This is a genomic window from Bradyrhizobium sp. 153, assembly GCF_023073835.1.
Taxonomy (GTDB): domain Bacteria; phylum Pseudomonadota; class Alphaproteobacteria; order Rhizobiales; family Xanthobacteraceae; genus Bradyrhizobium.
Genome location: NZ_JADPKH010000053.1, coordinates 1 through 115,343, shown reverse-complemented (window position 1 = coordinate 115,343; position 115,343 = coordinate 1). Strand labels below are relative to the sequence as shown.

Genomic DNA, 115,343 nt, shown 5'->3' with positions numbered 1-115,343 from the left:
AGCTTGCCCTTGATGCTGCAACTCGGCGGCATCGTCAGCTCCTCCGGGAACAGCACGGCGCGGATTTCCTTGTCCCGGTCTGGGCGGCACGCGGCGCCGAGAAGCGCGCCATCCCTCTTGCCGGCGCGGAAATCTTGCGGTGCAACAAAGCAGCCCTTCCAGATCCCAGCGGCCGCCGTCTTGGCCTCGGTGGCCGCCGGTTTGACGTTGGCCTTGATCGGCTCGCGCGCGAGGGCAAAGCCGAGCTTGATCAACTGCTCGTTCAAGCTGGCCTTGTCGCCCTCGGCCGTGCAGATGGCGCGGTGCCGCTTGCCAAAACTCTTTTCCGGTCCGACGTCGTCGCAGCGCACCGTCCGTTTTCCGATCAGTTTCGTCAGCTGGTCGCGGGCCTCGATGCCGCAGCTCCAGGAATCGGCGTGCTCGTCGATGCAGACCTGATCAAGCTCGGGCGCATCAACGCCGTCGAGCCGATAGGTGACGTCGCCGACCTGGATGGAGTTGCCGTCGCGGGCTGTCGCGGCGGCAGTCAGCGCGGAGGCTGGTCCGGGCGAGACCAGAAGTCCGGACAAGGCGAAAAATGAAGCGAGCGCAAAAGCGCGGGCGGGGGCAAAGAAATTTCGGAAGGACATACGATCTCGCTATCGATGGCTCGTGCGGCCCTGTTCCTAGCATCCGGATGTGGCGAGACCAATGGTCTGCGCCCTGCGAAGTGCGACATTCCGGCCTCGCGGCTTTACTCAGCCGTTGCTCTGATCCTATCGTTCGCCGGCCTCGCGGACCGCAGGGCCGAATCGCCCGGAAAGCGGCGAGGGGAGGAAAAGGTTGCAATGAAAGACCCCGTGGACGTCCTGATCATCGGCGCCGGCGCTTCCGGCGCGGCGGTGGCGTGGTCGCTGGCCGAGACCAAGATGCACATTCTCTGCCTGGAGCAGGGCGGCTGGATGAATCCGGCGGAATATCCCAGCACCGGGCGGGACTGGGAAGCCAAGTTCTACGGCGAATGGTCGTCGAGCCCCAACGTCCGCGGGCGGCCCGAGGACTATCCGATCAACGACGACAATTCGCCGATCAAGGTCGTCAACTACAATGCAGTAGGCGGCTCGACGGTCATGTACACCGCGCACTGGCCGCGGCTGCATCCCTCCGATTTCAAGGTGAAGACGCTCGATGGCGTCGCCGACGACTGGCCGATCGACTACGATGCGCTGACCCCGTTCTTCGAGGAGAACGACCGGATGATGGGGACCTCCGGCCTGTCAGGCGATCCGCTTTCGCCGCTGACGCATCCGCCGATGCCGCAACAGCCGCTGGGATTGTCCGGCGCCATCATCGGCAAGGCCATGAACAAGCTCGGCTGGCACTGGTGGCCGTCTGACACGACGGTCGCGACAATGGACTATGAGGGCCGGGCGCGCTGCATCAATCTCGGCCATTGCACGCCGGCCTGCGCGCAAGGCGCAAAGTCTTCCACCGACATCACCTATTGGCCGCATGCGATCCGTGCCGGCGTCGAGCTGCGCACCCATTGCCGCGTGCGTGAGATCACCACCGACGAGACCGGCATGGCCTCGGGCGTGGTCTATTACGACAAGGACGGCATCGAGCAATTTCAGCCCGCCCACGTCGTCATCATCGCCTGCAACGGCGTCGGTACGCCGCGATTGCTGCTGAACTCGGCCTCGGGGCGTTTTCCGAATGGACTTGCCAATTCGTCCGGGCTCGTCGGCAAGAACCTGATGTTTCACCCCTATGCGCAGATCTACGGCTATGTGAAGGAGCCGACGGACAGCAACCGCGCGCCGCCGACCTGCCTGTGGAGCAAGCAGTGGTATGACACGGACCTGTCGCGCGGCTTCGTGCGCGGCTACGGCGTGCAGTTCGTACGCGGGGCAGGACCGGTGTTCGAGGCCGTCGTCAGCGAGCAGAAGGGCATTTTGCCCTGGGGCGCCGACCATCACCGCGTCTTCCGTAAGCTCAATGGCCATCGGCTGGGTTTCTCCGCGATCTGCGAGGACCTGCCCGAAGAGCATAATCGCGTCACGCTCGATCCGGTGCTGAAGGACAGCCACGGCATTCCCGCACCGAAGATCGATTATACGATCAGCGAGAACAGCCGGAAGATGATGGAGCATGCGCTCGCCCGCGGCCGCGAGGTTCTCGAAACGGCGGGCGCGACCGACATCTGCATCAATTCGCCGATCCCGTGGGGCGGCTGGCACCTGCTCGGCACCGCGCGGATGGGCACCGACCCCGAACGCTCGGTCGTCAACGAATGGGGCCGCACCCACGACGTCAAGAACCTGTTCATCGTCGACGGCAGCATCTTCGTCACTTCGGGCGGGGTAAACCCGACCTCCACCATCCAGGCCCTCGCGCTTTATATCGCCGATCAGATGAAGCAGCGCCTCGCCAATTTGTTCGATTGAGGGCCCGTGATGGATGCACTGAACCCGCCACGAATTCGCTGCACCTCTCCCGCTTGCGGGAGAGATCGCCGCGCTCGAAGAGCGCGGCGGGCGAGGGCTCTCCCCTCTCGAGGAGTCTCTCTGCGGAGATACCCTCTCCCCAACCCTCCCCCGCAAGCGGGGGAGGGAGCAGACCTTCATCGCGGCGTTAGAAGAGCGCACAATGACTGATCAACTCTCCCTCACGCCGCGTCAGCGCGGCGACCTCCGCACCATTGCCGCGATGATCATTCCGGCCAGCGAAGAATACCGGGTCCCGGGCGCCGACGATCCCGCGATCCAGGCCGACATGTTGGCCACGCTCGGCCGCGACACCAAACAGGTGGCGGCGGCGCTAGATCATTTGGCGCGGCTCGCCGGAGCGCCGCTCGTCGAGCTCGATGCCGCCAGGCGCGATGCGGTGGCGCAGGATTTTCGCAAACATGGCGGTGTCGCCGCCGCAACGCTCGTCCGCGTCGTGCTGCAATGCTATTACCGCGACGACCGCGTGCTGGGCTCGCTCGGGCTCGAGCTGCGCGCACCATTCCCCAAGGGCCATGTGCTCCCGGATGGAGACTGGTCGCTGCTCGATCCGGTCAAGGCGAGAGGCGGCTCGCTGAGGCGGGCACCCTAGCAGCCCAGCCTTGCGCCGCGGTCGGGCCACTTGCGCGAGAGAGAACAGGCCACCATCTGTGTGAGCCTCAAGGACTCTTGCCATGTTGGACTTCACCTCAGATGTCGCCGATGACGCATCGTCATCGCGAACGACGGCGTCTGCTCCGGTCGATGACCGGGCTCTGCTGGACGCCTATTCCAATGCCGTGATCGACGTGACCGACCGCGTCGGCCCTGCGGTCGTGCGTGTCGAGACCGGGCCGAAAGTGCCGAACGGCCGCGAGCGCGGCGGGCTCGGCTCGGGCACCGTGATCTCGCCTGATGGACTCGTGCTCACCAACAGCCATGTGGTCGGCTCGTCAAAAGAGATTCGGCTGCGCGACGTTGAGGGGCACGTCGGCGACGCCCAGGTGCTCGGTGTCGATCCCGACACTGACCTCGCGCTCTTGCGCGCCAACGGCGTGCGCCATTTGCCTTATGCCGCGCTTGGCAACTCCAAGAGCCTGCGGCGGGGCCAACTCGTGATCGCGATCGGCAATCCGCTCGGCTTCGAGTCGACCGTGACCGCCGGAGTCGTCTCGGCGCTCGGCCGCTCGATCCGCTCGGTCAGCGGGCGCACCATCGAGGATGTGATCCAGACCGATGCCGCGCTCAATCCCGGCAATTCCGGCGGACCACTGGTCTCGTCGAATGCCGAGGTGATAGGCATCAACACCGCCATCATCAACGGGGCGCAGGGCATCTGCTTTGCGGTCGCCAGCAACACTGCGCAGTTCGTGCTGTCGGAGATCATCCGCCACGGTTATGTCCGCCGCGCCTATATCGGCGTTGCCGGGCAGACCGCGCCGGTCCCGCGGCGGCATGCGGTGCTGGCCGGTGTCGAGAACAAGATGGGCGCGCTCTTGATGCAAATCGAGCCGGACGGCCCGGCGGCGAAGGCGGGCCTGTTGCCCGGTGACGTCGTGATCAGGCTCGACGGCATCGAGATCAACGGTGTCGACGATCTGATCCGCGTGCTCGACCGCGACCGGATCGGCCGGCGGTTGTCCATGGACGTGCTGCGGCTCGGCCGCCTGCGGGCGATCGATATCGATCCGATCGAACGCAAGCCAGCGCGCTAGCGCGGTTCCCCTTGGGCGAGGTACGACGGTGTCATGCCTTGTCCTCGGAAGCCCGCCGCATGATGCCGGCACATCAAAGCTACGACATCATCGGCGCCCGTGCCGGCGGCATGACAGCTGCGGCCGTCGCTGCGGGCCGAAGGGCTGCGCGTGGACGCGCGGCCAAACTGTCAGTGATGTGTCCGAACAGGCGTCAGCCATGTCTGCGGTCTAAACACTTCGCGGGCGATGATACTCAGTGTGTGGCGAGGCGCATTCCACCATCTCCGTCGTTGCGAACGTAGCGAAGCAATCCAGAGTCTTTCCGCGGGGGTTAGTCTGGATTGCTTCGTCGCAAGGGCTCCTCGCAATGACGCGGGGCGAGAGCTTCGCGCTCTCGCCACTACTCGGCCGCGGCGGCAAAGCGGCTGTTCTCCAGCTCCGCTTCCAGCCGCGCCGTCTCGGTCGAGGCAAGTTTGATATTTGCTTCCTTGACGTGGCCGAAGCCGCGGATCATTTCCGGCACGCGCGCAAGCCGCACCAGCAGCGGGATCTGCTCTGCCTTCAGTCCCGCGATCCGCTGATCGATCATGCCGAGATAGTCCTCAATCAGCTTGCGCTCTGTCTTGCGCTCATCGGTACGGCCGAACGGATCGAACGTGGTGCCACGCAGGTACTTGAGTTTCGCGAGAACGCGGAAGGCGTGGATCATCCAGCCGCCGAACTCCTGCTTTTGAAGCCGGCCCGTCTTGTCGCGTTTCGCGAAGATCGGTGGGGCAAGATGGTATTTCAGCGTGAAGTCGCCGTCGAATTTTTCCGACACCTTCTTGGCGAAGCTGCCATCAGTGTAGAGCCGTGCGACCTCATACTCGTCCTTATAGGACATCAGCTTGAACAGGTTCTTTGCGACTGCCTCGGTCAGCTCGGTGGAGCCCGGCGTGGCCGCGCTCTCCGCCTTGCGTACCTTGGCGACGGCTGCGAGGTAGCGCTCGGCATATGCCCTATTCTGATAGCCAGTCAGGAACTCGGCGCGGGTCGCGGTGATGTCGTCGAGCGACTTGGTCGGTGCGGCCGCCCTGTTCTTGAACTGGAGCACGCTGCGCACCCGCGACATGTCGTGGGCGGCGAGACGGCCCCAAGTGAAGGCGAGCTTGTTCATCTCGATCGCGGTGCCGTTGATCTCGAAGGCGCGGAGCAGGGCCTCCAGCGACAGCGGGATCGCGCCCTTCTGGAAGGCGAAGCCGAGCATGAAGGGATTGGTGGCGATGCTGTCGCCCATCAGCGCGGCGGCAACGCCCGTCGCGTCGATGATGTCGAGATTCTTGTCCCCGACGGCATCGCGCAGCACCGTCTGCATCGTTCCCATCTCGAAATCGAGATCCGGGTTTTGCACGAAGCTCGCGGTCGGCTGCAGATCGGCGTTGATGTAGGCCTTGGTCACGCCGCGCTCGGCGCGGCTCAGCGCGGTGGCACCGGCCGAGACGATCATGTCGCAGCCGAGGATGACGTCGGCGCCGCCGGTCGTGATGCGGACGGCGGAGATATCCTCCGGCTTCGGCGCGATACGGACATGGCTCATCACCGCGCCGTTCTTCTGCGACAGTCCGGTGAAATCGAGCGCCGAGCAGCCGCGGCCCTCGACATGGGCGGCCATGCCGAGCAGCGCGCCGATGGTGATGACGCCGGTGCCGCCGATGCCCGTAACGAGGATGTTATAAGGGCGGTCCAGCTCGCGCATTGGGGGCAGCGGCAGGTCGGCGAACAGTTGGCCGGAATCGACCGCTGACGTCTTCATGCGCTTCAGGCTGCCGCCATACACGGTCACAAAACTCGGGCAAAAGCCCTCGACGCAGGAAAAGTCCTTGTTGCAGTTCGACTGGTCGATCTGGCGCTTGCGGCCGAACTCGGTCTCCAGCGGCTGCACCGAGACGCAGTTGGAGGCCTGCGAGCAGTCGCCGCAGCCTTCGCAGACGAGCTCGTTGATGAAGGCGCGCTTGGCGGGATCGGGATAGAGCCCGCGCTTGCGGCGGCGGCGCTTTTCTGCCGCGCAGGTCTGGTCGTAGATGATGACCGTGAGGCCCTTGATGTCGCGCAGCTCGCGCTGCACGGCGTCGAGCTCGCGGCGGTGGTGGATGGTCGCGCCTTGCGGGAAGTAATTTCCTGGCGGATACTTGCTCGGATCGTCCGAGACGATCGCGAGGCGCTTGACCCCTTCGGCCCAAACCTGATGCGCGATTTGCGCGACGTTAAAGCTGCCTTCGGCTGGCTGGCCCCCGGTCATGGCGACGGCATCGTTGTAGAGAATCTTGTAGGTGATGTTGATGCCGGCAGCCGAAGCGGCGCGGAGCGCCAGAAGTCCGGAATGCGTATAGGTACCGTCACCGAGATTCTGAAAAATGTGCTTCTCGGTGGTGAAGGGCGATTGGCCGATCCAGTTCACGCCTTCGGCGCCCATATGCGAGATCAGATCGGTGCGGCGCGTCGGCATGCTCAGGGCCATGCCGTGGCAGCCGATGCCGGCCATGGCGCGGCTTCCTTCGGGCACGCGCGTCGAGGAGTTGTGCGGACAGCCCGAGCAGAAGAACGGCGTGCGCGCAAGCTTGATCGGCGTGATGGTGGTAACAGGGTTGTCAAACGCCTCGAGCCGCGCGAGGCGCTGCTCCAGCACCGGGCTGTGATGGCCGAGCTTACGTAACCGCGCCACCAGCGCAGAGGCAACGATGGTGGGCGTCAGCTCGCCCTCGCTCGGCAGCAGCGGCGCGCCGCGCTCGTCGCGCTTTCCCGTGACAGTCGGGCGTTTCGAGGCATCGATGTTGTAGAGGATGCGCATCAGCTGGTCTTCGATGAAGCCGCGCTTCTCCTCGACCACGAGCACGTCCTGAAGACCCTCGGCGAAACGCTTGGCGCCGCTCTCTTCCAGCGGCCAGGTCATCGCAACCTTGTAGATGCGAAGGCCGAGGTCCTGCGCGTCCTTGTCGGTGATCCCTAAGTCGGCGAGCGCTTGGCGCAGATCGAGATAGGCCTTGCCGGTCGCGACGATGCCGAGCCGAGCCGGCTTGGAATCGAGCACGATACGGTCGAGTTGGTTGGCTCGGGCGAAAGCCTGCACCGCTTCCATCTTCGGCCCGAACAGGCGCCTCTCGGCCTCCAGCGGCGGATCAGGCCAGCGGATGTTGAGACCGCTGGCCGGCATCTCGAAATCGTCGGGAAGCCTGATCTGGATGCGCTCGGGGTCGCTATAGATCGAGGCCGAGCTCTCGACAGTTTCGCTGATGGCCTTGAAACCGACCCAGCAGCCGGAGAAGCGCGACAGCGCAAAGCCATAAAGGCCGAGGTCGAGATAATCCTGAAGCGTGGCGGGATTGATCACTGGGATCAGCGCTGCCGCGAACACCTGCTCGCTCTGATGAGCCAGCGTCGAGGACTGGCAGCCATGATCGTCACCGGCCAGCGCCAGCACGCCGCCATTGAGCGAGGTGCCAGCGGCGTTGGCGTGCTTGAGCGCATCGACCGAGCGATCGACGCCGGGGCCCTTGCCGTACCAGATGCCGAACACGCCATCGACCTTGGCGCCGGGAAACAGCCCGACTTGCTGGCTGCCCCAGACCGCGGTCGCCGCGAGGTCCTCGTTCAGGCCGGGCACGAAGGCGATGTCATGCTGCTGCAGATGCGATTTCGCGCGCCACAGCGCGTGGTCATACATCCCGAGCGGGGAACCGCGATAGCCCGAGATGAAACCGCCGGTGTTAAACCCCTGAAGCCGGTCGCGTTCGCGCTGCAACATCGGCAAGCGGACCAGGGCCTGGGTGCCGGACAGGAAGATCCGCTTCGATTCGAGCCGGTATTTATCGTCCAGCTCGACCTGCATTAGCGTCATTTCGGAAGTCCTCGTCTTCTTGCTCGGCGCGGGTCTGTGCTGCGGGAGGGATTGCGCGGCGCGACGCGAATTGTGACAGTCAAAGCATGGGTCGGCGAAGTCAATATCGCTGGCCGCATCCGTGGCGCTCCTGCTAGTCATGGCTACTTGTGGAGAACACCATGGCTGCAAACGCATTCGACACCGAGATCACTGAGACGGCCCAGGCGTTGATCGGACCGTGGCGCCGGCCGCGCCAGATGCTGCAAGCGCAAACTTACGAGGCGCACGCCTCGATCCATGACGACGCCACGGCGCAGAAGCTCGGCTTCAAGGGCGGCACTATCGAGGGGCCCACGCATTTCAGCCAGTTCGCACCGCTCGGCGAACGGCTGTGGGGGCGCGCTTGGTTCGAAACGGGGTGCCTCTCCGCGCATTACCGCAGCGTCTGCTATGAGGGTGAGGAGGTGCAGGCAATCCTGTCGAAGCCGCTGCCGGCTACCCGCCAGTGCCAGATCCAGATGGTCAAGCGCGACGGCACCGAGGTGCTGCGCGGCACCGCCTCGGTCGGCGAGCCGCACGTAGCGACCGCGCTCGAGACGCGCCTTGGCGAGCTCAAGCCGCTGACCGATCCCGTGATCCTGCGCGACGTGAAGGTGGCGCAGACCAGCAAACGGCAGACTGTCCGCATGGCATTTGATCAGAATATGGGCGATCTCTACCCGTTCTCGCTGCGGCAGAAACTCGCGGTCATCACGGAGAGCTCTCCGTACTACTCTGGCGCCGACAATCCATGGCGCAAGCCTATCATCCCGATCGAGATGCTCAGCGTGCTGTTCCAGTACCGCTCCAAGGACGATCCGCTGCCGGCCAAGGGGCCCGCGGTCGGCCTGTTCGCCGATCAGGAGATCCGCCTGCTGCAGGGCCCGCTCTTCGTCGGCGAGGACTATGAGGTGGAGCGCGAGGTGGTCGCACTTTCCGGCAGCCGGCGAACCGAAAGCGCCTGGGTCAAGACGCGCGTGTTCGACAAGGCGAATGCACAGGTCGCCACCATGCTGCTGAACATGGCGACGCTGAAGGAGTCGTACGCGCCATACGAGGACGAGTATCGGCAGCTGTATGGGGCGGGAGGGTAGCGGCGAGCGGTGGCGTCCGCCTCTCCCGTGAGAACGGGAAGCAAGACCAGAGAGCGTCGCTTCGAATGGCACGGCGCTTGCACAAGTTTGCGGCACAGCGTTCGGGCAAGGGGGCATCATGCTGAACTCAACCAAGCCGGCACGGGGAATCATCAATGACGAGCCCGAGCCGATCGAGCTCGACTGGCTCGTCACCGCGCTCCTCATCATCGACATGCAGCGCGACTTCTTGGAGCCAGGCGGTTTCGGTGAGACGCTGGGAAACAACGTCAGCCAGCTCGCGCGCGCGGTGAATCCGATCGGCGCGGTGCTGAAGGCGGCGCGCGACACCGGCATGCTGGTGATCCACACCCGGGAAGGCCATCTGCCGGATCTCTCCGACGCACCGCCGGCGAAGCTCGAGCGCGGCGCGCCGTCCTTGCGCATCGGCGATCCCGGCCCGATGGGGCGTATTCTCATTCGCGGCGAGGCCGGGCACGATATCATTCCCGAGCTCTATCCGCTTGACAGTGAGATCGTGATCGACAAGCCGGGCAAGGGTGCGTTTTACGCCACCGAGCTCGGCGACGTCTTGGAGAAATACGGCATCGAAAACTTGCTCGTATGCGGTGTCACCACGGAGGTCTGCGTCAACACCACCGTGCGCGAGGCCAATGACCGCGGCTATCGCTGCATCGTGATCTCCGACGGCTGCGCATCTTACTTTCCCGAGTTTCACGAGATGGGCCTAAAGATGATCAAGGCTCAAGGCGGCATCTTCGGCTGGGTCGCGGATTCGGCCGCCATCCTGGTGGCGATGAAGACTTTGACGGGCTAGACGACGGCCAGTTTCAGATTCGTTATGACCTACGGCCGCACCGCCGGCGTCTCCATTGGCAAGCCGCGCGCCCGCGACATCAGATAGAGCTCGAGCGCAACGAGCTCGGGCGAGCCGTAATCATAAGCCTGGGCGCGCACGCCGGTCATGCAGCTGCGCAGCCGTCGCTCCAGTGAACCCAGCGTCTGCCATTCCAGGCGATAGAGTGGATATCCGGTCGGCTGTCCCTGCGTGATCGGCGCACCGGCGAGACGTTTATCGAAATTGTCGTCATGGCAGTTGGAGCAGGCAAGATTGAGCTGGCCCTCGCGCTGCATGAACAGGTCGCGGCCCTGGTCGACGAAGGGTCTTACTTGCGGATCGTCGCCGGCGGTGATCGGAACGCCGCGCGATTGATGGGCGACGAAAGCGGACAACGCCAGCAGGTCGCGGCTCTCGTATGGCAGTGGCGTAGCCTGCTGGTGGTTGCTGCGGCAGAGATTGATGCGTTGGTCGAGCGTGACGGGGCGGCCGAGCGCCTTGTCGAAGGCGGGATAGCGCGCCGCGACGCCCTTCATGCTGCCGCGGGCATCGCCATGGCAGTCGGCGCAGGAGTTCTGCGCACGGCCGGTCTTCTTCCCCCACAGCGCCTCGCCGTCGAGCACGAATAGCATGCCCGGATTGGAGGTGTCGTCATCCTGCATCGCGCGCGTGTCGGGTCCCATGAAGGAATAACCGGAGCGACGCGCCTCGGGCGGGATTTCACCGGCGAGCAGGGCAGGGACCGTGGCGGTCAGCGCCACCGCTATCGCGCGCCAAAACCTCATTCGACTAGGATGGACACCGATGCGGTGGACGAATAGCCGTTGTCGCCGATCCATTCGAATTCGAACTTGCCGCTGTCCTTGGCGACCGTGAAGAACGACAGATAAGGGTTCGCGGCGATCGCCGGGAACAGATCCGCGCGGAAGATCTCGGTGCCGTTGTAGCGGCACGTGAAGCTCGTGATGATGTCGCGCGGCACCAGCGCGCCGGCTGCGGTGTGGCGGAAGCCGGTCTCCATGATGTGTGAAGTCAGCGTGCGGATCTCGATGATCTCGCCGCGTTTGGCCTTGGCCGGAACATTGATGAGCGCTGCCATCAGTTCATCTCCTCTGTGCAGGCGGCCAGCGTCACGACGACGTCGGCGGCGACCTGCCAGAAGGTGTCGTCGGAAAGGCGCGCGATCGCGACCACCTTCTGGCTGTCGGCGAGCCGGATCCGAGTCGAGACCTGGGCGCGGCCGGAGGAGGGACCGAGATGGAAATTGCCAATGTTCGGCTGCGGGTTCTTCTCGTTGAAGACGTGGATGCTCTTGACGTAGTCCGCGTCCGTCATTGGACTTGCGACGCTCACCGTCAACGGCACGGTATTGCCGTTCTCGACCAGCGGCGGGATGTCGAGCTTGATTTTGCCGGTGCGAATCTGTGCCTCACCGACGACGTTGCGGATCGCGGTGTTGAGCATTGGCGGTGTCGCCTCGACTGGCCGCAGCGTGACGATCGGGATCGTGCCGGCGGCCGTCAAGCTGCCGGCGAGGCTTAAGAATTGTCGTCGCGTGGTTGGCATGAGCGATCCTAGTCTCGGAGCGTTGCAAGATAGGCCACGATGTCCTCGATCTCGACGGCCGATAATATCGGCTCGCCGGCGAAATTGCGCCCGACGCGCACAAGCCCGTCATGGCGATAATAGGACGGCATGATGGTCTGCGGGTTGAAGCGCGAGGCATCGACCAGACGAAGCCGCAACTGACTCGCCGTCCACCGGTTCCCGGCACCGGTGAGATCGGGCGCGAGATCGCCCTGGAACGGCGTTTCCGGGAATGGACCGGAATGGCAGAGGATGCATGTCGTCGTGCGCGCCAGCACCAGCGCGCGGCCGCGCACGGCATCGCCGGGCGAGCCGGTGAGCGAAGCCGGAATGCCGTCGCCGATGATTGTGTAGGGCGCGAGGCTTTCGGCTTTCGCAACACCCGCGAGTGCAAGACTTGCTGCGACCAGCGCAGCGACAGTCAAGCGATTGTGTGAAGAGAAATCTAGCCGCGAACCCCTTTTACCTCTCCCGCTTGCGGGAGAGGTCGCGCCGAAAGCGCGGGTGAGGGCTCTTTCCTCTTGGGGGTTCTTGATTGCGGAGACACCCTCTCCCCAGCCCTCCCCCGCAGGCGGGGGAGGGAGCGCACCGTGTTCGTGGCTGGCAAGCGGACCGAATCTCATCCAAAGGTGTCCGCCGTGATGCTTTGAAACCAATGCTCGGCCTCAATCGCCTCGCGCGCACGCAGCTCGCGCGGCGCGTCAACGGGGCTGGTCGCGCCGCCTTCGACCTCCGCAAAGATGTCGCCCTTCGGCTGGTAATTGCCGGCAAGCGAAAAGCCGTAGCCGGGAGCGACAATGTTGTAGCAGACGCCGGTCAGCCGTGGCGTCTCCGGCGCACGGCCGGCAAGGAGGTTCACGATGGCAGCGGCGCAAGCCCTGCCTTGCGCGCTTGCAGCGGAAGCCGATTTGGGAATGCCGCCGCCGAGGCAGGCGTCGCCAATGACGTGGACATTCTTGACGAGCTTTGATTCGAAGGTGACGGGATCAATCGGGCACCAGCCGGTCGCGTCCGCAGCGCCTGCGATTTCGGCAATGCGCCCGGCGCGCTGCGGCGGAATAACGTTGGCAACATCAGGGGTGTAGTTGCCGAATTCGGTGACGATGGTTCTGGTTGCGGCATCGACCGAGGTGACGCGACCGCCTTGCGACAGCGCGACGCGATCGATCATATCGCCGTAGAGCTCCTTCCATGCCTTTTCGAACAGCCGCTGCTGTGAGAAACTGTCCTTGGCGTCGAGGATCAGCACCTTCGAGCGCGGCTTGTTCGTCTTGAGATAATGCGCAATCAGGCTGGCCCGCTCGTAAGGTGCTGGCGGACAGCGCAAGGGATTGGCGGGAATTGCGATCGCGACGGTGCCGCCGTCCGCCATCGCCTCCAATTGCCTGCGCAGCAGCAGGGTCTGCGCACCCGCCTTCCAGCCGTGCGGCATCTTTTCCGATGCGGCGTCGTCGTAGCCGGGCAGCGCTTCGACATGGAAGTCGATGCCTGGGGATAGCACGAGATGGTCATAACCGAACGCTTCCCCATCGGCCGCCGTCACGCTGCGCTTTTGCGTGTCGATGGTCGTCGCAGCCTGGGCGACGACGCTGATGCCCTGGGCGGTGAGCTTGTCGTACCCGAACTGCTGCGCCTCGATCTCGCGCAGGCCCGCGATCACCTCGTTGCTGAAGGGGCAGGAGATGAAGATATTGTTCGGCTCGATCAGGGTCACCTGCAATTTCGTATCGACACGCTTGAGCGCGCGGGCACAGGCCGCGCCGCCAAAGCCGCCGCCGACCACGACGACGCGGCCCGCCGATTGCGCCCGCAGGATCGAAGGTGCGGCGAGCGATGTGGCCGCAGCGGTGATGCCGAGGACGGCATTCCGCCGTGTCACCGGCGCATTCATGAGACTTGTCCGGAAAAATGCTGCGGCTGCCGTTGTGGCAGCCGCAGCGCTCTCTTAGGCGAAGGTGATGTTCTGGTCGCGCAGCGGCACCGAGCGGATGCGCTTGCCCGTTGCCGCGAAGTAGGCGTTGAGCACCGCCGGCGCCGCGACGCCGATGGTCGGCTCGCCGACGCCGCCCCAGAACCCGCCGCTCGGCACCATCACAGTTTCGACCTTCGGCATCTCGTTGATGCGCATCGAGTTGTAGGTGTCGAAGTTGGTTTGCTCGATCTTGCCGTCCTTGACGGTGCAGCCGCCGTAGAACAGCGCGGAGAGGCCATAGACGAAGGAGCCAGCGATCTGCCGCTCCACCTGCGCCGGATTGACGACATAGCCGGGATCGGTGGAGGCGACGATTCGATGCACCTTGATCTTGCTGCCATCGGTCACCGAGATTTCGGCGGCGCCGGCGACATAGCTGCCATAGCCCATGACCTGCGCGATGCCGCGATAGACGCCCTGCGGCGCGGGCGTGCTCCAGCCGATCTTCTCGGCAACGGCGTTAAGCACCGGGAGGTGCTTGGGGTGATTGCCCATCAGCTTGCGGCGGAATTCGAGCGGGTCCTGGCCTGCGGCCTCGGCCAGCTCGTCCATGAAGCATTCCATATAGATCGCGTTGTGATTGACGTTGACGCCGCGCCAGAAGCCGGGCGGGACGTGCGGGTTACGCATCGCGTGCTCGATCAGCAAGTTCGGCACCGAGTAGCCGAACGCGGCCTCGCCGGATTGGGCGACGCCCTGGAATGCGGCCGGATCCATGCCATTCTGCAACGCTTCGGGGCGCAGCGAGAACAGGATCGATTGGCCGGACAGGCGGTAGTGCAGCGCGACCAGATTGTTGTTGGCGTCGAACGCGCCGGTCATCTTGCACTGGGTGATCGGGTGATACTTGCCGTGCGCCATGTCCTCTTCGCGCGACCACAACAGCTTGATCGGTGTGCCCGGCATCTGCTTGGCGATCATGACCGCCTGGCGGACATAGTCGGTCTGGCCGCGCCGGCCGAAGCCGCCGCCGAGCATCACCTTGTGCACGTCGCACTTCTCCGCCGGCAATCCCGACGCCTCCAGCACCGCCGCGAACGCAGCCTCGCCATTCTGCGTGCCGCACCAGACCTCGCATTTGTCCGCGGTGTAGAGCGCCGTGGCGTTCATCGGCTCCATGGTGGCATGGTTCTGGTACGGGTAGCTATAGACGGCCTCGATCTTCTTGGCGGCACCGGCGATTGCCGCATTGGCGTCGCCGTTCTTGTTGCCGACATAGGCCGGCTGCGCGTCGTCGAGGCCTTCAGCCAGCCATTTCGCAATGGACTCGCTGGAGACCTTGGCGTTGTCGCCCTCGTCCCAGACGATCGGCAGCGCCTCCAGCGCGGTCTTGGCGTGCCACCAGGTGTCGGCAACCACGGCAACCGCGGTATCGCCGACCTTGACGACCTTCTTGACGCCCTTCATGCCGGAGACCTTGGCTTCGTCAAAGCTCTTCAGCTTGCCGCCGAACACCGGGCAGTCCTTGATTGCGGCGTTCAACATGCCCGGCAGCTTGACGTCGATGCCGTAGATCATGGCGCCGGTGGTCTTGTCGGCGGTGTCGAGCCGCTTCACGCCCTTGCCGATCAGCTTCCAGTCCTTCGGATCCTTCAGCTTGACGTCCGCCGGTGGACTAAGCTTGGCCGCAGCCTCGGCGACCTTGCCGTAGGTCGTCGTCCTGCCCGAGGGCGTGTGGGTAATGACGCTGTTCGCGGCCGTGCATTCGGATGCCGGCACTTTCCACGCATCGGCGGCGGCCTGGATCAGCATCACGCGCGCGGTGGCGCCACCCTTGCGGACATAGTCCTGCGAGGAGCGGATGCCGCGGCTGCCGCCGGTCGAGAAATCGCCCCAGACACGCTTGCGGGCGACGCTCTGGCCCGGAGTTGGATATTCGGTCGTGACCTTGGTCCAGTCGCATTCGAGCTCCTCGGCGACGAGCTGGGCGAGGCCGGTCAGCGAGCCCTGACCCATTTCCGAACGGGCGATGCGGATCACGACCGTGTCGTCCGGCCGGACCACGACCCAGGCGCCGACCTCAGGCGAGCCGTCGGCGGCGCGGACCACGGCGGGGCCGCCGAACGGGATGTCGAGGCCGATTGCGAGGCCGGCGCCGACCGCGGCCGTGCCGATGACGAAGGCGCGGCGGTTGAGCCGCGGCGAAACATGCTTATTCATGTGGGATTTCCTTACGCGCTTGCGATCGTGTGAATCGCCTCGCGCACCTGGGCGAAGGTGCCGCAGCGGCAAATGTTGGTGATGGCCTCGTCGATGTCGGCGTCGGTCGGCTTCGGCTTCTCGTTCAAGAGCGCGGCCACCGCCATAATCATGCCGCTCTGGCAATAGCCGCATTGCGGCACGTCCTGGGCGATCCAGGCTTCCTGCACCTTGTGCAGCGAATCTCCGGAGGCGAGCCCTTCGATCGTGGTGATCTTCTTGCCCTCGGCCTCACTGACGGAAACGCCGCAGGAGCGCATCGCCACGCCATCGATGTGAACCGTGCAGGCGCCGCATTGTGCAATGCCGCAACCGTATTTGGTGCCGGTCAGGCCAGCGTTCTCGCGGATCGCCCAGAGCAGCGGCGTATCCGGCTCGACGTCGAGTGTGAAAGTTTTTCCGTTGATTGTTAGATTTGCCATCGCAAGTCCCCTGATTGGCCCAATCCACCGATTGAACTCAGGGACGCAATGTGTCGGGCAAACTGGAACTGTTCAAATCAACAGTCCGAGGGTATCTGTTGCGCTGCCGCTCGAGAGGATGGACCGGAGCGCTGTTTTGCCTCATCCCTTCTCGATCGATTCGGGTTGACGCCTCTTCGGTGGGCGCCAATCCGCGGCTGAAGGCGACGTCCGGCCGTGAACGCCGGTTCCGGGCCGGACCGCCGCCGCACAGCGGCGACAGTTTGTCCCTTTTGCGGGATGCAAGACGCAGGCACTTTGGTACACTGCGCCGCCGCCAACAGGAGTTCCATGAACGTGCCGAGTCCCTGCAACGTACTGATGCTCTACCCGCTGTTCTCGGCAGAGTCCTTCTGGAGCTTTGGCGAATCCTGCAAAGTGCTGGGCGTCAAGCGACCTGCCGCCCCTTTGGGCCTGATCACCGTCGCCGCAATGCTCCCCAAGAGCTGGACGGTCCGGCTGATCGATTGCAACACGGCGCCTTTCAGCGACGACGATCTCGCTTGGGCCGACGTCGTCTTCACCGGCGGAATGCTGCCGCAGCAGGCCGACACGCTGCGCCTGATCGAGCTCTGCCGCGCCGCCGGCAAGCCGGTGGTCGTCGGCGGTCCCGATCCCACCTCGAGCCCCCACATCTATGAGCGGGCCGACTTCCGGGTGCTCGGCGAGGCCGAGAGCGTCATCGACGAATTCATTGCGGCCTGGGACAACGGCGCCCGGTCCGGCGTCTTCACCGCGCCGAAATTCCAGGCCGACGTCACCACGACGCCGGTTCCGCGTTTCGACCTGCTCAAGTTCGAGGACTACCTCTATCTCGGTGTGCAGTATTCCCGCGGATGTCCGTTCACCTGCGAGTTCTGCGACATCATCGAGCTCTACGGACGCGTGCCGCGGACCAAGACCAACGAGCAGATCCTGCGCGAGCTCGATATGCTCTACCAGATGGGCTATCGGGGCCATCTCGACTTCGTCGACGACAACTTCATCGGCAACAAGAAGTCGCTGCGGCTGTTCCTGCCCCAGCTCGCCGAATGGCAGCGCGCCCACGGCTATCCGTTCGAATTCTCCACTGAAGCCTCGGTCAACCTCGCCGACGATCCGGAGCTCCTGGAGCTGATGGGGGCGGCCAATTTCTTTGGCATCTTCGTCGGCATTGAGAGCCCTGATCCGGCGACGCTGGTCGCGATGCGGAAGAAGCAGAACACGCGGCGCAATATCGCCGAGAGCATCCACAAGATCTACGCCGCCGGCATTCTCGTCACCGCGGGCTTCATCGTCGGATTCGACAACGAGAAGGTCTCGATGGCGGAGGCGATGATCGATTTTATCGAAGAGGCAGCGATCCCCGTCAGCATGGTCGGCCTGCTCTATGCCTTGCCGAACACGCAGCTGACGCGCCGCCTGGAGCGGGAAGGCCGGCTACACCCGGGCCACGATGTGGCGCCGACCATCGGCGCCGATCAGTGCACGGCGGGGATCAACTTCGATCCGGTGCGCCCGCTGCGCGACATCCTGACGGATTACAAGCGGGTACTCGAGCACATCTACAGCCCTTCGGCCTATGCAGGACGCGTCGACCGCCTGATGACGCTGCTTGACCGTTCGCGGCAGCGCCACGAGCTCGCGGAAGGCGACAAGCGCGCCAAGCTCGGCGCGATGGAAACGGTGCACCGTGTGGTCACCGCCCTTCCCGAGGCGCGCGGGCCGCTGTGGCAGACCTTCATGAACTGCGCCAAGCGCGATACCTCATCGGCGCGCATCGCCGTGCAGATGATCGCCGCCTACGCCCATCTCGGACCGTTCTCGCGCAAGGTCATCGCTGCCATCGATGAGCGCCTGGCGGCGCTGGACAACGAAACCGTCACTCCGGCGACTGCCGACGTGACGGCGGCTTGACCCCTGGGCTCGGGAGCTTACTTCACCGCCAGACGCAGGAAGCTCATCACGCTGCCGAGCGCGGCAAAGCCTGCGCCGAGCGCCAGCGCCAATGTCGCGCCGTCGTGGCCCGCGAGCGCGAAGCAGGCCGCGGCGAGCGCCGCGCCCGTGGTCTGCCCGGTCAGGCGCGCGGTGGCGACGATGCCGGAGGCGCTACCGCTGCGATGCGGCGGCGCGCTCGACATGACCGCCTTCATGTTCGGCGCCTGGAAGAAGCCGAATCCCATGCCGCAGATCACCATCCGCCAGATGATGTCGGCAATGGCGGGATTGGCCGGCAGCATCGCCAGCAGCGCCATGCCGAGGCCGAGCAGCACGAGGCCGATGCCGCCGAGCAGCCCGACCGCGTGGCGGTCGGACAGGCGCCCGGCGATCGGCGCCATGATGCCGACCACCAGCGGCCATGGCGTCATGAAGAATCCGGTCTCGACCTGCGAGCGCCCGAGCACGTCCTCGAAGTAGAACGGCAGCGAGACGAAGGCGAGGCCCTGCACGGCGAATGAGCACACCGCGGTTGCCGCCGACAGCGCGAACATCGGCCGGCTGAACAGGTCGATCGGCAGCATCGGCGCGGGATGGCCGGCATGGCGGCGCGTCAGGATGATTCCGAGCGCGAGCGCCGAGACCAACTCGATGCCGACGACCACCGGCGACAAATTATGCGCGGCGCTGCCGATCCCGGTGATGAACAGGCCGAGACAGGCGGACGCCAGCATCGCGCCGAGAAAGTCAAAACCGTGGTCGGCGCGCGGAGTCTTCGGCAGCATTGCAAAGCCGATGCCGATCGCGACCAGGCCGAACGGGATATTGACGGCGAACAGCCATGGCCACGGGCCGAGCGCGAGGATCGCCGACGCAATGGACGGCCCGAAGGTGAAGGCGGTCGCAACCACCAGCGCGTTGTGGCCGAAGCCGCGGCCCTGCATCCGGCCGGGATAGACGAAGCGGACCAAGGCAGTGTTGACGCTCATGATGCCGCTGGCCCCTAGGCCTTGCAGCGTGCGCGCGACGAGCAGGCTGTCCAGCGACCAGGCCACCGCGCAGAACAGCGAGGCGATGGTGAACAGGATCAGGCCGCCGAGATAGATGCGCTGGTGCCCGACGATCTCGCCGAGCGCCCCGAGCGGCAGCAGCGTCGCCACCAGCGCGATCTGATAGACGTTGACGACCCAGACCGATTGCTCCGGCGTGACATGCAGGTCGGCGGCAATGGCGGGCAGGGCGATGTTGGCGATCGCGGTGTCGAGCGAGGCCATCGCCAGCGCGGTGAAGATCGCGGCGATGGCCCAGCGCCGCTGCGCGGCCGGCAGGCCATCGGAAATGGTGTGATCGGGCTTGCGCGCTGCGGCAGGTAACGTGATTGTCATTGCGTTATTGTCATTGCCTTGCGCATTGCACCGGCGGCGTGTTGATGGGCTTTCGGCATGTACTACGGCCGGGCCGCCTGCCACAGAGACAAGCACGCATGCTGTGTATGCGCACGCCCGCAGCTGGGCGCTCAGACAAAAAGTGCGAAAACAACCCCATGCACAGTAGGGATGGGTTTGATCGACAAGGGGTTTTCCAACTGCACCGGGACGACATCTGCCGTCGCAGCGACGTTGACACGTCGGGCAAAACACCGGCAGGATGCTATCCTGCCATCGATGGGCACAGGCGCGCATTGGTTCGCTGGAATGCGCGGTCCGCTTCGCGAGCAGCATATCCGATCATCTCGTCGCCATGCGCCCGACTGATCGGATGGTCGCTGTCGTCAGCTGATCCGAACAACCATCTTCCCGAGGGCGGAGCGCGTCGTCATCGCCGCGAAGGCATCCCGGAATTCCTCGAAAGGGAAAACCTTTCCGACAACCGGAATAAGCGTCTTGTTGCTGAGCCAGTCGAACAATTGGGCAACCGAACGGTCTCGTACCTCCGGCTCTCGACGGCCGATCTGGGCCAGGTCCACGCCCAGCAGCGCACCCCCTTTCAGGAGGGGCAGATTGAACCGCAGCGCCGGAATGGTCCCTGAGGCAAAGCCGATCACGAGGTGCCGGCCGTTCCACGCGATCGACCGAAACGCCTGAAGGCTCAGGTCGCCGCCGACCGGATCATAGATGACATCGGCGCCGTGACCGCCTGTCAGCTCGCTGAGCTCGTCGCGCCACCTCTCACCCGTGTAGTCCAGGGCGGCATCCGCGCCGAACCTGATCGCAAACCTTCGCTTGTGATCGGTCGATGCCGCCGCGATCACCCGCGCGCCCAGCAACTTTCCGACCTGAACGGCGGCTATGCCGACGCCGCCCGCAGCACCTAGAACCAGAAGTGTCTCGCCCCTGACCAGCTTGGCCCGCGCACTGAGCGCATAGAGCGCCGTGAGATAGTTGGCAAAGAAGGCGGCTCCCGTTTCTGGATCGATGCCATTCGGCGTCACGAAGAGGTCTGCGGCCCGAACGCAAATATAGTCTGCAAGGCCGCCGTTTCGGACCATCCCGATGACCGGCGTCCCTCGTGCAAAGCCCACCACATCGGAAGCCGCCTCATCGACGACGCCCGCAAATTCCGAGCCGGGCGTAAAGGGCAGAGGGTCCTTGGTCTGGTAGAGGCCCTGCACCTTCAAGCCGTCCACGAACCCGACCGCGGCCGCCTGGACCCGAACCCTGACGTGCCCTGGCGACAGCTCCGGCCTCGCGACCTCCTTGATGGCGATGTTTTCAATGCGATCGTAGTTTTCGACGACAACTGCTCTCATGACTCATTCCCAAACCTGGCGTCGGGCGAGGACGAAGCTCCGCTGCCGCTCGAAAAGCAAATGGTATTGTTCGCTTCCTATTCCGGCAATAGCGCCCATCGCTTGCCTTCGAACTTCATCAAACGGACCTTCTTGATCAGGCGATAATCAGTCTTGCTGTTTTCGAGAGCGATTCCGGGAAGGAGCACGGGAACGCGAAAATCGACGCTCGTCGCTCTCGCCATGATGTTCTTGCGCGTAAGGTGCGGGCCTGCCTGTTCGAGGATCTTCACCAGGCACCAGGCCTGAGCGTAGGCGCAGACGTTGAGGTAATCGTTGACGTCGCCCTGCGGATGGTACTTCGACATCCAAGCCCGCCAGTCCTTCATCTCCTGATCGTGGGCCCATTGCGGGTCGCTGGCGTCCTTGAGATATGCCGAACTCACGATGCCTTGGGCGGCTTCGTAACCCGCCGGCGCCAGGACTCCCGCGACACTGCTCGCCGTCTGAGCGACGAAGGTCGCCGGCTTCCAGCCCAGTTCGTAAATCCCCTGATGATCTGGGCGCATCCGCCGAGACGGACCAGACTTGCGGCAATGCGCTGATGCGATCCGTGCCCGCATGCATGATTTAATTTGACTTTTGTATAGCGTCAAAATTATATGGTTAATACATTTAAATATTTAATAATTATAAGCGGTTATTTCGATCTAAGCGTGTTTTGGGCGAGGACTGAAACCATGCGAACAGGCCGAAGTATTCGCCGCAACGGACTCGCTGTCGAACGAGGCCTGATCCATGCGCCGACCAATTGATACTGCACCGAGGAACGGAGAAGGCATCTGGGTGGAAGATGCGACCGGGGCTGTTGAGGTCGGCCATTGGTCATCGGAGGCGGGCAAATGGGTCTGGCAGGACGGCTCTCCCATCAATCCTGCGCCGACCCATTGGTGTCCGGCGATCGAGGAAGCCGATCCAGAGGAGGAACGATCGGGCAGTTGGCTGGTGGCGGTGGCAATTTTTGTTCCTATCATCCTCGTTGGCGCTTCCCTGCTCGGTGTGTTCGAGCCCTTCAATGCGCAAACGTTTCCGGACATGACGCGCATCGGCAGTGAGAGCGCCCTCAGCCTCGATCAGCGGCCGGAAATCACGACCGGATCGCTAGCTCCCCTTCAGAACGAAACGGCCGGAGCCCTGATGCACGCGGAGCCGGCAAGCGTGGTTCGAGCTCAGCAGCGGCTGGACGAAAACGCTCCGCGCGTTGAAGCACTCGCCAATCAGCTGGCCGAGGCGCACCGAGAGCTCGACGAGACAGTCCAGCGCACGCAGGCGGCGGAAATCGCCGCGGAGGAGCTGCAGAAATCACTTCAACAGGAGCAAGCCCACAGCGCCGCGCTCGTGAACGAACTTGCCGAAGCGCGCCGCGAGATCGATGCTGGTAAGGCACAATCCCGAAAGGCGGACGAAGTGGCCGCGCAGCAGAGAGAGGCGGCGGCGGGCGAGATCGCAGAACTGCAGCAGTCCCTTCAGCAGGAGCGGCAAAGAAGCGGCCTGCTCGTGAAGCAGGCGAACACCGCGCAGGCAGCGGCGGCGAGCGCTGAGCAACAACGCCACGAGGCGCAGGCACGCGCCGCCGCACTCGCGAGCGAACTCGCCGGAATACCTCGCGGATCGCTCATGGCGGAAGCTGCGGCAGCGGAGCAAAGCGAGGCGGCGGAGCGGGAGATTGCGGAGCTGCGGCAGTCTTTGCAAGACGAGCGGCAGAAGAACGCCGACCTCGTCGCCGGGACCAAAGCAGCGCAAGCGATGACGGCCAATGCCGAACAACAACGGCGCGCTCTCGAAGAGGCCCAGGCGCATGCAAGCGCGCTCGCGAGAGAACTTGCGGAAACGCGCCGTGAGATCGAAACGCGGAACGTGCAATTGCGCGAGGCGGCCGATGCGGCCTCGCAGCAGAGACAGGCAGCGACGCGCGAGATTGCCGAGTTGCGGCAGTCGCTGCAACAGGAGCGGAGCGCGGTCGAAGCTCGGGAAAGAGCCGGCGCATCGGCAAGGGGCCTGACCGATGTGCGCCTTCCGGTGGAGCAAACGAATGAAGGCGTCATCTTGCCGGCGAGGCAGAACGTGGAAGTGACCGTACCGGAGCCGCCGACAGCCGCAAATCAAAACGAGGCGGAGGCCCGATTGATCCCGCGCGCCAGGGCATTGCTCAACCAGGGAAATATCGGTGCAGCGCGGATTGTCCTCGAGCTCGCGGCTGAGAAGGACATTGCGCAGGCAAGCTTCATGCTCGCGGAGACATATGATCCGGCGGTCTTATCCGCCTGGGGGACTTATGGAACGCGCGGCGAAGCGGCCAAGGCTCGAGAACTCTACGCGAAGGCACACCGGGGCGGTATTCGCGAAGCGAAGGAACGGCTGGATGCGCTGCGGCGCTGAGAATCGGCCCGTTGCATTTCGGCGGGACAAAAGGTTGCGACAGATGATCCAGAAGGGAACGACATGAACAGGGTGCCAAATTCAACCTCGTTGCTTCTGCTCGCCGCGCTGACGACATTCGCCTCGATGCTTCAGCCGGCTCGCCTGGAAGCGCAAACCGGAAAAAGCGCCAGGGCCGAGGCACAAATGGTCCGACGGCCGCTCCCGCTAGAGAACGAAAAAGACCGGATGAACGCCTGGACGGTCGGGCTCGCCAGCGGCCTGCTCGAGGGCGCGCCGATCCGCCTCGCCGCAGAAATGGCTCGCGTCGTCGATGACGGAGCAGACCTGCATCTCCTGCCGATCGTCACCCGGGGCGCCACCGACAATCTGAATGCGCTGCTCTATTTGCGTGGCGTGGATACCGCCATCATCAATTCCGACGCACTCGAAGAGTACAAGGTTCAGGCACCGCAGATCCGAAGCCGCATCACGTATCTGCTCAATCTCTTCCCATCCGAGCTGCACATTTTCGTGCGACCGGAAATCGCGAGTCTGCAGGATCTTGCCGGCAAGAAAGTGAACTTCAACACTCTGGGCACCGCAGCCGCCTATTCAGGACCACTGATCTTCAGCCGCCTCGGCATCGATGTCGACAAGACATTCATTCCGCATCAGGTTGCCTTGGAACAGATGCGCAAGGGCGAGATGTCGGCCGTCGTGTTCATCACATCGAAACCGGTCGACGCCTTCGTAAAGGGCCGCTGGGAGGCTGGATTCAAGTTCCTCCCGGTCCCTTACGACAGCAAGTTCGAGGACTATTATCTGCCCGCGAGCCTTGACGCCAATGAGTATCCCAATCTGATCAGGCAAGGCGAGCGGGTCTCGACCATCGCGGTGCCAACAGCGCTCGTTGCCTTCAACTGGCCGCAACGTTCGAATCGCTACCAACGCGTGGCGCGCCTTGTCGAGTACCTGTTCTCGCGAATCGACCGCCTGCAGGCTCCAGGCTTCGATCCGAAATGGCAGTCGATCAATCTCGCGGCAGAGGTTCCAGGGCTCACCCGATTCCAAGCTGCGCAGGTATGGCTGGATCGCAAGGCTCGCAGCGTACAGGCGAGGCCATGAAGACTGCCGCTCCTCCGATTGCCCTCGCCCTGAACGTCGCCTGTGGAATCGCTTACGCGCAAAACACGAGCGATCCCATGGAAACACTTCGGGCTTGTTCGGCGATGGAGGGGGCAGCCCGGCTGGAATGTCTACAAGATCTGTCCCGCAAGATTCCGCCGCCCGGCCGGCGGGCGTCGGACGATAGCTGGCTGGTCAGCGAGACCACTTCGCCGGTCGACTATTCACCGATCGTCACCGCCACCACCTCTTCCATTGGCGGCTCGGATGGCGCGGCGATGCAACTCGCAATCCACTGCCGCAAAGGCCGGACGGAAGTCATGGTCGCAGGACCGACGGTGTCGCGCAATGCAAACGAATACGTCGTCTCCTTTCAGCTCAATGCGGAGCCGCCAATGCAACTCACGGCAGCCTCGCCGTCATTCGGCTCTGGCGTTGCTTTCGGCGGCGACGTCGTGCAGTTGCTGAGGTCGCTACCCGATGACGGTTACATCGATGTGCGTCTTTCCACCCGTACTGGCGCGGTGCAAGAGGGACACTTCCTGCTCAGCGGATTCAAGAATGTGCGCAAAAAAATGGGGGCTGCATGCAAATGGCCACATGCCGTCGCCAGACCAGGAAGGTGATGGTCAGGGAACGGGAGACACGAGATGATTAATCCAAAGTTGACGATGGCAGTCATCAGCGGCCTGGCGATGCTGCTTCTGATCGGACCAAGCGCGCAGGCGCAGCAGGACAACCAGTGGCTCCCGCAGGCGAGTGCGAACAGTCACGCGAGCTACCCGAAGCATCCGGCTCGACAGAAGCCGGCGAGAAAGCCGGAGCATAACCACACAAGCAAGCAGGCCGCTGCGAACAACACGATGATGACGCAGGCAACAAAAACCGAGAGCGCCAGCAAGCCGCACCGGCTGATCCTGCAGGTCAATTCCAACGAACCTGCGATGATGAACCTCACACTCAACAATGCGACCAACGTCGCGCAATACTACCGCGATCGCGGTGAACCAGTATCGATCGAGGTTGTCACCTTTGGTCCAGGTCTTCACATGCTGCGTGACGACACCTCGCCGGTGAAGCCTCGGATCGAGGTGCTAGCGATGAGCAATCCCGAAATCGCCTTCAAGGCTTGCGGCAACACGCAGGAAAACATGCGTAAGGCGGAGAACAAGGACATAAGCCTGATTCCACAGGCCACGCTTGTCAAATCCGGTGTCGTCCGCGTCATGGAGCTGCAGGAACAGGGCTGGAGCTACGTCAAACCGTGAGGTCCGCCCGCAACCCAGGGCAATCCCATATGGCAAGCAGCATTCTTTGCGGCCCTTCCTTCGAGACCCCCCGCTTTGGCGGGCTCCTCAGGATGAGGCGGAGTGTGCGGCAGCAGTTTCAACGGGCCCGATGCCAATTAGCCTCATCCTGAGGAGACCGCTGGAAGCGGTCGTCTCGAACGACGAGGCGCTTGCTCAAGCCGCTCCAAGAGATCATATGCGACAGCCCTGCCAGCAAACCGGACCCCGCATGCATTCGCGGGCCGAGCGGATTCAGCAGCCCGCCCTTAAAACTGATATCTCCGCAAGCCCCCGTCCACCGGGATCACCGTGCCCGTGATGTAGCGCGCCACCGGTGATGCCAGGAACACCGCGAGCGCAGCGAGATCTTCCGGCTCGCCCCAATAGCCGACCGGGATCTCTTCCTCGGCAAAGCGCTCGCGATAGTCCGGCGGGTAGTTGCGGCGGATCTGCTCGCTCATGATGCGGCCGGGCGGGATGCAGTTGATGGTGATGCCGTGCGCGCCGATCTCGCGTGACAGGCCCTTGGCCCAGGCATGCACGGCGGCCTTGGCGGCGAAGGCGGCGTTCAGGCCCTCCGGCTCGGACTTGCCGGTGATATTGACGATGCGGCCCCATTTGCGTTCGATCATCTGCGGCAGCAGCGCGTGCGCGATGCGGCGGTAGCTGGTGAAATTCAGCGCGATCGCCTCGTCCCATTTGCTGTCGGGCGCATCAACGGGCAGCGGACGGCTGCCACCGGCATTGTTGACGAGGATGTCGACATGGCCGAGCTCGCTCACGGCGAAGGCCGCGATGTTCTCGGCGGCGTCCTTCGCCATCACGTCCTGCTCGAACGGAGCAATCAACCCGCCGCCGACTTCTTTCACCAGTTCGGCGAGAAGGTCGTTCCGCCGCGCCACGCCCACGACGCGCACGCCTTCGGCAGCAAGGCCCTTGGCGATGGCGCGGCCGATGCCGATGCTCGCGCCCGTGACGACAGCGGTTTTCGATTTGAGCCCGAGGTCCATGGTCACACGCTTTCTTAATTGCTTCTGGCTGTTGCTTTCGTTTCCTGCCCGGTCCTGCGGGCTTTGCGAATTGCCCGACCGGGACGAGCAGTGGTAACCAGAAGCTTCGGCGAAGGAAATACGAAAAAGAAAAGGCGCGAGCGATGGTTTGGGACCCGCAGCAATATCTGAAGTTCTCCGGCCACCGGCTCCGGCCCGCCCTAGACCTGTTGATGCGGATTCCGGATTTCGCTCCGCGCGCGATCGCCGATCTCGGCGCCGGCGCCGGCAACGTGACCAAACTGATTAGGGAGCGTTGGCCTGAGGCCACCGTGACGGGAGTCGAGGGCTCGGCCGAGATGGTCGCGGCCGGCCGCAAGACCGCGCCCGAGGTGGAATGGTCGCATGAGGATCTCGGCCATTGGCGCCCTGCCCAACAATACGACTTGATCTATTCCAATGCCGCACTGCACTGGCTGCCCAATCACGCGGCGCTGTTTCCGTCGGTGATGGAGAAGGTGACCCCCGGCGGCATGCTCGCGGTGCAGATGCCGCGCAACTTCACCGCACCGTCGCACGTGCTGATCGGCGAGACCGCGCTGAATGGTCCCTGGCGGTCCAAGGTCGCGCATCTCGTTACGCCACCGCCGGTCGAAGCGCCGGCCTTCTATCATGATCTGCTTGCACCGATGTCGGCCTATATCGACATCTGGGAGACGGAATATCTGCAGGTGCTCGAAGGCGAGAACCCCGTGAAGGAATGGACCAAGGGGACCTGGCTGACGCGCTATCTCGATGTGTTGCAGGGCGATGAGAAGGCCGCGTTCGAAGCGGCCTATGGGATGCGCGTTGCCAAGGCCTATCCGAAGAATGCGGCGGGGCAGACGCTGTTCCCGTTCCGGCGTCTCTTCATGGTCGCCCAGCGCAAAAGCTGATGGCGCTGCCGCAATGCGGCATAAGCGCTCGTTTCCTTGCACTGTAGCGGCTCCGGGTTGCGCACCCGGCTGCCGTCAAGTTAGCTTGGCTGCGGCAAATTGGGCTTAGGTCTAGTTGTTCGGGTGGCAGATTGCTGCCACTACTGACCTGAAAAACAAAAAGAACCCGGCTTTCGAGGTTGTTGGGAGGTTACTTCATGCGCAAGCTGCTTCTTGCGGTCGCCGCCACGGCCATTCTCGTGGCCTCCGCCGCTGCCCAGGCCCAGAACCCCGTCGTCATCAAGTTCAGCCACGTCGTTGCCAACGATACTCCGAAGGGCAAGGGCGCGCTGAAATTCAAGGAGCTCGCCGAGAAGTACACCAACGGCAAGGTCAAGGTCGAAGTCTATCCGAACTCCACGCTATACAAGGACAAGGAAGAGATCGAGGCGCTCCAGCTCGGCTCGGTGCAGATGCTCGCGCCGTCGACCGCGAAATTCGCGCCGCTCGGCATCAAGGAGTTCGAGGCGCTCGACTTGCCGTGGCTGTTCAAGGACGACCAGACCTATGCCAACGCGATGAAGGGTACGGTCGGCAAGTGGCTGTTCCAGAAGCTCGAGGCCAAGGGCATCACCGGGCTCGCTTATTGGGACAACGGCTTCCACATGGTCTCCGCCAACCGGCCCCTGATGAAGCCGACCGATTTCCAGGGCCTCAAGTTCCGCATCTCGGGATCGAAGATTGCCGACCAGTATTTCCGCCTGGTCGGCTCGATCCCGCAGATCATGGCGTTCTCCGAAGTCTACCAGGCGCTCCAGACCGGCGTGGTCGACGGCTGCGAGAACACGGCGTCCAACTATCTGACGCAAAAGTTTTACGAGGTGCAGAAGGACATCACCGTGTCTTATCACGCGCATCTGCAATATGCCGTCATCGTCAACTCGAAATTCTGGTCGGGCTTGCCGCCCGACATCCGCACCCAGCTCGACAAGGCGATGGCGGAGGCGACCGATTACACCAACTCGATCGCGCGCCAGGAGAACGAGGACGCGCTGGCCGAGATCAAGAAGACGGGCAAGACGACGCTGCATTACCTCAGTGACGCCGATCGCAAGGCGTGGCAGGAGGCGATGCAGCCGACCTACAAATGGGCGAAGGGCCGGGTCGGGCAGGAGGTGCTCGATCTCCTCGCCAAGGAACTCGACGTCAAGATGAACTGACGGCCGCGGCCTAATAAGGACAATAACAACGGTCGGGGGTGATCGCACTCCCGGCCGTTTCGCTCTTGAATGGACGAGCCAATGCTGGGGGGACCAAGTTGCTGCGGGTGCTGAATCGTTTTCTCAACCATCTCGAGGAATGGCTGATCGCGACGATGATCGCGGCTGCGACGTCGCTGATCTTCGTCGCCGTGCTGCACCGCTACGGGGCAGGGCTGTCGATCGATATCGCCAAATGGGCCGAAGCCCGCAACCTGGCTTTCCTCGCCGTACCCGCGCGCGCTGCGTTCGTGTGGCTTGCCTCGCTCGACCTGTCCTGGGCGCAAGAGCTCTGCATCTACATGTTCATCTGGATGGCGAAGTTCGGCGCGGCCTACGGCGTGCGCACCGGCATCCATGTCGGCGTCGACGTGCTCGTCAACATCCTTCCGGGCGGATCGCGCCGTCGCGTTATCACCTTCGGTCTGTTGTGCGGCGCGCTCTTCACCGCCATCGTGGGCTATTTCGGGGCCGCGTTCGTCGGCCAGATGTGGCAGACGGGCCAGCAGTCCAACGATCTCGAAGCGCCGATGTGGATGGTCTATCTCACCATTCCGCTCGGCTCCGGCCTGATGTGCTTCCGCTTCCTGCAAGTGGCGTGGTCGTTCTACCGCACCGGCGAGCTGCCGCATCACGACATGGCGGGCGTCGAGGGCGTCGAAGCGGATCCGGTGCATCCGGCCCCGGTCACCCCCAGCCAGGTCGCCCGGGACGAGCGCAGCCCGCTCGGCTGGATCCTGATGCTGCTGCCGATTCTGATCGTCGCCCTGTGCTTTGCGCATGCCGGCCACATCATCACGCTGCCGCAAGGCCTGCGCGTCGCCATCGTGTTCGCGCTGCTGCTGTCATTGATGCTGACGGGCATGCCGATCTCGATCGCGCTTGGTCTGACCGTGCTCAGCTTCATGTTCACGCTGACCGACGTGCGCACGGAATCGGTGGCGCTGAAGCTGTTCACCGGCATCGAGAATTTCGAGATCATGGCGATCCCGTTCTTCATTCTCGCCGGCAACTTCCTGACCCATGGCGGCGTGGCACGCCGGATGATCACGTTCGCGACCGCGCTGGTCGGCCATTGGTACGGCGGCCTCGCACTCTCCGGCGTGGTCGCCTGCGCGCTGTTCGCGGCGATTTCCGGCTCCTCGCCGGCGACCGTGGTGGCGATCGGCTCGGTGATCCTGCCTGCGATGGTCGCGCAAGGATTTCCCAAGCGGTTCGGGGCGGGGGTGATCACGACCTCCGGCTCGCTCGGCATTCTCATTCCGCCGTCGATCCCGATGGTTCTCTACGCCGTCTCCACCAACAGCTCGGTGGGCAAGCTGTTCATCGCCGGCATCGTGCCGGGGTTGGTGCTGGCCTCGCTGCTTGGGGCGACGACATTCTATCGGGCCTGGCGCAACGACTATCCGCGGATGCCGAAGGCTACGTTCCTTCAGCGTCTCGACGCATTTCGCAAATCGATCTGGGGCATTTTGCTGATCGTCATCGTGATCGGCGGCATCTATAGCGGCCTGTTCACGCCGACGGAAGCTGCCGCCGTCAGCGCGGTCTACGCCTTCATCGTCGCAGTGTTCATCTACAAGGATCTGAAGCTGCGCGATGTGCCGCGGGTGCTGCTGTCGTCGGCGAACCTATCGGCGATGCTGCTCTATATCATCACCAACGCGGTGCTGTTCTCGTTCCTGATGACCTACGAGAACGTGCCGCAGGCGCTGGCACAATGGATGATCGACCAGGGCTTGGGCTGGATCGGCTTCCTGCTGCTCGTCAACCTCCTGCTGCTGCTGGCGGGCAACGTGATGGAGCCGTCCTCGATCATCCTAATCATGGCGCCGATCCTGTTTCCGGTCGCGGTCAAGCTCGGCATCGATCCGATCCATTTCGGCATCCTGATGACGGTCAATATGGAGGTCGGGCTGTGCCATCCGCCCGTCGGCCTCAATCTCTACGTCGCATCAGGTATCGCCAAGATGGGCATCACCGAGCTCACCGTCGCGGTGTGGCCCTGGCTCCTGACCATGTTGGGATTCCTCGTGGTGGTGACGTATTGGCCAGGTCTGTCGTTGTGGCTGCCAAGGCTGCTGGGGATGTAGCTGATAGCCCTCTCCTTGCGGGAGAGGGTGGCTCGCCGCGCAGCGGCGAGACGGGTGAGGGGTCTCTCTGCGCGTGAGGCTCGCGCAATCGAGTTCGCGGAGAGAGACCCCTCATCCGGCGCTTCGCGCCGCGGTCTTTCACACAAGGGACGAAGGGAATGAGGCACCGTCCGGGAGGAGAGCAACATGGCTGAAGCCAACAACGAGTCGAAACACGCTTCTCCCTCTGTCATCGCGCAGCATGACGCCATGCTGAACGCGCTGCCGTTTTCAGACACGCGCGATTTCGACGATGCCGCGCGCGGCTTTCTCGGCACGATCGAGAACGCGACAATCACAAATCCGCAAGGGCGGACGGTCTGGAGCCTGGAGCCTTACGGCTTTCTCTCTGCTGAACGGGCGCCGCCCACCGTCAATCCGAGCCTGTGGCGGCAGTCGCGGCTCAACATGCATCACGGCCTGTTCGAGGTCGTGCCCGGCGTGTATCAGGTGCGCGGGCTCGACATCGCCAACATGACGCTGATCGAGGGCGACAGCGGCGTCATCGTCGTGGATACCCTGACCTCGATCGAGGGCGCGCGCGCCGCGCTCGATCTCTACTTCAGCCATCGTGGCAAGCGCCCGGTCGCGGCCGTCATCTTCACGCACACCCACACCGATCATTGGGGCGGCGCGCGCGGCGTGCTGGAGGAGGAGGCGCTGGCGACTAGCCGCGTGCCGATCATCGCGCCGAACCTGTTCATGGAGCACGCCGTCTCCGAGAACATCATCGCCGGACCGGCGATGCTGCGCCGGGCGCAGTACCAGTTCGGTCCCTTTCTCGCGAAGGGCGTGCGCCGGCAGGTGGATTGCGGGCTCGGCAAGTCGATGGCGGCGGGATCGGTCGCACTGCTGCGCCCGACCGATTTGATCATGGCGACCGGCGAGACGCGTGTCATCGACGGCCTCGAGTTCGAATTCCAGATGGCGCCGAACAGCGAAGCGCCGGCGGAGATGCATTTCTTCGTCCCGCGCTACAAGCTGCTGAACCTTGCCGAGAACTGCACCCACAATTTCCACAATCTGCTGCCGTTCCGTGGCGCCGACGTGCGCGATGCGCTGGCCTGGTCGAAATATCTGGGCGAGGCCCTGCTGCTTTGGGATGACAAGGCGGAGGCGATGTGCGGCCAGCATCACTGGCCGGTGTGGGGGCGGGAGCGCATCGGCACCATGATCCGGCAGCAGCGCGATCTCTACAAATTCGCGCACGACCAGACCATCCGCCTGATGAACCACGGCCTCACCGCCGCCGAGATCGCCGAGACCATCCAGCTGCCGAAGAGCCTTGAGTCCGCCTGGCACGGCCGCGGCTATTACGGCCACATCCGGCACAACGTGAAGGCGATCTACCAGAAATATCTCGGCTGGTACGACGCCAATCCGGTCAATCTCGATCCGCTGCCTCCGGTAGAATCAGGCAAGAAGTATGTCGAATACATGGGTGGCGCGGATGCCATCCTGGCGCGGGCACGGACGGATTTCGACAAGGGCGAGTTTCGTTTCATCGCGCAAGCGCTCGGCCATCTCGTCTTCGCCGAGCCGGACAATCAGCCGGCGCGCGCGTTGCTGGCGGATACGCTCGAGCAGCTCGGCTATGCCGCCGAAAGCGCGACCTGGCGCAACGCCTATCTGTTCGGCGCGCAGGAGCTGCGAAACGGCATGCCGAAGGCGCCCCAGCGCCCGCCAATGCCGCGCGAAACGCTGGCCGCATTGCGCACCTCGCAGCTCTGGGACCTGCTCGGCATCCGCCTCAACGGCCCGAAAGCGGAAGGCAAGCACATCGTGCTGAACTGGAGTGTTTCCGACACCGGCGAGACCTTCGTGCTCAATCTGGAGAACTCTGCGTTGACCTATGCCGAGGGCGTGCAGGCGGAGCGCGCGGATGCCAGCTTCACGCTGGCACGCGCGACGCTCGACGAAGTCATTGCAAAACAGACGAGCTTTCCGGAGGCGGTCGCCGCCGGCAAGATCAAGCTATCAGGCAATCCGATGCGGCTCGCCGAGCTGATGGGCCTGATGGATGAATTCCCGCGCATGTTCGAGATCGTCGAGCCGAAGCGGGCGTTGGTGAGCTAGGCGCGCGGTCTGTTGGCTCTGACCTCTTTCCTTCTCCCCTTGTGGGAGAAGGTGGCGCGAAGCGCCGGATGAGGGGTCCGTTTCCGCGGAGAGATTTTTCCTTGGCGAGGCCAACCCCTCACCCAAGCGAGTGTGCCGCGTGGGTCTTGAGCCCTCTCCCACAAGGGGAGAGGGCACTTCGACCAGCAGCGTTGCTTGAGGCGCTACTCCGCGCTGCTCACCAGCTTGATTCGCGGCGCCTGTGCCTCGGTCAGGCTGCGATACGCCGCGAGATAGTCCAGTGCCATGCGCCGCGCCGTGAAGCGGGTCTCGAACTGCTTGCGGATTGCAGTGCGGTCCAGTTGCGCGAGGCGTTTGACCACTCCCGCTGCGCTGATGACGTCCTCGACGATGAAGCCGGTGAGGCCCTCGTCGATGATCTCCGGCACCGAGCCGCGGTTGAAGGCGACCACCGGCGTTCCGCACGCCATGGCTTCGATCATCACCAGACCGAACGGCTCCGGCCAGTCGATTGGCAGCAAGAGACCGAGCGCGCCGCTCAAAAAGTCCGATTTCTCGTGATCGCTGATCTCGCCGATGAACTCGACCAGCGGATTGTTCTCGATCATCGGCCGGATCAGTTCGTCATAATAATCCTGGTCGGCGCGATCGACCTTGGCGGCGATCTTCAGCGGGATGCCGCAATGCGTCGCGATCTTGATGGCGCGGTCGACGCCCTTCTCGGGCGCGATGCGGCCGAGCACGGCGAGATATTCCTGCTTGACGGGTTTCGGCGTCAGCAGATTCTCTGGCAGGCCGTGATGAATGGTGGTGACCCAGTTCGCCTGCGGCACGGGCCGCCGCTGCGCATTGGAGATCGAAATAACCGGCATTTTCGAGAAAGTGTTGAAGACCGGCTGGTGCTCCGGCAGGTCGAGACGGCCGTGCAGCGTGGTCACGAACGGCGTTGGCTGCCGGTAGAACAGCGACCAAGGATAGTAGTCGAGGTGGAAGTGGAGGAAGTCGAACTCCTCGTCGTCACATTTCTGCCGCACGCGCTCCAGCAACACCATGTGCAGCGCATTGGGATCACGCACGGAACCATCCAGGCGGAGCGCCCGCGGCCATAATGCATCCAGCTTTGCCGAGGTTTGCGAGTCGCCGCTGGCGAACAGCGTCACATCGTGTCCAAGGGCCACCAGCTCTTCCGTCAACCAATGCACCACCCGCTCGGTGCCGCCATACAGTTTGGGTGGAACAGCCTCCGTCAACGGAGCAACCTGCGCGATGCGCATCTCACCATCTCCTCTGTGCGATCATGTATTGAAACCCCCCGCCTGTACGGCACCGGCAATGCCAGACAAAGGAACGTTCCCGCACCTGCGAAGTTCCTCCCTCCGAACGTTACATATTCGACACGTCAGGGGGACGTCTCGATGCTGCCACTACATCTTCTCAGATCGTCCGCATCCGCATGTCGTGATCGCCGGGCCCGGGAACCGAGGCGAAGTGGTCGCTGTTCACTCGACCAGTAACGAATTGAAAATCAGCATAACGGGGCGATAGCCATATGGATCAGCTTTCTGGATACGCGCGCAGGCCATTTGCCTTTGTCTTGCGCTATCTCCGGCGTCGTCTCGCGTCACACCTGGTGATTCTGACCGCTGTCGTGGCAGCGGTTGCCTGCTCCGTGGGCACCCAGTACGGCGTCAAATCCCTGGTCGACAGCCTGTCCGCCGGACCATCTCATGGCGGGAGCGTATGGCTGGCATTCATTCTGCTCATGTCACTGATCGCCGCCGACAACTTTCTGTGGCGGATCGCGAGCTGGACGGCGAGCTTCACCTTCGTCCGGGTCACCGGTGATTTACGCCGCGACATATTTCGTCATCTGACCGGCCACGCGCCGAGCTATTTCTCCGATCGCATGCCGGGCATGCTGACGAGCCGCATCACGGCGACTTCCAACGCGGTGTTCACGGTCGAGAACATGTTCGTCTGGAACGTGCTGCCGCCCTGCATCGCCACAATTGCGGCAATCACCCTGATCGGAACCGTGAGTCCGTATATGGCGCTGGGCCTGATCGTGATCGCCGGCGGCATGGTGGTCGCGATGTTCCACTTGGCCGCCGCCGGCAAGCCGCTGCATGATGATTTCGCCGACAAAGCCGCGGTGGTCGACGGCGAGATGATCGACGTGATCAGCAACATGCCGCTGGTGCGCGCCTTCTGTGGCATCAGCCACGAGCATGAGCGGTTCGATGCGACGGTGAACCGGGAGCTCACCGCGCGGGGCCGCAGCCTGCGGTACCTGGAGAAGCTGCGGATCACACATGCCGGCGTAACCGTCGTGCTGACCGTGGCGCTGATGGCCTGGGCGATCACGCTGTGGCAGAAGGGCGAGGCGACCACCGGCGACGTCGTGCTGGTCTGCACCCTCGGCCTGTCCATTCTCAATGCGACGCGCGATCTCGCGGTGGCGTTGGTCGACGTCACCCAGCACGTCGCGCGGCTGACCGAGGCGATCGCCACCCTGCTGGTGCCGCACGAGCTGCGCGATCACCCCGAGGCCGAGCCTCTGGTCAAGAGCGGCGCCGCGATCGCGTTCAATAACGTCACCTTCGGCTATCCCGGCGGCGAGAAGATTTTCGAGCGGTTCAGTCTACGCTTGCAACCCGGCCAGCGCGTCGGCCTGGTCGGCCAGTCCGGCGGCGGCAAATCGACCCTGTTCACGCTGCTGCAGCGCTTCTACGACGTCGATGAGGGTAACATCACCATCGATGGCCAGGACATTTCCAAGGTGACGCAGCTGAGCCTGCGCGAGGCGATCTCAGTCGTGCCGCAGGACATCTCCCTGTTCCACCGCTCCATCCGCGAGAACATCCGTTATGGCCGGCCGAACGCCACTGACGACGAGGTGCTGCGCGCGGCGATCGCGGCGCGCTGCGATTTCGTCGAGAGCTTGCCGGAAGGTCTCGATACCATGGTCGGCGACCGCGGTGTGAAGATGTCGGGCGGCCAGCGCCAGCGCATCGCGATCGCGCGCGCTTTCCTCAAGGACGCGCCGATCCTGCTGCTCGACGAGGCGACCGCAGCGCTCGACAGCGAGTCGGAGGAGGCTATCCGCGAGGCACTGTCGCGGCTGATGCGCGGCCGCACCGTGGTTGCGATCGCGCATCGCCTGGCGACGCTGCGCAATTTCGATCGCGTGGTCGTGCTCAAGGCCGGCAAGATCATCGAGGATGGCGCGCCCGACCGGCTGATGCAGGGTCACGGCCCCTACCGTGAGCTGGTGACGCAGGAGATGAGCCGGCTCGCGAAGGTCGCCGCGTAGATCGAGCAGTCGCGTTCGCGTTGGTTGCGTTTCGAATCAAGGCGCAGGGGAGCAGCTCATGGCAGCCGAAACCGTAACCCAGATCATTTCCGTGTCCCAGACGGTGGAGGCCGTCGCGGAGCAGACGTTCTACATTCCGATGACGGGACCCGCCGCCCGGCCGCGGCGGTCCCTCAAGCACGACGATACCTTCGTCGTGCTCGACAGCCACGGCGACATCGGCGCTTCGGCGGGCGGGCCGGACGGGCTGTTTCACTACGACACGCGCTACCTGGCGCGGCTGGAGCTCGTGCTCGACGATCTTCAGCCGCTGCTGCTCGGCTCGAACCTCCGCGACGACAATTCGGCGTTGACGGTCGATCTCACCAATCCCGACATCTACCGTCAGGGCCGCCTCGTGTTCCAAAAGGATCTGCTGCACATCGTGCGCACGATCTTCCTGTGGCGCGGTAGCGCTTATCAGCGCATCGGCGTGCAGAACCACGGCGACGCACGCGCCAGCTTCGAGCTGACGCTGCTGTTCGACAACGACTTTGCCGACCTGTTCGAGGTCCGCGGCGAGCGGCGCCCGCGCCGTGGCACCGGTACGAGCCGCTTGTTAGGTCCGACCGACGTGTTGTTCGAGTATCGCGGCCTCGACGAGGCCGAGCGCATCACTGGCCTGCATTTCGATCCGCGTCCGACGCGGCTGTCGGTCAATGCTGCGACTTGGCAGCTCGAGCTCGACCCGCACGAGGCCAGATCGCTGTTCGTTGCCGTCTCCTGCAACCGGCCCGTGACCGAAAAGCCGGCGCGATTCTTCCCCGGCCTCTTGGCGCACCGCCGCGAGATGCGGCAGTCGACCATGGGCGCCGCTAGCATCGAGACCTCCAACAACATCTTCAACGAGGTGCTGTGCCAGGCCATGGCCGACCTCAACATGCTGATGACGGAGACGCCGCAAGGGCGTTATCCCTATGCCGGCATTCCCTGGTACTCGACGACGTTCGGCCGCGACGGCCTGATCACCGCGCTCCAGATGCTCTGGGTCGATCCGCGCGTCGCCAAGGGCGTATTGCGGCGCCTTGCGCACTTCCAGGCGAAGGCGGTCGATCCGCTCGCCGACGCCGCGCCCGGAAAGATCCTGCACGAGATGCGCGGCGGCGAGATGGCAGCGTTGGGCGAGGTGCCGTTCTCCCAATATTACGGCAGCGTCGATTCGACCGCGCTATTCGTCCTGCTCGCGGGAAGCTATTTCGAACGTACCGGCGACGAGGCCACGTTGATCGAGCTGTGGCCGGCGATCGAGGCCGGGCTCGCCTGGATCGACGGCCCCGGCGATCCCGATCAGGACGGTTTCGTCGAATACCAGCGCGCGACGGAGAAAGGACTCGCCAACCAGGGCTGGAAGGATTCCTACGACGCGATCTTCCATGCTGACGGCCAGCTCGCGGAAGGCAACATCGCGCTCGCCGAAGTCCAGGGCTACGTCTACGCGGCCAAGCAGTCGGCGGCGCGCTGTGCTCTGCGGCTCGGCAAGCCGGACCGCGCGCGCCAGCTCGAGGCCGAAGCCAAGGCGCTGGCCGAGCACTTCGAGAAGGCGTTCTGGTGCGAGGAGCTCGGCACCTATGCGCTCGCCCTCGACGGCAAGAAGCGCCCCTGCAAGGTGCGGACCTCGAATGCCGGGCAGGTGTTGTTCAGCGGCATGATCCGCGAGGACCGCGCCCGTCTGGTCGCCGCCGATCTGATGCGGCCGCATTTCTACTCGGGCTGGGGCATCCGCACCGTCGCGCAAGGCGAGGTGCGCTACAACCCGATGTCCTATCATGACGGGTCGATTTGGCCGCACGACAACGCGCTGATCGCGCTCGGGCTCGCGCGCTACGGCCTCAAGCATTCGGTGGCGCATGTCTTCAAGGGGCTGTTCGACGCGGCGACCTATATGGATTTGCGTCGGCTGCCCGAATTGTTCTGTGGCTTCCGGCGTGAGAAGCGGCGCGGTCCGACGCTGTATCCGGTCGCCTGCGCGCCGCAGGCCTGGGCCAGCGCGACGCCGTTCACGTTGCTGGAGGCGGCGCTCGGCATCGAGTTCGACGTGGCGCGCGGGGAGATTCGCCTGCGCAATCCGCATCTGCCGGCGTTCCTGAACGAGGTGATCCTGCGCGATGTGCGGCTGGGCGAGTCCAGCGTGGATCTGCGCGTCAGCCGCCACGCCGATGACGTGGCGCTGGAAGTGTTGCGCACGCGCGGCCAGATCCAGGTCTCGATCGTGCTGGCGCGCTAGCGGCGTGCCGTGAGGAGGGTGTGATGCGTGCCATCGGAGCGCTGATCATGGGCGTAGCCATCGTCGCGGGCCTGGCGGCTGCGCCCTCGCACGCCGCGGAGGATCAGCCCGCGAGCCAGAGCGAAGCGAATGCGCCGCCGCCGGCACAGCCGCCGGCCTCGACCGTTCCGGTCACTCCGAAGGATGCCGCCCCGCCGCCCTCGGTAACCATCATCGGCGCGAGCGAGGCGCATGGCGTCCTCGGCCGCGACGTGCGCAGCGCCGCCGGCGAAGACATGGGCCGTATCGTCGACGTCATCGTCGATCGCACCGGCCATGTGCGCGCGGCGGCGATCGATTTCGGCGGCTTTCTCGGCGTCGGCAGCCGTAAGATCGTGGTGGACTGGAACGCGCTGCGCTTCGGCAAGATCGCCAACAAGAAGGACAGCATCACGCTGGAATTGACCAAAGCGCAGGTCGCGGCCGCGCCGGAATACAAGGAAGACACGCCGATCGTGGTGCTCGGCGCGTCCGGCAGCCTTCAACCGCTGCAAGCGATTCAGTGAGGTGCCCGGAGGGCTGACCGCCTGTGCTGTTGTCGAGCAAGCCGAAACATGCAGATCGCGACGGCCCCGTTGAGCAGGACCACGTCGCCGCGCTACCGGCTGTAGGCCTTCCGGCACCGTCGCGCCAGAGCCTGCGCGGGCTCGACTGGTTCATCTTCTTCCTCGCCGATGTGCAGACCGGATTTGGTCCGTTCATCGCGGTTTACCTCACGACGCAGAAATGGACCCAGGTCGAGATCGGCCTCGTGCTGTCGATCGGCGGCATCGTCGCCCTGATCGGGCAGATGCCGGGCGGGGCAATCATCGATGCGGCGAAATCGGAACGGCTGGTGGCCGCGCTTGCGATTGCCACCATCGGCTGCTGCGCGCTGGCCTACGCCGCGATGCCGATCTTCCCAGTGGTGGTGACCGCCGCCACCCTGCATGCGATGGCGAGCTGCGTGCTGGGGCCGGCGATTGCCGCGATCAGCCTCGGCCTCGTCGGTCCGCTCGCGATCGGCGAGCGTCTTGGCCGCAATGCGCGCTTTGCCTCGCTCGGCAACGGCGTCGCGGCGGCAGTAATGGGCACCGCCGGCTATCTGCTGTCGAGCCGCTCGGTATTCCTGGTCACCTTCCTGCTCGCGATCCCGACCCTGATCGCGCTTTCGCGCATCCGCGAGCACGAGGTCGACATCGCGCGCTGTCACGGTGAGATGCCGCCTGAGGCAGCCGATCGCGGCGACACCAATGTCTGGCACCTGATTCAGCAGCGTCCGCTGATCGTGTTCGCGCTGAGCGTGCTCTTGTTGCAGCTCGCGAACGCGGCGATGATGCCGCTGATGGCGAGCGCGGTGACGGCCCGGTCGAGCCAGTGGGCGACGGTGCTCGTCGCCTTTTGCATCGTCGTCCCGCAGGCGATCGTGGCGCTGCTGTCGCCGACCGTCGGGCGCAAGGCACAACTCTGGGGCCGGCGGCCGCTGCTTCTGATCGGATTCGGCGCGTTGACGATTCGCGGTCTGTTGTTCGCAACCGTGCGCGATCCCTATCTACTCGTGCTGGTGCAGGTGTTCGACGGCCTCACCGCGGCCGTGTTCGCGGTGATGATTCCGCTGATCGTCGCCGACGTTGCCTTCGGCAGCGGTCACTTCAACCTGGCGCAGGGCATCGTCGGCACTGCGACCGGCATCGGTGCGTCCTTGAGCACCGCGCTTGGCGGCTATGTCAGCGACAAGTTCGGCAACGCCACCGCATTCATCGGACTATCCGGGGTCGCCGCGACGGGGCTTCTGCTGATTCTGTTCGTGATGCCGGAGACGCGGCGCGCGGGTATGACTGCAGCACCGGATCGTCCATCCTGGTGATGCTCAATTCGTTGCCGGCGTAGCGCCCACGCCGGCCACGCAAGCGTGCCAGCCGAAAGCGTCGAACAGTCGCCCCAGCACGGCCGTGCCGACCAGTCCGCCACAGAAATAGCAGGCAAGATAGGTGCCGCCGGCGATGCCGCGGTTGTCGGAGGCCGCCTGTCCGACGAAGCCGATATGGACGCACTGCCGATTGCGGCGGACTGAGAGCCTTGTTCGTCATTGTTTTGCGCGATGGCGATTTCGCAGGCGCGCGGTCCGGGCTATTGTCGCCATGTCTTCGTCGCGAGGCTTGCAATTGGTTGGTGAAAAAGATCTGGAGGCGTCGCTCGATAGGCTGCGCGCGAACGCGGCGGGACCGGTCGCAGGCGTGTTCGGTCCGGCCTCACTGACCTGGCAGATCGACCGGGAAGCCGTCATCTTCCTCGGCGCCGGCCGTGCGCTGCTGCTGCAACTGGCGCATCCATGGGTCGCGGCGGCGATCGCCGAGCATTCGCGCACTCTTGCCGATCCGATCGGCCGCTTCCATCGCACTTTCGACGTCGTCTTTACCATGGTGTTCGGCTCGCTGGACCGGGCGCTGCGGTCGTCGCGGCAGTTGCACCGGCGCCACAGCATGATCGTCGGCGAGATGCCCGAGACCGTCGGTCCGTTCGCGGCCGGCTCGCGCTACTGCGCCAACGACATTCCCTCGCTCCGCTGGGTCCATGCGACGCTGGTCGAGACCGCGCTGATGGCGCATGATCTGGTGCTGCCGCCACTCTCGGCGGAGGAGCGCGAGCGCTATTGGAGCGAGGCCCGGCTGTACGGCGCCCTGTTCGGACTGACGGGGGATGATCTGCCGGCGGACTGGTCGGGCTTTGCAGCCTACACCAAGGCGATGGCGCAGTCGGACACGCTGACCGTCAGCCCGGCGGCGCGCGAGATCGCGGAGCAGATCTTCAGCGGCGCCCGTCCCTGGTTGCGGCCGCCGCGATGGTATCGCGCGCTCACGGCGAGGATGCTGCCGGAACGCTTGCGAGCCGGCTTCGGATTTGAGCTCGATGAGCGGGACATCACAACTGCCGATCACGCGCTGAAATGGATACGGCGTGTCTATCCGAGATTGCCCGACAGGCTGCGCTATGTCGGGCCCTATCAGGAGGCGCAGGCGCGGCTGCGCGGCGAGCCGCAGCCCGACTGGCTGACCCGATGCCTCAACAGAGCCTGGATCGGGCGGCCGCAGATGGATGTGCGGGGGAAGTAGAGTCTCAAAGCCAAGTGTGTCCGGTCGTGCCGTTCACGGGGTGCCGTTATTCCTCCGTCATTCCGGCGGTACGATGGATTCCGGGCTGGCGCCAAGAGGCGCGCCCTGGAATGACAGTGTCGCCTCACACCGACGCCAGCTTCCGGTATAGCGCGCTGTAGCTGCCGGCCGAGATGCTCCAGGAGAACGATCGTCCCATCGCGCTGCGACGCATGGTATCGAGCTGGTCCTGCGCCATGAACGCCTCGAACGCGCGGCGGACGCCGCCGAGGAAGGATTCACGCGAGGGTCTTGAGAACAGGAAGCCGGTCTCGCCGTCAGTGATGGTTTCGGCAAGGCCGCCGGTCTGGTGTCCGATCGGCAGCGAGCCGAAGCGCTGCGCGTACATCTGGCTGAGCCCGCATGGCTCGAAGCGTGAGGGCATCAGGGTGAAATCGCTGCCGGCGAAAATACGGCGGGCCTGGGCGTCGTTGAAGCCGATCACGACCCCGATGGCGTCGGGGCGGCGCCGGTGCGCGTCGATCAAGGCTTGCTCGAGCGCCGGCTCACCGGAGCCGGTGACCACGATCTGCCCGCCGGCATCGACGATCTCGTCGGCGGCCGACAGCACGAGGTCGATGCCCTTCTGGTGCACAAGGCGGGCAACGATGCCGAACATGGGACCGCGTGAGACCGCAAGCCCGAACTGCTTGCGCACGTAGTCCGCATTCGCTTTCTTGCCGACCCAGTCGCCCGCGCCGAATTGCTGGGCGAGCTGTGCGCAGGAGCGTGGGTCCCAGCTCTCGTCGATGCCGTTGAGGATGCCGGTGAGCTCGGCCGCGTCGGAGCGGACGCGAAGCAGGCCTTCGAGGCCGCAGCCGTATTCGGCCGTCGTGATCTCGCGCGCATAGGTACCGCTGACCGTGGTGAGGTGAGAGGCATAGACCAGCCCCGCCTTGAGGAACGAGACCTGGTCGTAGAATTCGACGCCGTCAATGTGGAACGAGCTCTCCGGAGCGCCGATCCGCCGCAGCGAGTCCTTCGGGAAGAGACCCTGATAGGCGAGATTGTGGATGGTCAGGATCGACGGCAGCTTGGCGCCGCGCCAGGCGAGATAGGCCGGCACGAGCGAGGCCTGCCAGTCATTGGCATGGATCAGGTCTGCTGCCCAATTCTTGTCCAGCGTGCCCATGGCCAGCTCAGCGGCGGCCGAGGCAAGGCGCGCGAAGCGGATGTCATTGTCGGGCCAGTCGCGCCCGGATTCGTCGCCATAGGGATTGCCGGGCCGGTCGTAGAGCTGTGAGCACAACAGCACGTAGACCGGCAGGCCATCCTTGGTCGCGGCCCGTCCGAGCGAGCAGGCCGGCATCTCCGCAAATGCCGGACAGCGGCCAACGATTTGAATGTGCGTGAGTTGCTCGATGATGTCGCGATAGCCGGGCAGCATGATCCGGATATCGGCAAAGGAGCGAAGGGCGCGAGGAAGGGCCGCGGAAACGGCGCCAAGTCCGCCGACGCGGACGAAGTCGTCCATCTCTGTCGTGACGAACAAGACCCTCAAGAACAGCTGCCCTCTGCCGAGCCCGCTTGCCTCTATGCAAGAACGGGTCCAGTTGCCGTCACACTCAAATCCCCGCCCACGCGGCCTGACCGTTCGGTAAAGACTTTCCTACTCAGCCGCCGCCCTCTAGGGTCGGCGCATCAACAACAAAGAACACTGAAGGTTCCATGGGGCTCCGCGGATGCAGCTAGCAGATAAGCATGAGGGGAAGACGACAAAGGCCTTTGCGGGCCTGCGGGTCCTGGATTTTTCGACCACGATTGCCGGTCCCCATTGCACGCGGATGCTCGCCGATATGGGCGCTGAGGTCATCAAAATCGAGAGCGACGGCGGAGAGACGATGCGGACCCGACCACCGCTCCGCAAGGGTTGCAGCACCACGTTCGGCCAGCTCAATGTCGGCAAGAAGAGCGTGGTGCTCGACCTCAAATCCGAGGACGGCAAGGAGGCGGTGCGCCGGCTGGCCGCGACATCAGACATCCTCGTCGAGAACTTCCGCCCGGGGGTGATGCGCCGGCTGCGGCTCGACTACGACAGCATGCGTCAGATCAACCCAAGGCTGATCTACTGCTCGATCTCCGGCTACGGCCAGACCGGGCCCTCGGCCGAACTGCCGGCCTATGCGCCGGTGATCCATGCGGCCTCGGGCTACGACATGGCGCATCTCGCCTACCAGCCCGGCCGCAGCCGTCCCGACTATTGCGGCATCTACCATGCCGACGTCGTCACTGGCACCTACGGCTTCGGCGCGATCGCGTCCGCGCTCTATCAGCGCACCGTGACGGGCCTTGGCCAGCATATCGACGTTTCCATGCTGGAAACGATGCTGTCGCTGACGCTGACCGAGTTGCAGAGTTCGCAATTCGCCGTGAAGCCGCCGCCGCGCCCGATGTTCGGGCCGACGGAGACGGCCAGCGGCTACGTCATGATCACAATCGCCAGCGAGAAGACCTTTCGGGGTCTGATGGAGGTGATCGGCCGCCCCCAATGGATTTCCGATCCGCGCTTTTCGACCTACGCCGCGCGCCGCGAGAACTGGGCCGAGATGATGGACGGCGTCGAAGCCTGGTCACGGCAGCTCACGACCGATGCATGCCTTGCCGCGCTCGGCGCGGCCGGCGTCCCCGCCTCGGCCTATCGCACCGTGTCCGAAGCGCTGGCTGATCCGCAGCTCGCGCAACGGCAGGCGCTGTCCGAGGTGCGGGATGAAGGCGGCTCCTTCCAGGTGCTCAATTTGCCGTTCCGGATGTCGGGCGCGGACACCGCGCCAGCCGAGACGATGGCCGTGCTCGGCGAGCACACGGATGCGCTGCGCGCCGAGATCGGCCTTGCGAGCGATGCGCCAATTCCGTCAGGCAAAACGGCCGCGACGCGCTGAACGCAACGCGCCGCGGCATGCGGCGCTCGAACCCTCGTGCGTTCCTCTTGCCGTGGCGGACATTTGTCGCCAATCTCGCTCCCGAGTCATTCAACGATCCGAAACATCGGACGAGGGATCCTGGGAGGAATCATGACGAAGGCGGCTGCACTCGCACGCAAGCGCGTGCCGATTTTCCTCGTCGCGGCATTTGCTCTGGCCGCGCCTGCGCAAGCGCAGAAATCGGGCGGCAGCATCACCGTCGGACAGGAGTTGGAAATTGCAGGGTTCGATCCGCTCAAGGTCGGCGTCTACGACACCTCCACCTTCACCGCGGCCGCCGCAATCTTCGACACGCTGACGACGCTCGATGAGAAAGGGGAGGCCGCGCCAAAACTGGCGGTGTCCTGGACCCATTCCGATGATTACAAGAGCTGGACCTTCAAGCTGCGCCAGGGCGTGAGATTCCATGACGGCACGCCGTTCAACGCGCAGGCTTTCAAGGAGAATTTCGACCGGCAGAAGGACCCCGCCAACAAGTGCCGCTGCGCCTTCTACATCACCAACGTCAAGGAGGTGCTGGCGCCCGACGAGTACACCATCGTCTATAATCTCACCGATCCGGCCGTGAACCTGCCGGCGACGATAACCATCCAGAGCCAGAACAACGTCGTGCATTCGCCGACGGCCTGGAAGACCAAGGGCGACGACTATAATCGCAATCCCGTCGGCACCGGCCCCTACATGCTGAAATCCTGGACTGCGGGCGACCGCATGGTGCTGGAAAAGAACCCCGATTACTGGGACAAGGGCCGTCCCTATCTTGACCGCATCATCCTAAAGCCGCTGCCGGACGCGCAGTCGCGCTTCGCCTCGCTGCAATCCGGCGAGGCCGACATCATCTGGGACGACGAGAACGACGCCGACAACATCATGAGGGCGCAGAAGGATCCCAAGCTCACCGTGCACACCTACAAGGGCTCGGGCGCGCAGGTCTATGCCTTCAACACCAAGGTCGCGCCGTTCGACGACGTCCGCGTGCGGCAGGCGCTGGTGATGGCGATCGACCGTCCAAAAATGTCGCAGGCGATCAGCAACGGCCTGAGCCGACCCGCGAGCAATCCCTATGGCGACGGCTCCTGGGTCAAGTGCAAGGACGACGGTGCGCTGCCGTTCGATGTCGAGAAGGCCAAGGCGCTGCTCAAGGATTATGGCAAGCCGGTCGAGTTCAAGATGCTGGTGACCGCAACGCCGCGTGGTCGCATGATCGGCCAGGTGCTCCAGCAGTTCTGGAAGCGCGTCGGCGCCAACATGGAGATTGAGCAGGTCGACCAGGCCACCATTCCGTCGCGCGCCTTCGCCCGCCAGTTCCAGCTGACGCCATGGCGCATCGTCGATCTCGCCGATCCCGATCCGCAGATGTATGCGAATTTCCGCAGCGGCAGCCCACTCGCGCTCGCGGGCTTTTCAGATCCCGAGCTCGACCGGCTGCTCGATCATGCCCGCGTCACCGCTGATCCGGCACAGCGCACAGAGGATTATTGCGCGATCAGCCGCCTGATCAACAAGGAGGCGATCTGGTTCTGGACGTTCCAGAACACCTATTACGCGCTGTCGAGCGCCAAACTGAGAGGCTTTCCAAAAATCTACAACGGCGTGATCGACGTCTCGAGCACCTGGCTGGAATGAAAGCGCGATGCTGAACTTCGTCGTTCGGCGGCTCCTTGCCATCCTGCCGGTTCTGCTGGCCGTCTCGTTGCTGACCTTCCTGATCGCATCGCTGCTGCCGGGCGATCTCGCTTTGGTCATCCTCGGCGACCAGGCGACGCCGGAGAACGTTGCGGCGCTGCGCCGTGACATGGGGCTCGACCAGCCGCTGTGGTGGCGTTACCTGAGCTGGCTCGGTCATGTGTTGCAGGGCGATCTCGGCCGCTCCTTCCGCACCGGACAGACGGTGCTCCAGGCGGTGGCCGAGCGCATCCCGGTCTCGCTCCAGCTGATGCTGATGGCGGAGTTCATCGGGCTCCTGATCGGCGTGCCGCTCGCGATCGCCTGTGCCGCGCGCGCCGGCGGCGCCTTCGACCGCTTCATGACCGGCAGCGCCTTTGCCATGCTGTCGATGCCGTCCTTCCTGACCGCGATCCTCCTGATCTATCTGTTCGCGGTCGAGCTGCACTGGCTGCCGGCGACCGGCTATGTGCCGTTCACGGAGGCGCCGCTGGCCAATCTGCGCTTCTTCGTGCTGCCCGCGCTGACGCTGGCGCTGGCGGAATGGCCGGGCATCATGCGCGTGCTGCGCTCCGACATGATCGCGACCTTGCAGGAGGACTATATCGCGTTGGCCAAGGCCAAGGGCCTCAAGCCAGCGCGCATTCTGTTCGTGCATGCGCTCAAGCCGTCGTCGCTGACGCTGGTGACGGTGACCGGGATCAATATCGGCCGCTTGCTCGGCGGCACGCTGATCGTGGAATCGATCTTTGCGCTGCCTGGCATCGGCCGGCTGCTGGTCGGCGCGATCTATACCCGCGATCTTGTCATTCTCCAGGGCGTGGTGCTGCTGGTCGCCTGCGGCTTCGTGCTCGTGAACTTCATCGTCGACATGCTCTACGCCGTGCTCGACCCCAGGATTCGCCATGGCCACGCTTGAGCTCTCGATGCAGGGGGATGCGACGTCCGCGCCCGCTCGCGGCAGGCATAAGTTCGGCCTGCTGTTTTGGCTCGCGAGCGGCTGGCTCGCGATCGTTCTTGCGCTCGCGATCCTCGCGCCGGTGCTGCCGCTGCAGAACCCGACCGACATGGACATGCTGGAGCGCCGCGCGGCGTTCTCCGGAGAGCACTGGCTCGGCACCGACGGGCTCGGCCGCGACGAGTTCGCTCGCCTGATCTTTGGCGCGCGGGTGTCGCTGACAGTCGGGCTGATCGCGCCGATGATCAGTCTCGTTTTCGGCGGCGCGCTCGGCCTGCTCGCCGGCTATTTCCGCGGCCGGTTCGAGATGCTGGTGGTCGGCAGCATGGACGTGTTGCTGGCCTTTCCGCCGCTGATCTTCGCGCTGGCCGTGACCGCCTATCTCGGCCAATCCGTCCCCAATCTCACCTTGATCCTCGGCGTGCTCGGCATTCCCGCCTTCATGCGGGTGGCACGCGCGGCAACGCTGACGCTGGCGCGGCGGGAATTCGTGATTGCAGCAGAGGCGCTCGGCGCCAGCCATGCCCGCATCATCTTGCGCGAGCTGCTGCCGAACGTGATCCTGCCGCTGCTCGCCTTCTTCCTGCTCGGTGTCGCCGTCACCATCGTGGTCGAGGGCGCGCTGTCCTTCCTCGGTCTCGGCGTGCCGCCGCCGATGGCGAGCTGGGGCAGCATGATCGGCGAAGGACGCGACAGTCTCGACATCGCGCCGCGGCTCGCCTTCCTGCCGGCGGCGGCGCTGTTCCTGACCGTCCTGGCCTTCAACCTTGTCGGCGATACCTTGCGGGCGCTGACCGACCCGCGTCAGGGGGCATTGTGAGCGCGCCGCTCCTGAGCATCGAGCACGTCGCGGTCGAGCTGCCGACACCGCGCGGCAATCTGCGTGCTGTGGATCACGTCGACCTGTCGCTGGCGGCCGGCCGCACGCTCGGCATCGTCGGTGAGTCTGGCTGCGGCAAGACCATGCTGTCGCGCGCGGTGCTCCAGCTGCTGCCGAAGAAGGCGAAGCTCACCGGCCGGGTGATATTCGACGGCGAGGATCTGGTGCGGCTCGATGCGGAACGGCTGCGGCGCTTGCGTGGGCGCGATCTGGCGGTCGTGTTCCAGGATCCGATGACCTCGCTCAATCCGGTGCTCACCATCGGCACCCAGCTGATGGAGACGATCCAGGAGCATCTCGAGCTGGATGCCGCGGCGGCACGGAAGCGCAGCATTGAGCTGCTGGCGGCCGTTGGCATTCCGGCACCGGAGCAGCGGCTCGCGCAATACCCGCATCAATGCTCCGGCGGCATGCGCCAGCGCATCGCGATCGCGATCGCGCTGTCCTGCGAACCGAAGCTGCTGATCGCGGACGAGCCCACCACGGCACTCGACGTGACCATCCAGGCGCAGATTCTCGATCTCCTGGCGCGCGAGCAGCGCCGCCGTCACATGGCGATGATCATCATCACCCATGATCTCGGCGTGGTCGCCGGCCGGGCCGACGAGGTCGCCGTGATGTATGCGGGCAGGGTGGTGGAGCGCGCACCGACGTCGGCGCTGTTCAAGCGCATGCATATGCCCTACACCGAGGCGCTGCTGGCGGCGATTCCGAAGTTGGACACCGCGCCGCATACGCTGCTGCCTGCGATCTCCGGCCGTCCGCCGGACCCGACACGGCCGCTGCGTGGCTGCTCCTTTGCGCCGCGCTGCCGCTATGCCGCGGGGCGCTGTCACGAGGCCAAGCCCGAACTGAAGGGCGCGGAGATGCCGGAGCATCTCTATGCCTGCTTCTATCCGATCCGGATGGCCGAGGGGATCGGCGCATGATGCAGCTTGCCGTGCGCCCCGAGCCGCTGCTGAACGTCGACAATCTCGTCGTCGAATATGGTCTCGGCAACAAGACGGTGCATGCCGTCTCCGGTGTCAGCTTCGAGGTCGCGCGCGGCGAGACGCTGGGGCTGGTCGGTGAATCCGGCTGCGGCAAGTCGACGCTGGGGCGTGCGGTCCTGCAATTGCGTCGCGCCAGGTCCGGGCGCGTGATGTTCGACGGCCAGGATCTGACGGCGATGGAGGGCGAGGCGCTGCGCAAGATGCGCCGCCGCGTGCAGCTGATCTTCCAGGATCCGATCGCCTCGCTCAACCCGCGCCGGCGTATCGGCGACATCGTCGCCGAGCCGCTGATCATCGCCGGCGTCAAGGATGCTGCCGAGCGCAAGCGGCGCGTTCACGAGGTGCTCGTCGCGGTCGGGCTCGATCCCGATATCGTGGCGGGCCGTTTGCCGCATGAATTCTCCGGCGGGCAGTGCCAGCGCATCTGCATCGCGCGGTCGCTGGTGCTCAATCCTGAGTTCATCGTCTGTGACGAGCCCGTCTCGGCGCTCGACGTCTCCATCCGCGCGCAGATTCTCAATCTGCTGGAGGAGATGAAAGCGCGCTTCGGCCTGACGCTGCTGTTCATCGCGCATGATCTCGCGGTGGTCAAAGCGGTCAGCGACCGTGTCGCGGTGATGTATCTCGGCCGGCTCTGCGAGGTCGGGCCGTCGGAGCAATTGTTCGCAAGGCCTGCGCATCCCTACACGGACCTGCTGTTGCGGGCGATCCCGGTGCCGGATCCGGACGTGCGTCCCGCCGAGAGTGTGGCGACCGGCGAGCCGCCATCGCCGATTGCGCCGCCGTCCGGCTGCCGCTTCCGCACCCGCTGTCCGCGCGCCGATCAGCAATGCAGCGCGCAGATACCGGAGTTGCGCGAGGTCGCAATCGGCCAGTTCGCGGCTTGCCATCATCCGCGGGCCTAAACTAAGACGACTTCGGGGTTTGTCTCGTCGCGTCGGCCATGGCATGGTGGCGCGACAACAAGAACATGCCGGGAGGATGTCGATGAAGAGCTTCAAGGTCGCCGATTTCAAGGCGCCGCTGCAGGAGGTCGACGAGCCCACGCCGCAGCCGTCGGGTACCCAGGTTCTGATCAAGGTCAAGGCGGCCGGCGTCTGCCACAGCGACCTCCACATCTGGGAGGGCGGCTACGATCTCGGTCACGGTCGTAAGCCGCTGTCGCTGAAGGACCGTGGCATCAATTTGCCGCTGACGATGGGCCACGAGACGGTCGGCGAAATTTTGGCGTTCGGTCCCGACGTGAAGCCGACCGACCAGGGCGACCTCAAGCTCGGCGATGTCGGCCTGGTCTATCCCTGGATTGGTTGCGGCAAATGCGCCACCTGCCTCGGCGGCGACGAGAACATGTGCCTGACGCCGCGCTCGCTCGGCGTCTATTGCGATGGCGGTTATGCCGATCACATGCTGGTGCCGCATCCGCGCTATCTGCTCAATCTCCGGGGGCTCGATCCCGCGACAACCGCCCCCTACGCCTGCTCGGGCGTCACCACCTACAGCGCGCTGAAGAAGGTCGAGCAGCATTTCGACACGCCGATCGTGATGTTCGGCGCCGGCGGCCTTGGCCTGATGGCGCTGTCGCTCTTGAAAGCGATGGACGGCAAGGGTGCGATCATGATCGACATCGATGCGAAGAAGCGCGAGGCGGCGGAAAAGGCCGGTGCGCTCGCGACCGTCGATCCCAAGGCGTCGGATGCGCTGGAGCAACTCGCCAAGAAGGCGGGCGGTCCGATCCGCGCCGTGATCGACCTCGTCGGCAACGCCGCGACGACGCAGCTCGGCTTCGACTGCCTGACCAAGGGCGGCAAGCTCGTCATCGTCGGCCTGTTCGGCGGCGGCGCGACCTGGGCGCTGCCGCTGATTCCGATCAAGGCCGTGACGATCCAGGGCAGCTATGTCGGCAATTTGCGCGAGACGCAGGAATTGCTCGATCTGGTGCGAACGAAGAAAGTGCCACCGATCCCGGTGACGCCGCTGCCGCTCGCCAGGGCCAACGACGCGCTGGTGCAATTGCAGCAGGGCGCGGTGGTCGGGCGCACCGTGCTGACGCCGTAGTTTCACATCGTCGTTCCGGGGCGATGCAAAGCATCGAACCCGGAACCTCGAGATTCCGGGTTCGGTCCTGCGGACCGCCCCGGAATGACATCCCTGGATCAGGAACGTCCATGTCCGCAAATAACGCCTTCCACATTGCCGTGCTGGCCGGTGACGGCATCGGACCCGAAGTCATGGCGCCGGCGATCGAGGTGCTGCGCAGGATCGAGCAGAAATCGGATTTGAGCTTCCGCTTCACGGAGGCCCCGGCCGGCGCCAACAATTATCTCGCGACCGGAAAGTCGATGCCCGACACCACGATCAAGCTGTGCGAGGAGGCGGACGCGATCCTGCTCGGTGCCTGCGGGCTGCCGTCGGTGCGCTACCCCGACAACACCGAGATTGCGCCGCAGATCGAGCTGCGCTTCATCTTCGATCTCTATGCCGGCGTGCGTCCGGCGCGGCTCATTCCGGGCGTGCCGAGCCCGATCGTCGGCGCCGAGCAACGCGGCATCGATCTCGTCGTGATCAGGGAGTCGACCGAAGGCCTGTTCGCCTCGATGGGCAAGGGCATCGTCACCCATGAGGACGCGCGCGAGACCATGGTGATCACGCGCAAGACGTCCGAGCGACTGTTCGAGTTTTCGTTTCGCCTTGCCGAGCGGCGCAGGGCGCGCGGCAAGCCCGGTGCACTCACCTGCGTCGACAAGGCGAACGTGTTTAAGGCTTTTGCCTTCTTCCGCGGCATCTTCGACGAGATCGCCAAGACGCATCCGGAGGTGAAGACCGACCGGCTCTATGTCGATGCCTGCTCGGCGATGCTGGTGAAGCGTCCCTGGGATTTCGACGTGATGGTGATGGAGAACATGTTCGGCGACATCGTCTCCGACATCACCGCGAGCCTGATCGGCGGCCTCGGCATGGCGCCGTCGGCCGATATCGGCGACAAGTACGCGGTGTTCCAGCCCTGCCACGGTACCGCGCCCGACATTATGGGGCAGGGCAAGGCCAATCCCACCGGCATGATCCTGTCGGCGGCGATGATGCTGGACTGGCTCGCCGACAAGCACGGCATCGAGAGCGCGGCTGAGGCCGGCGAGACGATCGAGCGTGCGGTGGACCAGGTCTATGCCGGCGGCATCAAGCCGATGGAGTTCGGCGGCAGCAACGGCACGGCGGACATTACGAAAGCGGTGCTCGCGGCGCTGTAGCCAAAGAAAGGGCCCCCTTGGGGCCCCTTTGTCGTTCACCAGCGGCGCCAGTGGTGGTGACGCCAGCCCCACGGACGCGGACCGTAGAAGCGCGGACCGCCGTAAAAACCGTAGGCGCGGTAATAGTTCGGACGCCACCAGCAGCGGCCCCAGGGGTTACAGACCCAGCGCACCTGTTCGACTTCAGCGGCCGGGCCGCTCGCAATCTTGTCCGCCTGCGGAATGCCGTTCGGCATTGCCGCGAGCGCGGGGCCCGAGGCGAGCGCCGCACCGCCCAAGGCAGCCAGACCAAGCACAGCAAATTTGAGTGTCATCGCAATCTCCCTCATTGGTGGCGGGAGAACTTTCGACAGATCAACTGGTTGCTGATGCATTGAAAAGCGCGAGGAATTTAATCTTCCTGAACGTCGGTTCAGCTTCAGCGCCCCTGGAACTTGGGCCTGCGCTTTTCCATGAAGGCCTGCCGGCCCTCACGAAAATCCTGGGAGTCCATGCAGGCGTTACCGATCGTCTTGATCGTGTCCATGTCGCGCTGGCTCTCGTCCTTCAGAACTTGCGCGATGGTGATCTTGGCGGCCTTGATTGCGAGCGGCGCGTTTTCGGAAATGGTCTGCGCGATTCCCATGGTCTCGCCCCAGAGTTGATCGTCGGGGATCACGCGCTCGACGAGGCCGATGCGCAGCGCCTCGGAGGAATCGATGCGCATGCTCGTGTACATCAACAGGCGCGCCCAGGACGGGCCGACCAGCGACACCAGGTGCCGCAAGCCTTCATAGCCATAGGCGATGCCGAGCCTGGCCGCGGGAATGCCGAACTGGCTGTCGTGCGAGGCGATGCGGATGTCGGCAAGCATCGCGACCTGCATGCCGCCGCCGAGGCAAAAACCCTGGATGCAGGCGATGGTCGGCTTGGGATAATCAGCGAGCAGCGCGCGCTGGGCGGCGCTGCGCTTGGCGTACTCCTCGGACGCCGCCGCGTTGTGCCGCGTCTTCTCGAACTGGCTGATGTCCGCGCCCGACACGAACGCCTTGCCGCCGGCACCGCGGAGGATCACGACGCGCACGGTCTCGTCGTCGCGCAGGCTGGTCAGCGCCTCGCCAAATCCCTCCCACATCTCCAGCGACATCGCGTTGCGTTTGTCGGGATTGTTGAAGGTGATCACGCCGACGCCGCCGGTCGTGTGCTTGAGGATCTTGCGGTCGGCGTAAGCGGTTTCTGTCGTGTCGGTCATGTCGGACATCGCGCGCTCGCTGTCGTTGGCGAGGCAATGTGCGGCGCGGGCGCCGCCGCGGTCAACCGGGTAGGGCGAGGTGTATTGCATCCGCCTGTGCTGCGATCGCATGGCGCGGCGAGGGGGCAGCAAAACCCGCGGGCGAGTGGCAGTAATTGCATGAAAAAGGAGCGGTCATGCCGCCCCGAGAAGGCCGCGCGCACCCCGCGCGGGCTCAGATACAGCCAATCCGCTCGTTCAATCCGGCCGCGCCCCGTGACGCGACGGATTGAACATCGGCCGTTGAGGCCAGAGCGTCGATCGAATCAGGCTTCGTTCGCTGCGATCGATTCCATCAGCGAGACGAGCTGACGCTGCACCGTCTGGTCCTTGATCTTGCTGTAGGCGCGCAGCAGCCGGAGGCTGAAGGCGCTGTCGAGGAAGAGCAGGCTCTCCACTTCGCGCGCCTTGTTGTCGCCGTCATAGAAGAAGGTCACAGGCACGTCGAGGGCGGTGGCGATCTGCTGAAGCCGCGCCGCACCGACGCGATTGACGCCCTTCTCGTATTTCTGGACCTGCTGGAAGCTGACGCCAAGCTTCTCGCCGAGCTCGGCCTGCGAGATCTTCATCTCGACGCGCCGCAGACGGATCCGCTTGCCAAGCTCAATGTCCGGCTTGCCGGCACTGCGCTGCTTCATTCTCTTCGCCGCTGTTTTCATACTTCTCACCGTTGTTCTTCGGTTGAAAATCCCCCGAAGAGCTGGGTCAGGGGTTCGCCCATATACGAGTCGTTGAATTCATGCGGATGCACGAACTCTTCCTTAAACCACGGGAAGCGAGCCGGATTGAAAGCCTCGATCAGCCAGTCAATCATGTGCCGCACGCGCGGAATCCGGCCGCTACCGGGATGGTAGGACAGCCAGATGTCCAGCGGTCGGTTCAGCTCGACCTCCAGTGGAATCAACTTCCCGCCAAGCGCAATGGCGTAGCTCGGAAATACGCCGATTCCGGCGCCATTCGCGACCGCCCAGTAGTTAGCGCTCGAGACGTTGGTCTTCATGACCAGAAGGTCACGCTCCGACACGCCCGGGAAGAAACTCTCGAAAGATTCCTTGGCGGCGAGCTGGTCGGCGAATTGGAGCACCAAGCGGTGCTTGATCAATTCGGCTGCCGAGCGCGGCGCGCCATGTTTTGCGATGTATTTCTCCGAGGCCCAGAACATCAGATGCATACGGCCGAGCCGCACCAGCTTGACGTCGAGGGCCGAGGGACGCGACAGATGGATGGCGACGTCGGCCTCGTGGCGGGAGACGTCGGCCGAACGCATCGCGCAATGCAGGTCGACCAGGATCTTCGGATAGGCTTGCTGGAATTCAACCAGCCGCGGTGCGAGCCAGAACGTCCCTAGTCCCTCGGTGACGGCGACGCGGACTTCGCCGGACAGGGCATTGGCCGTCGAATCGCTGGTCCGCAGCACGTCGAAGGCCGCCGCCTCCATGCGCTCGACGGCGGAGACCACCGTCGCACCTTCGTCGGTCAGATGGGTGCCGTGGACGTCGCGGGTGAACAGGGTGGTGCCGGTCTGACGCTCGAAATCATCGATCCGGCGACGGACGGCGTTGATCGACAGCGACAGGCGTTCGGCCGCCGAGCGGAAACTTCCACATCGGACGACTTCCAGGAATATGCGGGCCGCGTCCCAATCGGAGAGGCCGCTGATATTTGTTTTTGGGCGTTCTTCCAGCGGAACGCCCCTTTCCGCCAAGGAGTGCATACAATTCCCTTCGGTTTGCTAAACTGGCAGAATCTGGCGCAAACTACAACCACGGCGGGTTGCGGGGTGATGAGTTTTGAACGTCATCCTTACTGCGGCGCGAGCGGTATTTGAGTGCTGCCGGGGTTGGAATCGGGCAGACTGTTGCTCGTTTGAGGGGTCATTGCGTGAGTTCCGTTGCGAGCCTTGAGATGGCTGCGGGATTGTCGGAGCTGTCCGCAATGGACGTTCATGCGCGCGAGCCGTTGCCATCGTCCCGGATGGATCAATCGCTGCACACCAGACGTTTGGTCCCGGATCGCTCCGATGGTTGCCGGTGGCGTCGTGGGACGATGTTGGCGGGAACCGCGGTTTCACCGCAGAGACACACTGAAATCGTGTTCAGAGGCTCAGAGGCCTCATGTTATCCTTGTCGCTCCACGGGGGCCGAAGGGGTCGTCACAACCACGTCTCGCAGGCCGATTTAACGGAAAGAACGCCGGTGTCGCATTCAGACGAACATTTGCAGTCGGTGCTGGAAACGCTCGAGGAGTGCCGCAGGGTTCTCAATGCGAGCAACAGCCGCGAGTCGGCCGAGCTGCTGTCCATTGTCATTCTCGACGTCAGGATGAAGCTAAAAGGCATTGACGATGCCGATCTCAAGGCATTGTGCGACGAAATGCTGCGGAGCGCTGCGAGCGAACCGCCGTCCCCTTCCAAGCAGACGCAGGTCCAGCCCCGGCGTCCGCTGCTCCGCGTGGTGAAGTAGCCGCGCCGCCGAGTCTCGCTTTTCGGCGAGATTTGAGCGCATCCCGATGCCGCATCTGTGATCAGGGGCGGCATCGGGAGGAGCCCTGGATTTCGCGCACCTCTGTTGCGCATTCTTAGCCATCGGTTACACCAGAGCCGGTTCGGTCCGGTCCGCGCGCGTTCCCCGCGCCTCGTGCCGGGCCTGAGATGGCTCCGACTGCATCATGCAAAATGTTTCGATTCCGGCGGCGCTGATTGCCGGCCTGGTCAGCTTCCTCTCGCCGTGCGTCCTGCCTTTGGTCCCGCCCTATCTGATCTATCTTACGGGCGCCACGATCGAGCATGTCGAAAGCGACCAGCCGGCCGCGGCGTCCAAGCGCGCGATCATGATGTCGGCACTCCTGTTCGTGCTTGGCTTCTCGACCGTGTTCGTGGCGCTCGGTGCCAGTGCCTCGCTGATCGGAGGCCTGATCCGCGCCTGGTCGGCCGAGCTGTCGATTCTCGCAGGCATCGTCATCATCATCATGGGCCTGCACTTCCTGGGACTGACGCGGATCGGCCTGTTGATGCGCGAGGGCCGGCTGCCGATCCCGAAGCCCGTCGGGCTCTGGGGCGCCTACATCATGGGGCTCGCCTTTGCGTTCGGCTGGACGCCCTGCATCGGCCCGATCCTCGCCGCGATCCTGTCGATTGCCGCGGCCGAAGCGACGGTCACCAAGGGCGCGGGCCTGCTCGCTGTCTATTCCGCGGGCCTCGGCATTCCCTTCTTGATCGCCGCCCTGATGATCGAGCAGTTCTCCGCGCTGTTCGCACGGATGAAGGGCCAGCTCGTCAACGTCGAGCGCGCCATGGGCGTATTGATGGTGATCACCGGCATCGGCTTCCTCACCGGCGCGGTGTCGAACGTGAGCATCTGGCTGCTGGAGACGTTCCCGGCGTTGCAGACGATCGGGTAGATTGGCTATTTCTCGCTGCAGGTCAGGCAACCGCCCGACTGATGAAAGCCTGACATCAGCTCTGTGAACATGAAGACGGCGCTGAGACGAAGCAAAGACGCTACGGAGTTTGTACGATCCGAGCGTTTTCGTTTTCGCGCTTCTCAGCAGGGGTCGCAACGCTCTGATCAACAGAGCGAGGACGCCCGCCAGGCGGCGAAAGCTTTTGCTTCGAGGATCTGCACATGGTTGATTCTCATCGCCGATGCCCCTTCATTCCGTTCACCGCATCTCATCCAGCGCGCACGTCACCGTGCAGACGACGCCGCGCGGCAGGAAGTCGACGGTTGCCTCGCCGCCGAGCTGGTCGCGCGCGCTGCGCTCGATCAGGCGCGAGCCGAAGCCGCGTTGCACTGGGGCCGTCACCGGCGGTCCGCCGATCTCGGTCCAGATCAGCCGCAGCCGCGGCTTCGGCGCATCGGCGATGACCTCCCAGTCCAGGGTCACCCGGCCGGTCTCGTTGGACAGCGCGCCGTATTTCGCGGCGTTGGTGGCGATCTCGTGCACGATCATCGACAGCACCACGGCGAGCCGCGGCGACAGCGGCACAGCCGGGCCGGCCATGCGGATGCGGTCGGGCTTGGCGAGCAGGAACGGCTGAATTGCGCGGGCAATAACGCCTCTCAGCTCCGAGCCCGCCCACTTCTCCTGGCTCAAGAGATTGTGCGCTTCGGCCAGCGCGCCGAGCCGTCCCTCGAACTTGGTCCGCTCGTCCCGGCTGGCGCTGCGGAAGGTCTGCACCGCGATCGCCTGCATCAGGGCCAGCGTGTTCTTGACCCGGTGGTTGAGCTCCTCAATCAGCAGATTGTGCAGCATCTCACCGCGCGCAATCGTGGTCGCCATCCTGACTGCGAAGGTCAGGCCGGTCAGCAGCAGGATGCCGCCGATCAGGCTGGTGATGGCGATGTTGTGCCAGAGCGGCGCGATCAACGAGCTCTCGGCGACGCCAGCCACGACCGTCCAACCGGTTAGGTGCGACCTGGTAAAAGCTGAGGAGAGCGCGATCCCGTCGAGCGAAACGGTCGAAAGGGCTGCCTCCGACGTCCGAGACATCGCATCGTATAGCGCGCCGGAAGCCTGCTTGCCGACCGTCTCGGCAGGGTTCGGTGCGCGCGCGAATACGACGGCCTTGGTGTCGAGCAGGGCCACTGTCCAAAGCCGGTCGGGGCGCTGCTTCTCCAGCAGCTCCTGAAAGATGCTGATCGGCGGGCTGAAGCAGAGATCGTAGATCACCTCGCCATCGCGCAATACCGGGACCTCGACGGTGAGCACCTGCCGCCCGTTGATCGCGCCGGTGAACAGGTCGGAATATTGCGGCGACCTGGTTGCGAATACCTTTTCGATGATCTCCAGATTGCCGCGCCGCGGCAGGCTCGCGATGTCGTCCGTCGTCGAGGAGAACAACAGCCGGCCCTTGCGGTCGGAGATCAACACGAGACCGCCCTTGCCATACTGGTCGAGGAAGCCGAGCGCGATGCGGCGGAAGTTCTGGAAGTCGTCGTTGCGCAGCGAATTCGTCAGCGCCAGGACCTGCAGGCCGCCGGTCATCCGCTGCACTTCGGAGTCCAGCACAAGGCGCATGCTGCGCACGTTCTCCAGCACGCGGCTGGTCGCGTCAGTTCGATCCTGCTTGTAATTGTAGACGGCGATGCCGACCGCGAAAATGATCAGCGGCAACATCGTTCCCGCGACCAGGAGAGCGAGCCGGACCGGCAGGGTAAGCTTTGACAAACGCGGGCGTCCCGATTCCAGCGCAGCGGCGCTAGATTATGGTTTTGGCAAGACCATAAGGGCAGCACTTCTCCGGCGCCACGATTTTTCGCATCCGCGAGCAGGCCGGGAGATTTTGGGATGCAGCCGGGGCGGGGGTCAGATCATCGCGATCGCGGTCAATAGCAGGCACGTGGCGTAGACAGCCGCCAGACTGAGCCCGGCGATCCGGGCCTCTCGATGCGATTTCATGCGGTCAACTCCAAGTGGGCGGCCGCCGCTGGCGACAGCCGCCGGAGGTCACGTCGTGATCAATCGATTTCCTGAACGACCGTGCGTGAACCCGGATCCACCAGCATCACGCGATCGCCGAAATAGACATAGCGGTACTTCGTCAGCGACGGCACCCAATCCGCCGGAACGGCCTCAAGCTCGACGTCACCCGGCACCGTCGCGCCGACGACAATCTTTTCCTTCGTCGTCACCGGACGGACGCGGTGCTCGGTGATGTAGGATTTGATCTTGGTCCGGTATTGCGGCTCGATCTGAACTGTCGCCGCGTGACCGGTTCCGGTGGTGGTCACCACAGTGGACTGCGCGAAAGCGCTGGTCGAAATCAGGACCGCCGCAGCGGACAGCAGGAACAGTTTTTTCATCTCGTTCTCCTCAAAAGAATTAAGTGTGCCACCAACAACTTGGGGTGAGCGAGGTTCCCAGCCCAGGGAACAAGTTGCCGCTTTTTCCCGTTGTAAATTGACCGGGCCAAACTGCCCGGAAGTTGGAGGAGGAAAACATGAAGCTGAAGATTGCGACCGCAGCACTGATGGTTGCTGCTTTCTCCATGCCAGCGTTCGCGGCCGACGAGTTCTACGTCGTCCAGGACGTCAAGACCAAGAAGTGCACTGTCGTCGATAAGAAGCCGACAGACGCCTCCATGACCGTCGTCAGCCCTTCGGGCACGGTCTACAAGACGCGTACCGAGGCTGAGAGCAGCATGAAGACCGTCAAGGTCTGCACATCCAATTAGGGAGAGTGTTGATGCCCGTATTTATTCTCTGGGCCGTGCCGGCGATCGTTGTGATCGGCGGCGGCATCTATCTGATTGGCCACATGCACTAGGCCTCTCGCGGGAGGCGGGCGGACCTCTGCGTGCAGCGCACAGGCCCGCAAGCCTTCCGCTTTTACGAGAGCCGGAAGTGGCGCATGCGGCCTTGCGCCAGCAGGAACGCGAGCTGCAGTGCAACAGATCGCGCAGGCGCAGCTCTGCGACGAAGAGGAGCGACAACGTACGCGAAATGACTTCCGTCCCGCCGTAGTTTTTCATACGCTCCCCGAACGCCGGCCGTAAGCCGGCCGCGCTCACGCCCCGGCCACAGGGGCGGAGCATCAAAGGGAGGGGAGACGATGAAGCGAAGGTCATTTCTCGCTGGTATCGGTGCGACCGCTGCGGCGGCTACGATCGGCATGCCGTCGATCCTCAGGGCGCAAGCACCGATCACGCTGAACGGCGCCGTCCAGTTCAACGACGATCATGCCTTCAACCGGGCGCTGATCCGGTTCGAGGAGCTGGTGAGGAAGTACTACGGCAAGCCCGTCAACTTCACGCTGCACAAGAACTCCTCGCTCGGCCTCGAGAAGCAATATTTCGAGTATATGTCGCAGGGCAAGGCGGTCGATTACGGCATCGTCTCGCCGGCCCATATGTCGACCTTCGCCAAGGCGGCCCCATTCATCGATGCGCCCTTCGTGTTCAAGGGCATCGAGCACATGAACAAGGTCGTCGAGGCCAATATCCTGACACCGATCGCCGACGAGGTCGCGGCGAAGGCCGAGGTCGTTCTGATCGGTTATGCCGGCGGTGGCATCCGCAACATCTTCGCCAACAAGCCGCTCAAGAATCTCGCCGATCTTAGGGGTCTCAAGGTTCGCGTGCAGGGCGCGCCGATCTGGTCGAAGACGTTTGCGGCGGTCGGCATGAGCCCGACGGTGATCGCCTATAACGAGATCTACAACGCGATTCAGAATGGTGTGATATCGGCCGGCGAAAACGAGGCGGCCGGCGTCGAAGCGATGAAGTTCTATGAAGTGGCCCCGCATCTCAGCCTGACGCAGCACGCGGTGTCGATCCGGCCGATCTGCTTCTCGGTGAAGACGCTGAAGACCTTGCCGAAGGATCTGCAGGACGCGATCATGAAGGCCGGCAAGGAGGCAGGCGACTACGGCCGTCAGCTCGAGTCGAGCGAAGAGGTCGTCAAGCTCGACACGCTCGAGAAGGCCGGCAAGCTCAAGCGCGTTCCCTTCGAGGAGCGCGACGCCATGAAGAAGCTCGCCGATCCCGTGATGGCCACCTACGCCAAGGAAATTGGTGCCGAAGCCATTTTCGAGAAGATCAACGTCGTCTGAGGTCGCTCTGTCCGCCGACATTAGTCCGGGCAGGCCCCGCTTCTTGCCCGGAAGGCGGATGAACTGCCGCAGGGAGCCCCAATGTCTGAAATGCCCGTCCCGTCCACACCGTCGTTGTGGCGTCGCGTCACGGCGGCCTATGGGAAGCTGCTGGAATTCCTGCTGGCCGCCAGCGTCGGTATCCTGGTTCTTCCGGTCACGCTGCAAATCATCTCGCGCTACACGCCCTTCATTCCTTCCTACATCTGGACGGAGGAGATGGCGCGGTTTCTCTTCATCTGGACGATCATGATCGGGGCCATGGTCGGTGTGCGGGAAGCGCAGCATTTTGAGGTCGACGTGTGGCCCAATCTGTCGCGGCGATCGGAGGCCGCGGTGCGGATCCTCGCCCGTCTCGGCGTGCTGGCATTGGCGCTGGTGTTCCTATTGGCCGGCATGGAGTTTACCCGCTTCGCCTGGAACAGAACTTCGGAATTGGCCGATCTGCCGCTTTGGTTGATTCACATTGCCTGGCCCGTGACCGGCGCGACGTGGATCGTCTTTGCAGGCGAACAGATCATTGATGAAATGCGCGTTCTGGTTGGGGCGGGGCGATGAGCGGCAATGTACTCTCTGCTGGACAGGCCGCGATGGTGCTGTTCGGGGTTTTCATCGGCCTGCTCATCGTGCGCGTGCCGGTCGCTTTCGCGCTCGGCCTTGCCTGCGTGCCGATCCTGCTGATCGAGCCGCACCTGTCACTGATGACGCTCGCGCAGGAGACCTTCAACGCGTACAATTCATTCATCCTGCTCGCGGTCCCGTTTTTCCTGCTGACGGCGAATCTGATGAGCATCGGCGGCATCACCGACCGCCTGGTGGCGCTATCGCGATCGTTGGTCGGGCACTGGCCGGGATCCCTGGCGCAGATCAACGTCGTGCTGTCGGTGTTCTTTGCAGGAATCTCCGGGTCCTCCACCGCCGACGCGGCGAGCCAATCAAAGATCTTCATCGATGCACAGACCAAGGAAGGCTACGATCTCTCCTTTTCCATCGCCATCACCGCGGTTTCTGCGGTGCTGGCTGTCATCATCCCGCCGTCGATCCTCATGATCGTCTGGGGCGGGCTGATCTCGACCTCGATCGCGGCGATGTATCTGGCCGGCATCGTGCCGGGCCTGCTGATCGCGGGCGCGCAGATGGCAACGGTGCACGTCTATGCCGTGCGCCGCGGCTACCCGACCTATCCGAAGGCGACCTGGGTCGAGATGCGATGCGCCATTTGGCGGTCGATACCAGCGCTGATGACTCCGTTCATCATCGTCGGCGGCATTCTGCTCGGGTGGTTCACTGCAACCGAGTCCGCCTGCGTCGCGGTGCTCTATTCCGTCGCGCTCTCGGCGTTCTTCTATCGCGAGACAGGCCCGCGCGAATTATACAAGGCCCTGCTCGATACCGGGCGCCTTTCCGGCGTGGCGCTGTTTTGCGTCGGCACCGCGAGCGCGTTTGGCTGGCTGCTTGCCTATTACAGGATCCCGCAAGAGCTGCTGGCCAACGTCTCGACATGGGGCATGGGCAGCGTCGGGGCCGGCTTCTTCATCGCCTTCTGCTTCCTGGTGGTGGGCTGCTTCCTCGACGCCATCCCGGCGATCATCATCGTCGGCACGGTGCTGGAGCCGCTGGCTAAATCCGTCGACCTCCATCCGGTCCAGTTCGCGATCATCTCCATCGTCTCGCTGGCCTTCGGACTGGTGACGCCGCCCTATGGTCTATGTCTGATGATCGCCTGTTCGATCGCGGGCGTGCGGCTGCGTTATGCTCTGAAGGACACGGTGATCATGCTGATTCCGATGCTGCTCGTGCTGGCGGCGCTCATCGTTTGGCCGAGCGTGTCGCTGTTCTTGCCGCGTCTGATCGTGCCGGAGATGCTCAAATGAGCGTCTGATGGCGCGATCCCGCGGCCAAGGCCGCGGGATCCATTCCATCCCTTACAGATTGCTCTCGGTGATCGCGGCGTAGACCATGCTGCGCAGCTCGCGACGGATCGGATAGGCGCTCGAGGGCAATACCTGCGTCATGAAGATCGTGATCAGCTCTTCGGCGGGGTCGATCCAGAACGAGGTCGTCGCCGCGCCGCCCCAATTGTATTCGCCGGGGCTGCCGGCGATCAGCGTGTCGGCCGGGCGCATGGTCACGGCAAAGCCAAGGCCGAAGCCGATTCCGTTATAGGCAGCTTCCGAAAACAGCGAGCGTGACACCTCGGGCAGGAAGCGTCCGCCCGGAATGTGGTTGCTCGTCATCAGCGCCAGCGTCTTCGGCCCGATCAGCCTGACGCCGCCGAGCTCGCCACCGTTGAGCAGCGCGCGGCAGAAGGTGAGATAATCGGCGACCGTCGAGCACAGCCCGCCGCCGCCGGAGATGAAGGAGGGCGGCGACAGGAACGAGCTGGTTGCCGGATCATCCTGGAGCGTCAGGCCCTCGCGCCGCTGGCCGGCATGGAACGTCATTCCGCCGCCTGGATCGGCGGAATAGCAGGCCGCGAAACGATGCGCCTTCGAGGCTGGCACGTGGAAGTCGGTGTCGGTCATGCCGAGTGGATCGAGGATGCGCGCTTTCAGGAACTGCTCGAACGGCATGCCTGAAATCTTGGCGACGAGATAGCCGAGCACGTCGGTCGCGACCGAGTAGTTCCAGGCCTCGCCCGGCGAGAACTCCAGCGGGATCTTTGCAAGGCTCTCGATCATGGTCTGGAGCGTGCCGGACTTCTCGACCTCCCCGATCTTCTCGGCGCGATAGGCGGCATCAACATTGGAGCGCTGCTGGAAGCCGTAGGTGAGGCCGGAAGTATGGCGCAGGAGGTCGACGATCAGCATCGGCCGGGACGGCGGCCGGGTCAGGAAGGCCGGGTAGGTGCCGGCGACGAATACGCCGAGATCCTTCCATTCCGGAATGTACTTGGCGACAGGCTCGTCGATCGCGACGAGACCTTGCTCGACCAGCATCATGAAGGCGATGCTGGTGAGCGGCTTCGTCATGGAATAGATGCGGTAGATGGTGTCGTCCTTGACCGGCACTTTGCGCTCGACGTCGGCAAGGCCCTGAACCGAGCTGTGTGCGACCTTGCCGCGGCGGTAGACGAGGAGATGCGCGCCGGGGAACCGGCCCGCGTCGATGTACCGGTTCTTCAGATGCGTATCGACGCGGTCCAGTGCGGTCTTAGACATGCCGACGCATTCGGGCGAGGCGGGTGTGGGCGCGAGCATCTGTTCCTCCGGGCAGTTTTTGTCGCTCCGTTGATAGCCGAAATGGCGGGCTCATTCCAAGCTGGTCGCGCTTAACGCCGGGCGGCCGGTTAGTGTAGGCTCCAACCTGGAACGCCTCCAAGCAGCCCAAGAGATCCCAACGGGCCAACGAGAAAACGCAGGCAAACGCACCATGACCCAGTTCAACGAGACCGAGCTCACCGAAGCCGTCGTCCGGAGCTTTGACCAGACACCCGACCCGCGCGCGAAATTCCTGCTCCAGGAATTGGTGAAGTCGCTGCACGATTACGTGAGCAAGACCGGTCTCACCTTCGAGGAGTGGGAATACGCCATCGATTTCCTGACCCGCACCGGCCAGAAATGCACCGACACCCGCCAGGAGTTCATCCTGCTATCCGACGTGCTCGGCGTCTCCATGCTGGTCGACGCAGTCAATCACCGCGACCGCGAGGGCGCCACCCAGACCACGGTGCTCGGCCCGTTCTACGTCGGCGAGCACAAGGTGACCGCGCACGGCACCGACATCTCGCCGAACAATCAGACCGGCGAACGGATGTTCGTGCAGAGCCGCGTCACCGATCTCAAGGGCAAGCCGCTCGCGAATGTCCCCGTCGACGTCTGGCATGCCGACGATGACGGCTTCTACGATTCACAGAAGCCGAACTATGACGAGGTCGGCGCCTCAGCGCGGGCGCGCTTCATCACCGATGACGACGGCCGGTTCTTCTTTCGCACCATCCTGCCGTGCAGCTACCCTATCCCGACCGACGGTCCGGTCGGCGAGATGATCATGCAGACCAACCGCCACCCGATGCGCCCGGCGCATGTCCATTTCCTGGTCAATGCAAAGGGTTATGAGCCGCTGATCACCCACGTCTTCATGGATGGCGACAAATACCTGGATTCCGACGTGGTGTTCGGTGTGAAGGACGATCTGGTGGCCAAGGTCGAGCCGCGCAACGACCTTGAGATGCCCGACGGCACCAGGGCGAACGGGCAGTGGCACCTGATGAGCTATGAATTCCACCTCAAGCCGGGCGGCGGTATGGCGCCGAAGCCGCTGGGGACGAAGGCGGAGGAGCCGGCCTGACGGTCAGGCGCGAGCAGCGCGCGCCGCCTCTCAGCGCCCGATGAAGGCCGCCAACTCGTCAGGCGTCCCCATCGGAAAGGCTTCTTTCATGAAGTCGAGGAAGGCGGATACGCGCGCGCTCAAGAGCCGCCGCGATGGATAGAGCGTCCACAACGCGATCTCTGGTCCGTCGATGTTGCCCCAATGCACCAGCGTGCCGGCAGCCAGGTCGTGACTGACCAGTGACACGGGAAGGCGCGCGGCGCCGACGCCCGCCCGGACTGCATCGCGGACCATGACGAGCGATGACAGGCGAAGGACCGGATCAACCGTGATGCGCGATCGTCCGCCTGGCACCGTCACCTCCCAGGTTGTTAGCTGGTCGCCCGCTCCGCGCATGACAGCCGGCACAGCGATACCGTCCCGCGGTCGCTTCAAATCCGGGCTCGCCACGACCACTAGCCGGTCGCGCAGAAAGATCCGGCCCACAAGGCTCTCGTCCGGAGCCGGATTGACCCGAATGACGAGGTCATACCCTTCCTCCACCATGTCCACGGAGCGATCTTCCGTCGTGACCTCAAGACGGACCTCCGGATATCTGAGCGCGAACCCGGCCGCGAGATTCCCCATTGCAGTTTGCGAAAACAGCAAAGGCGCGCTGATCCGCAGGCGACCCCGCGGCCTGTCCCCACCCGAAGCGATTGCCGCGGCCGCCTCGTCGAGCTCGACGAGCAATGCCCCCGTCCGCTCGTAAAGGGCGCGTCCTTCCTGCGTGAGTTTCAGGGCGCGCGCGCCGCGCTCGAACAGGCGCAGGTCGAGCGCGGCCTCCAGCTCGGCGACCCGTCGGGACAGGGTGGCTTTCGGGCGCCCGGCGGCCCGTGCGGCGCGTCCGAACCCGCCGTGTCGGGCGACGAGGTTGAAATCGGCGAGTGCGAGCAGGTCCATCGTTCCACCAGTGAGACGGTCAGTCTACATATATCGTCTATCGGTTCAAATGTGGATCACTAATTTCCCTTGTGTCTTCTGCACCCAACCCGGAGTGATCCCATGACCATCCTCGTTACCGGCGCAACCGGCACCATTGGCCGCCACGTCGTCGAACAACTCGTCAAGCGCGGCGCCGATGTCCGTGCTCTCGCCCGCGATCCTGCAAAGGCAAACCTCCCGACAGGCGTCAATGTCGTGCAGGGCGACCTGCTCGATGTCGACGCGCTCCGCGGCGCGTTTAGCGGAGTCTCGACCCTGTTCCTGCTCAACGCAGTGGTGCCGGATGAATTCACGCAGGCGCTGATTGCGCTCAACGTGGCCCGCGAGGCCGGCGTCGAGCGGGTCGTCTACCTCTCGGTGATCCACAGCGATCGCTACGTGAACGTGCCGCACTTTGCCGGCAAGTTCGGTGTCGAGCGGATGATCGAGCAGATGGGCTTCAACGCCACCATCCTGCGCCCCGCTTACTTCATGAACAACGACGTCACGATCAAGGACGTGGTGACCGGATACGGCATCTATCCGATGCCCATCGGGAGCAAGGGACTCGCCATGATCGATGCACGCGACATCGGCGAGATCGCCGCCATCGAACTGATCCGTCGAGAGCGAGCCGCAGCCTCGCTGCCGCTCGACCGCATCAATCTCGTCGGTCCCGAAACGCTGACCGGCGCGAAAGCCGCCGCCGTCTGGTCGGAGGTTCTGGGTCGCACCATCGCCTATCCCGGCGACGATACCGCCGGCTTCGAGAAGAATCTCAGGCAGTTCATGCCGAGCTGGATGGCCTTCGACATGCGGCTGATGAGCGAGCGTTTCCTCACCGAGGGAATGGTGCCCGAGGCCGGCGACGTCGAGCGTCTGACCGCGCTGCTGCGCCGTCCCCTGCGCTCCTATCGCGACTTCGTCTCCGAGATCGCCGCCTCCGCCTGACGATACGGCACGCCCCAATCCTCACAAGGAATTCGATCATGATCGCTTCGACCGGCGCCGTTCCGGCGAATCCGGAGGGCGCAGCGAAGATACTGGTACTTGGCGCCACCGGCGCCACCGGCCGGCTGATCGTCAGCCAGGCGGTGGCGCGGGGGTACGAGGTCACCGTGCTGGTGCGTTCCGCCGAAAAGGCGAGTGACATCACGGGGGCGAGGAGACGCCCGCGACGAAACAGTTTTGCTCGAAGCCCTCGAAGGCCGTGACGCCGTCGTCAGTGCGCTGGGTACACCGGTAAGCCCGTTCCGCAAGGTAACGCTTCTCTCGAGCGCGACGCGCGCGCTCGTGAGCGCGAGTGAAGGCCAAACATGTCTCCCGTCTGGTTTGCATTACGGGGATCGGCGCCGGCGACGGCGCCGGGCACGGCGGCTTTCTCGCCGACAATGTGATCTTTCCGCTCCTCCTGAAGAAGGTGTACGCCGACAAGAACCGGCAGGAAGCCATCGTCAGAGACAGCGGGCTGGACTGGGGTCCTGGTTCCTCCTTCCGCCCTGAACAACAAGCCCGGCCGCGGCTCGGTGCGGGCCCTGACGGATCTTTCGGACTTCCATGGCGGCAGCATAGCGCGCGCAGACGTCGCAAAATTCGTGCTGGATCAGGTGCGCGCCGATGCATGGCTGCATCAGTCTCCGCTGATCACGTGGTGAGCCCTGCGAGGCCACGCCCCTGATCAGCGCGCGTGCAATATCGCCAGCAGCACGACGACCGCGCAGGCGAGCGCCGCCGTGGTCAATTTCCAGAACATCAGCGGACTGCGCTCCAAAAGCGGCGTGATCCGCGTGTCGAGATAGACCGGATTGGGCGTGCGGAGCTCGTAGACGAATTCGGACAGATCCTCGTGCCGCTTGTAGGGATCGGGATGTAGCGCGCGCCTGAGCGCGCCGTCGACCCAGGCCGGCACATTGCGGTCCTCGTCGGCCGGGCGATACTGAAGTCGCCGCACGTCCGCCTTGCGCCGAATTCGGGCAACCTGGGTGCCATAGGGCAACTTCCCCGTCAGCATCTGGTAGCAGATCACAGCCAACGAAAACATGTCGGAGCGCGGCGAGCCGCCTTCGCCGAGAAAGTACTCCGGCGCCGTGTACTGGACCGTTCCCAGGATGTCGTCGGCCTCGTCTCGCGGCGCCGCTTCCGCGACGCCGGCCACCCTGACCGATCCGAAGTCGATGATCTTGGCGGTGCCGGTCTTGTCGATCAGGATGTTGTCCGGCCTGAGGTCCTGATGCAGCATCTCCATGCGGTGGAAGGCGCGTAAGCCCGCGGCGACCTGCTCGATCAGGCCGCGGACGGTTTCGAGATCGGGGCGTGGATTGTCGGTCATCCACTGCTTCAAGGTCTGGCCTTCGACGAATTCGGTCGCGATGTAGAGATAGCTGCGCCGTCTCGACTGTGACCGCGGCTTCAGCACGTGCGGGCTGTCGATCCGGCGCGCGATCCATTCCTCCATCAGGAAGCGCTTGAGATAGGCGGCGTTATCGCGCAGGTCGACCGACGGCAGCTTGAGCGCGACCGGCTCCTCGGTCTCGGTGTCGACGGCAAAGTAGATATGACTGCGGCTGCTGCCGTGGATCTCGCGGATGATCCGGTAGCCGTCGAAGATCGCGCGCGGTTCCGGCAGCGGAGGCAGCGGCAATTGGGACGTCTGATTGAAGATGCCGGCCGGCTCGCGCTGGGGCACTGCATCGATGCGCAGGATCTGGACCGTGATGTTGTCGTCGCTGCCGCGCCGGTAGGCTTCCTCGACGATGGCCTTGGCCGCCGCGTCGAGCTCGCCTGCGTGCTCGTTCAGCGCGCTCGTGACGAAGCGCGCGTCGACGAATTCGTAGGCGCCGTCGGTCGCCAGCAGAAAGGTGTCGCCCGCCTCGATCTCGAAGGCCTGATAGTCGATCTCGAGCTGCGGATTGATGCCGAGTGCGCGGCCGAGATAAGTCTGCTCCGACGACACGATGATCCGGTGATCGTCGGTCAGTTGCTCGAGCGCCTTACCGGCGACGCGGTAGACGCGGCAGTCACCGACATGGAAGATATGCGCGGTGGTCGCCTTGATGACCATGGCGGTGAGGGTGCAGACATAGCCCTTGTCGCGATCATAGGCGTATTGACTCTTGCGCGTCTGCGCGTGCAGCCAGGAATTGGTGGCATCCAGCACGCGGCGGGCAGACGTCTTCACCGTCCAGGATTCCGACGTGCAGTAATAGTCCATCAGGAAGCTCTTGACCGCCGACTCGCTGGCGATCTGGCTCACCGTGCTGCTCGAAATGCCGTCGGCGAGGACGGCGGCGATGCCCTTCAGGCTGAGCAGCGGCTCCTCTGGAATGAGGACGCCGTGAAAATCCTGGTTGAGGGGCTTGCGACCCTTGTCGGAGTGCTGGCCGACCGAAATCAGGAGTCCGGGGGTCATCGTCGTCACCAGGAAAGAGGAGCCTCACCCTGCGCAGGCGAGGCTCCTCTGTCGAGACGTATTCGATCAGGCCGCAACGCGGGGCTTCGTAGCCTTGCCGACCTCGCGCTTCGGCAGGGTCATGACGTGCGTAGCGTAGAGGGTCATGCCGGTGAAGGCCAGGCCGCCGACGAGGTTGCCGAGCACGGTCGGGATCTCGTTCCAGATCAAATAGTCCAGGATCGAGAACTTTGCGCCGAGCAGCAGTCCTGACGGGAACAGGAACATGTTCACGACCGAATGCTCGAACACCATGTAGAAGAACACCAGGATCGGCATCCACATCGCAATAACCTTGCCGGGGACCGAGGTCGAAATCATCGCGCCGACGACGCCGGTCGAGACCATCCAGTTGCAGAGCATGCCGCGCATGAACAGCGTCGCCATTCCGGCCGCACCATGCGCGGCGTAGCCGAGCGTCCGGCTTTCGCCGATGATCCCGATGGCGGTGCCGACCTTGTCAGGCGGCTGTGTGAAGCCGAAGGTCGTGACGAAGGCCATCATGAAGGCGACCGTGAACGCGCCGGCGAAGTTACCGACGAACACCAAGCCCCAATTGCGCAGCACGCCGCCGAGTGTGACGCCGGGACGCTTGTCGATCAGGGCGAGCGGCGAGAGCACGAACACACCGGTCAGGAGATCGAAGCCCAGGAGGTACAGCATGACGAATCCGACCGGAAACAAGAGCGCGCCGACCAACGGCTGGCCGGTGTTGACGTTGATCGTGACAGCGAACCATGCGGCGAGCGTGAGGATGGCGCCGGCCATGTAGGCGCGGATGATGGTATCCCGGGTGGACATGAAGATCTTGGACTCGCCCGCATCCACCATCTTGGTGACGAATTCCGAAGGCGCGAGATACGACATCAATGGATCCTTTTGCTTCGTAAGTGAGATCGACACACCCTCATGGAGAGCGCGCTGAACGTCTTGGCGTCGTGCGGGCTGGCCTGCCGCGCACGAGGGCTATGGAGTTGGAAGCCTTGGGAATCGCGTCACGACGAGCGAGAGGACCGCGAAGCAGTTGAGCTTCCGGAATGCAGCCGCCAGAGGCTGCAACCATGCGGCAAGCCGCAGTCTTCGTTGACGCCCAAGTAAATGCAAGTTGCGTGCCGCTCGTGCGCGGAGGAAAAATGAAGCGATATCAGCGGGATGTGTCTCTGCTCAAACGGTCCCCGAAGCGCCTGTCGGCCTCCTGCTTGAGCTGCTGCACAAGGTTTGTGCGTCGCACAAAGATTGAGCAGATCGCAAGTTTCACATGCGAAGCGGTGATGCGGCAGCCTGCCGCAATTCCAATAACATGTTGATTGTTCTTACCTATTATGGCCATCAGGCTTGGCACGAAGCTTGAATAGTTCCGTGCCGACGCCATTGAAGCCGTCCCGCGAGACTTCTCATCCGACTTGCCGACGCCACCGGACGGGGGTTTCCCCGGTCGTGCGTTCGCATGCGCCAAATACGGCGCCGCCGGACGGACGGGCTGATCGTGTGCACTGAAGCCATCAATTCTGCAACGACGCAAAGGACGACCTGCCTATGACCAAGCGCACCCGCCGGCCCTCGGATAACGGGCTTAGCCGCCGCCAATTGATGAAGGCGACCGGCGCTACCGCCGCACTTCTCGCCGCCGCAAAACTGAATTTTCCCGCCGGCGTCTTCGCGCAGGAGGCAGGCCCTGAGGTCAAGGGCGCCAAGCTCGGCTTCATCGCGCTCAGCGACGCTGGCCCGCTGTTCGTCGCCAGGGACAAGGGGCTGTTCGCCAAGCACGGCATGCCCGACGTCGACGTGCAGAAGCAGGCCTCCTGGGGCACGACGCGCGACAACCTCGTGCTCGGCTCCGAAGGCAATGGCATCGACGGCGCACATATCCTCACCCCGATGCCGTATCTGATCTCGGCCGGCAAGGTGACGCAGAACAACCAGCCGACGCCGATGTACATCCTGGCCCGGCTCAATCTCGATAGCCAGTGCATCTCCGTTGCGAACGAATATGCTGACCTCAAGCTCGGCGTCGATGCGACGCCCTTCAAGGCTGCGCTGGACAAGAAGAAGGCGTCCGGCAAGGCCGTGAAGGCGGCAATGACCTTTCCCGGTGGCACGCATGATCTCTGGATCCGCTACTGGCTCGCCGCCGGCGGCATCGATCCCGACAAGGACATCGAGACCATCGTCGTGCCGCCGCCGCAGATGGTGGCCAACATGAAGGTCGGCACCATGGACTGCTTCTGCGTCGGCGAGCCCTGGAATCTGCAGCTGATCCATCAGAATATCGGCTACACCGCGGTAACGACCGGCGAGCTCTGGAATAAGCATCCGGAGAAATCCTTCGGCATGCGCGCCGCCTTCGTCGACAAATACCCAAAGGCCGCCAAGGCGCTATTGATGGCGGTGATGGAAGCCCAGCAATGGGCCGACAAGGCCGAGAACAAGGCCGAGCTTGCCGCCATCATGGGCAAGCGGCAGTGGATGAACTGCCCGGTCGAGGACGTGCTCGATCGTACCGCAGGCAAGTTCGACTACGGCATCCCCGGCAAGGTGGTGGAGAACTCTCCACACATCATGAAGTACTGGCGCGACTTCGCCTCGTACCCCTTCCAGAGCCACGATCTCTGGTTCCTCACCGAGGACATCCGCTGGGGCAAGTACGAGGCGAATTTCGACACCAAGGCGCTGATCGCCAAGGTCAATCGCGAGGACATGTGGCGCGATGCGGCCAAGACGCTCGGTGTCGCGGCCTCCGAGATCCCGGCCTCCACCTCGCGCGGCAAGGAAACCTTCTTCGACGGCAAGGTATTCGATCCGGAAAATCCGGCTGCTTATCTGAAGTCGCTCGCGATCAAACGTGTCGAAGTCTGATGGGGGCCAGCGGCCGCCTTTGCGCGGCCGCATCGTCTTTTGAAGCCGGAGAGAGATTGCAATGAATATGTCCGCCGCCAAGATTGAGATTGAAACGGCGACGCCTGCGGCCAGCGCCGCGCCGGTCGTCGCGATGACGCCAAAGCGTCCCCCGCGCACCGAAGCTTACGCACGCATGGCGCGGCAGACGGCCGCGCGCGTGATCCCGCCGCTGGTCGTGATCGCGCTGCTGACGCTGGTCTGGGAGCTGGTCTGCCGCCGCGCCGGCTCGGCGCTGCCGCCACCATCAAAGGTGTTCAAGGACACCAAGGAGCTGATCCTCGATCCGTTCTTCGACCATGGCGGTATCGACAAGGGCCTGTTCTGGCATCTCTCCGCAAGTCTCCAGCGCGTCGCCTTCGGCTATTCGCTCTCAGCGATCGCCGGCATCGCGTTGGGCGTGCTGGTCGGACAGTCGGTCTGGGCGATGCGCGGGCTCGATCCGCTATTCCAGGTGCTGCGCACCATCCCGCCGCTCGCCTGGCTGCCGCTCTCGCTCGCCGCCTTTCGCGACGGCCAGCCCTCGGCGATCTTCGTCATCTTCATCACCTCGATCTGGCCGATCATCATCAACACCGCGGTCGGCATCCGCAACATCCCGCAGGACTATCGCAACGTCGCGGCCGTGGTGCAGCTCAATCCGCTCGAGTTCTTCTCCAAGATCATGATTCCGGCGGCCGCGCCCTACATTTTCACCGGCCTGCGCATCGGCATCGGCCTGTCGTGGCTCGCGATCGTCGCCGCCGAAATGCTGATCGGCGGCGTCGGCATCGGCTTCTTCATCTGGGACGCCTGGAACTCCTCGCATATCAGCGAGATCATCCTGGCGCTGTTTTATGTGGGCATCGTCGGCTTCGTGCTGGACCGCCTGATCGCGGGCATCGGCAAGTTCGTCACCCGCGGCACCGCGCAGAATTGAGAGGAGGGCACATGACCGCCTATTTGAAGCTCGACCACATCGACAAGGTCTTCACCCGCGGCGCGGCCACCACGGAGGTGCTCAAGGAGATCAACCTGACGATCGAGAAGGGCGAATATGTCTCGATCATCGGTCATTCCGGCTGCGGCAAGTCGACCCTGCTCAACATCATCGCAGGCCTGACCGGCGCGACCACCGGCGGCGTGCTGCTGGAGAATCGCGAGGTCAACTCGCCGGGGCCCGATCGCGCCGTCGTGTTCCAGAACCACAGCCTGCTGCCGTGGCTGACCGTCTACGAGAACGTCAGGCTCGGCGTCGATAAGGTCTTTTCCAGGACCAAATCCCGCGCCGAACGCGACGCCTGGGTGATGCACAATCTCAGCCTGGTGCAGATGGCCCACGCCAGGGACAAGCGTCCTTCCGAAATCTCCGGCGGCATGAAGCAGCGCGTCGGCATTGCGCGGACGCTGGCGATGGAGCCGAAGGTGCTGCTGCTCGACGAGCCGTTCGGCGCGCTCGACGCGCTGACCCGAGCGCATCTCCAGGACTCCGTGATGGCGCTGCATCAGAAGCTCGGCAACACCATCCTGATGATTACTCACGACGTGGACGAGGCGGTGCTGTTGTCCGACCGCATCGTCATGATGACAAATGGGCCGAGCGCGCGCATCGGTGAGGTGCTGGAGGTGCCGCTAACGCGGCCGCGCAAGCGGCTCGAGCTTGCGACCAGCGCCACCTACTTGAAGTGCCGGCAGCGCGTGCTCGAATTCCTCTACGAGCGCCATCGCTTCATCGAGGCCGCGTAACCGAAGCGTTAACGCGCGACATGCGCGCGCCTAATTAATTGACATGTCGCTCAATCCTTGTGCGTCGCACAAGGATTGAGCGAATCGCAAATTTAGCGTGCGGAAAGGCCTTGCAAGAAATTCGGGCAATACGAATAACGTACTGAAATCCCTATATTTCCAGCGTGCGCGCAACTGGCACGGAAATTGAAATGTGATTGCGCGACGCCAACGACGACGTCCCTCAACATCATCAATCAGCATCGTGAACTCGCCACCGGGGTGACGCCTCGGAGCGTGCCTCCGTGGCCGGAGGCTGAGCCTGCAACGACGCAGCGGTGAGCCTAGAAGGGATACTCAATGACGAAGAATCCAACCTGGATTTCAGACTGGCGCCCCGAAGATGAGGCGTTCTGGAATACGACTGGCAAGACCATCGCGCGACGCAACCTGATCTGGTCGATCGTGGCCGAGCATATCGGCTTCTCGGTCTGGCTGATCTGGAGCATCGTCGCCACCAAGCTGCCGCAGGCGGGCTTCCACTACACCACCGACCAGCTGTTCCAGCTCGTCGCCGTGCCGGGCCTGATCGGCGCCCTGATGCGCTTCCCCTACACATTTGCCGTGACGACCTTCGGGGGCCGCAACTGGACCGTCTTCAGTGCAGCGATCCTGTTTATTCCGACGCTGTCGCTTGCCTATTTCGTGAGCCAACCCGACACGCCGTTCTGGCTGATGCTGCTGGTTGCCTCGGCCGCGGGCCTTGGCGGTGGCAATTTCGCCTCCAGCATGACCAACATCTCCTTCTTCTTCCCCGACCGGATGAAGGGATGGGCGCTCGGCCTCAACGCCGCCGGCGGCAATATCGGCGTCTCCAGCGTGCAGCTCTTGACCCCGATCTTGATGACGCTCGCGGTCATCAACCTGTTCCAGGCCACGCCCGTCGACGGCGTCTTCCTCCAGAACGCCGGCCTGATGTGGGTGCTGCCGATCGCGATCGCGGTGTTCGGCGCCGTGTTCTTCATGAACAATCTGACCTCGGCGAAATCGTCGGTGAAGAACCAGCTCGCGATCGTCAAGCGCAAGCACACCTGGATCATGGCGTACCTCTATATCGGCACGTTCGGATCCTTCATCGGCTACTCCGCCGCGTTCCCGCTGCTGATCAAGACGCAATTCCCGGCCGTGACGATCTCGATCGCGTTCATGGGACCGCTGGTCGGCTCGCTCTCGCGCCCGCTCGGCGGCTGGCTTGCCGACAAGATCGGCGGCTCGATCATCACCTTCTGGAACTTCATCATGATGGCGGGCGCCACGGTTGGCGTGCTCTACTTCGTGGGACAGAAGGATTTCATCGGCTTCCTGTCGATGTTCCTGATCCTGTTCGTGACGACGGGCATCGGCAACGGCTCGACCTATCGCATGATCCCTTCGATCTTTCGCGAGGAGAATCTGTTCAAGGTGCGCGGCAAGGGTGATACGGCGCGCGCACTCGCGCTGAAGACGGCGAGCATCGAGAGCGGCGCGGCGGTCGGCTTCATCGGTGCGATCGGCGCGGTCGGCGGCTACCTGATCCCGACCGGCTTCGGCAAGTCGATCGCCCTGACCGGCGGACCGCAGCTCGCGCTCGCGATCTATCTCGCCTTCTACGCCTCCTGCCTCGCTCTGACCTGGTGGTTCTACCTGCGTCGCAGCCCGCAGGGTGAAGGCGCGTCGAGCCTTGCGGAAGCAAGAGTGTGACACTCGGTACGAAGCTCGCTTCTCCCCGTACGCGGGGAGAAGCTCCACCGCAGGCTATGGAATAGGGAATTGCCATGAGTGAACCGCTCGTCATTGTCGGTAACGGTATGGCGGCCGCGCGACTGGTCGATGAGCTCGCCAAGACCGCGCTCGGCCGCTACGCGGTCGCCGTCATCGGCGAAGAGCCGCGGCTCGCTTACAACCGCGTGCTGCTCTCATCCGTGCTGGCTGGCGAGACCGGCTCGCACGAGATCGAGCTCCGGCCGGCCGATTGGTGGCGCCATCGCGGCGTCACGGTGCGCTACGGTTATCGGGTCACCGAGATTGATACCGGCCGCCGCGAGCTCAAGATCGCCGGTGAGGAGAGCATGGAATATTCCAAGCTGGTGCTCGCCACCGGCTCGACGCCGCTGCGGCTTAACGTGCCGGGCGCCGATTTAGCCGGCGTGCACACTTTCCGCGATACGCGCGACGTCGATCTGTTGCTGACGCTAGCTGCGGCGAAGAAGCGCGTCATCGTGGTCGGCGGCGGCCTGCTCGGTCTCGAAGCGGCGTATGGACTTGCCAAGGCCGGCGCGCCGGTGACGCTGCTGCATCTGATGGACCGGCTGATGGAGCGCCAGCTCGATGGGCCGGCCGCCGATCTGCTCAAGACGCTGGTCGAGCGCAAGGGCATCCGGATCCTGCTCAATGCCTCGACCGCCCGCATTCATGGCGAGGGCCGTGTCGAGGCCGTCGAGCTTGCCGATGGCAGCCGTATCGAGGCCGACGCCGTGATCTTCGCCGCCGGCATCAAGCCGAACGTTGCACTGGCCGAGGACGCCGGCATCGCTGTCAACCGCGGCGTCGTCGTCAACGATGTGATGCAGACGGCTTCGCCCGACATCTTCGCGCTGGGCGAATGCGCCGAGCATCGCGGCATCTGCTATGGCCTGGTCGAGCCGGCTTACGAGCAGGCGCGGGTGCTGGCGCGGCATCTGGCCGGCCGTCCGGCCGCCTACCAGGGCAGTGTGGTCTCGACCAATCTGAAAGTCTCTGGCGTCGGCGTGTTCTCGGCCGGCGACTTCATGGGCGGCGAGGGCAGCGAGAGCCTCGTGCTCACCGACCGCAGGCGCGGCACCTACAAGAAGCTCGTCATTGCTGACGGCCGGCTCACCGGTGCCGTGCTGATCGGCGATACCGTCGATGCGCTCTGGTATCTCGAACTGATCCGCAATCGCGACAAGGTGGCGGCGATCCGCACCGACATGATGTTCGGCCGCGCGCTAGCGCGTCCCTCCAAGGCGGCTTGACAAGGCGGCTTGATAAGGCAGTTCGATATGACGGCGATCGATCCCGCGCTCCGCACGACCAAGACGACCTGTCCCTATTGCGGCGTCGGCTGCGGCGTGTTGGCGACGCCGGACGGCAAGGGCGGCGCGGCTATCGCGGGCGACCCCGAGCATCCCGCCAATTTCGGCCGGCTGTGCTCGAAGGGCTCGGCGCTGGGCGAGACCGTCGGCCTCGAAAGCCGTCTGCTCTATCCGATGATCCGCTGCAAGGGCGTGCTCGAGCGCGTCGCCTGGAGCGATGCGCTCGATCACGTCGCCCACCGCATGCAGCACATCGTGGCGCGCGACGGCACCGACGCAGTCGCGTTCTATCTCTCCGGCCAATTGCTTACCGAGGACTATTACGTCGCCAACAAGCTGATGAAGGGCTTTGTGGGCACCGCCAATGTCGACACCAATTCGCGGCTGTGCATGTCGTCCTCGGTCGCCGGTCATCGCCGCGCCTTCGGCGCCGACACTGTGCCCGGCTGCTACGAGGATCTCGACCAGGCTGACCTGCTGGTCTTCGTCGGATCGAATGCGGCCTGGTGCCATCCCGTGCTGTTCCAGCGCATGCTGAAGAACCGGCAGGAGCGTGGTGCGCGGATGATCGTGATCGATCCGCGCCGCACCGACACCGCTGATGACGTCGATCTGTTCCTCGGCCTCAAGCCCGGAACCGACACCGCGCTGTTTTCCGGCTTGTTCATCCATCTCGCCGACAACGGCGCGCTGGATCAGAACTACATCGCGAACAACACCTCGGGTTTCGACGATGCGCTGGCTCGCGCGCGCAACATTGCTGGCAGCGTCACTGCGACCGCGCTGGCCACGGGCCTCTCCGAACAGGATGTTGCGGCCTTCTTTCAGATGTTCCGCGACACGCCGCGCGTCGTCACGCTCTATTCGCAGGGCGTCAACCAGTCGGCGCAGGGCACCGACAAGGTCAACGCGATCCTGAACTGCCATCTTGCGACGGGACGCATTGGCAAGCCGGGCGCTTCGCCGTTCTCGCTCACCGGCCAGCCCAACGCCATGGGCGGCCGCGAGGTCGGCGGCCTCGCCAATATGCTTGCCGCCCATATGGGCTTCACGCCGCCCGACATCGATCGTGTCAGACGGTTCTGGAAGGCGCCGCGCATCGCCACCCATGAAGGATTGAAGGCAGTGCAATTGTTCGAGGCGATCGACTGCGGCGAGGTCAAGGCGCTTTGGGTGATGGGCACCAATCCCGCGGTGTCGCTGCCCGATGCCGACTTCGTGCGCGAGGCGCTGAAGAAGCTCGAGCTGTTCGTGGTCTCCGAGAACGTGCTTTCCAACGACACGGTTGAGGCGGGTCCGCATGTGCTGTTGCCGGCGCTCGCCTGGGGCGAGAAGTCGGGCACGGTGACCAACTCCGAACGCCGCATCTCGCGCCAGCGCTCGTTCCTGCCGGCGCCCGGCGAGGCGCGCCCCGATTGGTGGATCCTGAGCGAGACCGCAAAACGTCTCGGCTTCGGCGACAGCTTCAACTACAAATCGGCCGCCGAGATTTTTCGCGAGCACGCGGCGCTCTCGGCCTTCGAGAACGACGGCAGCCGTGATTTCGACATCGGCGCCCTGACCTCGCTGTCGGACGACGCTTTCGATGCCCTCAAGCCGGTGCAGTGGCCGGCGCGCCAAGGCGAGGCGCCCGGCGCGCGCTTCTTCGCGAATGGCGGCTTCTTCACCAATGACGGCAAGGGCCGCTTCGTCGCGCCGGAAGTGCCGGCGTTGCGCAGCGAGACCGGCGCCTCGCGTCCCCTGAGGCTCAATACCGGACGCATCCGCGACCAGTGGCACACCATGACGCGCACGGGCCTCAGCCAGCGGCTCGGCGCGCATCTGCCCGAGCCGTTTGTCGAGATCCACCCGGACGACGCCAGCAAATACGGCATCGTCGATGACGGCTATGCCCGCGTCAGCACTGATTACGGCCAGTGCATTCTGAAGGTCGCTGTCACAGAACGCCAGCAGCGCGGCACGCTGTTTGTTCCGATCCACTGGAGCGCGATGAATGCCTCGCATGGCCGCGTCGGGGCGTTGGTGCAGCCGTTCACGGATCCGTTCTCCGGACAGCCCGAGTCCAAGGCGACCCCAGTCGCGATCGCGCCTTACGAATACGTCTTTCGCGGCTTTGCGCTGTCGCGACAGCAGCTCGATCTGCCGCCGAACCTGTTGTGGACCCGCGTCACGGTCCCCGGCGGTTTCGGCTATCTGTTCGCCGACAATGCGGATCTATCGCGCTGGCCGGCCTGGCTCGACGGCGTCGCCGGCGAGGACGTTGCCGAATATCGCGATTTCGGCGGCGGCATCTATCGCGCAGCCTCGTTCGCGGGCGATCGCATCGAGGCCTGCCTGTTCGTCGGCCCCGGGCATGATGCCGGCGATTGGGAAGTGGTCAGAAATGCCTTTGCCTCCGATCACGTCACCGACGAGCAGCGCCGCATGCTGCTGGCAGGCAAGTCGACGGAGGGCGCGGCCTCGACCGGGCCGATCGTCTGCGCCTGCTTCGGCGTCGGCCGCGGCACCATCTGCGACACCATCGCCGCCGGGGCGCGCACCGCGGCCGAGATTGGCGGCAAGCTCAAGGCCGGCACCAATTGCGGCTCCTGCATCCCCGAGCTGAAGCGGTTGATTGCAACGACGGAAGTGCCGGCGAAGCAGGGCAAGCTTGCGGGGGCGGCGGGGTAGCGGCGCGCTGCTCCCATCTCATCGCGCGCGGAACAGAACTGTCGCCACCGTCTTCTGTAACAACATCTCCCTGTGGTAATGGCTTTCGCCAGGACGACATAGGCAGCGGAGATGAGGATTGCAGATGAAATTAAACTCGTTCGGCACGACCGGCGCCAACGTCTCCGTCATCGGACAGGGCACCTGGTATCTCGACCGTGGCGACCGCAACCGCACCATTGCCGCGCTTCAGCGCGGGCTCGATCTCGGCATGACCCACATCGACACCGCCGAGATGTATGGCGATGCCGAGCTCGTCATTGCGGAGGCGATTGCGGGCCGTCGCGATGAAGTGTTCCTCGTCTCAAAAGTGCTGCCGAGCAACGCCTCGCGCCGCGGCACGATCACGGCGTGTGAGCGTTCGCTGAAACGGCTGAAGACCGATCGGCTCGACTGCTATCTGTTGCACTGGCGCGGCTCCTATTCGCTCGAGGACACCGTCGCCGCGTTCGAAGAGCTGGTGAAGACCGGCAAGATCAAGTCCTGGGGCGTCTCCAATTTCGACGCCGGGGATCTTGACGAAATACTCGAGGTTGCGGGCGAGGGGCGGATCGCATGCAATCAGGTGCTCTATCATCTCAAGGAACGCGCGATCGAGCATGCCGTGATTCCCTGGTGTGAGCGGCATGGTGTCGCCGTGGTCGCCTATTCGCCGTTTGGTCATGACGATTTCCCGGACGCGCGCAGCAAGGGTGGTGCCGTGCTCGGGCGCATTGCGGAGGCGCGTGGCGTGACGCCGCGTCAGGTCGCACTAAGCTTCCTCACCCGTGCAACTACGGTGTTCGCGATTCCGAAAGCCTCGTCCGCGGAACATGCCGGCGAAAATGCGGCTGCCGGCGATCTCGTGCTGACGAAAGACGAGATTGCGGCGCTCGATGCGGCGTTTCCGCGCGGGCCGAAGCCGCGCAGCCTGCCCATGTTGTAATGCACAAACGCTCATTATTAATGGAGTATTGACGCGCGCGGGCGTCAGCGCATATCGGCATCCTGTTTTCGGAAGTTGCGGGCGCGGCGCATTTGTCGTTTTTTACGAGCGTTCTCGATTCGCATTTTCCCGGGTTCCAGCCGTGACACCGCCGCCCGCCGCAGCCGCAAGGCTCGACAATATTCCCATGCCCGTGCCGGAGAAGAAGCAGGAAGTTCGCCGCGCGCCCGCGCGCGTCGATCATCCCTTCAAAGGCATTGCGCTGGTGTTGCTGTCGACGGTGTTTCTCGGCACATCCGACGTCACCGCGAAATATCTCTCGACCAGCCTGCCGTCGATCGAGATCACCTGGATCCGCTTCGTCACCTTCGCGCTGATGTTCACGCCGGTGATGCTGCCGGGCTCGCCGCTGCATGCGATGCGCACCGAGCGCCTCGGCTTGCAATTGATGCGCGGCGCCGCGCTGCTCGGCTCCTCCCTGTTCTTCATCACCGGTCTCCGCTTCCTCCCCATTGCGGAAGCCTCCGCCACCGGCTTCGTCTCACCGCTGTTCGTCACCGCGCTGTCGATCATCTTCCTGAGCGAGAAGGTCGGATTGCGCCGCTGGATCGCCACCGCGATCGGCCTGACCGGCGTGATGATCATCCTGCGCCCGGGCTCCAGCGCATTTCATGCCGCGGCGTTCTTCCCGATCATCTCGGCGTTCTGCTGGGCTGCCGCGCTGATCCTGACGCGCATGATGAGCGGTCGCGAGGCGGTTCTCACCACCATGGCTTACTCGGCGCTGACGGGCGTTGCGATCCTTTCCGTGATGGTGCCGTTCGTCTGGGTCACGCCGAGCTGGACCGCGATCGGGCTTGGCATCGTGATCGGAGTTGCCTCTACCGTCGGCCAGTGGATCATCGTGCTGGCCTATCGCTATGGCGATGCCTCGGTGCTGGCGCCGTTCTCCTACACCCAGCTGCTCTGGGTCAGCATTCTGGGCTTCTTCATCTTCGGTGAGGTGCCTGACCTCTGGACCATCGTGGGCGCGGCCTTCATCGTCGCGAGCGGCCTTTACATCGCCCATCGCGAGCGGGTGCGCCGCGCCCAACTCCTGGTGCTGGAAGAGCGCTCCCCGAACCCCTGAGGCAAGATCGCGCGTCGCGCGTCGTGGTACCAATGGCTCCAACACCACGGGAGGAGCCGGATGCGCGCTGCGATTTTCAGGAACGGTGAGATTGTTGTCGACCGGATGGCGGAGCCGACGCCGGGTCCCGGCCAGGTTCTGGTCAAGACGCTCGCCTGCGGCATTTGCGGGTCCGATCTGCACGCACGCCAGCACGCCCATCGCATGGTGGAGATGGCGCGGAAGACCGGCCGCAAGCCGATGGATCTCAGCCGCGACGTCGTGTTCGGTCATGAGTTCTGCTGCGAGATCGTCGACTACGGACCGGGCACCGAACGCAAGCTTAGGCCGGGGACGCGGGTCTGCTCGCTGCCGGCCCTGGTGACGCCGCAGGGCATTGAGGGCATCGGCTATTCCAACGACAATATCGGCGGCTATGCCGAGGCGATGCTGCTCAGCGAGCCGCTGCTGCTCGAAGTGCCAAACGGCCTTGCGCCGGAACATGCTGCGCTGACCGAGCCGCTCGCCGTCGGCGTCCATGCCGTCGCAAAAGCCAATATCCGTGGCGGCGAGGTGCCGCTGGTGATCGGCTGCGGCCCGGTCGGGCTTGCGGTGATCGCTGCGCTCAAGCTCAAGGGGCTGCATCCGATCGTCGCAGCCGACTATTCGCCGGCGCGGCGCGCGCTTGCGGCCAGGCTTGGCGCGGATATCGTCGTCGATCCCCGGGTGTCGCAGCCTTATGCGACCTGGGCCGAGCACGCCCAGATGTCGGAGGCCGAGAAGGCAGCGCGACCGCCGTTCCAGGCCATGCTGCCCGCGCTGAGGCCTGCGATCATTTTCGAATGTGTCGGCGTGCCCGGCCTGTTACAGCAGGTGTTCGAAGGCGCGCCGCGCGATGCGCGCGTTGTCGTGGTCGGCGTCTGCATGGAAACCGACAAAAGCGAGCCGATGCTAGGCATCATGAAGGAGCTCAACGTCCAGTACGTGCTCGGCTACACCCCGGACGAGTTCGCAGCGTCGCTGCGTCTCATCGCGGAAGGGCAGGTGGATGCGGCGGCGATGGTGACCGCGGAGGTCGGTATAGACGGCGTCGCAAAAGCGTTCGCCGATCTTGCCAATCCCGAGGCGCACACCAAGATCATCGTGCAGCCGTGGCGGTGATACGCTACACCGGCAGCGCAATCGAATACTTCACTTGGCTCAGCGCAAAGCTCGATTCGATCGAAGCGATGCCGTCGAGCCGGGTCAGCTTGGTCTTCAGGAACGTCTCGTAGGAGGCGAGGTCGGCGGCCACCACGCGCAGCAGATAGTCGCGATTGCCGGTCATCAGATAGCATTCCAGCACCTCGTCCCATTTCGAGATCGCGCGGGCGAAGCGGTTGAGGTCTTCCTCCTTCTGCCGCGCCAGCTTGATCGAGATGAAGACGCTGACGTGTAGCCCCAGCGCCTTCTGGTCGACGGTCGCAACGTAGCGCGAGATGACGCCGCGTTCCTCCAGAAGCTTGACGCGGCGGTGGCAGGGCGAGACCGAGAGCCCGACCTTGTCGGCAAGCTCCTGCATGGTCATGCGGCTGTCGGTCTGGAGCAGCGCGAGGATTTTTCGATCGATGGTGTCGAGCTCGGGCATTGGGATCAAACCTGTATATTTGGCCTTCCGTTGGTAAAGTATCCCAAGACAAGCGGGTATGGCGCGAAAAATTGAGAAGTCTGGCGCGGCCGGCAGGCGTATCATCGGCCGACCTGTTTCCGGGAGCATTGCCATGCCCGTTGATTCCGCCCGCCTCGACATCCTGACCGCCCTTAGCCGCAAAGCGCTGTGGCTCTCGTCTTGGACCATCCACCACGCCAACCACATCCGCCCGAGCGGGGACGGCCTCAAGGTCGGCGGCCACCAAGCCTCATCCGCCTCGCTCGCCACCATCATGTCGGCCCTGTATTTCAGCGTGCTGAGACCTGAGGATCGCGTCGCAGTGAAGCCGCATGCGAGCCCGGTGTTCCATGCCATCCAATATCTGTTCGGCCGGCAGACCCGCGAGAAGCTGGAGAATTTTCGCGGCTTGAAGGGCGCGCAGTCCTATCCCTCACGCACCAAGGATGTCGACGACGTCGATTTCTCCACCGGCTCGGTCGGCCTCGGCGTCGCGCAGACGCTGTTCGCCTCGCTGGTGCAGGATTACGTTAAGGCGCATGGCTGGATGAAGGATCGCCGCGAAGGGCGGATGATTGCGCTGGTCGGCGATGCCGAGATGGACGAGGGCAACATCTTCGAAGCCCTTGCAGAAGGCTGGAAGCACGGCCTGCGCAACACCTGGTGGGTGGTCGACTATAACAGGCAGTCGCTCGATGCCGTCGTGCGCGAAGGGCTCTGGGAAAAGTTCGAGACCATGTTCCGCAATTTCGGCTGGGACGTGGTGATCGTGAAATATGGCCGGCTAATGCGCGAGGCCTTTGCCGAGCCGGGTGGCGAGGCGTTGAAGCGCTGGATCGATAATTGTCCGAACGCGCTCTATGCAGCGCTGTGTTTTCAGGGCGGCGCGGCGTTCCGCAAGCATCTGCACGATGAGATCGGCGACCAGGGCCCGATCACCAAGCTGATTGACAAGCGCAGCGACGACGAGCTCTTGGCGCTGATGTCGAATCTCGGCGGCCACGACATGGCGAGCATGCTGGAGGCGTTCGAGTCCATCGACCACGATCACCCGGTCTGCTTCATCGCCTACACCATCAAGGGCGTCGGCCTGCCGTTCCAGGGTCACAAGGACAACCACGCGGGGCTGATGACGGTCGCGCAGATGGAGAAGTTTCGCGACAGCCAGAACATCCGGCCCGGGCATGAATGGGACAAGTTCGAGGGGCTCGCGCAAGACCCGGCCGAACTCGAAGCTTTTCTGGCGCGGGTGCCGTTCAACCAGGATGGCCGTCGCTTGAGCGCACCCGTGGTCGAGGTGCCTCAGCAGCTCGCGTTCAAGCCGTCACCGCAGATGTCGACCCAGCAGGGCTTTGGTCTCGTGCTGAACGAGATCGCGCGCAGCGACAGCGAGCTCGCGAAGCGCATCGTCACGACCTCGCCTGACGTGACCGTCTCGACCAATCTTGGCCCCTGGGTCAATCGCCGCGGCCTGTTCGCCCGCGCGGAGAAGGCGGACTTATTCCGCAGCGAGAAAATTCCTTCGACCTATAATTGGGATGCTTCCCCCAAGGGGCAGCATCTCGAGCTCGGCATCGCCGAGATGAACCTGTTCATCATGCTCTCGGCGCTCGGCCTGTCGCATCAGATCAACGGCGAGCGGCTGCTGCCGGTCGGCACGCTCTACGATCCCTTCATCGAGCGCGGTCTCGATGCGCTGAACTATGCCTGTTATCAGGATGCGCGCTTCATGGTGGCGGCAACGCCATCGGGCATCACGCTTGCGCCCGAAGGGGGCGCACACCAGTCGATCGCAACGCCGTTGATTGGGATGGCGCAGGATGGGCTCGCCTCATTCGAGCCGGCCTTCGTCGACGAGCTCGCGGTCATCATGGCTTTCGGTTTTGAGCACATGCAGCGCGAGGCCGGCGAGGGCGGCTCGATCTATTTGCGGCTGTCGACGCGCAGCATCGAGCAGGCGCAGCGCATCATGACTCCGGAGCTGAGGCAGGGCATCACCGAGGGCGCCTATTGGCTGCGCAAACCGGGGCCGAATGCCGAAGTCGTGATCGCCTATACCGGCGCAGTCGCGCCGGAAGCGATCGAGGCGACCGGCTTCATCGGCGAGAGTCGCCGCGATGTAGGCCTGCTCGCGATCACCTCGGCCGACCGTCTCCACGCTGGCTGGACCGCCGCGCGAAGATTGCGGCGCGACCGCCGCGGCGTGCAGCATCTCAGCCACATCGAGAAACTGCTGGCGCCGTTGCCGCGCGACTGCGGCATCGTGACCGTGATCGACGGCCATCCCGCCGCGCTCGGCTGGCTCGGCAGCGTCCGCGGCCACCGCGTCGAGGCACTCGGCGTCGAGCAGTTCGGTCAGACCGGCACGATCGCCGACCTCTACCGGCACCACGGCATCGATGCCAACGCCATCATCGATGCGGCCGAAAGCCTCACCACCGGCGCACCGGTGCTGCACCGGAAGATGGCGGTATAGTTGAGTTGACTCCGCTGTCATTCCGGGGCGCACGTTAGCGCGAACCTCAGGTGCGCAATTGCGCACCGGGGAATCTCGAGATTCCGGGTTCGGCTCTTCGAGCCGCCCCGGAATGGACGATCGAGAGAACCTTGCCACGTTCCCACCGCCGGCTCATATAGCCTCAGTCCGCCGCAACGCTGGCCCCGCATATGGCGGGTTCAATTGCCGGCGCTTTCGTGCAAGGATGCCTGCCGAAACGCCCCCTCCAAGCCCCCAAGAAGAGGTTAACGATGGTCAATCGCATGCAATTCTATATCGACGGCGCCTGGGTCGATCCCGCCGTCAAGAAGTCCACCGCCGTGGTCAATCCGGCGACGGAAGAGGCGATGTACGAGGTTGCGCTGGGCTCCAAGGCCGACGTCGACAAGGCCGTTGCCGCCGCCAAGCGCGCCTTTGTAACGTTCTCCCAAACCAGCCGCGAGGAGCGCGTCGCGCTGCTCACGAAAATCATTGAGATCTACAAGGGCCGCCTCAAGGAGATCGGCGCCGCCGTCTCTGACGAGATGGGCGCGCCGCTGCCGATGGCAGAGAAGCTCCAGGCCGGCGCCGGCCTCGGCCATCTCATGACCACGCTCGACGTGCTCAAGAACTACCATTTCGAGGAGCCGGTCGGCACCGCCATGGTGCTGCGCGAGCCGATCGGCGTGGTCGGCATGATCACGCCCTGGAACTGGCCGCTGAACCAGATCGCCTGCAAGGTTGCGCCTGCGCTCGCCGCCGGCTGCACCATGATCCTGAAGCCGTCGGAGTTCACACCGACCTCGGCGCTGATCTTCGCGGAGATCCTGCATGAAGCGGGCGTGCCGAAGGGTGTGTTCAATCTCGTCAACGGCCTCGGCCCCGAGGTCGGCGCCGCCATGAGCGAGCACCCCGATATCGACATGATCTCGTTCACCGGCTCGACCCGCGCCGGCATCGACGTGGCGAAACGCGCAGCTCCGACCGTCAAGCGCGTCAGCCAGGAGCTCGGCGGCAAGTCGCCGAACGTCATCCTCGAAGGCGCCGACCTGCAGAAGGCGGTGACCGGCGGCGTGATGCATATGTTCAACAACTCCGGCCAGTCCTGCAACGCGCCCTCGCGCATGATCGTGCCGCTGTCGAAGATGAAGGAAGTCGCCGCGATCGCGAAGGCTGTCGCCGACAAGACCAAGGCAGGCGATCCCCGCGCCGAAGGCACCACCATCGGTCCGGTCGTCAACCGCGGCCAGTGGGACAAGATCCAGGCGCTGATCAAGAAGGGCATCGACGAGGGCGCGACGCTCGTTGCCGGCGGCCCGGGCCTGCCCGAAGGCGTCAACAAGGGCTTCTATGTCCGCCCGACCATCTTCGCCGACGTCACCAGCGACATGACGATCGCCCGTGAGGAAATCTTCGGACCGGTGCTGACCATCATCGGCGCCAAGGACGAGGCGGATGCGGTGAAGATCGCCAACGACACGCCATATGGTCTTGCCGGCTACGTCTCGGGCGCGACCGTCGAGGACGCCAAGCGGGTGGCGCGTCAGATCCGCGCCGGCAACGTCAACCTTCAGGGCGTGCCGAACGACCGCACCGCGCCGTTCGGCGGCTACAAGCAGTCCGGCAACGGCCGTGAGTGGGGCAAGTACGGCCTGGAAGACTTCCTCGAAGTGAAGGCCGTCGCCGGCTTCAACGCGGCGTAACCTTTATCGTCTGAACCAAATTTGACGCCGGAGCGGGAAACCGCTCCGGCGTATTTCGTTTCCGTCATTGGGAGGAGCCCTTGCGACGAAGCAATCCAGGCCGTCTCCGGGGAAACAGTCTGGATTGCTTCGCGGAGCCTGTCATCGGGCCGCGCTGCGCGCGGACCCGTTGGCTCGCAATGACGACCGGAGCACCTATCCCCCGAGCGCACCTTGCGTGTTCACGTACAACGCGTAGATCGACTGGCTCGCCGCCATGAACAGGCGGTTGCGCTTGACGCCGCCGAAGCAGAGATTGGCGCAGCGCTCGGGCAGCGCGATGCGGCCGATCATGACGCCGTCAGGCGCGAACACGACCACGCCGTCGAGCTCGGGATCCCCCATGCCCCAACCGCACCAGAGATTGCCGTCGATGTCGCAGCGCATGCCGTCCGGCGTGCCGGGACCTGCATCGATGTGGACGCGCTTGTTGGCGACCGTGGTGCCGTCCGCCGCGACGTCATAGGCGAGAATCTTTCGATTCGGCACGCCGCGCGATTCCACGACGTACAGAATCTTCTCGTCCGGCGAGAAGCACAGCCCGTTCGGTCCGAGCACGCCTTCTGCGACGATGGTCGCCTTGCCGCTCGCAGGATCGAGCCGGTAGACGTTCGGTTCGATCTCGGGCTCGGCCTTGTAGCCCTCGTAATTACCGAGCAGGCCGAAGGTCGGATCGGTGAACCAGATCGAGCCGTCGGACTTCACCACGACGTCGTTCGGCGAGTTCAGCCGCTTGCCATTGAACGAATCCATCAGCACGGTGATGGTGCCGTCATATTCGGTGCGGGTCACACGGCGGCCGCCATGCTCGCAGGTGACGAGCCGGCCCTGGCGATCCCTGGTGTTGCCATTGGCGAAATTCGAGGGTTTCCGGAACACGCTGACGGTGCCGGTTTCCTCCTCCCATTTGATGATGCGCTGGTTCGGGATGTCGCTGCACAAGAGGTAGCGCCCGTCGCCGAACCACACCGGCCCCTCGGCCCAGCGCAGGCCGGTCGCCAGCCGCTCCACCGCCGAAAGTTTTAGCCAGTATTTTTCGAAGCGGGGATCGAGTGCACGTATTGCCGGATCGGGGTAATAGGTCGCCGGCCGCCAGCCTTGTGTGTGGGACGATGCATCGTTCATGTGCAGGTCTCGTTGTTGCGTTCCCTCTGTGCAAGTCTGCTAGCATCAGATATCTACGGCCGCAAATCGGTCGCTACATACGAGGAACGACATGCCGCGCATTTTGATGACGGGAGCTTCGGGCGGGATTGGTACGCGGCTGCGGAAATTGCTGCCGCCGATCTACCCGGACCTGCTGCTCAGTGACATCCGCAAGCCTGCCGATCTCGGCCCGAATGAGCAGTTCAAGGCCGCCGACCTCTCCGACATTTCGCAGGTCGAGGCGATCTGCGAGGGCGTCGACGGCATCATCCATTTCGGCGGCTATTCGGTCGAAGGCCCCTGGGACGGCATCCTGCAGGCCAACATCATCGGTTGCTACAATCTGTTCGAGGCCGCGTACCGCAAGGGCGTCAAGCGCGTGGTGTTTGCCTCGTCGAACCATGCCGTAGGCTTCTATCCGCGCCACCACAAGATCGGTACCGACGTCACCCCGCGCCCCGACGGCCGCTATGGCGTCAGCAAGGTGTTCGGCGAGGCCGTCGGCGCGCTCTACGCCGACAAGCACGGGCTGAAGGTGACTTGCCTGCGCATAGGCAATTTCGGCGACATGCCGCTCGACCATCGCCGGCTCGCGATCTGGCTCAAGCCCGACGACCTCGTGCAGCTCTGCCAGATCGGGCTCGAGCATCCCGACATCCATTTCGAGATCTTCTACGGCGTGTCCCTGAACGAGCGCGCCTGGTGGGACAACCACCGCGCCTACGAGTTCGGCTATCGCCCCACTGGCCGCTCTGAGGATCATGTGGCGCACGCAATGGCCGAGCAGGCCAAGCTCAAGCCGGATCCGATCGGTGATCACTATCAAGGCGGCGCCTTCTGCAGCAACGAGTTTGACGGCGACGCGAGCCGGATCATCGACTGGAATAAGCGGTAGACGGGTTTCCCATGCCTGACATTTGCTGCAGTCGGACCAAGCGCCCGGCTGCGGCTCAAGGCGGGCAATTGTAGCCGATCAACGCATGTCCGCGAGCGCCGCGGGCAAATCGTTCGTGACGTGCTCGAACAAGGCGGAGCCCGTGTGATCGCATGAGCTGGCCCACGTCATTTTGCAACCCGCGCTTCCTGTTTCTTGGTCACGTGCCAGAGCACCACATGGTAATGCGGCACATCCACGCCGGGGTGACCCGCGTTGAAGTAGAGGCTGACATGATCAACCGGTGCCGCGGACCCCGCCCCGTCCAATGACTTGCGATCTTCGATGTCCTTGTTCGGGACCATGTACACGGTCGCCACCAAGCGATCCCTGCGATCGAAGCACAGGAACGGCCCCAGCGGTAAAGCGTCGGGCTTGACGAAGATGATGCCGAGGCCCGGAAAGAACTTCGGGAAATTCACGAGATCGCTGACCCGCTTGTATCCGTTTTTTTCGGCGACCTTCCGCTGATTTGGCGGCCGACGAACGACTTCGTGCTTCTCTTCGTGCTTCCTATCCGCCTTGCTGCTTCGGTGAGGGGCTGTCCTGGTTTGCTCGGTCGTGTCGGCCGGCGGCGCGGTGGTCGGTGCGAACGTCTGCGGCGCTGGCGGAAAGAAGGGAGCAAATTGCGCTGCAGGATGCCTCACGTCGGCGATCAAGGCGAGCAACGCAGCCAAGGCTGTGCTCACAAGCGCGTTGCGCATCGACACCTCCCGAAATTTGCCTGCCAAATTTTGCTCACTTATCCGGATTGCGTTCTCGCCAGCGCAGGAAATCCCGGAACAATTCTTCGCGGTCTGGCGGATTGGCGGTTGGCTTTCCCTCGAGGAACCGGCCGAACGCCTTGCGAAGCGCGGCCTCGCCGCCGGATTGCTGCTGGAGCCAGCGCTCTGCCGGTCGGAATCGTTGCCATCCAGGGAGGAGCGCGGCCAGGTTGACCTCGCGCCATTTGGGGTGATGTGCGTCGCCGAGAAATTCAGGAAAACGCGTGAACAGTGTCTGGACGAACAATTCCAGCAGCCGAAACCGTTCGCTGCGTGGCGGCCAGTTGTAGGCGAACAGAGCGGATTTGATCGCGATCGTGTCCACAGCTGCATTGACCCCGATGAGATCTGGGTAATCCTCGTGGCGAAGCGTCGATGGCAGATAGTTTTGCTGCAGCAGCTCGTTGGAATAGGGGATGGGCAAGAAGTGAATGCCCTTGGCCTGCCCGGCCCATGCGAGGAAGCTGACTGGTTTTCCTGAGACCAGCAGGGCGGCCGAGATGTCTCCCTTCCGCATCCCCTCCAGCGCGGCGTCCGGCCCCAGGTTGGATTCGCTGATCTTGACGCCCAGACGGTTCAGCACCTCGCGGCCAAGCACGGCGCCCGCACTGCCGTCCTCGCCAAGATTGACCCTCTTCCCCGCAAGATCCGTCAGGCTTGCGATCTCCGGCCGTGCGAGGAGATGGAACTCTTCGACATGGAGCGAGGCAATGTAGGCAAGCTTATCGGAGATGTCTCCGAACGTCTTTGCCTCCCGGAGCCGGTCGACCAGGATAACAGGTGCGATCGCCACGTCGGCACCTGCCAGAGTGAGCACGTCGAGGATGCTGCGGGTGCCGCCGTTTCCCACGATTGGCACGACCCGCAAAGCGACTTCGCCATGCGGACCCGTCTCCTGGCCACTGGCCAGTGTGGTCGCAATGTCCTGAGCTATTGCGAATTCAGTGCATTGCGGCGTACCGGTGACGAAGCCCACCGTAAATGGGTCCGCAGGTCGTCTCGTTTCTTTCCGGGGGGCGCTTTCTTTTCGCGGAGACGCTTTCCCGGATTCACTCGGAGACGCGGAAGGTTGCCGTTGTGCGAGGGACTCCTGGACCTGTCCGCCGAGCCAGGCCGCTGCAATCAGTGCGAAGAACAAACCGGCCCGCATCGCTCCGCAGACCCTTATGTTCAAACCTGTGCGGTAGCCAGCCCTCCCTTGGGCTGACATGTTCCGATCGATCGTCACCCGGCTACGCGCGCGAATGAATCTCGCTCGAGCCTTCCAACGCGCCCCGGCTAGCGGCGTTCCTTTTTGGACGTATACGGCTCGTTCGTGGCAGGTACTTGCTCACCTAGAGTCCGGCCCCATCATCGGCGATGCGCTTGAGGTAATCTTTCTTGCTGAACTGCATGTGATCCACGCAGAGTTGCGCGAGCGCCCAACTGTCGCGGCCCTTGAGCAGCTCGATCATCAGTTCGTGCTGGCGCCGCGATTGTGCGAGGCCCTCGCGATCGGCGAGGTTCTTCGCGCGCATCGGCAGCGTCAGGTTCATGTAGTCCTGGAGCGAGCGCACCAGATAGGGATTGCCGCAGGCCGAGAACAGCGCAAGGTGGAAGGCGTCGTTGGCCTCGTGAATGCCGCGCAGATCCTGCGCGTCGGCCCTTGCGCAGTATTGCCGTTGCAACGCGGAGAGTTCGTCGATCAGGCCTTGCGGCGCGGGCAGGGGGATCATCAGCGCAGCCTGCCGCGTCAGCATCTCCCGCACCTCGTAGATCTGATGGACTTCCTCGGCCGAGTAGAACCGTACGGTGGCGCCGACATTCTTCTCACGACGGATGATGCCGCGCCGCTCCGCATCCAGCAGCGCTTGGCGCACGAAGTGCCGCGAGGTGCCGTAGCGCGACATCAGCGCGTCCTCGGTAAGGCGCGCGCCCGGTGCAAGGCGGCCGAAGATGATGTCCTCTTCCAGGCGCGCGACGACGTCGTCCGGATCGTCGCGCCGGACCGGAATTGCCTCAGGAGTGCGAATGTCGGACATGCCCTTAGCCTCCCGGCGGTCGGCCGGTTCGTCCTGTGGAGCAGGGGAGGCTTGGATTGTCAATAATCTGCACAGCAAGAGACGCCAAAGCCCAGAAAGTGCGACAATATTGGCCAATCTTATTGACAATCGTGGGCGAGAATGTACCACGATGGCAACTCGGAAGGAGTGGCATGATGACGAGTGGCCTGCGCAAGGGTTTGACGAGCTATGGCGATGCCGGCTTCTCGCTGTTCCTGCGCAAGGCGTTCATCAAGGCCATGGGCTATTCCGACGATGCGCTGGAGCGCCCGATCGTCGGCATCACCAACACTTATAGCGACTACAATCCCTGCCACGGCAACGTCCCGCAGATCATCGAAGCCGCCAAGCGCGGCGTGATGCTGTCCGGCGCGATGCCGTTCGTATTCCCGACCATCTCGATCGCCGAGAGCTTTGCCCATCCGACCTCGATGTACTTGCGAAATCTCATGGCGATGGACACCGAGGAGATGATCCGCGCCCAGCCGATGGATGCGGTGATCGTGATCGGCGGCTGCGACAAGACTCTTCCTGCGCAGGTGATGGCGGCGATCAGCGCCGATCTGCCAACCGTGGTCATCCCCGTGGGGCCCATGGTGGTCGGCCATCACAAGGGGGAAGTGCTGGGCGCCTGCACCGATTGCCGCAGGTTGTGGGCAAAATACCGCGCCGGCGACATGGGCGATGCCGAGATCGAAGCAGTCAACGGCCGCCTCGCGCCGTCCGTCGGCACCTGCATGGTGATGGGCACGGCCTCGACCATGGCCTGCATGATCGAAGCCATGGGCCTGTCGCTGCCGATGAGCGCGACGATCCCGGCGCCGCACGCCGAACGTTTCCGTCTTGCGGAGGCCAGCGGCAAAGTCGCCGCCGAGATGGCAAAGACGAAGGGGCCGAAGCCGAGCGAGTTGCTGACGCCGGCCTCGTTCCGGAACGCGCAGGTCGTGCTTCAGGCGATTGGCGGCTCGACCAATGGCCTGATCCATCTGACCGCGATGGCGCATCGCTCGCCGTACCGGCTCGATCTCGAAGTGTTCGACCAGATCGGCCGCGAGGTGCCGGTGCTGGTCGATCTCAAGCCGTCCGGCGAACATTACATGGAGCATTTCCATCACGCCGGTGGCGTGCCGAAACTGCTGGCGCAGCTCGGTGATCTCGTCGATCTCGATGCCGGGACGATCAGCGGCCAGACGCTACGCGACGTCGTGGCGAATGCGGAGCACGTGCCGGGCCAGGACGCGATTCGTTCGCGCGACAATCCGATCAAGAAGGAGGGCGGTCTTGCCGTCCTGCACGGCAATCTCGCGCCGCGCGGTGCGGTCATCAAGCAATCGGCCGCCAGTCCAAAGCTGTTGCAGCACACCGGGCGCGCGGTGGTTTTCGAATCCGTCGAGGACATGACCCTGCGGGTCGACGATCCCGACCTCGATGTCACGGCTGACGACGTGCTGGTGCTGCGCAATGCCGGCCCGAAGGGCGCGCCGGGCATGCCCGAGGCGGGCTATCTGCCGATCCCGAAGAAGCTCGCGCGGACCGGCACCAAGGACATGGTGCGCATTTCGGACGCACGCATGAGCGGCACCGCGTTCGGCACCATCGTGCTGCACATCACGCCGGAATCTTCTGTCGGCGGGCCACTCGCGCTGGTGCAGAACGGCGACATGATCCGCCTCGATGTGGCCAAGCGCAGCATTGAGCTGTTGGTCGATGCCGCCGAACTCGAGCGGCGCCGCGCCGCGTTGAAGCCGGCCGCAGCGCCGGAAGAGGCCCGGCGCGGCTACGCTTGGTTGTTCAATGAGACCATCATGCAGGCCGACGAGGGCTGCGACTTCGATTTCATGCAGAGGACTGGACCAAAGACTGAGAAGGAGTGAGGGACCAGCCCCACGGCAGCTACTTGCCCTTGCTGGTGAACTTCTTCACGGCGGCGCGGAACTCCTCCGTGTTCATCGCCATGATGATCTTGTGCTCCTCGGCATCCAACTGCTGCTTCACCGGCGTGGTCGCGGCCTGGTAGACGAGCGATTTGGTGCCGGTGATCGCCGCCGGCGGGTTTTGCGCGAGACGCTCGGCGAGTTTTTGCGTGGCTGCTTTCAGATCAGCGGCGGGAACGATCTTGGCAACCAGGCCCCACTCGTAAGCCTGCTGCGCGGTAAAATTATCCTCGGACAGGAAGATTTGTAGCGCGCGGCGGGAGCCGACCGTGCCGACGATGCCGACCGTGGAGCCGCCGTCCGGCGACACGCCGATCTTGGCATAGGCCGGCGTGAACTTGGCGTCGTCGGCGGCAATACAGAGATCGGTGACGAAGGCGAGCCCCATGCCGGCGCCGGCGGCAGAGCCGTGGACGCTGGACAGCGAGATCTTGGGCATGCGGCGGATGATCTCGATGAAGGCGTGATAGTGCTTCAAGAGCTCGCCGACCACGGGCGCCACCGTGCCTGCTTCGGCGGCTGCCCCGATCGTCTGAAGATCGCCGCCGGCCGAGAAGGCGCGGCCTTCGCCTTCGAGGACAACGACCTTGATGTCGTCCGCGCCTTCGATATAGGCCGCGAGCTGCTCGAGCTTCTGCGCGATCGCCAGGTTGATGGAGTTGAACGCGGCAGGGCGGTTGAGCGTGATGGTCGCGATCGGGCCTTCGATCCGCAGCAGGGCGGGATCATCGGGCTGGGAGATAGGAGCTGGCATCTGAGAATCCCCGGCAAAAGGTTCGTTGCTGCAACTAAATCGCAGAAGGCGAGGGGTGACAATCCCCGCCCGCCGCTCTTGCGCTGGGCGGAACGATAGGCTCAAATGGGCCCGCCTTCGCCAAGGAACGGACACGAGCGCCGGCTCCTCGTCAGGCCAGCAAACCAAAATCAGCGAGAGAGGAGACGACATGGGTCACGCTCGTGTCTTGCGGAAGTGGGCTGTCCAATGACGGATGGTCCGGTGATCATCGTCGGGGCCGGCCATGGCGGCTATCAGGTCGCGGCATCCCTGCGCCAGGCGGGCTTTTCGCAGCGCATCTGCCTGATCAATGACGAGGCGCATCTGCCCTATCAGCGGCCGCCGCTGTCAAAAGCCTACATCAAGGGCTCGGCCGGGCCGGAGAGCCTGATGTTCCGGCCGGAGAAGTTTTACCAGGACCAGAAGATCGAGCTGATCGCCGGCCGCGCCGTCTCGATCGACCGCGCCGACCGCAAGCTGCATCTGGCCTCGGGCGAGACGCTGCCTTACGGTCACCTCGTGCTGGCCACGGGCGCGCGCAACCGCCTGCTCGACCTGCCCAACGCCAATCTGCCCGACGTGAAATACTTGCGCATCCTCGACGACAGCGAGGCACTGCGCCAGGTCATCCCGTCGAAGGCACGCGTCGTGGTCATCGGCGCCGGCTTCATCGGCCTCGAATTCGCGTCCACCGCGCGGATCAAGGGCCTCGAGGTCGACGTGCTCGAGCTCGCCCCGCGCGTGATGGCGCGCGCGGTGACGGCGGAGGTCTCCGAATATTTTCAGGCGCGGCATCGCGGGGCCGGCATCCGCATCCATCTCGGCGTACAGGCCACTTCCATCGAAGCCGAAGGCGGCAAGGTCACCGGCGTCTCCTTGAGCGACGGACGGCATCTGCCCGCCGATCTCGTCGTGGTCGGCGTCGGCGTGCTGCCGAACATCGAGCTCGCGGCTGAAGCGGGCCTTCCCGTTGCCGCCGGCATCGTCGTCGACGAATATCTTGCGACGGCTGATCCCGATATTTCGGCGATCGGCGACTGCGCGCTGTTCGCAAGCCCGCGCTTCGGCGGTTCGCTGCGGCTGGAATCGGTGCAGAACGCCACCGATCACGCCCGCTGCCTCGCGGCGCGGCTGACCGGCGACAGCAAGCCCTATGACAGCCATCCCTGGTTCTGGAGCGACCAGGGCGAGGACAAGCTCCAGATCGCCGGCCTCACCACCGGTTACGATCGCGTCGTGCTGCGCGGCAACCCCGCGAGCAAGGCGTTTTCGGCGTTCTGCTACAAGGGCGAGACGCTGCTGGGCATCGAGTCGATCAACCGCGCCGGCGACCACATGTTCGGGCGCCGATTGCAGGCCATGGACCGCTCGATCACACCGGAGCAGGCTGCGGACGAGAGTTTTGACCTGAAGAGCGCACTGGCGTGATCAGCTTGCGTCGATCACGGCAGCCACTTCCTTTGCCGTCGGCATCGACGGCCCCGCGCCCATCCGCTGCACGCTGATCGAAGCGGCCGCGTTGGCAAACGTGAGCGCGTCGCGCAGTGTCGCGCCGTCAGCCAGTTGCGCCGCGAGCGCGCCGACGAAGCAATCGCCGGCGCCGGTAGTGTCGACCGCCTTCACCGTGCGCCCCTGCACCGAAATTTCCTCGCGCCCCGCCAGCGCGAGCACGCCGCGCTTGCCGAGCGTGACGCAGATGGTCTGGTCCCGCCGCGCCTGAAGTTGTCGCGCGACGTCGATGATCCGCGCGGCCTCGTTGCCGTCGGAGAGCTCGGTCCCGGCGAGCAAGCCGAGCTCGGTCTCGTTCAGCACGAGGATATCGACCAGCGCGAGCAGCTCGCCGGGCATGGTTTGCGCCGGTGCCGGGTTGAGCAGCGTCGTGGCTCCGGCGGCGCGTGCCCGCTGGAAGAACGCGGCAATCGCCGGCAGCGGAATTTCGAACTGGCTGACCGCAACGTCGCCCTCCAGCAGCGGCACGACGCTGACGTCATCAGCGTCGACCAATGCATTGGCGCCGGGGATGACGACGATGGTATTGTCAGCCTCCGCCACCGTGATGATGGCCGTACCGGTGTGCGCGTCAGCCGTCTGCTGCACGTAGCCGAGATCGATGCCCTGACTGCGAAGGAAAGCCTTCAGCTCGGTCCCAAACGAATCCTTTCCCAGCCGCCCGATCAGCGTGGTCCTGGCGCCAAGCCGCGACGCGGCGACCGCCTGGTTCGCGCCCTTGCCACCCGGAAAATACAGCACCTGCTTGCCAGCAACGGTCTCGCCGACGCGTGGATGGCGGTCGGCTGTTGCCACCACATCCATGTTGATGCTGCCCGCGACGAAGACGCGACCCATGACACACCCTTCGAACGCTAGACCCTGACCTCGAATTCGTGCCTGACCTTGGCGATGTCGACGAGCGTCGGCAGGCCGGCCTCGTTGCCGAGGCGCTGGATCTTGAAGGTGGAGGCGGCGCGGGCGAAATCAAAATGCTCGCGCCAGCTTTTGCCGGGATGGGCGAGGTAGGAATAGACATAGGCGCCGTGGAAGACGTCGCCGGCGCCATTGGTGTCGATCACGCGCTCGCGCGGGATCGGCATCGCCGGCATCACCTGCACCGTCCCGGTCTCGTCGTACCAGAAGAGGCCCTTCTCGCCCATGGTGACGCCGCCGATCTTGCAGCCGCGGCTCTTGAGGTAATCGAGCATCTTCTCCGGCGTCAGGTCCATCTGCTCGCACAGCCGCTCGGCGACGATGGCGACGTCGATGAACTCCAAGAGCTCATGCGTGTTGGTGCGCAGGCCGCCGCCGTCGAGCGAGGTCAGGATGCCGGCCTCGCGGCAGACTTTTGCGTAGTGGATCGCGGCATCCGGCTGATGGCCGTCGACATGCAGCGCGCGGCAGCCGCCGAGATTGAGCATCGGAAACGGATGGATGTGCTCGTCGTCGCGGCAGCGGACGATGGCACGCTTGCCGTCCTTGGGCATGATGAAGGAGAGCGAGGACTGGTTCACCTTCCGCCCGTGCAGCGAGATTGCGTATTTCGCGCACATGTCCTGGAACATGCGCCCCAGCCAGTCATTGGCGACGGTTGCGATGAGATCGGGCACGATGCCGAGCTTGGCGCAGCAGAACGCCGCCGTCACCGCGTTGCCGCCGAACGAAACCGCGTAGTCCGAAGCTACGTGCTTCTCGTCGCCGGTCGGCATGTGGTCGGTGATGAAGACGACGTCGATATAGGTCTGTCCGATGAAGAGAGCCTGCATTGCTTGTCCGTGATGCGCTTGTGGTCCCGGCCGGCGCGTTTACTCTAGCACCGGTTCCGCTCCGGAGGGACGCTGAAATTATTCGCAAATCTGCCGCCCGGAGCGCTTGAGGTCAGCATGGTGCCGGAATACGACCATGACAGGCCAATGCCAAGCCCGGACAAACGCCGTCTTTCGGCCCAGGGGTTCCAGGTCAATTAAGAGTCGATAAAGGGGGGAAGATGATCATCGGGCTCGATCACGTCGTCGTCCTGGTCAGGGATATCGGTGCGGCCAAAGCGGCCTATCAGACGCTGCTCGCCCGCGCGCCGGCCTGGCAGAACTCCGGCGAGGGCGCCGACCGGGTCCTGTTCACATTGGACAACATGACGATCGAATTGATGGCGCCGAGCGGCTTCAGTGTCGCCGCCGACCGCATGCGCGCGCTGCTCGACGATCAGGAGGGCGTGCTCGCCAGCCTGTGCTTTCGCGTCGCAGACATGAGCAAGACGCACCGCCGGCTGGAGCGCGTGGCCCTGAGACCGGATCCGGTCGCGGAGGTCGAAAGCAGCGATGCCGCATCCGATGCCGTGCTGCACTGGAAGCGCACGCGTGCCGCCACGGAGCTCACGCGCGGCGTGCGCATTTTCTTCCTCGAGCTCGCCGACGAGCGCCCCAAGTCCGTTGCGACCGACATCGCGCCGATCGAGGCGCTTGATCACGTCGTGATCACCACGGAAGATTCCGAGCGCGCCGCCGCTCTCTATGGCGCGCGGCTCGGGCTCGATCTGGCGCTCGACCGCTCCCACCAGGATTGGGGCCAGCTGATGTTCTTCCGCTGCGGCGATCTCATCGTCGAGGTGGTGCGCCGCCCGGTGGCAGGCGGCGATGCCGCGCACGACCTGCTCTGGGGCCTGAGCTGGCGGGTGGCCGACATCGACGCCACCCGCGCCCGCCTGATCGCTGCCGGTCTCGAGGTCTCCGAGGTCCGCAACGGCCGCAAGCCGGGCACGCGGGTGATGACGGTGCGGAACGGCACCTGCGGCATCCAGACCGTGCTGCTGGAGCGTTCGCCGAAGCCGGTGGATTGAGGGAGTCTTTCCTCCGTCATTGCGAGCCAACGGGTCCGCGCGAAGCGCGGCCCGATGACAGGCTCCGCGAAGGAATCCAGAAGCCCTCCGCGGCGGCAGTCTGGATTGCTTCGTCGCAAGGGCGCCTCGCAATGACGACTTCCTCGTGGTACACGCTGATCTGAGACCACCCAGCGAGCAACCGGTTTGGCGAAGGCAAAGCGAACTCTGAAATGGCAGCGCGATCCCGAGGGGATGCGGCTGCGTATTCTCGAGGCCGCCAAGCAGGAGTTTGCGGCCCACGGGCTCGCCGGCGCGCGCGTCGACCGCATCGCCGCCAAGGCCGGCGCCAACAAGCGTATGCTCTACTACCATGTCGGCAACAAGGACGAGCTCTATCTCGCCGTGCTTGAAGGTGCCTATGACAAGATCCGCAGCGAGGAGCGCGGGCTCGATCTCGAGCATCTCGACCCGCCCGAGGCGATCCGGCGGCTGATCGAATTCACCTGGAATTACTTCCTGCGCAATCCCGAATTCCTGTCGCTGCTCCAGACGGAGAATCTCGCGCGCGCAAAGCACCTGAAGCGCTCGACCAAGGTCAAGTCGATGCACTCGCCCTTCGTCGAGATGATCCGCACCGTGGTGCGCCGCGGCGTCGACAGCGGCGACTTCCAGGTCGCGGTCGATCCGGTGCAGCTCTACATCTCGATCGCGGGACTCTGCTTCTTCTATCTCTCGAATTCGGCGACGCTCAGCGTGATCTTCGGCCGCGATCTGCTGGACAAGAAGGCCAAGGACGAACGGCTGGCGCACATGGTGGGCCTCGTGCTGGCTGCGCTGACGGGTCAGTCCCTGGCGCTGTTCGAGATCGCGAAAGCGCCGAAATCGCGCAGCGTGGTGGTTCAGACAGCGTAGCTGCGCGTCCCCGCGCCCTGGCGGATTTGGCATTCGCCGTTCCTCAATCTCCGCTGTCATTCCCCGCTTTCGCGGGGAATGACACCGAGATTTTTCGCGGCAGTCCCGCTACGCGGCCCTTCACACGACATCCTTCACGTTCAGCGACTGGAACCCGCCCAAAAGGTCACAGGGAAAGCTCTGGACAGTATTTATCCAACGGGTTAATTTCTCCGCCAACGACAAAGATTGTCGGGAGTGAGACGTGGCTGAGTTGAAGCCGCAGAGTGCGGTGTCCAAGATGCTGAATGCGGCCTGGGTTCGGCCGTTTTTGTTCCTGGTCTTCATCGTCGTGGCTTGGGATCTGGCGATCCGGCTGTTCAAAATTCCCCCCTACCAGATCCCGTCGCCTGCCGACGTCGTGGCGGTGCTGCGCACCGAATGGCCGGAACTGCTGCGCCAGTCTTGGCCGACCACCTATGCGACCGTGTGCGGCTTCGTGCTGTCGGCGCTGTTCGGCATTCCCGTCGCAATGCTGATTGCCGGCTCCAAGACGGTGGAGAGCTACGTCTATCCGCTGCTGGTGTTCTCGCAATCCGTGCCGAAGATCGCGATCGCGCCGCTGTTCGTGGTCTGGTTCGGCTTCGGCATCATCCCGAAGGTGATCTCGGCGTTCCTGCTGGGCTTCTTCCCCGTCGTGGTCTCGGCCGTGCAGGGCTTTAAATCGGTCGATCCTGATATGGTCGATCTCGCCCGCGCCATGCAGGGCAGCCGCTTCCAAGTGTTCCGCGCGGTGAACCTGCCGCATGCGCTGCCCGCGATCTTCTCCGGTCTCAAAGTCTCGGTGACGCTCGCCGTGGTCGGCGCGGTCGTCGGCGAGTTTGTCGGCTCCAATTCCGGCATCGGCTACGTCATGCAGCGCTCGATCGGCACCTTCGACCTGCCGACGATGTTCGCTGCCCTCGTGATCCTGGCACTACTCGGCGTGGTCCTGTTCTGGATCGTGGACCGGATCGAGAAGCTGGTCATCCCCTGGCATGTCAGCCAGCGTGAGGACGTGATTTTCGCCTCTTAAGCAATTCTCGGCTCTGAAGTGAAGCAACGAACGGCCGCCAACGGCCGACGCAATAACGACAAGGGAGAGTAACGATGAAGCGGTGGATAGGGGTCGTCTCGGCAGCGCTGATGGTGTTTGCGGCGATGCCGGCACAGGCGGCCGATAAGGTCGTGCTGATGCTGAACTGGTACGTCTATGGCGAGCACGCGCCGTTCTATTACGGCAAGGCCAAGGGCATCTATGCGGCCGAAGGCATCGACCTCGAGATCCAGGAAGGCCGCGGCTCGGCTGCGACCACGCAGGCCGTCGCGGCGAAGACCGCCGATTTCGGCTATGTCGACGTTCCCACCATGATGCGGGCCGCAATCAAGGGTGCGCCGGTGGTTGCGACCGGCGTGCTGCTCCAGACCAGCCCGATGTCCGCCATGGGCTTCGTCGACAAGAACATCAAGAAGCCCGAAGACATCAAGGGCAAGACGGTGGCGATCACGCCGGCCGATTCCATGACCCAGATCTGGCCGCTGTTCCTGAAGAAGACCGGCCTGAAGGAGAGCGACTTCAAAACCGTTGCCGGCGACGGCCAGACCAAGCTCAACGCCGTCATCAACGGTCAGGCGGATCTCTTGCTCGGCTACGTCATGGACCAGTCGATGAAGATCAAGGACGCCACCGGGAAGGACGTCTATCCGATCAAGTTCGCCGACTACGGCATCAACATGGTTTCGTCAGGCATCATCGCCAACACCGACTATGTGAAGGCCAATGCCGATCTGGTTCGCCGCTTCATGTCGGCGACGACGAAAGCGGTCGAGGCCGCCGAGAAGGAGCCGAACGCCGCGGCGCAATCGATTCTCGATGCTAATCCCAAGGGCGGCAAGATCGATACGCTGACACAGGGCTTCGAACTGACCATCCCGCTCTACCGGACCGCGGACACCAAGAGCAAGCGGCCGTTCCAGGTCACCGACCAGAACATGACCGAGACCGTCAATCTTCTCGTCGAATATGGCGGCCTCGATGCCAAGGCCAAGGAGAACCCGAAGGCGTTCTACACCAACGACTATTTGCCGAAGAGCGGATCGTGAAGATAACAACACCGTCATTCCGGGATGGTCCGAAGGACCAGACCTCAGGTGCGCAATTGCGCACCGGGGAATCTCGAGATTCCGGGTTCGGCCTTCGGCCGCCCCGGAATGACGGCTCACATTGTCGAGTGGACTTGACGAGATGACCCCAGCAACGAAGGTGGTAGGTGACATCCAGCCGGCCGCGCATCTGCGTCTGGTGTTAGGCCGTGCCGGCGATGCGTCGGGCATCAAACTGTCCGGCGTGTCCAAGACCTACCGGACGCGCGACGGCGATGTGCCGTCGCTGCGGCCGCTCGATTTCAACATCAATGATGGCGAGTTCTTCGTCGTGGTCGGCCCAAGCGGCTGCGGCAAGTCCACGCTGCTCAAGCTGATCTCGGGATTGCTGCCGCCGACTACGGGCGAGATCCTGGTCGAGGGCGAGAGGGTGACGACGCCGCACGGCAATGTCGGCATCGTCTTCCAGAACGCGTTGCTCCTGCCCTGGCGCAACATCCTCAACAACGTCATGCTGCCGATCGACATGAAGCGGCTGGCGCGGGACAAATATCTCGCCCGCGCCAAGGATCTGTTGAAGCTGGTCGGGCTCGAAGGCTTCGAGAAGAAGCTGCCATGGCAGCTCTCCGGCGGCATGCAGCAGCGCGCCTCGATCTGCCGAGCGCTGGTGCACGATCCCAAGATCATGCTGATGGACGAGCCGTTCGGCGCGCTCGATGCGCTGACGCGCGAACGCATGAACGTCGAATTGATGCGGATCCAGCGCGAGACCAGGAAGACGGTGCTGCTGATCACGCATTCGATTCCGGAAGCCGTCTTCCTCGCCGATCGCGTACTGGTCATGACCGAGCGCCCCGGTGCGATCGCCGCGATCTATGATGTGCCGCTGCCGCGTCCGCGCTCGCTCGACGTGATGGCCGATCCCGTGTTCACCGAGCTCGTGCAACGCATCCGCAAGCATTTCTTCTCCCAAGGTGCATTGGACTGAAGCCATGGGATATCTCGGTCGCGACCACCAAGCCGGTGCGCTCCCTCCCCCGCCTGCGGGGGAGGGCTGGGGAGAGGGTGTCTTGGCTGGCAAGAATCCCCAAGAGGATAGAACCCTCACCCGGCGCTTCGCGCCGACCTCTCCCGCAAGCGGGAGAGGCGCGTCGCCCGCGGCCATACCGCTCGCACCAAGTTCAACTCGTTTTGTCATTAGACCATGTCACCCCGTCTGAAGCTGCGAGATATCGCATTCTTCGAACGTCCCGTGCATTTCGCGCGGCCGTTCCGCTTTGGCGCGATTGCCATCAGCGCGACGCCGCAGCTGTTCGTGCGGGTCGAGATCGAGGTCGAGGGCAAGGGAAGCGCGGTCGGCGCCAGCGCCGAGCTGCTGGTGCCGAAATGGTTCGACAAACGGCCGGAGCTGTCGCCGGCGCAGACGGTCGATGGTTTGCGACGCTCGCTGGAGATTGCGCGCGGACTTTATCTGGCGCGGACTGGATATTTGACGGCGTTCGATCTGCATGCCTCGTGCATCGGCGCCCAGGTCGCGACCTGCGCGAAGAAGAACATTCCGGCGCTTGCCGCGGTCTATGGTCCAGCGGAAATCGACAAGGCGATCCTCGATGCCCTGCTCCGCGCCGCCGAGACCAGCTTCTTCGATGGGATGGCCGCTAATATCGCGGGCATCGATGCGCGGCTGTCGCCTGACCTGAGCGAAAGGGACATCAGAACGTTTCTCTCGAGCCGGAAGCGGCTGGAGCGTGTTGCCATCAGGCATACCGTCGGCCTTGATGATGCCGTTGAAGGTGAGGGCGGAGTTGCCGACTCACGCGAGAACGCCGGTGCTCGCTATTTCAAGCTCAAGCTGTCGGGCGATCCCGCCGCCGACGCGGCGCGGCTGGCGCGGATCGGCAAGGAGCTCGATACGCTCGGACATGATTACAAGGCGTCGCTCGACGCCAACGAGCAATACGCCGATCTCGCCGCGTTGCAGGCGCTGGTGGATCGCCTCGATCATGATCCCGCGTTGCGGCCGATCGCCGCGCGCCTGCTCTATGTCGAGCAGCCGATGCCGCGCGACATCACGAGGCAATCGCCACTGGGCTCGCTCGGCGCGCGCGGTTTCATCATCGACGAAGCCGACGATAGCTACGATGCGTTCCCCACAGCGCGGGCCCTTGGCTATCGCGGTATCTCCTCGAAATCGTGCAAGGGTCTCTACAAGGCCATCGTCAACGCCACGCGCGCGGCGAAATGGAGCGCGGAAGGCGAGGCGTTCTTCGTCACCGCCGAGGATTTGACCTGCCAAGCCGGCCTTGCCGTGCAGCAGGACCTTGCGCTCGGTGCCCTGATCGGCGTCACTCATGCCGAACGCAACGGCCATCACTATGTCGACGGCTTTGGCGATACGCCCGCCGCTGAAGCTGCGGCCTTCGCGGCGTTGCATCCCGATCTCTATGCCGATGCCGGGCAGGGCATCCGTCTCTCCATTCACGACGGCGATCTCCTGACGGGATCGCTTCATGCTGCGGGCTTCGCCACCTCGGTCCATCCGGACTGGTCGGCGCTTCGCCCGCTCGAACAGCCAAAATCACTTCAGGAGCAATTGGCATGACCACTCAACGCCTCGGCCTCATCATGAACGGCGTCACCGGCCGCATGGGGCTCAACCAGCATCTGATCCGCTCGATCGTCGCGATCCGCGACCAGGGCGGCGTCCGCTTGAAGAACGGCGACCGCGTGATGCCCGACCCGATCCTGGTCGGCCGCAGCGCCGACAAGGTCGAGGCCCTAGCCAAGCGCTACAACATCACGCGCTGGACCACTGACCTCGACGCCGCGCTCGCCGACAAGAACGACACCATGTTCTTCGACGCCGCGACCACGCAGGCCCGGCCGGGCCTTCTGACCCAGGCCATCAATGCCGGCAAGCATGTCTATTGCGAGAAGCCGATTGCGACGAATTTCGAGGCGGCCGTCGAGGTCGTGAAACTCGCTAACGCAAAGGGCGTCAAGCACGGCACGGTGCAGGACAAGCTGTTCCTGCCCGGCCTGAAGAAGATCGCCTTCCTGCGCGACTCCGGCTTCTTCGGCCGCATCCTCTCGGTGCGCGGCGAGTTCGGCTATTGGGTGTTTGAAGGCGGTTGGCAGGAGGCGCAGCGGCCGTCCTGGAATTACCGCGACGAGGACGGCGGCGGCATCATCTTGGACATGGTCTGCCACTGGCGCTACGTGCTCGATAATCTCTTTGGCGAGGTCGAGAGCGTGAGCTGCATCGGCAACACCGACATTCCCGAGCGCTACGACGAGCAGGGCAAGAAATACAAGGCGACTGCGGACGACTCGGCTTACGCGACGTTCCAGCTCAAGGGCGGCGTCATCGCCCACATCAATATGTCCTGGGTGACGCGGGTCTACCGCGACGACCTCGTCACTTTCCAGGTCGACGGCACGCTCGGCTCCGCGGTCGCAGGGCTCACCGATTGCGTGATCCAGGCCCGGCAGGCGACGCCCCGTCCGGTGTGGAATCCCGATGAGAAGCGGCTGCACGATTTCTACGGCGACTGGCAGAAGATGCCCGACAACGTCTCCTACGATAACGGCTTCAAGGAGCAGTGGGAGATGTTCATCCGCCACGTCTACGAGGATGCGCCATACAAGTTCACGCTGCTCGAAGGCGCCAAGGGCGTGCAGCTCGCCGAGTGCGCGTTGAAGAGCTGGAAGGAGCGGCGCTGGATCGACGTCGCCCCGATCACGGCCTGAAGTCGAGTCCTAGTGTCAGTTGAGCCGTCATTGCGAGGAGCGAAGCGAAGCAATCCAGACTTTCTTTGCGGAGACGTTCTGGATTGCTTCGCTTCGCTCGCGATGACGGAGAGAGGTCAAAAATCATGAACAAGCCCGTCCAGCCCAAGCCTGCGCCTTCAATGTCGTCATTGTCGCTCAAGCTGCCGAAGGCCGATCGTTCGATCGAGACCTACCGGCTCGCGGCCTCGCGCACGTTTCCCGCAAAGCTCGAGGGCCCGCTGAGCCGCATCGCCTTCTCGGCCGTGCACACGGTCGCCGACCCCTTCGCCGACAACGATCCCTGGCTTTCGGTCGCTGTCGACTGGGACAGGACCATCGCCTTCCGCGAGCACGTCTGGGACCTCGGTCTCGGCGTTGCCGAGGCGATGGACACCGCGCAGCGCGGCATGGGGCTGGACTGGCCGACCTCGCTGGAGCTGATCACACGGTCGGTCGCTGCCGCCAAGCGTCGCAACGCACTGGTGTTCTCCGGCGCGGGCACCGACCATCTCGCGGTCGAGGATGCCAAGACCATCGACGACGTGATCCGCGCCTATGAGGAGCAGATCTCGGCGGTCGAGAAGGTCGGCGGCCGCATCATCCTGATGGCGTCGCGGGCGCTTTCCAAGCTCGGCCGCAATGCCGATGATTACGCCAAGGTCTATGATCGCGTGCTCTCGCAGGTCCGAGAGCCCGTGATCATCCACTGGCTGGGCGATATGTTCGATCCGGCGTTGACGGGCTATTGGGGTACCAAGGATCTCGACAACGCAATGGATATTGCGGTCGCCATCATCAACGCCAACGCTGCCAAAGTCGACGGCGTCAAGGTCTCGCTGCTCGACAAGCAGCGTGAAATCGATATGCGCCGACGCCTCGACAAGCGCATCAAGATGTACACTGGCGATGATTTCAACTATGCGGAGCTGATCGCCGGGGACAGCGAAGGCTTTTCGCATGCGCTGCTTGGCATCTTCGACGCCATCGCGCCGGCAGCATCCTACGCGCTGTCGCGGCTGGCGGCCGGCGATGAAGCCGGCTTCCACGACGTGCTGGGACCGACCGTTCCCTTGTCGCGCCACATCTTCAAAGCGCCGACGCGCTTCTACAAGACCGGGGTGGTGTTCATGGCTTATCTCAACGGCCACCAGGACCACTTCACCATGGTGGGTGGCCAGGAGAGCGCGCGCTCGATGCTGCATCTGGCCGAGCTGTTTCGCCTTGCTGACCAAGCGGGCCTGCTCGCCAATCCGGAACTCGCGACACAGCGGATGAAGACTGTGCTGGCCTCGCACGGACTTGAATCCTGATGCGCGATTTCTCGTCCGACCATCGCTGGCTGTCGCTGAACACGGCGACGGTCCGCAAGCAGGGTGACCTCATCGAGATCATCGATGCCTGTGCGAAGCAGGGCATCCGCGCCATCGATCCCTGGCGCGACCAGGTTGCTTCTGTCGGGCTCGACCGCGCGGTACGCGCCGTGCGCGACGCCGGCCTCGATCTCTCAGGTTATTGCCGCGGCGGCATGTTCACCTCGGATTGTTCGCGCCGGGGCGAAGTGCGCGACGACAACCGGCGCTGTGTGGATGAGGCGAAGGCGCTCGGCGCGCCCTGCATCGTACTCGTGGTCGGCGGCCTGCCGCAATATTCGCGGCCGGGCAGCAAGGCCTCGAAGGACATCGCCGCAGCGCGCGGGCAGGTCGAGGAAGCGCTGGCCGAGATGCTCGATTACGCCAAGCAGGCAGGCCTGCCGTTGGCGATCGAGCCGTTGCACCCGGCCTATGCAGCCGACCGCGCCTGCGTGAACACCACAAAACAGGCGCTCGACATCTGCGACCGGCTCGACCCCGGCCGCAGCGGCATGCTCGGCGTTGCGCTCGACGTCTATCACATCTGGTGGGATCCGGAGCTGATGGGCCAGATCGCGCGCGCCGGCCAAGATCGCCTGCTCGCCTTCCACGTCTGCGATTGGATGGTGCCGACCAAGGACATCCTCAACGACCGCGGCATGATGGGCGACGGCGTCATCGACATCAAATCCGTGCGTCAAGCGGTCGAAGCGCAGGGTTTTGCCGGCTATTCGGAGATCGAAATCTTCTCCAATGACTGGTGGGCCAAACCGATGGACGAGGTGCTGCGCACCTGCATCGCGCGGCACAAGACGGTGGTGTAGGTCACGCGCGCGCTGCCCTTACTGTCCTGCAACCTGTTGCAGCGTATTGAAGCGCGCCTTCTGCTCGCTGCTCAGCGTCGCGTAGAACTCGTCCAGTGCGGGTTGCACCAGCTTGGCGGCGGCGAGCATGGCTTGGAGACGATCCGCCATGGCTTCCAGGCGTCCGACTGGTGTCAACGGCACACTGTCCGGGCAGACGGCTTGCAGTGCTGCGACTGCCTGCTTCGTCGCATCGTCCAAGCGCTCGAGCGCATCCTTCTGCTTGCCTGCCGGACGGACAACGGCGTCGATGCGTTCGATCGGCAACTGGGTCAGGCCGGACTTCGGATCGCCGCAACCCTCGGCACTGGCTTCCTGCTGCTGTGACGAGCGGTCGCCGACAGGGGGCCCAAGCGCGTTGAAGCGCGCTTGCTGTTCGTCGCTGAGCGAGTTGTAGAATTTCTCCAGTGCCGGTCGCACGATCTTGACCGCTTCCAGTGTCGCGCTGATGCGATTCATCATCGCGCGCAGGCGGCCAGGCGGCGTCAATGCATAAGTCTCCGCGCAGGAATCCTTGAACACGGCGGCCGCGTTGGCCGCCGCGGTCTTCAACTCGTCGAGCAGCGCGCGTTGCTCCGGCGTCGGCTGCACTGCTTTCGCGATATCGGCAAGCGGCCAAGCCGTCACGCCCTTGTCTGGTGTGCCGCACAATTGCTGTAGCGTCTGCGGGCTCACGCTGGCGCGCGGGCGCGCCCGGCGGCCGCCGCCGGCTTGCGGATAGTCATACGGGTTGGTGCTGGCATAGGCGGAATAGGGGCCGTCACCGCCCCAGAACACGGTGTCGACGAAATCGTCATACGCGTACGCCCAATAGCCGGGCTCATAAGCATAGGACCAGAACGTGTAGTTGAAAATGTCGGAATAGGCGTATGGCCAGAACACCGGCCCAAGCCACGCCACGAAAGCCGCGGGATGGCGGTGACGCCAGGCCTGCCGGGGAGCCCAGCCGCTCTGGCGGGTGAGGAGGGCCGCTTGGGTCTGCGGATTGGCCTGCTCACGGAAGCGCGCGGCAAACCGCCCGCGCTCAGCAGCCTGCGCGGTGGTCGTGGTGGTCGGGGTGCGCGCGGCCGGGGCCTGGAGGCCAAGCCGCTGCTGGCGCGCCAGGTCGCTCTGCTGCGCGCGCTGCTCACGATCAAGCAAGCGGTTCTGCGCCTGGAGCGTCCTTTGCTGCAGGCGTTGCGCCCGCACGCTTTCCGGCTTTTGCGATTGCAACTGCTGCACACGCTGCTGGAGTCGTTCGATACGGGTCTGACGCTCCGTCGTCTGGCGGGACAGCATCTCGCGCTGCCGCTGCTGCACCATCTGCTCACGCTGCTGGACTTGCTGCTGGCGCTGTTGCGCGCGCTGTTCAATCTGATCCCGCCGCGACAGCCGCTCGCTCGCGGCCGGCGGTCCGCTGGGGCGCGATGGGGCCGCGATGTGCGGCATTGGCCGAGGCGCCATGGCCGGACGTTGCGGTGCTGCCGGCGCCCGATGGAATTCAGGCCGCGGTGTCACCACGTGCGGGGCTGCCCGCGGCGGTGCAGCGAAATGTGGGGACGGGCGCGGTGGCGGTGAGGCAATACGCGGCGCCGGATGTGGCGCCATGGCTGGTCGCTGCGGCATGGCCGGCCGCTGCATGGCCGGGGGATGATGGAAAGCCGGCGCTGCGGGGCGTGCCATGGCTGGCGGCGCCGCCGGATGGGCCATGGCCGGTGGTGCTGCTGGCCGAGCCGCCGGTGCTGCGGCCGGACCGGGTGGTCCGCCCCTTCCGTGTCCGAGTCCTTGGGCGAAAGCGCCGGCGCTCGTCGCCAGCACCGAGACACCAACTAAAAAAGCCGTAAGGCAAACGCAACGCGGAAGCATGGTTCTAGCTCCCAGCTCGTCATCGCCCACGAACTTCAACGCACAGATGGCGGGATCGTTCGTTCTTGACCGCGGCCGGCATTGCGATCTTCCGACGCAGGCAGCCTCAAGAGAAATCCTGGGTCAGGGTGGTGGCGAGCCGCTCCAGCGCCCAGTCGACCTGGTCGCTGGTGATCACCAGCGGCGGGGCGATGCGGATCGTGTATTCATGAGTATCCTTGGCGAGGATGCCCTTGCCCTGGAGCGCCTCACAATAACGGCGTGCTCCCCCGGCCTCTGGATGCAGCTCGACCGCCAGCATCAAGCCGCGTCCGCGCACCTCGCGGATCGTGTTGGCACGGATGCCCTTCAAGCCTTCGAGAAAGCGCGCGCCCTGCCTGGCCGCGTTCTCGATCATGCCTTCCTCGACCAGCACGCGCATCGCCGCGCGCGCCACCGCGCAGGCAAGCGGATTGCCGCCAAAGGTCGAACCATGCTGTCCGGGTCTCAGCGTCCCGAGCACGTCGTTATTCGAGAGCACGGCCGACACGGGGTAGAAGCCACCGGACAGGGCCTTGCCGAGCAGCGTCACGTCCGCCTCGATTCCCTCGTGCTGTTCGGCGAGCAGCTTGCCGGTACGGCCGAGCCCGGTCTGGATCTCGTCGAGCACCAGCATCACGTTGTTGGCCGTGCAGAGCTGACGCACCTTCGTGAAATAGCCGGCTGGAGGAATGACGACACCGGCTTCGCCCTGGATCGGCTCGACCAGAAAGGCGACGGTGTTCGGCGTGATTGCGTCTTCCAGCGCCGCGGCATCCCCGAACGGGATGATCCTGAAGCCAGGCGCGAACGGACCGAAGTGTGTGCGTGTCTCGGGATCGGTGGAAAAGCTGACGATGCCCAGCGTGCGTCCATGGAAATTGTTGGCGCAAACGATGATCTCGGCCTGGCCGTCCGGCACGCCCTTCACCTCGTAGCCCCATTTGCGGACCGACTTGATCGCGCTTTCGACCGCCTCGGCGCCGCTGTTCATCGGCAGCACCTTGTGGGAGCCGGTGAGCGCCGCGATTTCCTCGTAGAATAAGGCGAGCTGGTCGTTGTGAAAGGCGCGCGAGGTCAGCGTCAGCCTGTGCGCCTGTTCGACCAGTGCTGCCAGAATTTTGGGGTGGCAGTGGCCCTGGCTGACCGCCGAATAGGCCGAGAGGCAATCGAGATAACGGTTGCCTTCGGTATCCCACACCGAGACACCTTCGCCGCGGGACAGGACGACCCCGATCGGCTCGTAATTGTGGGCTCCAAAGCGTGCTTCTGTTGCGATGAAATCAAGGACCGACGAGCTCATCTGTCGTCACTCCATTGCCGCGCACGGGGGCGTCAACCGACTGCACCGCCGGCGGCCCTCAACTTGATCTAGGTATCAGCTTGCCGCCTCGGAAGCCTTCATGCGTCCGATGGTTGGCCCCTCCCGATTGCCAGAAATATCAGAGGGTTCCCTACTGTGCATGGGGTTGTTTTCGTCATTTTTGTTTGGAGGCTTCATCCGATCGCGCAGGGCACGCTCAAAAAGCCGCGAAACCGGACCCGCCCGCCCCGCACCGGCTGCCCGGTCACGGCATAGTTCGGGAAGCGCGCCAGGAAGCGCGAGATCGCGATCGCGCCTTCCAGCCGCGCCAGGGCCATGCCCGCGCATTGATGCGCGCCCGTGGCGAAGGCGAGGTGCCGGTTCGGCGTGCGCGCGATGTCGAAGCGTTCGGGCTCCGGAAACTGTGCGGGGTCGCGGTTGGCCGCGCCAATGCACAGCGTCACCGAGGTGCCGGCGTCGAGCATGACGCCGCCGAGCTCGACCTTCTCCGTGGTCATCCGATTGCCGAGCTGGTTGGAGCTCTCGTAGCGCAGCATCTCCTCGACGGCGGTCTTGATCATGTCGGGGTTGGCGATCAAGCGCTGCTTCTGGTCCAGATTGCGGTGCAGCGCGACGAGGCCGTTGCCGATCAGGTTGGTGGTGGTCTCGTGGCCGGCATTGAGCAGGAAGATGCAATTGTGCAGCAGCTCCTTCTCGGTCAGCCGCTCGCCGTTCTCCTCGCCGTTCCCTTCTCCTTGGATCAGGCGCGTCAGCACGTCGCGCTCGGGATTGCCGGGCTTTCGGCGCCGGCGCGCGACCAGCGTCTCGAGGTAGGCGAGGAAGTCCTGCACCGCTCTGTTGCCGCGCGCGGCCGCTTCGGGCGACACCACCGGTTCGAGCGCACCCAGGATCGCCAGCGACCAGTCGCGCAGCGGCGCGCGTTCCTCGTGGGGCACGTCGAGCAGATTGCCGATCACTTCGATCGGAATGGAGGCGGCAAAGTCCTCGATCAGCTCGCAAGCCCCCTTGGCGGCGATGGCGTCGAGCAGGCCGTCGACCAGCTTGATGAGGTCGCCCTCCATGCCGGCGATGGCGCGAGGCGACAGTGCGCCCATGATCAGGCGGCGCACGCGGGTATGGGAGGGCGGATCGTTGAAGACGAGGCTCGTGGTGTGATGCTCGTAGAGCAGGCTGTCGCCGTATTTCGGCGCGAACTCGCGCTTCTTGTCCGAGCTGAACGATTTGGTGTTCTTGTAGGTGGTGACGAGATCGTCATAGCGGGTCAGGAACACGGTGCCGTTCGGTAGGCGTTTGACCGGTTCGTTCTCCCGCAGTGCACGGTAGGTCGGATAGGGGGTCGTCGTAGAACTCAGGCGTCAGCTTCTCGAGATCGAAGCTTGCCGCCAGCTCCTTCGCATCTGCGTTCATTCCGTTATACTCGCCGGTTAAAGCCGATATGCCGTTTTTGTTGTTCTGGCCGACGCGCGCATGCGTCTACAGTCGCGCCGTCTTTGCTAGCTGACCGGACAGGAAAATGCACGCGCGCGCTGACGCTCCCGACACGGCCCCGGAAGCAAGTGTTCTTTGGCCCGACGATATTTTCGCGACATTGCAGCGCTTCGACGTCCGGCAGGTGCCGTACGTGCCCGATGCCGGTCACTCGAAGCTGATCCAGCGCGTGCTGGCTTCCTCCACGATGCGCGGCATTCCGCTGACAACGGAGGAGGAGGGCGTGGCACTTCTCGCCGGCGCCTGGGCGGGCGGACAGCGCGGCGTGTTGCTGATGCAGTCGAGCGGTGTCGGCAATTGCATCAACATGCTGTCGCTGATCCCGATCCTGCGCTTTCCGTTCCTCACGCTCGTGACCATGCGGGGCGAGTGGGGCGAGTTCAATCCGTGGCAGGTGCCGATGGGGTCGACCACGCAGGGGGTGTTCGAGCTTTCCGGCGTCAAGGTGCTGCGCGCCTCGAACCCGGCCGAGGTGCCGGCCGTGCTGGAGGCGGCCGCAGCGCAGGCCTATAACGCACTCACTCCCACCGCCGTCCTTCTGTCGCAGCGCCTGATCGGTGCCAAGGTTTTCACCAAATGAGCAAGGCCAATCTCCTCGACCGCCGCCAAGTGGTGTCCACGCTGCTCGCGGAGCGCAAGGATGTGATCGCGATTGGCGGCTTGGGTGCCTCCACCAACGACATGTGCGCGGCCGGCGACCACGCGCGCAACTTCTATCTCTGGGGTGGCATGGGCGGAGCTGCGATGATCGGGCTCGGGCTCGCGCTGGCGCAGCCAAAGCTGCCGGTGCTGGTCATCACCGGTGATGGCGAGATGCTGATGGGCATGGGCAGTTTGGCCACCATCGGGCTGCAGAAGCCGGCCAATCTCTCCATCGTCGTGCTCGACAACGAGGCCTATGGCGAGACCGGCGGCCAGACCAGCCACACCTTCGCGGCTGCCGACCTCGTCGGCATCGCCCGGGCCTGCGGCATCGAGGACAGCCGGGCCGTCACGACCATGGCCGAGGTCGAGGCCTTCGCCAAAGCCGTCCACGACGTTTCCGCGGGGCCACGCTTTGCCAATGTGAAGATCGACAGCGCCAGCGTTGAGCGGATCTTGCCGACCCGGGACGGGACCTACATCGTCAACCGGCTCCGCGGCGACCTGGGCTTCCGGCCGATTTAGGGCCGGCCTTGCCGATGTCGTCGTCCTGCTCGTGCGCCGTGTGCGCGAGCCAGTTTCGACCCAATCTAGAGGTTGCGATGCAGCATAGTGCTTGACTTTTGCGTGGGTGAGTGCTTACTCACTAGCATGAGCTCATTGCGTATGACGAGCGACCTGAGGCGTCAATTGATCCTCGGTGCCGCGAAACGTTGCTTTGCCCGACACGGCTATAACGGCACCACGACCAAGAGCGTGGCGGCCGCCGCTGCTATTTCCGAGGCGCTGCTGTTCAAGC

The 115,343-nt window shown here is 64.1% G+C and carries 96 protein-coding genes and 4 pseudogenes (1 of these 100 running past the window's edge); 63 read left to right on the top strand and 37 right to left on the bottom strand.

Annotated features, from left to right (window positions below; all coding sequences use genetic code 11):
• Positions 1 to 629: the 5' portion of a thermonuclease family protein gene (locus IVA91_RS13240; protein WP_247279240.1), read on the bottom strand. 160 nt of this gene lie to the left of the window's left edge; 629 of the gene's 789 nt are visible here — the first part of the coding sequence; the start codon lies at positions 627 to 629; its stop codon lies off the left edge, out of view.
• A 198-nt stretch (positions 630 to 827) separates the two neighbouring features.
• Here IVA91_RS13240 and IVA91_RS13235 point away from each other — a divergent pair, with 198 nt between their 5' ends.
• The 3 genes from IVA91_RS13235 to IVA91_RS13225 all read left to right on the top strand — a co-directional run bounded on the left by IVA91_RS13235 (position 828) and on the right by IVA91_RS13225 (position 4,180).
• Positions 828 to 2,426 (top strand): GMC family oxidoreductase, encoded by a 1,599-nt coding sequence (locus IVA91_RS13235; RefSeq protein ID WP_247279241.1) that lies wholly within the window; start codon positions 828 to 830, stop codon positions 2,424 to 2,426.
• A gap of 202 nt (positions 2,427 to 2,628) precedes the next feature.
• Positions 2,629 to 3,078, top strand: coding sequence for a gluconate 2-dehydrogenase subunit 3 family protein (locus tag IVA91_RS13230; protein WP_247279242.1), 450 nt, complete (start codon positions 2,629 to 2,631; stop codon positions 3,076 to 3,078).
• Positions 3,079 to 3,160: 82 nt separating this feature from the next.
• The gene (locus IVA91_RS13225; RefSeq protein WP_247279243.1) at positions 3,161 to 4,180 is read left to right on the top strand and encodes a trypsin-like peptidase domain-containing protein; all 1,020 of its coding nucleotides are present in this window, start codon (positions 3,161 to 3,163) and stop codon (positions 4,178 to 4,180) included.
• A 382-nt stretch (positions 4,181 to 4,562) separates the two neighbouring features.
• On the opposite strand, the gene IVA91_RS13220 is transcribed toward IVA91_RS13225, so the two are convergent.
• Positions 4,563 to 8,036, bottom strand: a complete 3,474-nt coding sequence (locus tag IVA91_RS13220) for an indolepyruvate ferredoxin oxidoreductase family protein (protein ID WP_247279244.1) — start codon at positions 8,034 to 8,036, stop codon at positions 4,563 to 4,565.
• Between the two features lie 161 nt (positions 8,037 to 8,197).
• On the opposite strand from IVA91_RS13220, the gene IVA91_RS13215 reads away from it, so the two are divergent.
• Both IVA91_RS13215 and IVA91_RS13210 read left to right on the top strand, forming a co-directional pair.
• Positions 8,198 to 9,151 (top strand): hypothetical protein, encoded by a 954-nt coding sequence (locus IVA91_RS13215; RefSeq protein ID WP_247279245.1) that lies wholly within the window; start codon positions 8,198 to 8,200, stop codon positions 9,149 to 9,151.
• A gap of 118 nt (positions 9,152 to 9,269) precedes the next feature.
• Positions 9,270 to 9,968 carry an isochorismatase family cysteine hydrolase gene (locus IVA91_RS13210; RefSeq protein ID WP_247458820.1) on the top strand — a complete coding sequence of 233 codons (699 nt, stop codon included), beginning with the start codon at positions 9,270 to 9,272 and terminating at the stop codon, positions 9,966 to 9,968.
• Between the two features lie 29 nt (positions 9,969 to 9,997).
• On the opposite strand, the gene soxA is transcribed toward IVA91_RS13210, so the two are convergent.
• The 7 genes from soxA to IVA91_RS13175 all read right to left on the bottom strand — a co-directional run bounded on the left by soxA (position 9,998) and on the right by IVA91_RS13175 (position 16,169).
• The gene (gene soxA, locus IVA91_RS13205) at positions 9,998 to 10,774 is read right to left on the bottom strand and encodes a sulfur oxidation c-type cytochrome SoxA (RefSeq protein ID WP_247279247.1); all 777 of its coding nucleotides are present in this window, start codon (positions 10,772 to 10,774) and stop codon (positions 9,998 to 10,000) included.
• Complete coding sequence (gene soxZ / locus IVA91_RS13200) at positions 10,771 to 11,088, bottom strand: thiosulfate oxidation carrier complex protein SoxZ (RefSeq protein WP_247417363.1); 318 nt, start codon at positions 11,086 to 11,088, stop codon at positions 10,771 to 10,773. Before soxZ ends, soxA begins: the two co-directional genes overlap by 4 nt.
• Complete coding sequence (locus IVA91_RS13195; protein WP_247279249.1) at positions 11,088 to 11,555, bottom strand: SoxY-related AACIE arm protein; 468 nt, start codon at positions 11,553 to 11,555, stop codon at positions 11,088 to 11,090. Before IVA91_RS13195 ends, soxZ begins: the two co-directional genes overlap by 1 nt.
• An 8-nt stretch (positions 11,556 to 11,563) precedes the next feature.
• The gene (soxX, locus tag IVA91_RS13190) at positions 11,564 to 12,001 is read right to left on the bottom strand and encodes a sulfur oxidation c-type cytochrome SoxX (RefSeq protein ID WP_247279250.1); all 438 of its coding nucleotides are present in this window, start codon (positions 11,999 to 12,001) and stop codon (positions 11,564 to 11,566) included.
• Between the two features lie 194 nt (positions 12,002 to 12,195).
• Positions 12,196 to 13,467 carry an NAD(P)/FAD-dependent oxidoreductase gene (locus tag IVA91_RS13185; RefSeq protein ID WP_247279251.1) on the bottom strand — a complete coding sequence of 424 codons (1,272 nt, stop codon included), beginning with the start codon at positions 13,465 to 13,467 and terminating at the stop codon, positions 12,196 to 12,198.
• A gap of 54 nt (positions 13,468 to 13,521) precedes the next feature.
• Positions 13,522 to 15,708: a molybdopterin cofactor-binding domain-containing protein gene (locus IVA91_RS13180; protein ID WP_247458819.1), complete on the bottom strand. Its 2,187-nt coding sequence runs from the start codon at positions 15,706 to 15,708 to the stop codon at positions 13,522 to 13,524.
• Positions 15,709 to 15,719: 11 nt separating this feature from the next.
• Positions 15,720 to 16,169: a (2Fe-2S)-binding protein gene (locus IVA91_RS13175; protein ID WP_247279253.1), complete on the bottom strand. Its 450-nt coding sequence runs from the start codon at positions 16,167 to 16,169 to the stop codon at positions 15,720 to 15,722.
• Positions 16,170 to 16,499: 330 nt separating this feature from the next.
• Here IVA91_RS13175 and IVA91_RS13170 point away from each other — a divergent pair, with 330 nt between their 5' ends.
• Positions 16,500 to 18,104, top strand: coding sequence for a radical SAM protein (locus tag IVA91_RS13170; protein WP_247279254.1), 1,605 nt, complete (start codon positions 16,500 to 16,502; stop codon positions 18,102 to 18,104).
• Positions 18,105 to 18,121: 17 nt separating this feature from the next.
• On the opposite strand, the gene IVA91_RS13165 is transcribed toward IVA91_RS13170, so the two are convergent.
• The 3 genes from IVA91_RS13165 to IVA91_RS13155 all read right to left on the bottom strand — a co-directional run bounded on the left by IVA91_RS13165 (position 18,122) and on the right by IVA91_RS13155 (position 21,509).
• Positions 18,122 to 19,510 (bottom strand): MFS transporter, encoded by a 1,389-nt coding sequence (locus IVA91_RS13165; RefSeq protein WP_247279255.1) that lies wholly within the window; start codon positions 19,508 to 19,510, stop codon positions 18,122 to 18,124.
• 386 nt (positions 19,511 to 19,896) lie between these two features.
• Positions 19,897 to 20,874 carry an NADPH:quinone oxidoreductase family protein gene (locus IVA91_RS13160; protein WP_247279256.1) on the bottom strand — a complete coding sequence of 326 codons (978 nt, stop codon included), beginning with the start codon at positions 20,872 to 20,874 and terminating at the stop codon, positions 19,897 to 19,899.
• Between the two features lie 77 nt (positions 20,875 to 20,951).
• Positions 20,952 to 21,509 (bottom strand): ABC transporter substrate-binding protein, encoded by a 558-nt coding sequence (locus IVA91_RS13155; protein ID WP_247279257.1) that lies wholly within the window; start codon positions 21,507 to 21,509, stop codon positions 20,952 to 20,954.
• 190 nt (positions 21,510 to 21,699) lie between these two features.
• On the opposite strand from IVA91_RS13155, the gene IVA91_RS13150 reads away from it, so the two are divergent.
• The 4 genes from IVA91_RS13150 to IVA91_RS13135 all read left to right on the top strand — a co-directional run bounded on the left by IVA91_RS13150 (position 21,700) and on the right by IVA91_RS13135 (position 25,667).
• Positions 21,700 to 23,292 (top strand): hypothetical protein, encoded by a 1,593-nt coding sequence (locus IVA91_RS13150; RefSeq protein WP_247458818.1) that lies wholly within the window; start codon positions 21,700 to 21,702, stop codon positions 23,290 to 23,292.
• Between the two features lie 63 nt (positions 23,293 to 23,355).
• A complete protein-coding gene (locus IVA91_RS13145; RefSeq protein ID WP_247279259.1) occupies positions 23,356 to 24,399 on the top strand; it encodes a TAXI family TRAP transporter solute-binding subunit in 1,044 nt (347 codons plus the stop codon).
• A complete protein-coding gene (locus tag IVA91_RS13140) occupies positions 24,396 to 25,025 on the top strand; it encodes a hypothetical protein (RefSeq protein ID WP_247279260.1) in 630 nt (209 codons plus the stop codon). Before IVA91_RS13145 ends, IVA91_RS13140 begins: the two co-directional genes overlap by 4 nt.
• 24 nt (positions 25,026 to 25,049) lie before the next feature.
• Positions 25,050 to 25,667, top strand: coding sequence for a hypothetical protein (locus tag IVA91_RS13135; RefSeq protein ID WP_247279261.1), 618 nt, complete (start codon positions 25,050 to 25,052; stop codon positions 25,665 to 25,667).
• Between the two features lie 287 nt (positions 25,668 to 25,954).
• Here the strand turns inward: IVA91_RS13135 and IVA91_RS13130 are convergent, their stop codons facing one another.
• On the bottom strand, positions 25,955 to 26,698 hold the full coding sequence (locus tag IVA91_RS13130) for an SDR family oxidoreductase (RefSeq protein WP_247279333.1): 744 nt from the start codon (positions 26,696 to 26,698) through the stop codon (positions 25,955 to 25,957).
• 143 nt (positions 26,699 to 26,841) lie between these two features.
• Between IVA91_RS13130 and IVA91_RS13125 the strand changes: the two genes are divergently transcribed.
• The 5 genes and pseudogenes from IVA91_RS13125 (at position 26,842) to IVA91_RS13105 (ending at position 33,058) form a co-directional block, all read left to right on the top strand.
• Complete coding sequence (locus IVA91_RS13125) at positions 26,842 to 27,612, top strand: methyltransferase domain-containing protein (protein ID WP_247279262.1); 771 nt, start codon at positions 26,842 to 26,844, stop codon at positions 27,610 to 27,612.
• Between the two features lie 197 nt (positions 27,613 to 27,809).
• Positions 27,810 to 28,811, top strand: coding sequence for a DctP family TRAP transporter solute-binding subunit (locus tag IVA91_RS13120; RefSeq protein WP_247279263.1), 1,002 nt, complete (start codon positions 27,810 to 27,812; stop codon positions 28,809 to 28,811).
• A gap of 155 nt (positions 28,812 to 28,966) precedes the next feature.
• A pseudogene (locus IVA91_RS37120) lies at positions 28,967 to 29,443 on the top strand (TRAP transporter small permease); the annotation flags it as partial.
• A gap of 219 nt (positions 29,444 to 29,662) precedes the next feature.
• Positions 29,663 to 30,943, top strand: coding sequence for a TRAP transporter large permease subunit (locus IVA91_RS37115; protein WP_247279334.1), 1,281 nt, complete (start codon positions 29,663 to 29,665; stop codon positions 30,941 to 30,943).
• Positions 30,944 to 31,129: 186 nt separating this feature from the next.
• Positions 31,130 to 33,058: an alkyl sulfatase dimerization domain-containing protein gene (locus tag IVA91_RS13105; protein WP_247279264.1), complete on the top strand. Its 1,929-nt coding sequence runs from the start codon at positions 31,130 to 31,132 to the stop codon at positions 33,056 to 33,058.
• Positions 33,059 to 33,261: 203 nt separating this feature from the next.
• Here IVA91_RS13105 and IVA91_RS13100 read toward each other — a convergent pair whose 3' ends face one another.
• Positions 33,262 to 34,332, bottom strand: coding sequence for a glycosyltransferase family 4 protein (locus IVA91_RS13100; RefSeq protein ID WP_247279265.1), 1,071 nt, complete (start codon positions 34,330 to 34,332; stop codon positions 33,262 to 33,264).
• Positions 34,333 to 34,607: 275 nt separating this feature from the next.
• Here IVA91_RS13100 and IVA91_RS13095 point away from each other — a divergent pair, with 275 nt between their 5' ends.
• The 4 genes from IVA91_RS13095 to IVA91_RS13080 are packed head-to-tail and all read left to right on the top strand — an operon-like array spanning position 34,608 to position 40,519.
• On the top strand, positions 34,608 to 36,371 hold the full coding sequence (locus IVA91_RS13095) for an ABC transporter ATP-binding protein (RefSeq protein ID WP_247279266.1): 1,764 nt from the start codon (positions 34,608 to 34,610) through the stop codon (positions 36,369 to 36,371).
• Between the two features lie 58 nt (positions 36,372 to 36,429).
• Positions 36,430 to 38,634, top strand: a complete 2,205-nt coding sequence (locus IVA91_RS13090) for an amylo-alpha-1,6-glucosidase (RefSeq protein WP_247279267.1) — start codon at positions 36,430 to 36,432, stop codon at positions 38,632 to 38,634.
• Between the two features lie 23 nt (positions 38,635 to 38,657).
• Positions 38,658 to 39,179: a PRC-barrel domain-containing protein gene (locus IVA91_RS13085; RefSeq protein WP_247279268.1), complete on the top strand. Its 522-nt coding sequence runs from the start codon at positions 38,658 to 38,660 to the stop codon at positions 39,177 to 39,179.
• A gap of 23 nt (positions 39,180 to 39,202) precedes the next feature.
• On the top strand, positions 39,203 to 40,519 hold the full coding sequence (locus IVA91_RS13080; protein WP_247279269.1) for an MFS transporter: 1,317 nt from the start codon (positions 39,203 to 39,205) through the stop codon (positions 40,517 to 40,519).
• A 3-nt stretch (positions 40,520 to 40,522) separates the two neighbouring features.
• Here IVA91_RS13080 and IVA91_RS13075 read toward each other — a convergent pair.
• Positions 40,523 to 40,693 (bottom strand): annotated as a pseudogene (locus tag IVA91_RS13075) (MFS transporter); the annotation flags it as partial.
• 124 nt (positions 40,694 to 40,817) lie between these two features.
• On the opposite strand from IVA91_RS13075, the gene IVA91_RS13070 reads away from it, so the two are divergent.
• Complete coding sequence (locus tag IVA91_RS13070; protein ID WP_247279270.1) at positions 40,818 to 41,765, top strand: oxygenase MpaB family protein; 948 nt, start codon at positions 40,818 to 40,820, stop codon at positions 41,763 to 41,765.
• A 124-nt stretch (positions 41,766 to 41,889) separates the two neighbouring features.
• Here the strand turns inward: IVA91_RS13070 and glgA are convergent, their stop codons facing one another.
• Positions 41,890 to 43,305, bottom strand: a complete 1,416-nt coding sequence (gene glgA / locus IVA91_RS13065) for a glycogen synthase GlgA (RefSeq protein ID WP_247449696.1) — start codon at positions 43,303 to 43,305, stop codon at positions 41,890 to 41,892.
• A gap of 181 nt (positions 43,306 to 43,486) precedes the next feature.
• Between glgA and IVA91_RS13060 the strand changes: the two genes are divergently transcribed.
• The 8 genes from IVA91_RS13060 (at position 43,487) to IVA91_RS13025 (ending at position 52,465) form a co-directional block, all read left to right on the top strand.
• The gene (locus IVA91_RS13060; protein ID WP_247279272.1) at positions 43,487 to 44,683 is read left to right on the top strand and encodes a CaiB/BaiF CoA-transferase family protein; all 1,197 of its coding nucleotides are present in this window, start codon (positions 43,487 to 43,489) and stop codon (positions 44,681 to 44,683) included.
• A 132-nt stretch (positions 44,684 to 44,815) separates the two neighbouring features.
• Entirely contained in the window at positions 44,816 to 46,351 is a 1,536-nt protein-coding gene (locus IVA91_RS13055) for an ABC transporter substrate-binding protein (protein WP_247279273.1), read from the top strand.
• Positions 46,352 to 46,358: 7 nt separating this feature from the next.
• Complete coding sequence (locus IVA91_RS13050; protein ID WP_247279274.1) at positions 46,359 to 47,309, top strand: ABC transporter permease; 951 nt, start codon at positions 46,359 to 46,361, stop codon at positions 47,307 to 47,309.
• The gene (locus IVA91_RS13045) at positions 47,296 to 48,168 is read left to right on the top strand and encodes an ABC transporter permease (protein ID WP_247279275.1); all 873 of its coding nucleotides are present in this window, start codon (positions 47,296 to 47,298) and stop codon (positions 48,166 to 48,168) included. Before IVA91_RS13050 ends, IVA91_RS13045 begins: the two co-directional genes overlap by 14 nt.
• Entirely contained in the window at positions 48,165 to 49,157 is a 993-nt protein-coding gene (locus IVA91_RS13040) for an ABC transporter ATP-binding protein (protein ID WP_247279276.1), read from the top strand. The genes IVA91_RS13045 and IVA91_RS13040 overlap by 4 nt, the downstream gene beginning before the upstream one ends.
• A complete protein-coding gene (locus tag IVA91_RS13035) occupies positions 49,154 to 50,125 on the top strand; it encodes an oligopeptide/dipeptide ABC transporter ATP-binding protein (RefSeq protein WP_247279277.1) in 972 nt (323 codons plus the stop codon). Before IVA91_RS13040 ends, IVA91_RS13035 begins: the two co-directional genes overlap by 4 nt.
• An 82-nt stretch (positions 50,126 to 50,207) precedes the next feature.
• The gene (locus IVA91_RS13030) at positions 50,208 to 51,275 is read left to right on the top strand and encodes an alcohol dehydrogenase (RefSeq protein WP_247279278.1); all 1,068 of its coding nucleotides are present in this window, start codon (positions 50,208 to 50,210) and stop codon (positions 51,273 to 51,275) included.
• Between the two features lie 110 nt (positions 51,276 to 51,385).
• Positions 51,386 to 52,465, top strand: a complete 1,080-nt coding sequence (locus IVA91_RS13025; protein ID WP_247279279.1) for an isocitrate/isopropylmalate dehydrogenase family protein — start codon at positions 51,386 to 51,388, stop codon at positions 52,463 to 52,465.
• 35 nt (positions 52,466 to 52,500) lie between these two features.
• Here the strand turns inward: IVA91_RS13025 and IVA91_RS13020 are convergent, their stop codons facing one another.
• From IVA91_RS13020 to IVA91_RS13005, 4 genes are all read right to left on the bottom strand, one after another.
• Complete coding sequence (locus IVA91_RS13020; RefSeq protein WP_247279280.1) at positions 52,501 to 52,779, bottom strand: hypothetical protein; 279 nt, start codon at positions 52,777 to 52,779, stop codon at positions 52,501 to 52,503.
• A gap of 104 nt (positions 52,780 to 52,883) precedes the next feature.
• Positions 52,884 to 53,705, bottom strand: coding sequence for an enoyl-CoA hydratase (locus IVA91_RS13015; protein ID WP_247279335.1), 822 nt, complete (start codon positions 53,703 to 53,705; stop codon positions 52,884 to 52,886).
• Positions 53,706 to 54,001: 296 nt separating this feature from the next.
• Positions 54,002 to 54,373 carry a helix-turn-helix transcriptional regulator gene (locus IVA91_RS13010; RefSeq protein WP_014497036.1) on the bottom strand — a complete coding sequence of 124 codons (372 nt, stop codon included), beginning with the start codon at positions 54,371 to 54,373 and terminating at the stop codon, positions 54,002 to 54,004.
• A 26-nt stretch (positions 54,374 to 54,399) separates the two neighbouring features.
• On the bottom strand, positions 54,400 to 55,449 hold the full coding sequence (locus tag IVA91_RS13005; protein WP_247279281.1) for a LysR family transcriptional regulator: 1,050 nt from the start codon (positions 55,447 to 55,449) through the stop codon (positions 54,400 to 54,402).
• 481 nt (positions 55,450 to 55,930) lie between these two features.
• Here IVA91_RS13005 and IVA91_RS13000 point away from each other — a divergent pair, with 481 nt between their 5' ends.
• Together IVA91_RS13000 and IVA91_RS12995 are read left to right on the top strand one after the other, a co-directional pair.
• Positions 55,931 to 56,197, top strand: coding sequence for a hypothetical protein (locus IVA91_RS13000; RefSeq protein ID WP_346015484.1), 267 nt, complete (start codon positions 55,931 to 55,933; stop codon positions 56,195 to 56,197).
• A 205-nt stretch (positions 56,198 to 56,402) separates the two neighbouring features.
• Positions 56,403 to 57,134, top strand: a complete 732-nt coding sequence (locus IVA91_RS12995; RefSeq protein ID WP_247279282.1) for a cytochrome c biogenesis protein CcdA — start codon at positions 56,403 to 56,405, stop codon at positions 57,132 to 57,134.
• A gap of 261 nt (positions 57,135 to 57,395) precedes the next feature.
• Here IVA91_RS12995 and IVA91_RS12990 read toward each other — a convergent pair whose 3' ends face one another.
• The gene (locus tag IVA91_RS12990) at positions 57,396 to 58,853 is read right to left on the bottom strand and encodes a sensor histidine kinase (RefSeq protein WP_247279337.1); all 1,458 of its coding nucleotides are present in this window, start codon (positions 58,851 to 58,853) and stop codon (positions 57,396 to 57,398) included.
• Positions 58,854 to 59,194: 341 nt separating this feature from the next.
• The gene (locus IVA91_RS12985) at positions 59,195 to 59,539 is read right to left on the bottom strand and encodes a DUF1236 domain-containing protein (protein ID WP_247458817.1); all 345 of its coding nucleotides are present in this window, start codon (positions 59,537 to 59,539) and stop codon (positions 59,195 to 59,197) included.
• A 137-nt stretch (positions 59,540 to 59,676) separates the two neighbouring features.
• On the opposite strand from IVA91_RS12985, the gene IVA91_RS12980 reads away from it, so the two are divergent.
• From IVA91_RS12980 to IVA91_RS12965, 4 genes are all read left to right on the top strand, one after another.
• Positions 59,677 to 59,910, top strand: coding sequence for a hypothetical protein (locus IVA91_RS12980; RefSeq protein WP_247279284.1), 234 nt, complete (start codon positions 59,677 to 59,679; stop codon positions 59,908 to 59,910).
• Positions 59,911 to 60,287: 377 nt separating this feature from the next.
• Positions 60,288 to 61,286 carry a TRAP transporter substrate-binding protein gene (locus tag IVA91_RS12975; RefSeq protein ID WP_247279285.1) on the top strand — a complete coding sequence of 333 codons (999 nt, stop codon included), beginning with the start codon at positions 60,288 to 60,290 and terminating at the stop codon, positions 61,284 to 61,286.
• A gap of 81 nt (positions 61,287 to 61,367) precedes the next feature.
• On the top strand, positions 61,368 to 61,883 hold the full coding sequence (locus tag IVA91_RS12970; RefSeq protein ID WP_247279286.1) for a TRAP transporter small permease: 516 nt from the start codon (positions 61,368 to 61,370) through the stop codon (positions 61,881 to 61,883).
• Complete coding sequence (locus tag IVA91_RS12965) at positions 61,880 to 63,199, top strand: TRAP transporter large permease (protein ID WP_247279287.1); 1,320 nt, start codon at positions 61,880 to 61,882, stop codon at positions 63,197 to 63,199. The genes IVA91_RS12970 and IVA91_RS12965 overlap by 4 nt, the downstream gene beginning before the upstream one ends.
• Positions 63,200 to 63,250: 51 nt before the next feature.
• On the opposite strand, the gene IVA91_RS12960 is transcribed toward IVA91_RS12965, so the two are convergent.
• Positions 63,251 to 64,525, bottom strand: coding sequence for a serine hydrolase domain-containing protein (locus IVA91_RS12960; protein ID WP_247279288.1), 1,275 nt, complete (start codon positions 64,523 to 64,525; stop codon positions 63,251 to 63,253).
• A gap of 172 nt (positions 64,526 to 64,697) precedes the next feature.
• On the opposite strand from IVA91_RS12960, the gene IVA91_RS12955 reads away from it, so the two are divergent.
• Positions 64,698 to 65,615 carry an intradiol ring-cleavage dioxygenase gene (locus IVA91_RS12955; protein WP_247279289.1) on the top strand — a complete coding sequence of 306 codons (918 nt, stop codon included), beginning with the start codon at positions 64,698 to 64,700 and terminating at the stop codon, positions 65,613 to 65,615.
• Between the two features lie 30 nt (positions 65,616 to 65,645).
• Here the strand turns inward: IVA91_RS12955 and IVA91_RS12950 are convergent, their stop codons facing one another.
• Positions 65,646 to 66,539: a LysR family transcriptional regulator gene (locus tag IVA91_RS12950; protein ID WP_247279290.1), complete on the bottom strand. Its 894-nt coding sequence runs from the start codon at positions 66,537 to 66,539 to the stop codon at positions 65,646 to 65,648.
• A gap of 102 nt (positions 66,540 to 66,641) precedes the next feature.
• Between IVA91_RS12950 and IVA91_RS12945 the strand changes: the two genes are divergently transcribed.
• Positions 66,642 to 67,511, top strand: a complete 870-nt coding sequence (locus IVA91_RS12945; protein ID WP_247279291.1) for an NmrA/HSCARG family protein — start codon at positions 66,642 to 66,644, stop codon at positions 67,509 to 67,511.
• A gap of 38 nt (positions 67,512 to 67,549) precedes the next feature.
• A pseudogene (locus IVA91_RS12940) lies at positions 67,550 to 68,215 on the top strand (SDR family oxidoreductase).
• Between the two features lie 23 nt (positions 68,216 to 68,238).
• Here the strand turns inward: IVA91_RS12940 and IVA91_RS12935 are convergent.
• Positions 68,239 to 69,969 carry a bifunctional protein-serine/threonine kinase/phosphatase gene (locus IVA91_RS12935; protein ID WP_247279292.1) on the bottom strand — a complete coding sequence of 577 codons (1,731 nt, stop codon included), beginning with the start codon at positions 69,967 to 69,969 and terminating at the stop codon, positions 68,239 to 68,241.
• Between the two features lie 66 nt (positions 69,970 to 70,035).
• Entirely contained in the window at positions 70,036 to 70,875 is an 840-nt protein-coding gene (locus IVA91_RS12930; protein ID WP_247279293.1) for a formate/nitrite transporter family protein, read from the bottom strand.
• Between the two features lie 669 nt (positions 70,876 to 71,544).
• On the opposite strand from IVA91_RS12930, the gene IVA91_RS12925 reads away from it, so the two are divergent.
• From IVA91_RS12925 to IVA91_RS12885, 9 genes are all read left to right on the top strand, one after another.
• Positions 71,545 to 72,864 (top strand): CmpA/NrtA family ABC transporter substrate-binding protein, encoded by a 1,320-nt coding sequence (locus tag IVA91_RS12925; protein ID WP_247279294.1) that lies wholly within the window; start codon positions 71,545 to 71,547, stop codon positions 72,862 to 72,864.
• A gap of 61 nt (positions 72,865 to 72,925) precedes the next feature.
• Positions 72,926 to 73,822 carry a nitrate ABC transporter permease gene (ntrB, locus tag IVA91_RS12920; RefSeq protein WP_247279295.1) on the top strand — a complete coding sequence of 299 codons (897 nt, stop codon included), beginning with the start codon at positions 72,926 to 72,928 and terminating at the stop codon, positions 73,820 to 73,822.
• 11 nt (positions 73,823 to 73,833) lie between these two features.
• Positions 73,834 to 74,628, top strand: coding sequence for an ABC transporter ATP-binding protein (locus IVA91_RS12915; protein ID WP_247458816.1), 795 nt, complete (start codon positions 73,834 to 73,836; stop codon positions 74,626 to 74,628).
• Positions 74,629 to 74,967: 339 nt separating this feature from the next.
• Positions 74,968 to 76,347: an MFS transporter gene (locus IVA91_RS12910; protein WP_247279297.1), complete on the top strand. Its 1,380-nt coding sequence runs from the start codon at positions 74,968 to 74,970 to the stop codon at positions 76,345 to 76,347.
• Between the two features lie 74 nt (positions 76,348 to 76,421).
• Positions 76,422 to 77,639 carry an FAD-dependent oxidoreductase gene (locus IVA91_RS12905; RefSeq protein WP_247279298.1) on the top strand — a complete coding sequence of 406 codons (1,218 nt, stop codon included), beginning with the start codon at positions 76,422 to 76,424 and terminating at the stop codon, positions 77,637 to 77,639.
• Positions 77,640 to 77,666: 27 nt separating this feature from the next.
• On the top strand, positions 77,667 to 80,369 hold the full coding sequence (locus IVA91_RS12900; RefSeq protein WP_247279299.1) for a nitrate reductase: 2,703 nt from the start codon (positions 77,667 to 77,669) through the stop codon (positions 80,367 to 80,369).
• Positions 80,370 to 80,493: 124 nt separating this feature from the next.
• Entirely contained in the window at positions 80,494 to 81,333 is an 840-nt protein-coding gene (locus tag IVA91_RS12895) for an aldo/keto reductase (protein WP_247279338.1), read from the top strand.
• Between the two features lie 187 nt (positions 81,334 to 81,520).
• A complete protein-coding gene (locus IVA91_RS12890; protein ID WP_247279339.1) occupies positions 81,521 to 82,462 on the top strand; it encodes a DMT family transporter in 942 nt (313 codons plus the stop codon).
• Between the two features lie 60 nt (positions 82,463 to 82,522).
• Positions 82,523 to 83,602 (top strand): zinc-binding dehydrogenase, encoded by a 1,080-nt coding sequence (locus IVA91_RS12885; protein WP_247279300.1) that lies wholly within the window; start codon positions 82,523 to 82,525, stop codon positions 83,600 to 83,602.
• A gap of 4 nt (positions 83,603 to 83,606) precedes the next feature.
• Here the strand turns inward: IVA91_RS12885 and IVA91_RS12880 are convergent, their stop codons facing one another.
• Positions 83,607 to 84,068, bottom strand: coding sequence for an Lrp/AsnC family transcriptional regulator (locus tag IVA91_RS12880; protein WP_247279301.1), 462 nt, complete (start codon positions 84,066 to 84,068; stop codon positions 83,607 to 83,609).
• A gap of 133 nt (positions 84,069 to 84,201) precedes the next feature.
• Here IVA91_RS12880 and IVA91_RS12875 point away from each other — a divergent pair, with 133 nt between their 5' ends.
• Positions 84,202 to 86,565: a transketolase gene (locus IVA91_RS12875; RefSeq protein ID WP_247458815.1), complete on the top strand. Its 2,364-nt coding sequence runs from the start codon at positions 84,202 to 84,204 to the stop codon at positions 86,563 to 86,565.
• Positions 86,566 to 86,837: 272 nt separating this feature from the next.
• Positions 86,838 to 88,268, top strand: coding sequence for an aldehyde dehydrogenase family protein (locus tag IVA91_RS12870; protein WP_247279303.1), 1,431 nt, complete (start codon positions 86,838 to 86,840; stop codon positions 88,266 to 88,268).
• A gap of 195 nt (positions 88,269 to 88,463) precedes the next feature.
• On the opposite strand, the gene IVA91_RS12865 is transcribed toward IVA91_RS12870, so the two are convergent.
• Positions 88,464 to 89,432, bottom strand: coding sequence for an SMP-30/gluconolactonase/LRE family protein (locus tag IVA91_RS12865; protein ID WP_247279304.1), 969 nt, complete (start codon positions 89,430 to 89,432; stop codon positions 88,464 to 88,466).
• Between the two features lie 91 nt (positions 89,433 to 89,523).
• Between IVA91_RS12865 and IVA91_RS12860 the strand changes: the two genes are divergently transcribed.
• Positions 89,524 to 90,348 (top strand): NAD(P)-dependent oxidoreductase, encoded by an 825-nt coding sequence (locus IVA91_RS12860; protein WP_247279305.1) that lies wholly within the window; start codon positions 89,524 to 89,526, stop codon positions 90,346 to 90,348.
• A gap of 167 nt (positions 90,349 to 90,515) precedes the next feature.
• Here IVA91_RS12860 and IVA91_RS12855 read toward each other — a convergent pair whose 3' ends face one another.
• From IVA91_RS12855 to IVA91_RS12845, 3 genes are all read right to left on the bottom strand, one after another.
• Complete coding sequence (locus IVA91_RS12855; protein ID WP_247279306.1) at positions 90,516 to 91,091, bottom strand: hypothetical protein; 576 nt, start codon at positions 91,089 to 91,091, stop codon at positions 90,516 to 90,518.
• A gap of 34 nt (positions 91,092 to 91,125) precedes the next feature.
• Positions 91,126 to 92,127, bottom strand: a complete 1,002-nt coding sequence (locus IVA91_RS12850; RefSeq protein WP_247279307.1) for a TAXI family TRAP transporter solute-binding subunit — start codon at positions 92,125 to 92,127, stop codon at positions 91,126 to 91,128.
• Positions 92,128 to 92,485: 358 nt separating this feature from the next.
• Positions 92,486 to 93,172: a GntR family transcriptional regulator gene (locus tag IVA91_RS12845; RefSeq protein ID WP_247279308.1), complete on the bottom strand. Its 687-nt coding sequence runs from the start codon at positions 93,170 to 93,172 to the stop codon at positions 92,486 to 92,488.
• Positions 93,173 to 93,348: 176 nt separating this feature from the next.
• Here IVA91_RS12845 and IVA91_RS12840 point away from each other — a divergent pair, with 176 nt between their 5' ends.
• Positions 93,349 to 95,067, top strand: a complete 1,719-nt coding sequence (locus IVA91_RS12840) for an IlvD/Edd family dehydratase (RefSeq protein ID WP_247279340.1) — start codon at positions 93,349 to 93,351, stop codon at positions 95,065 to 95,067.
• Between the two features lie 19 nt (positions 95,068 to 95,086).
• On the opposite strand, the gene IVA91_RS12835 is transcribed toward IVA91_RS12840, so the two are convergent.
• On the bottom strand, positions 95,087 to 95,881 hold the full coding sequence (locus IVA91_RS12835; protein WP_247279309.1) for an enoyl-CoA hydratase/isomerase family protein: 795 nt from the start codon (positions 95,879 to 95,881) through the stop codon (positions 95,087 to 95,089).
• A 228-nt stretch (positions 95,882 to 96,109) separates the two neighbouring features.
• Here IVA91_RS12835 and IVA91_RS12830 point away from each other — a divergent pair, with 228 nt between their 5' ends.
• Entirely contained in the window at positions 96,110 to 97,330 is a 1,221-nt protein-coding gene (locus tag IVA91_RS12830) for an FAD-dependent oxidoreductase (RefSeq protein ID WP_247279310.1), read from the top strand.
• Here the strand turns inward: IVA91_RS12830 and rbsK are convergent, their stop codons facing one another.
• Positions 97,331 to 98,248 carry a ribokinase gene (rbsK, locus tag IVA91_RS12825; protein ID WP_247279311.1) on the bottom strand — a complete coding sequence of 306 codons (918 nt, stop codon included), beginning with the start codon at positions 98,246 to 98,248 and terminating at the stop codon, positions 97,331 to 97,333. It abuts the gene before it with no gap.
• A 17-nt stretch (positions 98,249 to 98,265) separates the two neighbouring features.
• Positions 98,266 to 99,159 (bottom strand): sugar kinase, encoded by an 894-nt coding sequence (locus IVA91_RS12820; RefSeq protein ID WP_247279312.1) that lies wholly within the window; start codon positions 99,157 to 99,159, stop codon positions 98,266 to 98,268.
• 221 nt (positions 99,160 to 99,380) lie between these two features.
• On the opposite strand from IVA91_RS12820, the gene IVA91_RS12815 reads away from it, so the two are divergent.
• The 9 genes from IVA91_RS12815 (at position 99,381) to IVA91_RS12775 (ending at position 109,188) form a co-directional block, all read left to right on the top strand.
• A complete protein-coding gene (locus IVA91_RS12815) occupies positions 99,381 to 100,229 on the top strand; it encodes a VOC family protein (protein ID WP_247279313.1) in 849 nt (282 codons plus the stop codon).
• Positions 100,230 to 100,415: 186 nt separating this feature from the next.
• A complete protein-coding gene (locus IVA91_RS12810) occupies positions 100,416 to 101,123 on the top strand; it encodes a TetR/AcrR family transcriptional regulator (protein ID WP_247279314.1) in 708 nt (235 codons plus the stop codon).
• A 244-nt stretch (positions 101,124 to 101,367) separates the two neighbouring features.
• Positions 101,368 to 102,177, top strand: a complete 810-nt coding sequence (locus IVA91_RS12805) for an ABC transporter permease (protein ID WP_247279315.1) — start codon at positions 101,368 to 101,370, stop codon at positions 102,175 to 102,177.
• Positions 102,178 to 102,251: 74 nt separating this feature from the next.
• Positions 102,252 to 103,244, top strand: a complete 993-nt coding sequence (locus IVA91_RS12800; protein ID WP_247279316.1) for an ABC transporter substrate-binding protein — start codon at positions 102,252 to 102,254, stop codon at positions 103,242 to 103,244.
• A gap of 142 nt (positions 103,245 to 103,386) precedes the next feature.
• Positions 103,387 to 104,232, top strand: a complete 846-nt coding sequence (locus IVA91_RS12795) for an ABC transporter ATP-binding protein (RefSeq protein WP_247279317.1) — start codon at positions 103,387 to 103,389, stop codon at positions 104,230 to 104,232.
• A gap of 216 nt (positions 104,233 to 104,448) precedes the next feature.
• Positions 104,449 to 105,846, top strand: coding sequence for a hypothetical protein (locus IVA91_RS12790; RefSeq protein WP_247279318.1), 1,398 nt, complete (start codon positions 104,449 to 104,451; stop codon positions 105,844 to 105,846).
• The gene (locus IVA91_RS12785; RefSeq protein ID WP_247279319.1) at positions 105,843 to 106,994 is read left to right on the top strand and encodes a Gfo/Idh/MocA family oxidoreductase; all 1,152 of its coding nucleotides are present in this window, start codon (positions 105,843 to 105,845) and stop codon (positions 106,992 to 106,994) included. The genes IVA91_RS12790 and IVA91_RS12785 overlap by 4 nt, the downstream gene beginning before the upstream one ends.
• A gap of 125 nt (positions 106,995 to 107,119) precedes the next feature.
• Entirely contained in the window at positions 107,120 to 108,325 is a 1,206-nt protein-coding gene (locus IVA91_RS12780) for a dihydrodipicolinate synthase family protein (RefSeq protein ID WP_247279320.1), read from the top strand.
• Positions 108,325 to 109,188: a sugar phosphate isomerase/epimerase family protein gene (locus IVA91_RS12775; RefSeq protein WP_247279321.1), complete on the top strand. Its 864-nt coding sequence runs from the start codon at positions 108,325 to 108,327 to the stop codon at positions 109,186 to 109,188. The genes IVA91_RS12780 and IVA91_RS12775 overlap by 1 nt, the downstream gene beginning before the upstream one ends.
• A gap of 18 nt (positions 109,189 to 109,206) precedes the next feature.
• Here the strand turns inward: IVA91_RS12775 and IVA91_RS12770 are convergent, their stop codons facing one another.
• The 3 genes and pseudogenes from IVA91_RS12770 to IVA91_RS12760 form a co-directional block, all read right to left on the bottom strand.
• Positions 109,207 to 110,655, bottom strand: a complete 1,449-nt coding sequence (locus IVA91_RS12770) for a Spy/CpxP family protein refolding chaperone (protein WP_247279322.1) — start codon at positions 110,653 to 110,655, stop codon at positions 109,207 to 109,209.
• 523 nt (positions 110,656 to 111,178) lie between these two features.
• Positions 111,179 to 112,393 carry an ornithine--oxo-acid transaminase gene (gene rocD / locus IVA91_RS12765; RefSeq protein ID WP_247458814.1) on the bottom strand — a complete coding sequence of 405 codons (1,215 nt, stop codon included), beginning with the start codon at positions 112,391 to 112,393 and terminating at the stop codon, positions 111,179 to 111,181.
• 194 nt (positions 112,394 to 112,587) lie between these two features.
• Positions 112,588 to 113,821: pseudogene (locus IVA91_RS12760) on the bottom strand (cytochrome P450).
• Between the two features lie 106 nt (positions 113,822 to 113,927).
• On the opposite strand from IVA91_RS12760, the gene IVA91_RS12755 reads away from it, so the two are divergent.
• The 3 genes from IVA91_RS12755 to IVA91_RS12745 all read left to right on the top strand — a co-directional run.
• Positions 113,928 to 114,482 (top strand): phosphonopyruvate decarboxylase, encoded by a 555-nt coding sequence (locus IVA91_RS12755; RefSeq protein ID WP_247279325.1) that lies wholly within the window; start codon positions 113,928 to 113,930, stop codon positions 114,480 to 114,482.
• The gene (locus IVA91_RS12750; RefSeq protein ID WP_247279326.1) at positions 114,479 to 115,069 is read left to right on the top strand and encodes a thiamine pyrophosphate-dependent enzyme; all 591 of its coding nucleotides are present in this window, start codon (positions 114,479 to 114,481) and stop codon (positions 115,067 to 115,069) included. Before IVA91_RS12755 ends, IVA91_RS12750 begins: the two co-directional genes overlap by 4 nt.
• Positions 115,070 to 115,195: 126 nt before the next feature.
• On the top strand, positions 115,196 to 115,343 hold a 148-nt coding region (locus IVA91_RS12745; RefSeq protein WP_247458828.1), incomplete at its 3' end, for a TetR family transcriptional regulator.

Bases quoted from the DNA above. Each gene is read 5' to 3' on its own strand.
- IVA91_RS13015 (WP_247279335.1), bottom strand. From the start codon at position 53,705: ATGTCCGACATGACCGACACGACAGAAACCGCTTACGCCGACCGCAAG.
- IVA91_RS12915 (WP_247458816.1), top strand. From the start codon at position 73,834: ATGACCGCCTATTTGAAGCTCGACCACATCGACAAGGTCTTCACCCGC.
- IVA91_RS12975 (WP_247279285.1), top strand. From the start codon at position 60,288: ATGAAGCGAAGGTCATTTCTCGCTGGTATCGGTGCGACCGCTGCGGCG.
- IVA91_RS13125 (WP_247279262.1), top strand. From the start codon at position 26,842: ATGGTTTGGGACCCGCAGCAATATCTGAAGTTCTCCGGCCACCGGCTC.
- IVA91_RS12890 (WP_247279339.1), top strand. From the start codon at position 81,521: ATGCCCGTGCCGGAGAAGAAGCAGGAAGTTCGCCGCGCGCCCGCGCGC.
- IVA91_RS12840 (WP_247279340.1), top strand. From the start codon at position 93,349: ATGACGAGTGGCCTGCGCAAGGGTTTGACGAGCTATGGCGATGCCGGC.
- IVA91_RS12965 (WP_247279287.1), top strand. From the start codon at position 61,880: ATGAGCGGCAATGTACTCTCTGCTGGACAGGCCGCGATGGTGCTGTTC.
- IVA91_RS12880 (WP_247279301.1), bottom strand. From the start codon at position 84,068: ATGCCCGAGCTCGACACCATCGATCGAAAAATCCTCGCGCTGCTCCAG.
- IVA91_RS12855 (WP_247279306.1), bottom strand. From the start codon at position 91,091: ATGCGCAACGCGCTTGTGAGCACAGCCTTGGCTGCGTTGCTCGCCTTG.
- IVA91_RS13095 (WP_247279266.1), top strand. From the start codon at position 34,608: ATGGATCAGCTTTCTGGATACGCGCGCAGGCCATTTGCCTTTGTCTTG.
- IVA91_RS13010 (WP_014497036.1), bottom strand. From the start codon at position 54,373: ATGAAGCAGCGCAGTGCCGGCAAGCCGGACATTGAGCTTGGCAAGCGG.
- IVA91_RS12875 (WP_247458815.1), top strand. From the start codon at position 84,202: ATGCCCGTTGATTCCGCCCGCCTCGACATCCTGACCGCCCTTAGCCGC.
- IVA91_RS12885 (WP_247279300.1), top strand. From the start codon at position 82,523: ATGCGCGCTGCGATTTTCAGGAACGGTGAGATTGTTGTCGACCGGATG.
- soxZ (WP_247417363.1), bottom strand. From the start codon at position 11,088: ATGGCAGCGCTCATCAATGTTCCGGCCAAGGCCAAACGCGGCGAGATC.
- IVA91_RS13165 (WP_247279255.1), bottom strand. From the start codon at position 19,510: ATGACAATCACGTTACCTGCCGCAGCGCGCAAGCCCGATCACACCATT.
- IVA91_RS12865 (WP_247279304.1), bottom strand. From the start codon at position 89,432: ATGAACGATGCATCGTCCCACACACAAGGCTGGCGGCCGGCGACCTAT.
- IVA91_RS13145 (WP_247279259.1), top strand. From the start codon at position 23,356: ATGAACAGGGTGCCAAATTCAACCTCGTTGCTTCTGCTCGCCGCGCTG.
- IVA91_RS12970 (WP_247279286.1), top strand. From the start codon at position 61,368: ATGTCTGAAATGCCCGTCCCGTCCACACCGTCGTTGTGGCGTCGCGTC.
- IVA91_RS13170 (WP_247279254.1), top strand. From the start codon at position 16,500: ATGAACGTGCCGAGTCCCTGCAACGTACTGATGCTCTACCCGCTGTTC.
- IVA91_RS12775 (WP_247279321.1), top strand. From the start codon at position 108,325: ATGCGCGATTTCTCGTCCGACCATCGCTGGCTGTCGCTGAACACGGCG.
- IVA91_RS12935 (WP_247279292.1), bottom strand. From the start codon at position 69,969: ATGACCCCCGGACTCCTGATTTCGGTCGGCCAGCACTCCGACAAGGGT.
- IVA91_RS12800 (WP_247279316.1), top strand. From the start codon at position 102,252: ATGAAGCGGTGGATAGGGGTCGTCTCGGCAGCGCTGATGGTGTTTGCG.
- IVA91_RS13030 (WP_247279278.1), top strand. From the start codon at position 50,208: ATGAAGAGCTTCAAGGTCGCCGATTTCAAGGCGCCGCTGCAGGAGGTC.
- IVA91_RS12945 (WP_247279291.1), top strand. From the start codon at position 66,642: ATGACCATCCTCGTTACCGGCGCAACCGGCACCATTGGCCGCCACGTC.
- IVA91_RS13090 (WP_247279267.1), top strand. From the start codon at position 36,430: ATGGCAGCCGAAACCGTAACCCAGATCATTTCCGTGTCCCAGACGGTG.
- IVA91_RS13175 (WP_247279253.1), bottom strand. From the start codon at position 16,169: ATGGCAAATCTAACAATCAACGGAAAAACTTTCACACTCGACGTCGAG.
- IVA91_RS12990 (WP_247279337.1), bottom strand. From the start codon at position 58,853: ATGTTGCCGCTGATCATTTTCGCGGTCGGCATCGCCGTCTACAATTAC.
- rbsK (WP_247279311.1), bottom strand. From the start codon at position 98,248: ATGGGTCGCGTCTTCGTCGCGGGCAGCATCAACATGGATGTGGTGGCA.
- IVA91_RS12795 (WP_247279317.1), top strand. From the start codon at position 103,387: ATGACCCCAGCAACGAAGGTGGTAGGTGACATCCAGCCGGCCGCGCAT.
- IVA91_RS13045 (WP_247279275.1), top strand. From the start codon at position 47,296: ATGGCCACGCTTGAGCTCTCGATGCAGGGGGATGCGACGTCCGCGCCC.
- IVA91_RS12900 (WP_247279299.1), top strand. From the start codon at position 77,667: ATGACGGCGATCGATCCCGCGCTCCGCACGACCAAGACGACCTGTCCC.
- IVA91_RS13035 (WP_247279277.1), top strand. From the start codon at position 49,154: ATGATGCAGCTTGCCGTGCGCCCCGAGCCGCTGCTGAACGTCGACAAT.
- IVA91_RS12960 (WP_247279288.1), bottom strand. From the start codon at position 64,525: ATGCTCGCGCCCACACCCGCCTCGCCCGAATGCGTCGGCATGTCTAAG.
- IVA91_RS12820 (WP_247279312.1), bottom strand. From the start codon at position 99,159: ATGCAGGCTCTCTTCATCGGACAGACCTATATCGACGTCGTCTTCATC.
- IVA91_RS13210 (WP_247458820.1), top strand. From the start codon at position 9,270: ATGCTGAACTCAACCAAGCCGGCACGGGGAATCATCAATGACGAGCCC.
- IVA91_RS13220 (WP_247279244.1), bottom strand. From the start codon at position 8,036: ATGACGCTAATGCAGGTCGAGCTGGACGATAAATACCGGCTCGAATCG.
- IVA91_RS12985 (WP_247458817.1), bottom strand. From the start codon at position 59,539: ATGAAAAAACTGTTCCTGCTGTCCGCTGCGGCGGTCCTGATTTCGACC.
- IVA91_RS12905 (WP_247279298.1), top strand. From the start codon at position 76,422: ATGAGTGAACCGCTCGTCATTGTCGGTAACGGTATGGCGGCCGCGCGA.
- IVA91_RS12995 (WP_247279282.1), top strand. From the start codon at position 56,403: ATGCAAAATGTTTCGATTCCGGCGGCGCTGATTGCCGGCCTGGTCAGC.
- IVA91_RS13225 (WP_247279243.1), top strand. From the start codon at position 3,161: ATGTTGGACTTCACCTCAGATGTCGCCGATGACGCATCGTCATCGCGA.
- IVA91_RS12895 (WP_247279338.1), top strand. From the start codon at position 80,494: ATGAAATTAAACTCGTTCGGCACGACCGGCGCCAACGTCTCCGTCATC.
- IVA91_RS13060 (WP_247279272.1), top strand. From the start codon at position 43,487: ATGCAGCTAGCAGATAAGCATGAGGGGAAGACGACAAAGGCCTTTGCG.
- rocD (WP_247458814.1), bottom strand. From the start codon at position 112,393: ATGAGCTCGTCGGTCCTTGATTTCATCGCAACAGAAGCACGCTTTGGA.
- IVA91_RS13160 (WP_247279256.1), bottom strand. From the start codon at position 20,874: ATGAGAGCAGTTGTCGTCGAAAACTACGATCGCATTGAAAACATCGCC.
- IVA91_RS12815 (WP_247279313.1), top strand. From the start codon at position 99,381: ATGATCATCGGGCTCGATCACGTCGTCGTCCTGGTCAGGGATATCGGT.
- IVA91_RS13195 (WP_247279249.1), bottom strand. From the start codon at position 11,555: ATGCCAACCACGCGACGACAATTCTTAAGCCTCGCCGGCAGCTTGACG.
- IVA91_RS12830 (WP_247279310.1), top strand. From the start codon at position 96,110: ATGACGGATGGTCCGGTGATCATCGTCGGGGCCGGCCATGGCGGCTAT.
- IVA91_RS12755 (WP_247279325.1), top strand. From the start codon at position 113,928: ATGCACGCGCGCGCTGACGCTCCCGACACGGCCCCGGAAGCAAGTGTT.
- IVA91_RS12785 (WP_247279319.1), top strand. From the start codon at position 105,843: ATGACCACTCAACGCCTCGGCCTCATCATGAACGGCGTCACCGGCCGC.
- IVA91_RS13085 (WP_247279268.1), top strand. From the start codon at position 38,658: ATGCGTGCCATCGGAGCGCTGATCATGGGCGTAGCCATCGTCGCGGGC.
- IVA91_RS12790 (WP_247279318.1), top strand. From the start codon at position 104,449: ATGTCACCCCGTCTGAAGCTGCGAGATATCGCATTCTTCGAACGTCCC.
- IVA91_RS13050 (WP_247279274.1), top strand. From the start codon at position 46,359: ATGCTGAACTTCGTCGTTCGGCGGCTCCTTGCCATCCTGCCGGTTCTG.
- IVA91_RS13140 (WP_247279260.1), top strand. From the start codon at position 24,396: ATGAAGACTGCCGCTCCTCCGATTGCCCTCGCCCTGAACGTCGCCTGT.
- IVA91_RS12980 (WP_247279284.1), top strand. From the start codon at position 59,677: ATGAAGCTGAAGATTGCGACCGCAGCACTGATGGTTGCTGCTTTCTCC.
- IVA91_RS12860 (WP_247279305.1), top strand. From the start codon at position 89,524: ATGCCGCGCATTTTGATGACGGGAGCTTCGGGCGGGATTGGTACGCGG.
- IVA91_RS12750 (WP_247279326.1), top strand. From the start codon at position 114,479: ATGAGCAAGGCCAATCTCCTCGACCGCCGCCAAGTGGTGTCCACGCTG.
- IVA91_RS13100 (WP_247279265.1), bottom strand. From the start codon at position 34,332: ATGCGCATCGCGCAGGTTGCTCCGTTGACGGAGGCTGTTCCACCCAAA.
- IVA91_RS12930 (WP_247279293.1), bottom strand. From the start codon at position 70,875: ATGTCGTATCTCGCGCCTTCGGAATTCGTCACCAAGATGGTGGATGCG.
- IVA91_RS12870 (WP_247279303.1), top strand. From the start codon at position 86,838: ATGGTCAATCGCATGCAATTCTATATCGACGGCGCCTGGGTCGATCCC.
- IVA91_RS13025 (WP_247279279.1), top strand. From the start codon at position 51,386: ATGTCCGCAAATAACGCCTTCCACATTGCCGTGCTGGCCGGTGACGGC.
- IVA91_RS12780 (WP_247279320.1), top strand. From the start codon at position 107,120: ATGAACAAGCCCGTCCAGCCCAAGCCTGCGCCTTCAATGTCGTCATTG.
- IVA91_RS13135 (WP_247279261.1), top strand. From the start codon at position 25,050: ATGATTAATCCAAAGTTGACGATGGCAGTCATCAGCGGCCTGGCGATG.
- IVA91_RS13105 (WP_247279264.1), top strand. From the start codon at position 31,130: ATGGCTGAAGCCAACAACGAGTCGAAACACGCTTCTCCCTCTGTCATC.
- IVA91_RS12835 (WP_247279309.1), bottom strand. From the start codon at position 95,881: ATGCCAGCTCCTATCTCCCAGCCCGATGATCCCGCCCTGCTGCGGATC.
- IVA91_RS12950 (WP_247279290.1), bottom strand. From the start codon at position 66,539: ATGGACCTGCTCGCACTCGCCGATTTCAACCTCGTCGCCCGACACGGC.
- ntrB (WP_247279295.1), top strand. From the start codon at position 72,926: ATGAATATGTCCGCCGCCAAGATTGAGATTGAAACGGCGACGCCTGCG.
- IVA91_RS12845 (WP_247279308.1), bottom strand. From the start codon at position 93,172: ATGTCCGACATTCGCACTCCTGAGGCAATTCCGGTCCGGCGCGACGAT.
- IVA91_RS13005 (WP_247279281.1), bottom strand. From the start codon at position 55,449: ATGCACTCCTTGGCGGAAAGGGGCGTTCCGCTGGAAGAACGCCCAAAA.
- IVA91_RS13130 (WP_247279333.1), bottom strand. From the start codon at position 26,698: ATGGACCTCGGGCTCAAATCGAAAACCGCTGTCGTCACGGGCGCGAGC.
- IVA91_RS12925 (WP_247279294.1), top strand. From the start codon at position 71,545: ATGACCAAGCGCACCCGCCGGCCCTCGGATAACGGGCTTAGCCGCCGC.
- IVA91_RS13055 (WP_247279273.1), top strand. From the start codon at position 44,816: ATGACGAAGGCGGCTGCACTCGCACGCAAGCGCGTGCCGATTTTCCTC.
- IVA91_RS13235 (WP_247279241.1), top strand. From the start codon at position 828: ATGAAAGACCCCGTGGACGTCCTGATCATCGGCGCCGGCGCTTCCGGC.
- IVA91_RS13230 (WP_247279242.1), top strand. From the start codon at position 2,629: ATGACTGATCAACTCTCCCTCACGCCGCGTCAGCGCGGCGACCTCCGC.
- IVA91_RS13120 (WP_247279263.1), top strand. From the start codon at position 27,810: ATGCGCAAGCTGCTTCTTGCGGTCGCCGCCACGGCCATTCTCGTGGCC.
- IVA91_RS13180 (WP_247458819.1), bottom strand. From the start codon at position 15,708: ATGAATAAGCATGTTTCGCCGCGGCTCAACCGCCGCGCCTTCGTCATC.
- IVA91_RS12910 (WP_247279297.1), top strand. From the start codon at position 74,968: ATGACGAAGAATCCAACCTGGATTTCAGACTGGCGCCCCGAAGATGAG.
- IVA91_RS12770 (WP_247279322.1), bottom strand. From the start codon at position 110,655: ATGCCGCACATCGCGGCCCCATCGCGCCCCAGCGGACCGCCGGCCGCG.
- IVA91_RS13020 (WP_247279280.1), bottom strand. From the start codon at position 52,779: ATGACACTCAAATTTGCTGTGCTTGGTCTGGCTGCCTTGGGCGGTGCG.
- IVA91_RS13215 (WP_247279245.1), top strand. From the start codon at position 8,198: ATGGCTGCAAACGCATTCGACACCGAGATCACTGAGACGGCCCAGGCG.
- IVA91_RS12955 (WP_247279289.1), top strand. From the start codon at position 64,698: ATGACCCAGTTCAACGAGACCGAGCTCACCGAAGCCGTCGTCCGGAGC.
- soxA (WP_247279247.1), bottom strand. From the start codon at position 10,774: ATGAGGTTTTGGCGCGCGATAGCGGTGGCGCTGACCGCCACGGTCCCT.
- IVA91_RS13185 (WP_247279251.1), bottom strand. From the start codon at position 13,467: ATGAATGCGCCGGTGACACGGCGGAATGCCGTCCTCGGCATCACCGCT.